This window comes from Streptomyces sp. NPDC056161 (assembly GCF_042268025.1).
GTDB lineage: Bacteria > Actinomycetota > Actinomycetes > Streptomycetales > Streptomycetaceae > Streptomyces.
Genome location: NZ_JBHJUV010000009.1, coordinates 12,434 through 127,776 on the forward strand (window position 1 = coordinate 12,434; position 115,343 = coordinate 127,776).

General features: G+C 72.4%; 83 protein-coding genes, 1 tRNA gene and 2 pseudogenes (1 of these 86 cut by a window edge). 32 read left to right on the forward strand and 54 right to left on the reverse strand.

All coding sequences use genetic code 11. The features are described 5' to 3' along the window. Both ACFC09_RS10565 and ACFC09_RS10570 read left to right on the forward strand, forming a co-directional pair. The coding region (locus ACFC09_RS10565) for a chaplin (RefSeq protein WP_376525669.1) at positions 1 to 759 on the forward strand (759 nt) is incomplete at its 5' end. Positions 760 to 1,000: 241 nt separating this feature from the next. After that, complete coding sequence (locus tag ACFC09_RS10570) at positions 1,001 to 2,239, forward strand: glycoside hydrolase family 26 protein (protein WP_376525671.1); 1,239 nt, start codon at positions 1,001 to 1,003, stop codon at positions 2,237 to 2,239. Here ACFC09_RS10570 and ACFC09_RS10575 read toward each other — a convergent pair. The 8 genes from ACFC09_RS10575 to ACFC09_RS10610 form a co-directional block, all read right to left on the reverse strand. Beyond that, positions 2,207 to 3,409, reverse strand: coding sequence for a GNAT family N-acetyltransferase (locus tag ACFC09_RS10575; protein WP_376525672.1), 1,203 nt, complete (start codon positions 3,407 to 3,409; stop codon positions 2,207 to 2,209). The two genes, ACFC09_RS10570 and ACFC09_RS10575, sit on opposite strands and share 33 nt — an antisense overlap. Further along, positions 3,406 to 4,089 carry a lipopolysaccharide biosynthesis protein gene (locus tag ACFC09_RS10580; RefSeq protein WP_376525674.1) on the reverse strand — a complete coding sequence of 228 codons (684 nt, stop codon included), beginning with the start codon at positions 4,087 to 4,089 and terminating at the stop codon, positions 3,406 to 3,408. The genes ACFC09_RS10575 and ACFC09_RS10580 overlap by 4 nt, the downstream gene beginning before the upstream one ends. After that, positions 4,086 to 5,258 carry a glycosyltransferase gene (locus ACFC09_RS10585; RefSeq protein WP_376525675.1) on the reverse strand — a complete coding sequence of 391 codons (1,173 nt, stop codon included), beginning with the start codon at positions 5,256 to 5,258 and terminating at the stop codon, positions 4,086 to 4,088. Before ACFC09_RS10585 ends, ACFC09_RS10580 begins: the two co-directional genes overlap by 4 nt. Next, on the reverse strand, positions 5,255 to 6,037 hold the full coding sequence (locus ACFC09_RS10590) for a polysaccharide deacetylase family protein (RefSeq protein ID WP_376525677.1): 783 nt from the start codon (positions 6,035 to 6,037) through the stop codon (positions 5,255 to 5,257). Before ACFC09_RS10590 ends, ACFC09_RS10585 begins: the two co-directional genes overlap by 4 nt. After that, positions 6,021 to 7,775, reverse strand: a complete 1,755-nt coding sequence (locus ACFC09_RS10595; RefSeq protein WP_376525961.1) for a lipid II flippase MurJ — start codon at positions 7,773 to 7,775, stop codon at positions 6,021 to 6,023. The genes ACFC09_RS10590 and ACFC09_RS10595 overlap by 17 nt, the downstream gene beginning before the upstream one ends. Positions 7,776 to 8,161: 386 nt before the next feature. After that, positions 8,162 to 9,694 carry an O-antigen ligase family protein gene (locus ACFC09_RS10600; protein WP_376525679.1) on the reverse strand — a complete coding sequence of 511 codons (1,533 nt, stop codon included), beginning with the start codon at positions 9,692 to 9,694 and terminating at the stop codon, positions 8,162 to 8,164. 2 nt (positions 9,695 to 9,696) lie between these two features. Then, positions 9,697 to 11,130: a sugar transferase gene (locus tag ACFC09_RS10605; RefSeq protein WP_376525681.1), complete on the reverse strand. Its 1,434-nt coding sequence runs from the start codon at positions 11,128 to 11,130 to the stop codon at positions 9,697 to 9,699. Continuing rightward, positions 11,127 to 12,512: a glycosyltransferase gene (locus tag ACFC09_RS10610; RefSeq protein ID WP_376525683.1), complete on the reverse strand. Its 1,386-nt coding sequence runs from the start codon at positions 12,510 to 12,512 to the stop codon at positions 11,127 to 11,129. Before ACFC09_RS10610 ends, ACFC09_RS10605 begins: the two co-directional genes overlap by 4 nt. A 392-nt stretch (positions 12,513 to 12,904) precedes the next feature. Here ACFC09_RS10610 and ACFC09_RS10615 point away from each other — a divergent pair, with 392 nt between their 5' ends. The 7 genes from ACFC09_RS10615 (at position 12,905) to ACFC09_RS10645 (ending at position 17,371) form a co-directional block, all read left to right on the forward strand. Beyond that, positions 12,905 to 13,144, forward strand: a complete 240-nt coding sequence (locus tag ACFC09_RS10615) for a chaplin (RefSeq protein WP_376525685.1) — start codon at positions 12,905 to 12,907, stop codon at positions 13,142 to 13,144. 248 nt (positions 13,145 to 13,392) lie between these two features. Next, positions 13,393 to 14,079: a hypothetical protein gene (locus ACFC09_RS10620; protein ID WP_376525687.1), complete on the forward strand. Its 687-nt coding sequence runs from the start codon at positions 13,393 to 13,395 to the stop codon at positions 14,077 to 14,079. 210 nt (positions 14,080 to 14,289) lie between these two features. Continuing rightward, a complete protein-coding gene (locus ACFC09_RS10625; RefSeq protein ID WP_376525689.1) occupies positions 14,290 to 14,580 on the forward strand; it encodes a hypothetical protein in 291 nt (96 codons plus the stop codon). A gap of 130 nt (positions 14,581 to 14,710) precedes the next feature. After that, the gene (locus tag ACFC09_RS10630) at positions 14,711 to 15,211 is read left to right on the forward strand and encodes a DUF5949 family protein (RefSeq protein WP_376525691.1); all 501 of its coding nucleotides are present in this window, start codon (positions 14,711 to 14,713) and stop codon (positions 15,209 to 15,211) included. A gap of 152 nt (positions 15,212 to 15,363) precedes the next feature. Next, positions 15,364 to 15,873: a hypothetical protein gene (locus ACFC09_RS10635; RefSeq protein ID WP_376525692.1), complete on the forward strand. Its 510-nt coding sequence runs from the start codon at positions 15,364 to 15,366 to the stop codon at positions 15,871 to 15,873. Between the two features lie 156 nt (positions 15,874 to 16,029). After that, complete coding sequence (locus tag ACFC09_RS10640) at positions 16,030 to 16,521, forward strand: tyrosinase family oxidase copper chaperone (RefSeq protein WP_376525694.1); 492 nt, start codon at positions 16,030 to 16,032, stop codon at positions 16,519 to 16,521. Further along, a complete protein-coding gene (locus ACFC09_RS10645) occupies positions 16,505 to 17,371 on the forward strand; it encodes a tyrosinase family protein (protein WP_376525696.1) in 867 nt (288 codons plus the stop codon). Before ACFC09_RS10640 ends, ACFC09_RS10645 begins: the two co-directional genes overlap by 17 nt. Positions 17,372 to 17,434: 63 nt before the next feature. Here ACFC09_RS10645 and ACFC09_RS10650 read toward each other — a convergent pair whose 3' ends face one another. From ACFC09_RS10650 to ACFC09_RS10660, 3 genes are all read right to left on the reverse strand, one after another. After that, positions 17,435 to 17,716 (reverse strand): chaplin, encoded by a 282-nt coding sequence (locus tag ACFC09_RS10650; protein ID WP_376525698.1) that lies wholly within the window; start codon positions 17,714 to 17,716, stop codon positions 17,435 to 17,437. Positions 17,717 to 17,856: 140 nt separating this feature from the next. Further along, positions 17,857 to 18,816 carry a D-2-hydroxyacid dehydrogenase family protein gene (locus tag ACFC09_RS10655; RefSeq protein ID WP_376525700.1) on the reverse strand — a complete coding sequence of 320 codons (960 nt, stop codon included), beginning with the start codon at positions 18,814 to 18,816 and terminating at the stop codon, positions 17,857 to 17,859. A gap of 530 nt (positions 18,817 to 19,346) precedes the next feature. Then, entirely contained in the window at positions 19,347 to 22,535 is a 3,189-nt protein-coding gene (locus ACFC09_RS10660; protein WP_376525702.1) for a BTAD domain-containing putative transcriptional regulator, read from the reverse strand. A gap of 349 nt (positions 22,536 to 22,884) precedes the next feature. Here ACFC09_RS10660 and ACFC09_RS10665 point away from each other — a divergent pair, with 349 nt between their 5' ends. Continuing rightward, on the forward strand, positions 22,885 to 24,141 hold the full coding sequence (locus tag ACFC09_RS10665; RefSeq protein ID WP_376525704.1) for a hypothetical protein: 1,257 nt from the start codon (positions 22,885 to 22,887) through the stop codon (positions 24,139 to 24,141). Next, positions 24,138 to 24,668 (forward strand): transcriptional regulator, encoded by a 531-nt coding sequence (locus ACFC09_RS10670; protein WP_376525706.1) that lies wholly within the window; start codon positions 24,138 to 24,140, stop codon positions 24,666 to 24,668. Before ACFC09_RS10665 ends, ACFC09_RS10670 begins: the two co-directional genes overlap by 4 nt. On the opposite strand, the gene ACFC09_RS10675 is transcribed toward ACFC09_RS10670, so the two are convergent. The 3 genes from ACFC09_RS10675 to ACFC09_RS10685 form a co-directional block, all read right to left on the reverse strand. Then, entirely contained in the window at positions 24,578 to 26,722 is a 2,145-nt protein-coding gene (locus tag ACFC09_RS10675) for an NB-ARC domain-containing protein (RefSeq protein WP_376525708.1), read from the reverse strand. The genes ACFC09_RS10670 and ACFC09_RS10675 overlap by 91 nt on opposite strands. Before the next feature lie 423 nt (positions 26,723 to 27,145). Then, positions 27,146 to 27,388 (reverse strand): hypothetical protein, encoded by a 243-nt coding sequence (locus tag ACFC09_RS10680; protein WP_376525710.1) that lies wholly within the window; start codon positions 27,386 to 27,388, stop codon positions 27,146 to 27,148. Positions 27,389 to 27,706: 318 nt separating this feature from the next. Beyond that, on the reverse strand, positions 27,707 to 28,747 hold the full coding sequence (locus ACFC09_RS10685; RefSeq protein ID WP_376525712.1) for a tetratricopeptide repeat protein: 1,041 nt from the start codon (positions 28,745 to 28,747) through the stop codon (positions 27,707 to 27,709). A 453-nt stretch (positions 28,748 to 29,200) separates the two neighbouring features. Between ACFC09_RS10685 and ACFC09_RS10690 the strand changes: the two genes are divergently transcribed. Beyond that, complete coding sequence (locus tag ACFC09_RS10690) at positions 29,201 to 30,550, forward strand: ABC transporter substrate-binding protein (RefSeq protein WP_376525714.1); 1,350 nt, start codon at positions 29,201 to 29,203, stop codon at positions 30,548 to 30,550. Between the two features lie 83 nt (positions 30,551 to 30,633). Here the strand turns inward: ACFC09_RS10690 and ACFC09_RS10695 are convergent, their stop codons facing one another. Beyond that, positions 30,634 to 32,796 (reverse strand): ThuA domain-containing protein, encoded by a 2,163-nt coding sequence (locus ACFC09_RS10695; RefSeq protein ID WP_376525716.1) that lies wholly within the window; start codon positions 32,794 to 32,796, stop codon positions 30,634 to 30,636. A 4-nt stretch (positions 32,797 to 32,800) separates the two neighbouring features. Further along, entirely contained in the window at positions 32,801 to 35,638 is a 2,838-nt protein-coding gene (locus ACFC09_RS10700; RefSeq protein WP_376525718.1) for a carbohydrate-binding protein, read from the reverse strand. A gap of 579 nt (positions 35,639 to 36,217) precedes the next feature. Here ACFC09_RS10700 and ACFC09_RS10705 point away from each other — a divergent pair. Continuing rightward, complete coding sequence (locus ACFC09_RS10705) at positions 36,218 to 37,054, forward strand: alpha/beta fold hydrolase (RefSeq protein ID WP_376525720.1); 837 nt, start codon at positions 36,218 to 36,220, stop codon at positions 37,052 to 37,054. 22 nt (positions 37,055 to 37,076) lie between these two features. After that, a complete protein-coding gene (locus ACFC09_RS10710; protein ID WP_376525963.1) occupies positions 37,077 to 37,610 on the forward strand; it encodes a WHG domain-containing protein in 534 nt (177 codons plus the stop codon). 72 nt (positions 37,611 to 37,682) lie between these two features. On the opposite strand, the gene ACFC09_RS10715 is transcribed toward ACFC09_RS10710, so the two are convergent. Further along, the gene (locus ACFC09_RS10715; protein ID WP_376525722.1) at positions 37,683 to 38,210 is read right to left on the reverse strand and encodes a PAS domain-containing protein; all 528 of its coding nucleotides are present in this window, start codon (positions 38,208 to 38,210) and stop codon (positions 37,683 to 37,685) included. Positions 38,211 to 38,448: 238 nt separating this feature from the next. Here ACFC09_RS10715 and ACFC09_RS10720 point away from each other — a divergent pair, with 238 nt between their 5' ends. From ACFC09_RS10720 to ACFC09_RS10735, 4 genes are all read left to right on the forward strand, one after another. Further along, the gene (locus tag ACFC09_RS10720) at positions 38,449 to 39,435 is read left to right on the forward strand and encodes a LysR family transcriptional regulator (RefSeq protein WP_376525724.1); all 987 of its coding nucleotides are present in this window, start codon (positions 38,449 to 38,451) and stop codon (positions 39,433 to 39,435) included. Between the two features lie 212 nt (positions 39,436 to 39,647). Then, positions 39,648 to 41,381, forward strand: coding sequence for an oxalyl-CoA decarboxylase (gene oxc, locus ACFC09_RS10725; protein ID WP_376525725.1), 1,734 nt, complete (start codon positions 39,648 to 39,650; stop codon positions 41,379 to 41,381). A 135-nt stretch (positions 41,382 to 41,516) separates the two neighbouring features. Beyond that, on the forward strand, positions 41,517 to 42,773 hold the full coding sequence (gene frc, locus ACFC09_RS10730; RefSeq protein WP_376525727.1) for a formyl-CoA transferase: 1,257 nt from the start codon (positions 41,517 to 41,519) through the stop codon (positions 42,771 to 42,773). 132 nt (positions 42,774 to 42,905) lie between these two features. Then, on the forward strand, positions 42,906 to 43,529 hold the full coding sequence (locus ACFC09_RS10735) for a carbonic anhydrase (RefSeq protein WP_376525730.1): 624 nt from the start codon (positions 42,906 to 42,908) through the stop codon (positions 43,527 to 43,529). 100 nt (positions 43,530 to 43,629) lie between these two features. Here ACFC09_RS10735 and ACFC09_RS10740 read toward each other — a convergent pair whose 3' ends face one another. The 5 genes from ACFC09_RS10740 to ACFC09_RS10760 all read right to left on the reverse strand — a co-directional run bounded on the left by ACFC09_RS10740 (position 43,630) and on the right by ACFC09_RS10760 (position 49,744). Further along, on the reverse strand, positions 43,630 to 43,866 hold the full coding sequence (locus ACFC09_RS10740; RefSeq protein WP_376525732.1) for a formate dehydrogenase subunit delta: 237 nt from the start codon (positions 43,864 to 43,866) through the stop codon (positions 43,630 to 43,632). Between the two features lies 1 nt (position 43,867). Next, positions 43,868 to 46,684, reverse strand: coding sequence for a formate dehydrogenase subunit alpha (gene fdhF / locus ACFC09_RS10745; RefSeq protein ID WP_376525734.1), 2,817 nt, complete (start codon positions 46,682 to 46,684; stop codon positions 43,868 to 43,870). Next, a complete protein-coding gene (locus ACFC09_RS10750) occupies positions 46,681 to 48,270 on the reverse strand; it encodes a formate dehydrogenase beta subunit (RefSeq protein WP_376525736.1) in 1,590 nt (529 codons plus the stop codon). Before ACFC09_RS10750 ends, fdhF begins: the two co-directional genes overlap by 4 nt. Beyond that, positions 48,267 to 48,749, reverse strand: a complete 483-nt coding sequence (locus ACFC09_RS10755; RefSeq protein ID WP_376525737.1) for a formate dehydrogenase subunit gamma — start codon at positions 48,747 to 48,749, stop codon at positions 48,267 to 48,269. Before ACFC09_RS10755 ends, ACFC09_RS10750 begins: the two co-directional genes overlap by 4 nt. A gap of 197 nt (positions 48,750 to 48,946) precedes the next feature. After that, on the reverse strand, positions 48,947 to 49,744 hold the full coding sequence (locus tag ACFC09_RS10760; protein ID WP_376525739.1) for an acyl-CoA dehydrogenase family protein: 798 nt from the start codon (positions 49,742 to 49,744) through the stop codon (positions 48,947 to 48,949). 325 nt (positions 49,745 to 50,069) lie between these two features. Here ACFC09_RS10760 and frc (ACFC09_RS10765) point away from each other — a divergent pair, with 325 nt between their 5' ends. Beyond that, positions 50,070 to 51,323, forward strand: coding sequence for a formyl-CoA transferase (gene frc, locus ACFC09_RS10765; RefSeq protein ID WP_376525965.1), 1,254 nt, complete (start codon positions 50,070 to 50,072; stop codon positions 51,321 to 51,323). 233 nt (positions 51,324 to 51,556) lie between these two features. Next, positions 51,557 to 52,951, forward strand: coding sequence for an OFA family MFS transporter (locus ACFC09_RS10770; protein ID WP_376525741.1), 1,395 nt, complete (start codon positions 51,557 to 51,559; stop codon positions 52,949 to 52,951). Positions 52,952 to 53,198: 247 nt separating this feature from the next. Here ACFC09_RS10770 and ACFC09_RS10775 read toward each other — a convergent pair whose 3' ends face one another. Next, positions 53,199 to 53,882: a GntR family transcriptional regulator gene (locus ACFC09_RS10775; RefSeq protein ID WP_376525743.1), complete on the reverse strand. Its 684-nt coding sequence runs from the start codon at positions 53,880 to 53,882 to the stop codon at positions 53,199 to 53,201. Between the two features lie 236 nt (positions 53,883 to 54,118). Here ACFC09_RS10775 and ACFC09_RS10780 point away from each other — a divergent pair, with 236 nt between their 5' ends. Beyond that, positions 54,119 to 54,271 (forward strand): hypothetical protein, encoded by a 153-nt coding sequence (locus tag ACFC09_RS10780; RefSeq protein WP_376525745.1) that lies wholly within the window; start codon positions 54,119 to 54,121, stop codon positions 54,269 to 54,271. A 316-nt stretch (positions 54,272 to 54,587) separates the two neighbouring features. Here ACFC09_RS10780 and ACFC09_RS10785 read toward each other — a convergent pair whose 3' ends face one another. The 5 genes from ACFC09_RS10785 to ACFC09_RS10805 form a co-directional block, all read right to left on the reverse strand. Further along, positions 54,588 to 55,784, reverse strand: coding sequence for a cytochrome P450 (locus ACFC09_RS10785; RefSeq protein ID WP_376525747.1), 1,197 nt, complete (start codon positions 55,782 to 55,784; stop codon positions 54,588 to 54,590). After that, entirely contained in the window at positions 55,738 to 57,441 is a 1,704-nt protein-coding gene (locus tag ACFC09_RS10790) for a phytoene desaturase family protein (protein WP_376525967.1), read from the reverse strand. Before ACFC09_RS10790 ends, ACFC09_RS10785 begins: the two co-directional genes overlap by 47 nt. A 41-nt stretch (positions 57,442 to 57,482) precedes the next feature. Next, positions 57,483 to 59,147, reverse strand: a complete 1,665-nt coding sequence (locus ACFC09_RS10795) for a phytoene desaturase family protein (RefSeq protein ID WP_376525749.1) — start codon at positions 59,145 to 59,147, stop codon at positions 57,483 to 57,485. Continuing rightward, positions 59,137 to 69,078 (reverse strand): amino acid adenylation domain-containing protein, encoded by a 9,942-nt coding sequence (locus ACFC09_RS10800; RefSeq protein WP_376525751.1) that lies wholly within the window; start codon positions 69,076 to 69,078, stop codon positions 59,137 to 59,139. Before ACFC09_RS10800 ends, ACFC09_RS10795 begins: the two co-directional genes overlap by 11 nt. Before the next feature lie 117 nt (positions 69,079 to 69,195). Continuing rightward, entirely contained in the window at positions 69,196 to 70,029 is an 834-nt protein-coding gene (locus ACFC09_RS10805; RefSeq protein ID WP_376525753.1) for a sterol desaturase family protein, read from the reverse strand. Between the two features lie 552 nt (positions 70,030 to 70,581). Here ACFC09_RS10805 and ACFC09_RS10810 point away from each other — a divergent pair. After that, positions 70,582 to 71,460, forward strand: coding sequence for an aldo/keto reductase (locus ACFC09_RS10810; RefSeq protein ID WP_376525755.1), 879 nt, complete (start codon positions 70,582 to 70,584; stop codon positions 71,458 to 71,460). A 188-nt stretch (positions 71,461 to 71,648) separates the two neighbouring features. On the opposite strand, the gene ACFC09_RS10815 is transcribed toward ACFC09_RS10810, so the two are convergent. The 10 genes and pseudogenes from ACFC09_RS10815 to ACFC09_RS10860 all read right to left on the reverse strand — a co-directional run bounded on the left by ACFC09_RS10815 (position 71,649) and on the right by ACFC09_RS10860 (position 79,037). Continuing rightward, on the reverse strand, positions 71,649 to 72,317 hold the full coding sequence (locus ACFC09_RS10815) for a hypothetical protein (RefSeq protein WP_376525757.1): 669 nt from the start codon (positions 72,315 to 72,317) through the stop codon (positions 71,649 to 71,651). Positions 72,318 to 72,584: 267 nt separating this feature from the next. After that, positions 72,585 to 73,013, reverse strand: a complete 429-nt coding sequence (locus ACFC09_RS10820; protein WP_376525759.1) for a VOC family protein — start codon at positions 73,011 to 73,013, stop codon at positions 72,585 to 72,587. Between the two features lie 167 nt (positions 73,014 to 73,180). Further along, positions 73,181 to 73,306, reverse strand: a pseudogene (locus ACFC09_RS10825) (VapC toxin family PIN domain ribonuclease); the annotation flags it as partial. A gap of 114 nt (positions 73,307 to 73,420) precedes the next feature. Beyond that, positions 73,421 to 74,440, reverse strand: coding sequence for a hypothetical protein (locus tag ACFC09_RS10830; protein ID WP_376525761.1), 1,020 nt, complete (start codon positions 74,438 to 74,440; stop codon positions 73,421 to 73,423). Continuing rightward, complete coding sequence (locus ACFC09_RS10835) at positions 74,437 to 74,895, reverse strand: NUDIX domain-containing protein (protein WP_376525763.1); 459 nt, start codon at positions 74,893 to 74,895, stop codon at positions 74,437 to 74,439. Before ACFC09_RS10835 ends, ACFC09_RS10830 begins: the two co-directional genes overlap by 4 nt. A gap of 471 nt (positions 74,896 to 75,366) precedes the next feature. After that, positions 75,367 to 75,723 (reverse strand): hypothetical protein, encoded by a 357-nt coding sequence (locus tag ACFC09_RS10840; protein ID WP_376525765.1) that lies wholly within the window; start codon positions 75,721 to 75,723, stop codon positions 75,367 to 75,369. Between the two features lie 387 nt (positions 75,724 to 76,110). Continuing rightward, complete coding sequence (locus ACFC09_RS10845) at positions 76,111 to 76,749, reverse strand: hypothetical protein (RefSeq protein WP_376525767.1); 639 nt, start codon at positions 76,747 to 76,749, stop codon at positions 76,111 to 76,113. Positions 76,750 to 77,088: 339 nt separating this feature from the next. Continuing rightward, positions 77,089 to 77,286, reverse strand: a complete 198-nt coding sequence (locus ACFC09_RS10850) for a helix-turn-helix domain-containing protein (RefSeq protein WP_376525768.1) — start codon at positions 77,284 to 77,286, stop codon at positions 77,089 to 77,091. Positions 77,287 to 77,349: 63 nt separating this feature from the next. Continuing rightward, positions 77,350 to 77,988, reverse strand: a complete 639-nt coding sequence (locus ACFC09_RS10855) for an HAD family hydrolase (protein WP_376525770.1) — start codon at positions 77,986 to 77,988, stop codon at positions 77,350 to 77,352. Between the two features lie 236 nt (positions 77,989 to 78,224). Beyond that, positions 78,225 to 79,037, reverse strand: coding sequence for a hypothetical protein (locus ACFC09_RS10860; protein ID WP_376525772.1), 813 nt, complete (start codon positions 79,035 to 79,037; stop codon positions 78,225 to 78,227). Between the two features lie 270 nt (positions 79,038 to 79,307). On the opposite strand from ACFC09_RS10860, the pseudogene ACFC09_RS10865 reads away from it, so the two are divergent. Continuing rightward, positions 79,308 to 80,358, forward strand: a pseudogene (locus tag ACFC09_RS10865) (IS30 family transposase); the annotation flags it as partial. A gap of 364 nt (positions 80,359 to 80,722) precedes the next feature. Here ACFC09_RS10865 and ACFC09_RS10870 read toward each other — a convergent pair. Further along, a tRNA-Arg gene (locus tag ACFC09_RS10870) sits at positions 80,723 to 80,795 on the reverse strand. A gap of 321 nt (positions 80,796 to 81,116) precedes the next feature. Here ACFC09_RS10870 and ACFC09_RS10875 point away from each other — a divergent pair. The 4 genes from ACFC09_RS10875 (at position 81,117) to ACFC09_RS10890 (ending at position 87,684) form a co-directional block, all read left to right on the forward strand. Continuing rightward, positions 81,117 to 82,724, forward strand: a complete 1,608-nt coding sequence (locus ACFC09_RS10875) for a dynamin family protein (protein WP_376525774.1) — start codon at positions 81,117 to 81,119, stop codon at positions 82,722 to 82,724. A gap of 294 nt (positions 82,725 to 83,018) precedes the next feature. Then, positions 83,019 to 84,914 carry a GTPase gene (locus tag ACFC09_RS10880; protein WP_376525969.1) on the forward strand — a complete coding sequence of 632 codons (1,896 nt, stop codon included), beginning with the start codon at positions 83,019 to 83,021 and terminating at the stop codon, positions 84,912 to 84,914. 421 nt (positions 84,915 to 85,335) lie between these two features. Continuing rightward, the gene (locus ACFC09_RS10885) at positions 85,336 to 85,803 is read left to right on the forward strand and encodes a single-stranded DNA-binding protein (RefSeq protein ID WP_376525776.1); all 468 of its coding nucleotides are present in this window, start codon (positions 85,336 to 85,338) and stop codon (positions 85,801 to 85,803) included. 453 nt (positions 85,804 to 86,256) lie between these two features. Then, positions 86,257 to 87,684, forward strand: coding sequence for a Cys-Gln thioester bond-forming surface protein (locus ACFC09_RS10890; RefSeq protein WP_376525778.1), 1,428 nt, complete (start codon positions 86,257 to 86,259; stop codon positions 87,682 to 87,684). Between the two features lie 402 nt (positions 87,685 to 88,086). On the opposite strand, the gene ACFC09_RS10895 is transcribed toward ACFC09_RS10890, so the two are convergent. Further along, a complete protein-coding gene (locus ACFC09_RS10895) occupies positions 88,087 to 88,338 on the reverse strand; it encodes a hypothetical protein (protein ID WP_376525780.1) in 252 nt (83 codons plus the stop codon). Positions 88,339 to 88,373: 35 nt separating this feature from the next. Between ACFC09_RS10895 and ACFC09_RS10900 the strand changes: the two genes are divergently transcribed. The 4 genes from ACFC09_RS10900 to ACFC09_RS10915 all read left to right on the forward strand — a co-directional run bounded on the left by ACFC09_RS10900 (position 88,374) and on the right by ACFC09_RS10915 (position 91,710). After that, positions 88,374 to 88,784: a hypothetical protein gene (locus tag ACFC09_RS10900; protein ID WP_376525782.1), complete on the forward strand. Its 411-nt coding sequence runs from the start codon at positions 88,374 to 88,376 to the stop codon at positions 88,782 to 88,784. Between the two features lie 138 nt (positions 88,785 to 88,922). Next, positions 88,923 to 90,587, forward strand: a complete 1,665-nt coding sequence (ettA, locus tag ACFC09_RS10905) for an energy-dependent translational throttle protein EttA (RefSeq protein ID WP_376525783.1) — start codon at positions 88,923 to 88,925, stop codon at positions 90,585 to 90,587. A 2-nt stretch (positions 90,588 to 90,589) separates the two neighbouring features. Then, positions 90,590 to 91,039 (forward strand): acyl-CoA thioesterase, encoded by a 450-nt coding sequence (locus ACFC09_RS10910; RefSeq protein ID WP_376525784.1) that lies wholly within the window; start codon positions 90,590 to 90,592, stop codon positions 91,037 to 91,039. After that, positions 91,036 to 91,710 (forward strand): hypothetical protein, encoded by a 675-nt coding sequence (locus ACFC09_RS10915; RefSeq protein ID WP_376525786.1) that lies wholly within the window; start codon positions 91,036 to 91,038, stop codon positions 91,708 to 91,710. The genes ACFC09_RS10910 and ACFC09_RS10915 overlap by 4 nt, the downstream gene beginning before the upstream one ends. A 200-nt stretch (positions 91,711 to 91,910) precedes the next feature. On the opposite strand, the gene ACFC09_RS10920 is transcribed toward ACFC09_RS10915, so the two are convergent. The 4 genes from ACFC09_RS10920 to ACFC09_RS10935 form a co-directional block, all read right to left on the reverse strand. Beyond that, positions 91,911 to 92,867, reverse strand: a complete 957-nt coding sequence (locus ACFC09_RS10920) for an ABC transporter ATP-binding protein (RefSeq protein ID WP_376525971.1) — start codon at positions 92,865 to 92,867, stop codon at positions 91,911 to 91,913. Between the two features lie 46 nt (positions 92,868 to 92,913). Beyond that, positions 92,914 to 95,646 (reverse strand): FtsX-like permease family protein, encoded by a 2,733-nt coding sequence (locus ACFC09_RS10925; protein WP_376525788.1) that lies wholly within the window; start codon positions 95,644 to 95,646, stop codon positions 92,914 to 92,916. Between the two features lie 376 nt (positions 95,647 to 96,022). Continuing rightward, complete coding sequence (locus tag ACFC09_RS10930; RefSeq protein ID WP_376525790.1) at positions 96,023 to 99,313, reverse strand: FtsX-like permease family protein; 3,291 nt, start codon at positions 99,311 to 99,313, stop codon at positions 96,023 to 96,025. 228 nt (positions 99,314 to 99,541) lie between these two features. Beyond that, the gene (locus ACFC09_RS10935; protein ID WP_376525792.1) at positions 99,542 to 99,955 is read right to left on the reverse strand and encodes a globin; all 414 of its coding nucleotides are present in this window, start codon (positions 99,953 to 99,955) and stop codon (positions 99,542 to 99,544) included. Between the two features lie 133 nt (positions 99,956 to 100,088). Between ACFC09_RS10935 and ACFC09_RS10940 the strand changes: the two genes are divergently transcribed. After that, entirely contained in the window at positions 100,089 to 101,084 is a 996-nt protein-coding gene (locus ACFC09_RS10940) for a methyltransferase domain-containing protein (protein WP_376525793.1), read from the forward strand. A 3-nt stretch (positions 101,085 to 101,087) separates the two neighbouring features. On the opposite strand, the gene ACFC09_RS10945 is transcribed toward ACFC09_RS10940, so the two are convergent. The 10 genes from ACFC09_RS10945 to ACFC09_RS10990 form a co-directional block, all read right to left on the reverse strand. Further along, the gene (locus ACFC09_RS10945) at positions 101,088 to 102,443 is read right to left on the reverse strand and encodes an FHA domain-containing protein (protein WP_376525795.1); all 1,356 of its coding nucleotides are present in this window, start codon (positions 102,441 to 102,443) and stop codon (positions 101,088 to 101,090) included. Positions 102,444 to 102,490: 47 nt separating this feature from the next. Beyond that, positions 102,491 to 103,837: a VWA domain-containing protein gene (locus ACFC09_RS10950; RefSeq protein ID WP_376525797.1), complete on the reverse strand. Its 1,347-nt coding sequence runs from the start codon at positions 103,835 to 103,837 to the stop codon at positions 102,491 to 102,493. Between the two features lie 115 nt (positions 103,838 to 103,952). Then, positions 103,953 to 105,326 (reverse strand): PP2C family serine/threonine-protein phosphatase, encoded by a 1,374-nt coding sequence (locus ACFC09_RS10955; RefSeq protein WP_376525799.1) that lies wholly within the window; start codon positions 105,324 to 105,326, stop codon positions 103,953 to 103,955. Next, positions 105,327 to 108,050, reverse strand: a complete 2,724-nt coding sequence (locus tag ACFC09_RS10960) for a tetratricopeptide repeat protein (protein WP_376525801.1) — start codon at positions 108,048 to 108,050, stop codon at positions 105,327 to 105,329. It lies immediately after the preceding gene. Further along, entirely contained in the window at positions 108,047 to 109,378 is a 1,332-nt protein-coding gene (locus ACFC09_RS10965) for a hypothetical protein (protein WP_376525803.1), read from the reverse strand. Before ACFC09_RS10965 ends, ACFC09_RS10960 begins: the two co-directional genes overlap by 4 nt. A gap of 94 nt (positions 109,379 to 109,472) precedes the next feature. Further along, positions 109,473 to 110,516, reverse strand: a complete 1,044-nt coding sequence (locus ACFC09_RS10970) for a glutamate ABC transporter substrate-binding protein (protein ID WP_376525805.1) — start codon at positions 110,514 to 110,516, stop codon at positions 109,473 to 109,475. Positions 110,517 to 110,530: 14 nt separating this feature from the next. Next, positions 110,531 to 111,973, reverse strand: coding sequence for a hypothetical protein (locus ACFC09_RS10975; RefSeq protein ID WP_376525807.1), 1,443 nt, complete (start codon positions 111,971 to 111,973; stop codon positions 110,531 to 110,533). A gap of 348 nt (positions 111,974 to 112,321) precedes the next feature. Continuing rightward, positions 112,322 to 113,293 carry an N-acetylglucosamine kinase gene (locus ACFC09_RS10980; protein WP_376525809.1) on the reverse strand — a complete coding sequence of 324 codons (972 nt, stop codon included), beginning with the start codon at positions 113,291 to 113,293 and terminating at the stop codon, positions 112,322 to 112,324. Beyond that, positions 113,284 to 114,603 (reverse strand): 6-phospho-beta-glucosidase, encoded by a 1,320-nt coding sequence (locus ACFC09_RS10985; protein ID WP_376525811.1) that lies wholly within the window; start codon positions 114,601 to 114,603, stop codon positions 113,284 to 113,286. Before ACFC09_RS10985 ends, ACFC09_RS10980 begins: the two co-directional genes overlap by 10 nt. A gap of 4 nt (positions 114,604 to 114,607) precedes the next feature. Further along, a protein-coding gene (locus tag ACFC09_RS10990; protein ID WP_376525813.1) for a carbohydrate ABC transporter permease crosses the window boundary here: on the reverse strand, positions 114,608 to 115,343 show its 3' portion. The gene runs 161 nt beyond the window's last position; only the last 736 of its 897 coding nucleotides appear in the window; its start codon lies off the right edge, out of view — the gene reads right to left on this strand; it ends in the stop codon at positions 114,608 to 114,610.

A 115,343-nucleotide genomic window follows, 5' to 3' on the forward strand; every position in this document is an offset into this window, starting at 1 on the left:
TCCGACAAGTCTGGTTACGGTTCGGATTACGGCACCGACCGTGACTCGGCTTACGGTTCGAGTGAGAAGCCCGGCTATGGCTCGTCCGAGAAGCCTGGTTACGGTGCGACGGACGAGTCTGGCTACGGTTCGGGCGAGAAGCCCGGTTACGGTGCGACGGACAAGTCCGACGATGGTTCGTCGGAGAAGCCCGGCTACGGTTCGTCCGAGAAGCCTGGTTACGGCGAGTCCGATGAGTCTGGCTACGGCGAGTCCGACAAGTCTGGTTACGGTTCGGATTACGGCACCGACCGTGACTCGGCTTACGGTTCGAGTGAGAAGCCCGGCTATGGCTCGTCCGAGAAGCCCGGCTACGGTTCGTCCGAGAAGCCCGGTTACGGCTCGTCGGCGTACGGGAAGGCGGAGGGTTCGCCCGGGGTCGGCTCGGGCAACAACGTGCAGGTGCCGGTGCACCTTCCGGTGAACGCGTGCGGTGACACGGTCGACGTGGTCGGTCTGCTCAACCCCGCCTACGGCAACGACTGCGGGCACACCCCGCCGCCCACGAAGCCCCCCACCACACCGCCGACGAAGCCGCCGACGACGCCTCCCACCACGCCGCCGACGACGCCCCCCACCACCCCGCCGCCGGGTGGACCGCCGCCCACCCTGCCGCACACCGGCAGCGAGGCGATGCTGGGGGCCTCGGCCGTCAGTGCCGCGCTGCTCGTGGGCGGAACGATCCTGTACCGACGAGGCCGAGCCGTCTCCCGTCGGTAGTGCGCCGGGTGCCGGACCTCAGCGCCCGGCACCCGCGCCCCGCCCCCCGCCGCCGTTCCGCCTGCCCGCGGGGGCCGCGCCCGCCCCGATTCAGCCGTGCGGACGTCCCGCAGACCCGAAAGCCCTAACCGCACTGGCGGGACCCACTCGGATATGACTGAGTGTCAGTAACCGGTGGGACAGGTCCGACGCTGTCACCGGTCGCACAGGTCAGCCGAGTGCAGTGGAGGGAGGAGCGGGTATGGCTCCACGGCGGTGCAGGTCCCGGTCCGGGCGGTGGGCCGTGGCCGCGGCGGCGGTCACCGCGTCGATCGCGCTGGCGACCGGTTCCGGAATCGTGGCGGGAGAGGCACGCGCGACGGATCCCCCCGTCTCCGCCCGGCCCGCTCCGGTCTTCGGCGCCTACCTCGACTACGGCCCGAACGGCGTCGCCCGCATCGCCGAGCTGAGCCGCTGGCTGGGCGGGGCCGACCTGACGGTCGCCCACACCTATCTGCCCGGCGACCGCTGGAGCAACATCGAGGGCGCCCCCGGTTTCCTGGACGCCTGGGCGCGGTGGCGGCGCGAACGGGACGAGCGGATGTTCGTCCTCAACGTGCCCATGCTGGACCGCAACGAGGACCACGTCTCCGACGCCGAGGTAAGGGGGCTGCTGCGGCAGGGCGCCGCCGGGGCCTTCGACGGCCATTTCCGTGCCCTCGCCGAACGACTGGTGGCGCTGCGGGTGCCGGACACGGTGATCGTGCTCGGCTGGGAGATGAACGGCACCACCTACACCCATCGCTGCGGGCCCGACCCGCAGGCGTGGAAGGCGTACTGGAACCGGATCGTCAGCGCCATGCGCGCGGTGCCGGGGCAGAAGTTCCGGTTCGACTTCACGCCGAGCCGCGGCCTGGACGCCGTGCCCTGGACGCAGTGCTATCCCGGCGACGCCACGGTCGACGTCATCGGCATGGACTCCTACGACCAGCCGGCCGGGATGCCCTTCGACGAACAGGTCAGGGAGCCGTACGGCCTCCAGCGGCAAGTGGACTTCGCGCAGGCGCACGGCAAGCCGATCTCGTACGCGGAGTGGGGGTTGTTCCGCAACGGCGACAACGCGGAGTACATGCGCCGCATGCTCGCCTGGATCGACGAGCACCGGCCGCTCTACAACACGCTGACCGACTACTGCCCGCACGGCGTGTGGCAGTGCTCGCGGAACCCGAGGGCCGCGGAGGTCTACCGGTCGGTCCTCTCCGGCCGTGTCGAGGAGCCGGCCACGCCGACCCCCACGCCGCCCCCCACACCGACGCCGACCCCGCCCCCGACCCCGCCGGCCCCGAGCACACCCCCGGCCCCGAGCGCGCCGACGGCACCGCCCCCGGCGGACTGCTCGCCGCTGGAGCTGGGCGACTGGGTCGAGCACTGGCTCGGCGGGAAAATGTGCCTCCGCTTCGACTGGTGGTCACGGAATCGCCAGGCGCAGGCAGGCCCGTGAGGCGTTCCCGGCCGGCTGCCGGTGCGTGGGGGCCGCGCACGCGGCTCCCGGCGCCTCTTCGGTGCGCTCCCGCCACCGGCGGAGCGCCTGGCCGGCCCGCTGTCGGGCCGTCGCGCCGTACAGGGTCGCCGACAGCAGCGGCGCGGTGGTGCGGTGGGCGAGCAGCAGGCGCCGGTTGGCGACCGGTTCGGGGCGCCAGTGGTGTTTGTACGGCTCGTCGCCGCGCAGCAGGCTCAGCGAGCCGCACCCGGCGGCCTGCTCCGCGCAGGCGTCCAGCAGCATCACCGCCACGTCCGCCCTGCGTTCCCGCAGCCGCGGATGGGCGCCGTACAGATAGCCGCCGACCAGGCTCCGCGACAGCAGGGTCAGGTCGACGGCCACCACCTCCCCGTCGAGCCGGAACTCGGTGACCACCGCGTCGCCCGAACGCACCATCGGCCCCACCGCGCCCACCAGGTGCTCGGCGAACCGCGGCCGCAGGTGCTCGGGCGTCACCTTCCGCCCCTGCCACTGCAACCGGTGCAGCTCAAGGAGCCGACGCAGCGCCGCGTCCGTCCCGTCCGGCTCCACCGCCTGCCGCTGGACGCCCAGCGCGGTCAGTTTGCGCAGCTTGGCCCGCGTCCGCTGGGCCTTGCCCGACGGCAGCCGGGCCAGCAGGTCGGCCATGGGAACGGCGGGCAACTCCAGGCACAGCGAGTCCCGCAGCGCCCGGCGCGGTCCCGGCCAGTTCTCGTAGACGCGTTCCAACGCGCCGCCCGGCCGCACCTCGCGGAAGTCGATCAGTGCCGTGCGGGCGGTCGCCGCGAGCGCCGCGGTGAGCGCGGCCGTGGGCCGCCCGCCGACCGCGTCGGCGTCGTCGTCGATCAGTACGTCCCGGTAGTCGGAGACCGGCCCGCCCAGCGGCACCAGCGCGGGCAGCGGGCGGCGCACCAGCATCAGCGGCGCGGCGGCCACCAGTTCGCCGCCGGAGCGCACCAGCACCAGCCGCAGCCGGCCGGGCGTGCCGTACGACCGCCACCAGGAGTGCAGCCAGGCGTGGCTCTGGAACGGAGTCGCCGTGGCGCAGTGCCGGTACAGCCGCTCCCAGGCCGGGGCCAGTTCGGCGAAGACCCGCTCGTCGGTGTGGACCTCGGTCGTCAGCGCGGGGCGCGCCGTGGCGGTCGCCGTCATCGCTGGGCCTGTACGTCCGCGGCGACGGCCGGGCCGGGCACGGTCGCCGGAATCGCCGGAATCGCCGGAAGCAAGGTCTGCGGTGCGGTCCGCCGGGGCCGTACCAGCAGCGCCAGGCCGCCCAGCAGCCCGCCCGCGCTCGCCCCCACCAGCCCGGTCACCTCGCGGGAGGCCGAGGCCGGGGCGGCCGGCCGTACCGCGCGGGAGAACTGGAGGAGTTCCACGTGCGTGCTGTTCCTGGTGTCGGCGGCGCGCCGGATCATGGAGCGGGCCACGGCGTCGGCCATGTCGACGGCCAGGTCCGGGCGGGCCGAGCTGGCCGATACGGCGACCATCGGCGCGTCCGGCGAGGTCGAGGTCCGCACGCTCGACTGCAGGGTACGGGCCGGTACCCCGGCCCACACCTGTGCGTCGGCGAGCACCGCGAGTTGCGTGGCGACCCGGCCGTAGACCTGCGCGAAGCCGAGCGCGGCGGCCGGGTCGGACTGCTCGGTGGGGACGGCGACGACATAGCTGGTGGCCGTGTACTCGGGAGTCCTGAGCGTGCCGTACGCGCCGCCGACCAGGCCGCCGGCGACGGCGCAGGCCGCGAGCAGCGACCACGCGGGCAGTGACCGCGGGCGGCCGAAGCGGGCCGGCCGGGGCGACCGGGGCGGTCGGCTGGTGGGGTTGTCGGTCATGGTGGGCCTGCTTCCTCGGGGGATCGGGATGACGGGACCTGGCCGGGCGTGGGCCGTCCGGCCAGCGCCGCCGTGTAGACCTCCATGAGGCGGGCGGCGCTGCGGGCGATGTCGTAGTGCCGGGCGGCGTCCGGGACCGTGCGCGGTAAGGGGCCCGCGGCGCGGACGCCGGTGATGGCGCGGGCGTACTCGGCGGCGTCTCCGGGTACGCGGCGGGCGTGCGGGGCGGCCGTCGGCGGCAGGTCCTCGATCGCCGGGCAGGAGGTGTAGAGCACGGGCAGCCCGGCCGCCAGCGCCTCGACGACCGCGAGCCCGAACGCCTCCTCCGCGGACGGCGCGGCCAGCACGTCCATCGCCCAGGTGAGGGACGGCAGATCGGGACCGGGCGAGCCGTCGGGTGCGCACGGGCGCTCACCGGTGAACAGCACCCGGCCGGCGACCCCTGCCGTCCGGGCGGCGGCCCGCAGCGCGCCCTCCTGGGTGCCGCCGCCGACCAGCAGCAGCCGGCAGTCCGCGGGGAGCAGGGCCAGGGCCCGGACCAGGACGTCGAACCGTTTGCCCGGGGTGAGCCGGCCGACACCGCCGACGACGTACGCGTCCGCGGGCAGGCCCAGGGCGGCCCGGGTGCGCAGCCGCCGCACCGGGTCGAAGCGGAAGCGGGCCGCGTCGATGCCGTTGGGCACGGTCTCGATGCGCGGGCCGGGCACGCCCCAGTGTTCCAGCCGCCGGGCGACGGTCGGGGAGACGGCGACCGTGGTACGGCCCAGCCGCTCCCCGGCGAGATACAGCGCGCGGACCCCGGTCGTGAGCCGGCGGCCCTCGATCCGGGAGTCGCCCAGGGAGTGCTCGGTGGCGACGACCGCCCTGACCCCGGCGATCCGGGCGGCGATCCGGCCGTACAGGCAGGCCCGGTAGAGGTGGGTGTGCACGAGGTCGTAGCCGCCGCGGCGGATCTCCCGCACCAGGCGGGGCAGCGCGGTCAGGTCGCGGTTGCCCGTCATGCCGAGGTGCGCGACCCGCACCCCGTCGGCGGTCAGCGCGGCGGCGACCGGGCCGGGCTCGGTGAGCGTCAGCACGTCGCAGTCGACGGGCAACCGGCCGAGCAGCAGCCGCAGTTGCTGCTCGGCGCCGCCCACGCCGAGCCCGGTGATGATGTGCAGGACCTTCACCGCAGCCCCTGGACCGGGCGGCGGCGCAGCCGGTGCAGCCGGCGCTTGAGGAACAGGCGCGGCGCGGTGTCGTGCTGGCCGAGGTGGATGCGGGGCAGGGCGTGGACGCCGCTGAGCGGGCCGGGGTCGATGGCGCAGGCGTAGCCGTATCCGGCGTCCCGTACGGCGGCCACGGTCCGCCGGTCCACCGAGCCGTAGGGGTAGCAGAACCCGCCGACGGGCCGGCCGGTCAGCTCGGCCAGCAGGGCGCGGCTCTCGGCGGCCTCGGCGCGCAGCGTGCCGGCGTCGGCCGCGGTGAGGTCGACATGGGCCAGTCCGTGCGAGCCGATCTCCACGCCCTCGTCGGCGGCCCGGCGGACACCGGCCGCGGTCAGCAGCGGCTTGCGCGGGCCGAGCGGATCCCAGTCGTTGTCGCCGCCGAGCCGGCCGGCCAGGACGAACAGGGTGGCGTTGCAGCCCCAGCGGCGCAGCACGGGCAGGGCGTGGGCGAGGAAGTCGGCGTAGCCGTCGTCGAAGGTGAGCCCCACCAGGGTGGGTGCCGCGCCCCGGGCGCGGGCGGCCAGCAGTTCGGCCATGGACACGCCGCGCAGACCGCGCCTGCGCAGCCAGCGGAGCTGCCGGTCGAGGCGGGCCGGGGTGACCGTGATGCGGTACGGGTCCTCGGAGCGGTCGCCCACCGAGTGGTACATCGCCACCCAGGGCACCGGGCCCGGTCGGTCGGCCGCGGGGACGGTGGAGGGGGCGGCGGCGAGAGCGGTGTGCTCAACGGAAGAGACCATGCGCGAGCCTTCGTGTGACGGTGCGTACGGAGCGGAGTGCGGGCGTGCAGCCCTCGGCGCCGAGGGCGCAGCAGAGCAGGACGAACACGGCGGTCGTCGTCGCGCCGCCGACGGCCAGGCCCGCCGACGGCGTCCGGACCAGGTGCGCGGCCGACGCGCCCGCCGCGGTCGCGACCACGGCCGCCCGCAGCGGCCGGCTCAGCTCGGCCAGCACCCGCCGGGTGCGGATGGGTACGGCGCGGGCCACGCGACCCGGGCGGCCCGCGCCGTGCGGACCGCCGTCGCGCAGCCCGTACAGCAGCAGCGTGGCGGTGACGGTGATGCCGGTGGCGTTGCCGGCCGCGATCCCGGTGACACCCCAGACGTCCACGCCCAGGGCGCCGATCCAGGAGGTCACGACGATGCCGGCGGCCATCGCGCCGACCGGGTACCAGGTGGCGCGGCCCGCCGAGAAGTACGAGCGGACCAGCGCGCCGACCAGGGTCTGGCCGAGCAGCCCGAGTGCGTACACCCGCATCACGTCCGCCGTCGCCGCGGTGTCCCGCGCGGTGAACGCGCCCCGCTGGAAGAGGAGTTCGACGAGCTGCGGGGCGCACGCCACCACCAGGGCACCGCCCAGCAGTACCAGGCAGGCGGCCAGCGCCAGATCGCGCTCCACCCGGGTGCGGGCCCGCTCGGTGTCGCCCTCGGCCAGCGCCCGCGCCACCACCGGGAAGGTGACCGTGCACAGCATCAGCGAGAGCGCCATCGGGATCTGGGCCACCTTCTGGGCGTAGTTCAGGTGCGAGATGGCGCCCGGCGACAGGCGGGAGGCGAGGAACCGTTCGACGAGGACCTGGGACTGCCGGCACAGGGCGAACAGCAGCACGGTGGCGAGCAGGGTCAGGCCCATCCGGCGGGGCCTGTCCACGGCGGCGGACCCGGCAGCACCTGCGGACCCGGCAGCACCTGCGGAGCCGGCAGTCCCTGCGGGGTCGGCGGGTCCGGTGGGGTGGGTGGAGGCGGGTCCGGTGGAGTCGGCGGTTCTGGTGGAGTCGGCGGGTGTGGCGGATGCGGCGGGTGCGGCGGGTGTGGCGGGTGTGGCGGACACGGCAGGCCAGGGGCCGGCGTCCGTCGCGTGGCCGCCGCGCAACTGCCGCCACAGCGAGGGCAGTTGTACGGCGATCATCAGACAGCCGCCGAGCGCCACCCCGGCCGCCGCGGAGCGCACGCCCCAGCCGTCGCCGAGGAGGAGCATCGCCGCGACGATGCCCAGGTTGTAGACGACGTAGATCGCCGCGGGGGCCACGAAACGACGGTGCGCCCGCAGCGCCGCGCTGCAGTACCCGGCGAGTCCGAAGCTGAGCGCGCAGGTCGCGGTGAGCCGGGTGCAGTCGACGGCGAGGCCGGGGTCCGGCAGCCCCGGGGCCAGCGCCTCGACGAACTGCGGCGCGGCGCCCGCGATCAGCGCGGAGACGGCGGCGAAGGCCAGCGACAGACGAGGGAGGGTACTGGCGACCAGGGTGCGCACCGGGTCGCCCGGTGCTCCCTCGGCGCGTCGGGCCAGCGCCAGGCTGAACACCGGTACCAGCGCGAAGGCCAGCCCGTCCTCGATGAGCAGCGTGGCCGCGAACTCCGGCACGGTCCAGGCGACCAGGAAGGCGTCGGTGTCCTGGCCCGCGCCGAACAGCCGGGCCAGCGACTGGTCCCGGACCAGCCCGAGCAACGCCCCGACGATCGACAACGCGGCTGTGACCAGCGTGGCCTTGGCTAGAAAACGCTGTGAGTCCGGGGCGGGGCGGGGGGTCGTTCCGGGGCGCGCGGTTGTTTCGGGGCAGGGGGTCGGTCCGGGCTCGGTGGTCGTTTGTGGGTGTGGGTGTGGGTGTGGGTGCGGGTGTGGGTGTGGGCCGGGGTGGGGGGCGGCGTCGGGCGGGGTGGGGCGGGTGTCGGGGTCGGGCGTGGGGTCTGGTTCGGGTGGGGTGGTGGGGCGGGTGTCGGGGTCGGGCGAGGCGGCTGGTTCGGGAGGGGTGGTGGGTCGGATGTCGGCATCGCACGGGGCGTCTGTTCGGGAGCGGGCGGACGGTACGGCCTGTGCGGTGCCGGGCCGTACGCCAGGGGTTTGTGCACTCCTGGAGGAGGACGCGTTCATCTGCCCGCGCCCTCCCTCTCGTCGACGCTGCCTCCGCCGTCGGCGGCCTTGCCGCCCGCGACGGCCGCTCCGCTGTCGGCGGCTGCTCCGTCGGCGATGACCTCTCTGCCCTCGGTCGCCCCACCGTCGCCGCCGCCCCCTCCCCGAGCGGCGCCCGTCGCGGTCACCCCGTCGTCGGTCGGCGTGCCGCCGCCCAGCAGGGCCCACCAGCCCGCCAGACCCAGGAGGACGGCGGTCAGGACCGTCGAGGAGCCGCCGATGTCGGCGTACCCGAAGTCGGTCAGCTGCCAGACCAGCAGCCCGCAGGCGACGAGTCCGCACTCCCCGGCCGCCGTGCGCTCCGCGCCCGGCCGGGCGGCGGCCCGGGTGCGCCACACCCGCCGCAGCGCGCACGCCAGCAGCGCCAGCCAACTGCCCGCGAGGGCCAGCAGCCCGGTGAGACCCTGCTCGGCGAGGACCAGGAGGTACATGTTGTGCGGGGACAGCAGCGGCTGCCTGCGGTACGCGGCGCCCGCGCCCTCGGTGTCGCTGCCGGAGGAGAGCGCGAGCGGGGCGTGGCCGTCCCGGTACTCGGGGAAGGACTTCAACCCCACACCGGTCAGCGGGTGTTCGCGCCACATCGAGGCCGCGGCGGCCCACATGGAGTACCGGTCGACCACCGACTGGTCGGGCGAGTCCGCGACCTGCGTGATGGAGCTGACCCGTTCCTCCAGCAGCGCCGTGCCCACCCCGAGGCCGCCCACCAGGATCACGCCCGCCGCCAGCACGGCCGCCGCCACCGCCAGCGCCCGCCGCAGCCCCGCGGCCACCAGCTGTACGGCACAGGCCACCGCCGTCGCGATCCAGGCGCCCCGGCTGAAGGACAGGGCGAGCGGCACCAGCAGCGCGAGGGCGCATCCGGCGGCGAGCACCCGCCGGTGCGCGGCGGACCGCCCGAGCGCCAGGCCGACCGCGCAGACCACGCCGAAGGACACCACGGTCGCCATGCCCATCACGTCCTGCGCCCCGAACGTGCCCACCGCCCGGATGTCCGCGCCCCGGTAGGAGGCGCCGGTCCCGGTGACGTACTGGTGCACCCCGAGCGCGCCCTGCCAGCCGGCCAGGCCCACGAACGACCAGGCCAGCAGCGTGAAGTCGCGGCGGTCGCGGATCAGCAGCAGCACGGCCGCCGGGACGAGGACGAAGATCTGGAGGTAGCGGCCGAGGCCGGCGAGCCCGGCGCCCGGCGAGGCGGCGCCCATCGCGGCGAGCGCCAGGCCGACGACCGGCAGGCCGAGCACCACGGCGGCCGGTGCGGACAGCGGGCGGCGCCGGTGCCGTACCAGGAGCAGCGCGCAGTGGACGACGACCAGCGCGGAGACCGCGTCGGCCGGTCCCGCGCCGCCGCCGTCCGCGGCGGTCGGCGGCAGTGCGAGCAGGGCCGGCATCGCCAGCACGGGCAGCATCGGCAGCAGCCGCGGCAGCGGGGAGGGCCGGCGGGCCGGTGGCCGGGCGGTCCGGTCGGCCGGCGGCGGGAGGGTGCGGGTCATCGTCAGCTCCCGGTGGACCGTACGAGCGCGGCCGCGGTGCGCAGCAGGATGCAGACGTCCTGCCACAGCGACCAGTTGTCGATGTACGCGTTGTCGAACCGGGCCCGGTCCTCGATCGAGGTGTCGCCGCGCAGCCCGTTGATCTGGGCGAGCCCGGTGATGCCGGTCCGCATCCGGTGCCGGGCCGCGTAACCCGGGTAGGTCTGGCTGAACTGGGCCACGAAATAAGGGCGTTCGGGGCGCGGGCCGACCAGGCTCATGTCGCCGCGCAGCACGTTCCACAGCTGGAGCAGCTCGTCCATCGAGGTGCACCGCAGGAAGCGGCAGAAACGGCTCATCTCGGGCTCGCTCGCCACGCTCCACCGGGTGGCCGCCTCGTGCTCGTCGGCCGGGCGGTGGGTACGGAACTTCAGCAGCGTGAAGGGGCGGCCGTCCTGGCCGATGCGTTCCTGGCGGAAGACCACGCCGGGCCCGCCGACGATCCTGAGCGTCGCGGCGCAGCCCAGCAGCACCGGGCCGGCCAGCACCAGCAGGATGCCGGACACCAGCACGTCCAGCACCCGCTTGACCGCGCTGCCGCGCCGCCGGGCGTCCACCTCCAGCCGGCGGCAGGAGAATCCGGCGAGCTGGTCACGGGTCTCGTACGCCGGTGAGTCCGCGTCCACCTCCCACACCGCGCAGCCCGACTCGGCGAGCGCCCGCAGCAGCGGCCCCTGCGCGGTGCGCACCGCGGGGTCGACGGTGAGCACGGTCCGCACACCGTGGCGGACCAGGGCCCGTTTCACCTCGGTGCCGGTGGTGAGCACGGGCAGTCCGCCGGCGCCGCCGCCGAAGTCCTCGGCGTCCTCAGCCACGACACCCACCGGCCGTACGCCGCACCGCGGATGGCGCAGCAGCGCGGCGGCCACCCGCTGCCCGGTCGCCGCCGGGCCCACGAGCAGCGCGGGGCGCGGGCGGCGCAGCAGCGATCGGTGCCGGTGCCCGCGTACGAGGCCGCGGCCCGCGCAGCACACCGCCGCGTGCAGCGTCCAGCCGAGCAGCAGGTCGCGCGGGGACAGCGCGCGGTCGGGCGCGAACGCCGCCAGGACCGCGGCGAGGCCCAGCCAGACGATCGCGATCCGGCCGCAGACGGCGGGCAGTTCGTCGAGGACGCCGGGCACCGGAGGGTCGGTGCGCGGTCGCAGCAGCAGGGTCGCGGACACCAGCAGGGCCGCGAGTACCGGGCGGTGCCCGGCCGGGCCGAGCGTGCAGGCGCCCAGGAGGGCGGCGGCCAGGTCGGCGGTGAGCAGGGGCAGCGGGGACGGGTGGCGCGTGGGCGGCCGGTGCACGGGGAACCGGAAGCCGTCGGCCGGGCGCGGCGGCAGGACCGCGACGGTCGAGTACCCGTGGTCGCGTGGCTGCGTGCCGGGGGAGGGGACGGTGCTTTCGGCGGTCACGGGCGGCTGGACTCCCTGCACTGGGACGGCACGGCGGGCGCGGCGCCGAGGAGTTCGCGGTACAGGTCCGTGACCGCCTCGGTGGTGTGCCGTACGTCGTGGGTGGTCAGGACGTGGCGGCGGCCGCGTGGGCCGAGCGCCGTACGCAGCGCCGGGTCGAGCAGCAGGGCGGCGAGGGCCCCGGCCAGCGCCACCGGGTTCCCGGGCGGGACGAGGCAGTGTGCGGCGAGACCCGGCGGCAGGCATTCGCGGGCGCCGTCGACGTCCGTGAGCAGCACCGGCCGGCCGCAGGCCATCGCCTCCAGCGGGGCCAGCGCCATGCCCTCCCAGCGGGAGGGCAGGACCACGAGGTCGGCGGCCCGGTACCAGGGCGCGGCGTCCGCGACGGCGCCCGCGAACGCCACCGATGGCGGGGCGCCGGTCCGCAGCCGTTCCCGGTCGGGTCCGTCGCCGACCAGCACGAGCCGGGCGCCCGGCACTTGGCGTACGACGCCGTCCCACGCCCGGAGCAGGACGTCCTGCCCCTTCTGCGGGCACAGCCGTCCCACGCAGACCACGAGCGGGGTCGCCGGGTCCGTGGCCGGGGCGGGTGCGGTGGCCAGGACGGACCCGGGTGTGTCGGACCCGGGTGTGTCGGGCGTGGGTGTGTCCGCCGCGGGCGTGTCCGGCGCGGGTGGCGTGTCCGCCGCGGGTGTGTCCGGCGTGGGTGTGTCCGGCGCGTGGCCGGCGGTGGGCGGGCGGTGCGGGTGCGGGGATCCGGGTTCAAGGGCGGGTGCGGTCGCGGCGGCGGCCTGGGGGGCGGCGGCCGGCGGGGCCGCCGCGGTGCCGGGCGGCTCGGGGCTGAAACGCAGCGGGTCGACGCCGTTGGGGATGACGCTCCAGCGCGCGCGGATCCCGGCGCGTGCGCCGGTGGCGCGTTCCGCCTCGCTCACGCACAGCACCCGGGTGGCCCAACGCGCCCCCCACCGCTCCCACTTCAGCGCCAGCGCGGCGGTGACCCCGTCGACCGCCTCGAACGACCAGGCGTGCGGCTGGAAGACCGTCGGGATCCGGCCGCGCACCGCGAGCCGGCCGGCGAGCCCGGCCTTGGCGCTGTGCGCGTGCACCAGGTCGGGCCGTACCCGTGCCACCAGCCGGTCGAGCCGGTGCACCTCCCCGGCCAGCCCGGGACCCGGCGACCGGGTCGCCCGCCAGTGCCGTACGTCGGCGCCCAGTTCCCGTGCCCCGGCGGCCAGTTCACCGCCGGGGCAGCCGACCGTGACCCGCAGGCCGGCGGCGAGCTGGGCGCGCGTCAGGTCCAGGACGACGCGGGCCACTCCGCCGTCGGCGGGCTGGGCGAGGTGGAGGACCCGGAACCGTGGGTCGGTTGCTGAGTGGTGCATACGCGGGATTCCTCGCTCACGGGGGACGCTCGGGACTGCGGGCGGGAACGCGCCGGGGCTCAGGCCAGAGGCGTCAGAGGTCAGAGAGGGGCGGAGGTCGGACCTGGAGAGGCCAGAACGGGGGAGAACAAGGAGCGGTGGTCAGGCCGTGGGTGGTGCGGAAAGACTGCGTGGTGGTGTGATTTGATGGCTTATAGGGGTGTTTGAATAGTTCCGCAACTCTAACTGCTATCCGTATTAATCCAGAGGAATATGCCAGTGTGTCGGAATAGTGAAGGTTGCCCCATCTGGAGATCACTCCACTGGCGGCACAACTCGGCGGAGTGCGGCGCGTTGACACAGCGCCGGGCAGCCGCCCGGATGTTTGTGTCGATCCCAAGGAGCACTTCTCCATGTCGCGTATCGCGAAGGGCTTCGCCCTGACCACTGCTGCCGTCGCGGCCGTCGCCGGTGGCGCCGGTGTCGCCGCCGCCGACAGTGACGCGCAAGGCGCTGCCGCCCACTCCCCGGGCGTGCTGTCGGGCAACGTCGTCGAGGCCCCGGTCCACGTGCCGGTCAACCTCTGCGGCGACACCGTCGACATCATCGCCCTGCTGAACCCGGCGTTCGGCAGCGCCTGCGAGGACGACTGACGGGGCGGCAGATCCCTCTCGCCGGCCGTCCTCCCGCGGCTCACCGCGGAAGGGCGGCCGGTTCGCGTTCCCCCTAACGGGGGTCGTCGGCGACATTCCGGCGAGGCACTCTTGACAGGCGTCCCCACCAGGGAAGACGCCCCCGGAGAGGGCGGCCGGTGATCGCGTGCCGCGTGCGAGCGGTTGCAGACGGCGACGGGCGATTTCACGTGGGCTCAAGATCCGACGCACCGCGAAAGGAACACCCCATGCGTCTGCCCGCACGGCGTATCGCGTCCACCGCTCTCTGCGCCACCCTGCTGGCCGGCATCACCGGCCCGGCCGCCGTGGCCGCCGACTCGTCCCGGGAGCGCACCCACGCGGCGTCCCGTGCTCCGGTTCCCGGCGCCGACACGGTCCTCGCCCAGACCAAGAGCCTGGCCAACCTCGGTGCCGTGCTCACCCCGGCCACCGACCTGCTCAACCAGGCGCTCCAGAACGGTCAGCTGACCCCCGACCAGGCCCAGAAGCTGGTCGACGCGGTGAAGGCGGCCATCGCCCAGGTCTCCGCGGCGGCCCCGGCCGCGCCGTCGCTGCCCGTGTCGCCCTCGCTGACGAAGCACGGCGCGGCCGGCGAGGAGGGCGCGGCCGGTGAGGACGGCAAGGCACCCAAGGCCAAGGACCTCCAGGGCGACGCGCTCGCCGCCCTGCAAAAGGCCGTCGACGCGCTGCTCGCCGCCGTCACCTCCGGCGACGTCAGCAAGGTCCTGCCCGCGGCCGCCGCGGTGGTGACCGGCCTGGTCAACTTCGTCGCCGCGACGGTGCTCGGCGGCGGCCTGCCCGCCCCCGACCTGCCGGGCCTGCCCGCCCTGCCGAGCCTCCCGGTACCGGCGCCCTCGCTTCCGGTGCCGGCGCCTTCGCTCCCGGTCACCACCCCGGCACTGCCGACGAGCTGACCCGGCGCCGAGCCGCCTTTCCGACCGGCCGTCGGACCGCCCGCCCCCTGGCGCGGCCGGCCCGACGGCCGGCGGCTTTCCCGTCCTCGCCCCGGTTCCGTCGGGGATCTCATATGTCTTCCGCGTACGGGGTTTCCGCCCGGCCCGGACCTCGTTGAGCACGGCGTCAGAACTTCCCGAGGTGACGTGAGTTGCCGAGAAAGGAACACGATGAAGTCCCTGAAGGCTGCCGCTGTCGTTGCCGGTTCCGTGGCCCTCGTGGGCGTCGCCGCGCCCGCGTTCGCCCACAACACCGCCGACCTCACGCCCACCAGCCTCAACGGCGCCGTCAACACGCTCACCAAGGGTCCCCTCACCGTGGACGACGCGATGCCGCTCAAGCACCAGTCGAACGCGCTCAACACCGAGAAGAAGGGCTCCGCGCTCAACGCGGTGAAGGGCGCGACCGGGGCGGTCAACCAGCACAACCCGCTGCTGGGCGGTCTGCCCCTACAGGGCTGAACCGCTTCGTCCGGAGCCGTTCGAGGGACGCCGGGAGGCGTCCCTCGTTCGTGTGGCGGCCCTCGCGTCAATGCGCCGGTCGGGTGAGAAGACGCCAGGCGGCGCCCTGGTCCGTCGGTAGGGTCGCGCGGTGACCTCAACCCCAAGTGAAACCCGCCCGTTCCGCCCGGCCGAGCTGGGCACGCTCGTCGTACTCGCCTGGAGCGGCGAGGCCGCCGACGGATCCGACATGCCGTACCTGCTGGCGTACTCCCTGGGGGACGCCGAGGGCGGCGGCGACGTGACGTCCGCCGCGGTCGAGCGGCTGCTGGAGAACAACGGACTGCCGGTCGGCGGCGACCTCGTGGACGGCACCGCCAGGCCCAGCCTGCCCGCCACCCTGCTCGTGCAGTCCGGCCAGGCCGTCGTCACCCTGCCGCCGCTCAACGCCCAGTGCCCCGCCCCGCCGGAGTGGCTCGCCGCCGTCGCCGAACGCGGCTACGCCTACCTGGTGTTCACCACCCGCGCCTGGCCCGAGGCCCAGCCCGGCCTGACCCTGACCCCCGAGCAACTGGCGGCCTTCGTCGGCGCCGAGGAGACCCTGACCGCTGCCGCGCACGTCATCCTCCCGGCCCGCAGCCTGCGCACCTGACGCGCGGGCCGGTGGCGCCGCGGTCCGCGCCGGGGACTCCGACCAGCTGACTAATGCTGCACGCGGGCGGTTCTTGCACTGCGCGGCGAATTCGGCTCGTTACGCGGTACGGACGTCGATTCCCCCGCATCCTGAAAGGGACCGTACCTGACATGAAGTCGACCACCCGAGGAACCCTTGCCGCCGTCGCCACCGGCGTCGCGGCCGTCGTGGGGGCCGCCACCCCCGCCGCCGCGGTCGGCACGGTCCCCGTCCCGGTGCCGCTGGACGGTGTGGAGAAGTCCCTCCACGTGCCGATGCCGAAGCTCGCCGTCGAACTGCCGATGCTGATGCCGGGCGCCCCCGAAGGACCCCGGTACGTCGAGGGACAGCTCCTCCCGGCCCGCACCCTGCCCCAACTGCCCATCGGCGGCAGCCTGCCCGGCGCCGGTCTTCAATCACCCCTGCCGAAGGCCCTGGGCGGCTTCGACCGGATGCGGGTCGGCGCACCCGCCTCCGACATCCGGGCCCTGGCCCCCGGACTGTCCGCCGACGCCCCCCTCACCGCGCCGAACCCCGACGCCTTCGGGCTGCCCGGCCTCAAGCTCCCCCAGGCCGGCGTCCTCGCCCCGGTCGTGCAGGGGGTCCCGACCGCGGACCTGGGCCTGGGCTCCGGCCGGTGACCGACGAAACCGTTCCCCCGGGGGGATTCCCCCGGCGGGGCGGCGCGTGTGCTCCGCCCGGCCGGTGCCGTGCCTGCGTACGGCTGATGCGGCGGTGACCGCCGGAGCCCTCCGGCGGTTACCGGTGCGCAGACCGAAACCGTACGAGGAGGAGCCATGGTCGTCAGTGCCGACGGAGTACCGGTGGGCGCGGAGCGGGCGAGCGGGAGCCGGGAGAGAACCGACCCGCCGGAACGGACCCGGCGGGAGGCAGGGCGCGTCCTGCTCGGCACCGCCGCGGCCCTCGCGTTGACCCCGCTCGTCGCGGCCTCCCGCCCGGCGTGGCCCGCGGGCGCGTCCGCGGGCCACGCCTTCGACGAGACCTACCAGGGGCGCCGCATCCGGGGCGCCCCGGTCCCCGCCGAACGCTCCGTCGGCGACGCGCACTGGCTGGTCACCGTGGACGGCCGTCCGCTGCATCTGATGCGACGCGCCGACGGCACCTGGCTGACCATGGTCGACCACTACAGCTCGTACCCGACCCCGCTGGAGGCGACCCGCGCCGCCGTCGACGAACTCGGCCCCGGTCAGGGCCTGCGCGACCTGGCCCCGGGACCGGTCGGCGGGGGACACCGGCATGCGGGAGGGCCGCATGGCGTACGTGCGTAAGGACGCGAGCACCCTGACCCGCGCCGAGCGGCGGCGGTTCACGGGCGCCCTGCTGGAGATCAAACGGACCGGCGAGTACGACGAGTTCGTGCGCACGCACGTCGAGTTCTTCGTCGGGGACGGCGACCCGGGCCTGCGCGCGGCCCATATGACGCCCTCCTTCCTGCCCTGGCACCGCCGCTTCCTGCTGGACCTGGAGACCGCCCTGCGCCGGGTCGACTCGTCGGTGACGGTGCCGTACTGGGACTGGACCAGGAACCGCGGCGCGACCTCGGTGCCCTGGACCGAGGACCTGCTCGGCGGCAACGGACGCCGCTCCGACCGGCGGGTGACCACCGGCCCGTTCGCCTACGGCGGGGGCCGCTGGACCATCAGGGAGGGCATCACCGACGGGGAGTACCTCACCCGGGACCTGGGCCGCTCCCGCGACCCCATCCAGTTGCCCACCGCCGCCGACCTGAAGCGGGCGCTCGACGACCCGGTCTACGACGTCTCGCCCTGGAACTCGACGGTCACCCGGGGCTTCCGCAACAAGCTGGAGGGATGGGGGGCCGGCCGGGGCAGCGTCTCCTGGCTCAACCACAACCGGGTGCACCGCTGGGTCGGCGGCGCGATGCTCACCGCCGCCTCCGTCAACGACCCCGTCTTCTGGCTCCACCACGCCTTCGTGGACCTCCAGTGGTCCCGCTGGCAGCAGCGCCATCGCAGCCACCGCTACCTGCCGGCCGAGCCGCCCGGAGCGGGCAGCCCGCAGCGCGGCCGGATCGTCGCCCGGCACGAGAAGCTGCCGCCGTGGGACGTGACACCGGACGAACTGGAGGACATGAGCCGGATCTACCGGTACGCCTGACCGGGTCCGCACACGGGAGAGCCCCGGCGGGTGCGCCGGGGCTCTCCCGTGCCGGTGGCCGGCTCAGTGGCCGTAGCCGTACCCGCCGTGGCCCGTCTCGCTGTCGCCCTGGTTGGCGCAGGCGTCGCCGAACGCCGGGTTCAGCAGGCCGACCACGTCGATGGTGTTGCCGCAGACGTCGACCGGGACGTTGACCGGGACCTCGGCCAGGTTGCCCGACAGCACACCGGGCGAGCCGGTGGCCGCGCCCTGGGCATCCGCGTCGGCCAGGGCCAGACCGGCCCCGCCGAGCATCACGGCACCCGTGCCGAGAGCGACGACGGCCGCCTTCGCCATGCGAGACATCACGTACTCCTTAGTTGCTCGATGAGCGCGACGGCAGGACAGCGCCGCCGCACCTCCCGTTCAACGCGGGGGTTCCGTGCTGGTCACGGCGGTGGTGAAGGGATCACCCGGATTGCAGCCCACGGCCGCCGGAGGCGGCGTCAGGGCAGCCTGCGGACCGGGGCGCCCGCCAGGTACGCCTCGATGTCCTCCACCGCCTGGCCGTAGAACGTCGCGTAGTTGGCCCGTGAGACATAGCCGAGGTGGGGTGTCGCCAGCAGCCGGGGCGCGGTGCGCATCGGATGGTCGGCGGGCAGCGGTTCGACGTCGAACACGTCGACGCCGGCGCCCGCGATCCGGCCTTCGCGCAGTGCCGCAAGCAGCGCCTCCTGGTCGACGATCGCCGCGCGGGAGGTGTTCACCAGATGGGCCGTCGGTTTCATGAGGGCGAGTTCGGCGGCGCCGAGCAGCCCGCGGGTACGGTCGCCGAGCACCAGGTGCACGGAGACGAAGTCGCTGCCGGCCAGCAACTCCTCCATGGTGGCGGCACGTTCGACGCCCACCTCCGCGGCTCGCTCCGGGGTGAGGTTCCGGCTCCAGGCGCTGACCCGCATGCCGAAGGCGAGACCGACCCGCGCGACCTGGCTGCCGATTCGGCCGAGCCCGAGCAGGCCGAGCGAGCGGCCGTGCAGGTCGGCGCCGACGGTGGACTGCCAGGGGCCGCCCGAGCGCAGGGACTGGCTCTCCTCGACGATCCCGCGGGCGAGGCCGAGCAAGAGGGCCCAGGTCAGTTCGGCCGCCGGGGCGGACGAACCCTCCGTACCGCACACGGTGACGCCGTGTGCCTCGGCGGCGGCGTAGTCGATGACGCTGTTGCGCATGCCGGAGGCGACCAGGAGCCGCAGCCGCGGCAGCCGGGCGAGCAACGAGCCCGGGAAGGACACGCGTTCGCGCAGGGTCACCACGATGTCGAAGTCGGCGAGGGCCGCGGCGAGCGCGTCCTCCTCGGCGATGTGCTTGCGCAACGTGACGACCTCGACGCGGTCCGCGAGCACCGACCAGTCGGCCGACTCGGCCGCCACACCCTGGAAGTCGTCCAGCACCGCACAGCGAAGCCGCATACGTTCCTCCCTCCCGGCCGTCCGGCCGGTTCTCCGTTCCAGCCGGTCGACTGTACCGGCCGGTGCGGAGGCATGCCACGGGGTGGCGGGGAGGCAGGAGTGCGGGGGTGCGATTCGCGATCGTGACCGGTGGGAAGGCCCGTGGGTCGAGGTGCCGTGGCCGCTTGCCGTGTGCTGCCTGCCGCGTCTCGCGCGAAGGTCAGAAGTCATGGGCAGCCCGCTTGTTGCCGGCGGTCGGGCCGGGCCCTCGGAGTGATCGCGGAGGTGCTTGGATCCCGTAGGATGGCCGTCAACGTGAGCGGCGCGCTTCACCTTTCGTAAGCATGTTCCGACGGGTTTCGCGTGTCATACGTCTGCTCATAGGCCGACTTGATCATTCATGGCCGACATGTTCGTCTGTGTCTTGAGGAGCAACACCCTGATGGGCTTTCCAGAAACCTCGCTCTACACCGCCGGTGACACCTCGATGATGCCGGGGATGTTCCGCTGGATGTGGTGACACCGCGCGTCGCCGGCTCCTGAGGGGGGTTTCAGGAGCCGGTCGATTCGTGTCCGGCCAGCAGCGCGAGCAGTCTCTCCGCCTCGGCGTCTGCGCCGAGGCGTTGATATGTGGCGGCAGCCTGTTCCGCATACCGCCGGGCCCGTTCGGTGCCGCGGGGGAGTAGGAGGGCGGTCCGGGCCAGTCCCGCGAGGGCCTGGGCTGTACCCAGGGGGAAGTCGATGCTCCGGGCCACGTCGAGGGCCCGGTCATAGGTCCTGAAGGCGATGTCGAGCCGCCCTGACTCGCGTTGGACGTCCGCCGTACCGATCAACGCCCGTAATTTCTCGTACGGGTTGTCGATGCTGATCGCCACCTGCTCCGCCATGGTGAGGTGCAGCAGCGCCTCGCCCCGGCGGCCGGCCGCGGCGTGTGCCCGTCCCATGCTGATCAGGACGTCGGCCTCGCCCAGGACGTCGCCCCCGGTCCGGTGGGCGGCCAGGGCCTTGCGGTAACAGGCCAGCGCGCGGTCCGTCTGCCCCGTCGCCTGGTGGACCGCGCCCAGGTTGGTCAGGAGGATTCCCAACTCCTGTCGCCCGCCGTGCTCTTTCATGATAATAAGGGATCTTTCGTAACAGTCGCGGGCGTCGTCGAAGCGCCCCTGTAACGCGTGCAGTTCGCCGCGGTTGTTCAGTGCCTGGGCGAATCCATAGGGGTCGGGCAGCATTTCGTAGATGTCCTGCATGAGCTGCACCCGGTGCAGGGCTTCGTCGTACTGACCCGCGTAATGCAGCGCCGCGCCTTCCACGTTCAGGCAGCCGGCCTCCCCGGCCCGGTCGCCGGCGCTGCGGTAGAGGGCCCGGGACTGTTCCAGTACGCGCAGGGCCGGGCCGCCCTGGCCGGCCGCGAGGTGGGCGCGGCCCGTCTGGAGGAGTGCGTCCGCCCGGCCGACGGCGTCCCCCAGGTCCTCGTAGATCGACCGGGCCTCGGCCGCGCGGCGCAACGCCTCGTCATGGTTGCGCTGCGCCAGCAGATCCGCGTGGTCGGTCAGGGTGCGGGCGAGTGCCGAGCGGTCGTCCGAGGCGCGCAGGACCGGTATCGCCGCGGCGAAGAGATCGGCCGCGGCGTCCCAGGTGCCCCACAGCCTGAGGGAACGGGCCAGGACGCTCGGGAACAGGGCGGCGTACTCCGGGTACCGGTCCGCGGCGGTGCGCGCGACCGCCAGGAGGTTGGCGTGCTCCACGGTGAGCCACGCCGGGGCCTCGTCCGGGTCGGCGAACTCCAGGGCGTAGCGGGACTCCCGTTCCGGGCCGAGCGGGAGCGCCCGGCGGTGCGGGTGGGCGAGCCGGTCGGCGCGGTGCGCGGTGGTGAGGTGGTAGGCGACGAGGCGGCCGACCGCCGCGTGCCGGGCCTCGGCCGGATCCGTCCGGGCGGCCGTCTGGAGGCCGAAGGCGCGGGTCAGGTCGTGCAACCGGTAGCGTCCGTGCACGGGTTCCTCAAGGAGGCTGGAGTCCAGCAGTTCCTCGACGTGCCGCTCCAGCCCTCCCGGTTCGCTCTCGAAGTCCGGCCCGGCCAGGGCCGCCGCGGCCCGGAGCGTGATGTCGGGACCGGAGTGCAGGGCGAGACGGCGGAACAACCGCTGTGCCCGTTCGCCGAGTTCCGCGTACGAGAACTGGAAGATCGCGGCGATCACGGCGTCGAACTCCTTGAGGGGGTCCGTCGCCCGGGTCAGCCGGTCGAGGAGATCCTGGAGGGCCCAGGAGTCCCGGTGCCGGAGACGGCTCGCCAGCAACGTCACCGCGAAAGGGTGGCATTCGCACGCCTGTACGATGCGGGCCAGGGCCTCGGGTTCCGCGGACGACCGCGCGGTGCCGACGATCCGGGTGAAGAGGGCGGCCGCCTCCGACCTGGACAGGGCGTCCACGAGCAGCCGGGTGGCGCTGCCGAGCCCCGCCAGCCGGTTGCGGGTGGTCACGATCACCCGGCACGTGGGGGTTCCGGGCAGCAGCGGGTCGACCTGGGCGGCGTCCCGCGCGTTGTCGAGCACCACGAGCGCACGGCGCCGGGCCGTCCACTCCCGCCACCGGGCCGCCCGCTCGTCCAGGGTGCCCGGCAGCTCACCGGACCAGCCCGCCGAGTGCAGCAGGACGGCCAGGGCCTCGGCCGGGTCGAGCGGTTGCTGGCTGCTGAAACCCCGCAGGTCCACGAAGAACCGGCCGTCCGGGTAGGCGGCGGACAACAGGTGCGCGGCGTGCAGGGCCAACGTGCTCTTGCCGATGCCGGGCATGCCGTGCAGCACGGTGACGGGCAGCGCGCCCGCCGAGTCGTTCTCCGGCGCGGACGCGGAGAGCAGGATGCGTAACTCGCCGCTGCGTCCGGTGAAGTCCTGGGTGTCCCTGGGCAGGAAGTTGCGGGGGTCCGGCACGACCGGGCCGGACCCGGACCCGCTCGCGGCCGCGGCCACGGGCTCCGGGGCAGGGAGCGCGAGGGTGTCGTCCTGTTCGAGCATGCGGAGATGGAGGTCCTGGAGTTCCGCGCCCGGCTCGATCCCCTGGACCTCGTGCAGTTCCGTGCGGGTGTCCCGGTAGACCTTCAGCGCCTCGTCGTGCCGCCCGGAGCGGTACAGGGCCAGCATCAACATGCCGATCACCCGCTGCGCGAACGGATTGTGCGCGGCGAGTTCCTGGAGTTCGCCGATGAGGTCGGCGTGCTGCCCCGACTCCAGCTCCAGGCCGATCCGTTCCTCGCGGACCCGGCGGTGGTCCTCGGTCAGCCGGGCGCGTGCCGACAGCGCCCACGGGTTGTCGGCGAACTCGGTCAGCGGCTCGCCGCGCCACAGCGCCTCGGCGGCCCGCAGCAGCCCGATGGCCGCCGTACGGTCGCCCCGTGCCGCCGCGGCCGTCGCGTCCGTCCGCAACTGCTGGAACTTCAGCAGGTCGATGGCGCGCGGGTCGGCCCGCAACCGGTACAGCCGGGACGAGGGCCGCTCCACCTGGGCCAGGTCCTCGCCGACCGCCTGGCGCATCCGCTTGCGGAGCCGGGAGAGATAGCTCTGGAGCGTGTCCAGGGCCGCCGGTGGCGGCTCGCCGTTCCAGACGCGGTCCATCAGCGTGTCCACGGACACCGGTTCGCCCCGGGCGTGGACCAGCACCGCCAGCACACGGCGCTGCATCAGCGATCCGAGCGCGTACCGCTGTCCTCCGTGCCACAACTCAAGCGGTCCCAGCGCAAGAAGTTCCACGATCACCCCCGACGGGTGTGCTTCTTCCTGCCGCCCACGGCAGCGCCCGCACATCTGTGCAGCACTCCGTTCACTGTTCTGCGGGGGCCCGGGGTGGAGGCAGGGGCGCATCGGAGCGCGCAGGGCGCACGGAGCCGGACGAGTGCGGCCATGGTCCCCGCCCGGCCGCTCGGCGACCGGGAACCGACGTTCCACAGGAGTGCAGGATTCCTGCAAGCCCGCCGTCCAGAACCCGGGGCATCCCCCCGTCATGGACTGCGGACGGCCGGCGCGGGCTTGGACGGCCCGGGGCGGCCGAGCATGGCCGCGGTCACCAGAAGGCACGCAGGAGACCGGGGGAAAACCGACGATGAGTGTGACAGTGCCCGAGCCGTACTGGCGGCACGTGCCCGTACGGCTGGACGTCGAGCGCTGGGCCACCCGGCGGACGCGCAGGCGCGTCCTGGTCGTGGTGCACACAGTGATAGCGGGGCAACGGCTGCTCGACGCGATACGCGTACTCGAAGGCGACATCCGGGTGCAGATCTTCTTCACCCAGGCACCCGACGTGTTCAGCAACGGAGTGGCCGAGTTCCTGGCCGGGTTGGGGGGTCTCGTACTGCCGTGGAACCAGGCGGTGCACACCTCCTTCGACCTCGCGCTGGCCGCCAGCCACGGCAGCCTGCACGAGCTCCAGGCGCCGGTCGTCGTGCTTCCGCACGGCGCCGGCCACAACAAGATGACCCCCGCCGGACGGAACGGCCGTCCGGCGGGCGAGCGCGGTGTGTACGGCCTCAGCAGGCAACGGCTGGTCCGGGACGGCGCGATCGTGCCCGAGGCGATCGTGCTGGCCCACCACGAGGAGCTGACCCGGCTCGGCCGCGAATGCCCCGAGGCCCTGCCGGTGGCGGAAGTGGTCGGCGACCCGTGCTTCGACCGGATAGCCGCCAGCCTGCCCTCCCGGGCCCTGTACCGGGACGCCCTGGGCGCCGGGGCCGGCCGGCGACTGGTCCTCGTCTGCTCCACCTGGGGGCCCGACTCACTCCTGGGACAGGGCTTCGAGGTCCTGGAGCGGCTGGTCGGCGAACTGCCCCGGGACGAGTTCCGGATCGCCGCGCTCCTGCACCCCCACGTGTGGAACGCACACGGCGACTGGCAGGTCCGGGCCTGGCTCGCCGGCCTGGCGCGCTCCGGACTGACGCTGGTCAGCCCGCACGGGGACTGGACCGGGGCGGTGGTCGCCGCCGACTACGTCGTGGGCGACCACGGTTCGGTGACGCTGTACGGCGCGATGACCGGCGTCCCGGTCTTCATGGCGGGACGGCCCGACGCCGACGTCGATCCGGGCTCGCCGCTGGCCGAACTCATGTCGTTCGCGCCGCGACTGCGCCCGGACCGCCCGCTGCGCCCGCAGCTCAGGCGGAGTTCCGTGACCGGCCGCGCGGACCGGTACGAGCGGGTCGCGGCCCGCATCTCCTCGGAGCCGGGCCGCTTCGCCCGCAGGATGCGCACGCTGCTCTACCGCAAGCTGCGCCTGCGGGCCCCCACCGTACGGCCCGCCACGGAAACGGCGGCGCTTCCGCTGACGGTGCGCTACGACGAGCCGGGCCGGGTGACGGCACCATGAGGACGCTCCTCGCCCTGGCCGCCCGGACGACGGCGGTGCCGGGCACGCGGGCACCCGGTCCGGTGCACCGGGTCCGTACCCTGCTGCTGCATCCGGCCCGCGGGACGCTGACCGTGGACGAGCACGTACGGGTCCGGCTTCCCGCGGGGCACCGCTGGCCCCAGCTCGGCGACGTACTGCTCGCGCACGGCACGGGCGCGCGGACGGCCGCCGAGACGGCGGCGACGCATCCGGGCGCCCTGGTGGTCGCCGTGCACCACGGGCCCCGCTGCTGGTTGCGGCTCGGCCGGGACGGCACCGTGCTCGAACTCGAAGCCGCGGGGACCACCGAACGGGACGAGGCGTGGGGGACGCTGGCCTCGCTGGCCCATACCTGGCTGGTGGCCGGGCTGCCCGCCGCCGAGTTCGCGGCGGCGCCCGTGCGGCTGCTCGGCGCTCAGGTCCCCGTCCCGTCGCCCGCGAGTCGCCCCAGCCGGTCCCGGGCCGACTCCGCGTCGGCGGACCGCGAACGGCCCACGGAGGCGTAGAGATCCAGCGCCTCGTGGTAACGGTCCTGGGCGGCGCGGGTGTCCCCGCGCCGCTCGGCGACCTCGGCCAGGCCCGCGAGGGCGCGGGCCGTCTCGTAGTTCGCGGTCATGCCGCGCAGGGTCGTCAGGGCCGCGGACAACAACTCGTCCGCCTCGTCGAGCCGGTCCGCGGCGAGTTGGGCGTGGCCGACGAGGATGCTCGCGCGGGCGGCGTTGTAGACGTCGCCCGCCGCCAGCAGCGCGGTGCGTGCGGCACCGGCCTCGCGCAGCGCCTCCTCGTGCCGGCCGGTGGTCCGGGCGACGTCGGCGAGGTTCAGCCGGGCCAGTGCCCCGGCCCGCTCGTCCCCGCAGGCAGGTAACTCCACGGTGGCACGCCGGAACAGCTCGGCGGCCTCCTGGGAACGGCCCGACCGCTGGAGCGCGAGCCCTCGGTAGTTGAGGGTGCGGGCCTGGCCGAGCCGGTCGCCGTGCCGCAGGAAAAGCTGACCCGCGCGCTCGAACATGGCCAGGGCGCGGTCGTGGTTCCCGCACCCCAGCTGTCCCACGCCACCCGAGGTGAGCATCCGGCACTGAGCCGCGACGTCCCCCAGCTCCACCGCCGCGGCCAGTCCCTCGTCGTGCGCCGCCCGCCAGTCGTCGTAGAACTTGCGGCGCAGGAAGAGGGGCCACAGGGCGTCGGCGAGTTGCCAGCCGACGGACGGGAAGCCCGCGGAGCGGGACAGCCGGATCACCGCCATCAGCCGGGGCAGCTCGCGCTCCAGCCAGTCCAGGGCGGTCTCGGCGTCGGGGCCGACGTCCGCGGTGACCACCGGCCCCGGCCCGTAGTCACGGGCCATCGTGCGGTGCGCGGGATCGATGATCTCCTCGGCGCGGGTCGCGCTCGCCAGATAGTGGTCGGCGACACGGCGTACGGCCTGGGCGCGCTCCTCGGACGATTCGTCCTGCCGCGCCTTCGCCGCGGCATGCAGGCGGACCAGATCGTGGAAGCGGTGGCGTCCCTGGCCCGCGTCGAACAGCAGGCTCGCGTCATGCAGCGTCTCCAGCAGGTCCACCGGCTCCGCCGCGGCGGCCAGCACCGCCGCCGCCACCGCGCCGCCGAACTCCGCCGCCGGGTGCAGCCCCAACCGCCGGTACAGCCGCGCCGCCGCCGGTGGCAGGGCCCGGTACGACAGGTCCAGCGCCGCCCGCACGTCGTGGTCGCCGTCGATGGCCAGGGCCGCCAACCGGTCCCGCTCCTCGGCGAGGGCGCTGACCATCGTGGTGATGTGCCGTTCGGGCCGCGCCGCCAGCCGGGCGCCGGCGACCCGGACGGCCAGCGGGAGCCCGGCGCACAACTCGACCAGGGTACGGGCGGCTTCGGGCTGCTCGGCCACCCGGCCGTCGGCGAGGGTGTCCGCGAGCAGTTCCACCGCGGCCTCGGGGGCGAGCGACTCCAGATGGAGGGGGAAACAGCCGTCGACGGTCAGCCCCGGCATCCGGTTGCGGCTGGTCACCGCCGTCACACTGGTGCCGCCGGGCAGCAGCGGACGCACCTGGGCGGCGGTCGCCGCGTCGTCGAGCAGCACCACGAGGCGCCGGCCGGCGGTCAACGACCGGTACAGCGCGGTCCGTTCGGCGAGGGCCGCCGGAACCTGCTGGGCCGCTACCCCGAGGGCCCGCAGGAAGCGGCCCAGCACCTCCTCCGGGAGCGCCGGTCCGCCGGGCGACTGGGCGCCCAGGTCGGCGTAGAGCTGGCCGCCCGGACAGTGCGGACGCAGGGTGTGCAGCCATCTCAGCGCGAGCGCGGTCTTCCCGACCCCGCCCAGGCCGCTCACCGCGGTCAGCGCGGGCCGCTCCTCCCGCACCGCGCGGGCCCGGTGCCGCTCCAGCGCCGCCAACTCGTCGGCCCGGTCCACTATGTGCACGGACGGCGGGAGCTGCCAGGGCGTCTGTCCGGCGGTGCCGCCCGCTTCGGCCACGACGTGGATACCGCCGTACACCGTCCCCGCCTGCACCGCGGCCCCGTGCACGGTGCCGCTCAACTCGTTGTGTGACGTGCGCTCATGGCCCCGCACTGCCGCCCCCTAAGCCGCGCGTCGCTGCCGATTCCTCGGATGGAGCCTTTCCGTACAGGTAGTCGATATCCCTAGGGGGGAGCAACAGCGCGGAGTGTTGGCCGGCCGTGCACCGGCGGATCCGGCCGGAGCCGGGTTCCCGCGCCCGGCCCGCGGCGGAGATCCCGGGCCGTCGGGAACGACATGGCCGTCGGGAACGACATGGCCGGCGGGAACGACATGGCCGGCGGGACGGGGGGACACCCGGTCGGATACGCGTCGGCCGCCGGTCGGATATGCGGCGGCTGACGCTCGGACACCGGTCGGCGGCCGGCCGGATCCGGCGGGCTTGCGGGCGTGCGGGCGCCGGGGAATTCACGCGGTTCGTGCCGCGGATTCGGCCCGGAAGCGCGGGTCGGACATTCCCGGCGCCCGGCCCGGACGCTACTTCTTGTGGCAGCCCCACTTGCCGTGGACCTTGGTGTAGTGGTATCCCGCCTTGCACTTCTTGTGCTTCGGGGTCTTGGTGGTCTCCGGGGCGGGCGCGTTGTCACCGTCGGCCACCTTGACGTTCGAGGTGTTCGCCGGCGCTGCGAAGGCGGTACCCGTAGCGGCCACGGCCGCGCCGCTGACGAGCATGCCCGCGGCGACACTGGCGGCCAGAGTACGTGTGATCCTGTTTCGCATGATCGGCAGCCTTTCTGTTGTCGGCGTCACTGCCTCACTGATCGATTCTTGACACCGCTCCCTGGAGACTGCATCTCGATCACCGACCTGACGAATGCGGCCCTGGGATTTCCGCCCCACGGCACCGGGAATTCCGCCAATTCCCGCTGGTTCGGCTTCTTCCGTGGTTCTCGCGCGATGCGCGTTTAATACGACGTGGGCGCCGGTGCCGACACGGAAAGAACCGTGGACGGCACCGGAAAGGACCGTGGAAACGGCACGGCCGGTACCGATGCCGGTTGACCGGGCAACAGTTTCGTTCCGGACGGTTCCCCGCCCTCAGGCAGGGATCCAGGCCAGCACGAACAGGGCCACCCCGAGAACCGCCGGCAGCAGCAGCCGCGAGGTGCGGCCGATCCCGAAGACCGCTCCGAAGGCGGTGAAGACCAGGGTCAGCATCCCGGCCAGTCCCGCCAGCAGCCGCAGTGCCTCCTTCAGCGGCAGGTCCTGGGCGATCTGGGTACTGGTGACGATGAAGGCGATGACCGCGGCGAGCAGGCCCAGGCTGCCCATGGTCTCCGACCTCAGCCGGGTGATCTCCTCCTGCTCGTGCGCCCGGGTCTCCTGCACGACCTGATCCACCCGGGCCTTCATCGACGCCTCCAGGCGGTCGGTGGTCTCGCGCAGTCCGCTGCGGATGGCCTGGCTCTCCCGCCGCAGCACGATGTCGGCCCGGATCCGGTGGTACTCGACGACCCGTACGGCGTACCCGGACCGCGCGGAGTCCTCCAGGTCCATGGCCCGCTGGATGGAGACGAACGCGGTGTCGAAGTCACCGAGGAGAGCCGTGAGTTGAGCCCGCACCGCCCGGTACCGCGGCACCTCCGGGCTGATCTCCACCGCCCGCTCCATCTGGGTCAGCGAGGCCCGCAGGTCCTCCTCGGCCACCTCGGCGCCACCCCATCCGTACTCCGCGAGTACCCGTGAATGGTGGGCGACGAGGGCCAGGTTGTCGGGGTAGGCCGCCAGCGCGGACGCCGCGTGGCGCAGGGCCGCGGGCAGGTTCGGGCCCATCGGGTCCAGCAGCGCCAGGTCCGATTCGAGCACCGCGCGCATCGGTACGGAGGCGAACCGCGAGGCGTGGCGGAGGTAGACGCTGCGGAACCGGGTGCCGTCCAGCGCCCGCCGGTGGCGGGCGAGCAGGACGTAGAAGGCGTTGAAGGCGCGCAACGGATCGGCGTTGTCGCGTATCAGCCCCTCCAGCGGGCCCAGGTCGGCGTCGGTGAGTGCGGTGCACACGGTCATGGCGGCGCCGTGGTGCTCGGCCGAGTCCAAGGGCGGCAGGGCGTCCAGTGCGTTGCTGATCTCCCCCGGTGACATGGTGATCACAGTAGTGGCGGTGCGGGGGGCGCGGTAGAGGTCCTCGGGGCCACGGGACGGCGAGCCCACAGGCCCCGAGGCGCGGGGAACTGCGCGGCCGGCCACGACAGTGCCGCGGGCGGCCGGCGGCGTACCGCGGTACGTCCCGCGGAGCATCAGCCGCCGCGCTCGCCGCGGGGGTGTCGCGGACGAAGCGGGCGGCCTGCCCCGTCGTCGCGGCGTTGGAAGAGGCGGCCCCCGCCCCGCCGGTGCCGAGGAGGACGTCCGCGGTCGCCGCGACCGCCGCTCCGCGCCCCCGACCCGCGCCGGAACAGGCCGTTTCCTGTGGCTTTCCCCAGAATCCCGCCGCTTGCTTGACCCCTTTCGCGGCACCCGAGTAGACCTGACGTCCGTCCCCGGGTCGCCGGCTCCGGTCCGAGAAGTTCCGCACCCTTTCCCCGCTGAAGGAGCCTTGTGGATACTCCGACGCCCCGCACGTCCGCTTCCGCGCCCGCGCGCCGCAGCGTCCTGCGCGCCGCCGCCGCGGCGGCCCTCACCGGTCCCGCGCTGACCGCACTCGGCGGTACGAGCGCCGCTGCCGCCGCGACCCGGGCCACGCCCCCGCCCGACCTCGAAGGGGTCACGCTCAAGGTCCTCTGCAACACCCCCCACCTGTCCATGTACAAGAACGTCCTGGCCCCGGCCTGGCAGCAGTCGACCGGCGGGACACTGGCGGCGACGGCGGTGGACTACACCCAGCTCGCGGACCGGATCATCCAGGACGTGCGGAGCGGGACCGGCGAATTCGACTGTTTCGATTACTACTACTACATGCTGGGATCGATCGCGGACGCCGGAGCGCTGGTCGACCTGACCCGCTGGATCGACACCCAGCCCGACCTCGACACCGGTGACTTCCTGAAGTCCGTCCACGACCCGTACACGGTGTACCGGGGCCGGCGCTACGGCCTGCCGTACGACGGCGACCAGCACCTGATCTTCTACAACACCGAACTCTTCGGCACCTACGGGCTGCGACCGCCGCGGACCTGGGACGAGTACGACGCCTGCGCCAGGACGATCACCGAGGGCGGTGGCGGCGCGTACTACGGGGCCGTGGTGACGGGCCGGCCCGACCCCATGGTGCTCGGCCCCGCCTTCGTCAACCGGCTCGTCGGTTACGGTGGCGACCTGGTCGACCGCTCCGGCAGGCCGACCCTCACCACCGATGCCGCGCTGGCCGCCGCCCAGCACCTCGTCGACATCGCGCCGTACGCCCTGCCCACGCCCACCGAGACCGGCCTCGGCACCGCCACCGACGCCTTCATGGCGGGCCAGGTCGCGCTGGTGGAGACCTGGACGGGCGTGGCGCAACGGGCCGCCGACCCCGCCCTGTCGAAGATCGTCGGCAAGTGGGGGGTGACCGCGCTGCCGCTCGGCGGACGCACCACCCGCCGCCGCACCCCGCTCAACGGCGGCTACGGCCTCGGTGTCTCCGCCGCCGCCAAGAACCGGGACGCGGCACTGGCGTTCATCAAGTGGGTGACCGGCGCCGACGAGATGCTCGCCGAGACCACCCAGAAGAACAGCGCCATCGACCCCAACCGCACGAGCGTGCTCGACTCCGCCGCCTACGCCGCGAACACCCCGGTGGCCGCGAGCCTGATCCGGGCGGGGCTCAAGGGCACGCCGATGGTCTGGCCGCACGGCCCCGCCGACCCCGGCAACCTCCAGCGGCTCGTCGACCAGCTCGCCCTCGCCATCGAGGGCAGGCAGAGCGCCGCGGCGGCCCTGCGGAACGCGCAGGCGGCCTGGACGCCGTAGCCGGGCCGCACCCGCTGACGCCGCAGCGCCCGCCCGGACGGATTCCGGGCGGGCGCGTCGGGCGCGGGTGTGGACCGGCGGCCTCAGTCGCCGAGGAGCTGCTGGAAGCGGCCCGTCCAGTACGCGGTGCGGTCCAGGTAGGCGGTCTCGGACGCCTGGCCGGTCAGACCGTAGGCGCCGTCGTACGTCTGGTAGCCCTGACCCGCGGGCGGGGTGGCGTCGGCCGGTTCGATCGAACTGCCCTCGTGCCACTCGTTGAAGGACGTGACCGACACCCACGTCGGTGAGCCGCCGATCGCCGGATCGAGGGCGTTGTTCCACTGCTTGTCGTAGGCCGCGCCGTTCGCGCGGTCCACGGTGGGTGTCGTGTTGCCCGGCACCGCCCGGTCGTCGAGGTAGCCGGGGGCGACGGACGGCGACCAGATCAGGTTGTGGGCCTTGGCGTAGTCACCGGCCTGCTTCCAGCCGGGGGCGGTGGCACCGGCGATGCCGTCGTAGGTGTACATGCCGGAGAAGTGCGCGATCTTGGTGGTGTCGGTGGTCTGGGCGAGGACGATGTTGCTGCCCGTGACCTGGTCGAGCGCCGTCCAGTCGGTGATGTTCAGGCTCTGGAAGACGTAGAACGCCGCCTTGTTGCCGTGGTCGGCCGACCGGTAGTACGCCGGGTGGCTGCCGTAGGTGTTGTTGATGTACTGGATGTCGGCGACGGTCGAGGCGCCGGTGCGGCCGGAGTACGGCTCCAGGTGCCAGGCGACCTTGATGCCCTCCTTCTGCGCGGCGTCCAGGACTCCCCGGGCCAGCTTGTCCTCGTAACTGCCCTGTCCCCACCAGCTGTAGACCAACACGCCGGCGCCGGACTGCCTGACCCACTTCATGTGCTGGGCCACGGCTCCGGCGAAGTCACCGGAGTCGTAGGCGCCGAGCGAGGGGTAGAGGTTGGCGCCGATGTCGTCGGGCGGGGTGCGGTTGCCCTGCTGCCAGTGGCGCCAGCTGCCGTTGACCGCGGGACTGCCGTACCAGGGGTAGTAGAAGAGGTGGACGTCCTGCGACAGGGCGCCCGCGGTCGGGGTGGTGCCGAGCGTGAAGGTGTCGATGTCGAAGAGGGAGCCGCTGCCGCCGGTGAAGCGGAGGAAGAGGGGTCCGGTGCCGGTCCCGCTCAGCGTGGTGCTCACCGTGGTGAACGTCTCCCAGCCGCCGGTGACCGGGACCTGTACGGAGCCGAGCAGGGTGCCGGTGGCCGAGCCGGAGCGGACCTCGATGGTGCCGCCCGCGCCGGCGGAGGACACCTTCGCGGTGAAGGTGCGCGCTCCGGCGGTGGAGACGGAGGCGTATCCGGCCCAGTCGCCGTTGTCGATGTAGCCGAGCGTCTGGCCGCCGCTGGCCGCGGTGTGCCCGGCCGCCTGGACGCCCGAACCCGAGCTGTAGGACTCCGCCTCCACCTGGCCGGTGCCCGCCGGGGCGGCGCAGTTGCCGGGCACCTGCCCGGCCGTGTAGCGCACGGCGCCGAGCAGCAGGGAGCGGAAGGCGGGATCGCTGTAGGACTCGATGGTGTGGCCGAGCCCGGTGTAGAAGGACCGCCCGCTGCCCTGGGCGTGGCACCAGGTGATGGGGTGGTCGCCGCTCATCTCCCCACCGGTGTAGGTGGATTCGTCCAGGCTCTGCAACACGTGGACGTTGGCGCGCGGGTTGGTGCGGTAGTTGTACCACTCGTCGGTCCGCGTCCAGGTGGCGCCGAGGTGCGCGGTCGCCGGATGGGTGCGGTCCTCGGTCTTGACGACCGCCTGCTGGATCGCCGGGTGGCTCTTGAACCAGGCGCCGACGAGCTGCCCGTAGTAGGGCCAGTCGTACTCGGTGTCCGCGGCGGCGTGCACGCCGAGGAATCCGCCGCCGCCGTCCACGTAGGACTGGAGCGCGGTCTGCTGGCTGTCGCCCAGGACGTCGCCGGTGGTGCTGAGGAACACCACCGCCTCGTACCCGGCCAGGTTCGCCGGGGTGAAGGCGCCCGCGTCCTCGGTGGCCGTGACGGTGAAGTCGTTCTGCTGGCCGAGGGCCTGGAGGGTGCTGATGCCCGCCGGAATGGCGTCGTGCCGGAAGCCCGCCGTCTTGGAGAAGACCAGGACGTCGAAGGACGCGGCCTGCCGGTCGGGTGCGGCCTGGGCCGCCCCGGCCGGTGCGGCCAGGGCGCAGGTCAGCGCCAGGGCCACGGCCGCCGGGGCACGGCGCAGGCGTCGGAGCAGGGTTCTCATGTCCTCACCCTTTCTGCGCCGTGGCGGCGAGTGTGAAGGTGTCGATGTCGAAGAGGTTGCCGGAGGGCCCGGTGAACCGGAGGAAGACCGGCCCGGTCCCGGTGCCGGTCAGCGAGGTGCTGACGCTCGCGAACGTCTCCCAGCCGCCGGTGACCGGGACCTGCGCGGAGCCGAGCAGGGTGCCGGTGGCCGAGCCTGAGCGGACCTCGATGGTGCCGCCCACACCGGCGGAGGACACCTTCGCGGAGAAGGAGGAGGCGCCCGCCGTGGAGACGGAGGCGTATCCGGCCCAGTCGCCGTTGTCGATGTAGCCGAGCGTCTGGCCGCCGCTGGCCGCGGTGTGTCCGGCCGCCTGGACGCCCGAACCCGAGGTGTAGGACTCGCCCTCCGTGGTGGTGCTGTTGAGCGTGGCGGTGGTGAAGGTGAAGGCGTCGACGTCGAAGAGGTTGCCCTGGCCGGTGGGACCGCGGAAGACCAGGAACAGCTCGGTGGAGCCGGACGGCGCGCCGCTGAGGTTGGCCGAGACGTCGGTGTACGTCTCCCAGCCGCCGGTGACCGGGACGGTGGCCGTGCCGAGCAGCGTCCCGGTCGCGGACCCGGCGCGTATCTCGATCCTGCCGCCGGCACCGGCGGAGGCCACCCGGGCGGTGAACTTGGTGGCGTTGCCCAGGGTGTACGGCTTGAAGGAGATCCAGTCGCCGTCGTCGGTGAAGCCGACCGTGTTGCCGCCCTCGGCGGTGCCGTGCCCGGCGACCTGGATGCCGGACTGCGCGCTGAAGTGCTCGGCCTGCCGGTGGCGGGGCTGGAGGGTGCGCAGGGAGTGACCGGTCAGCCCGCCCGCGTCGGTGTACTCGGCGTCGAACACGCCGTAGAGGTTGGCGGCGCTGTCGTGCTCGCCGTCCACGGGCACGTTGATGGAGCCGCTGCACCCGTTCGCGGACGTGATCGCGTGGGTGTGGCTGTCATGGCCCAGCGAATAGGTGACCTTGACCTTGGAGCAGTCGATGGTGCCGTCCTCGGGGTCGGTGACCTTCACCGTGAAGGGCACGGTGTCGCCGAAGGAGAACAGTTGTCCGTCGCCGGGCGGTTGCAGGGTGACGGTCGGCGCCGTGTTCCCGGCGGTGACCACCAGGCTCGCGGTCCCGGTCAGGCCCTCGGGGTCCTTCACGGTGAGCGTGGGGCGGTAGGTGCCCGCCGCGGTGTACGTATGGCTGGGGTTGGCCTGGGTGGACGTGGACCCGTCGCCGAAGTCCCAGGAGTAGGTGAGCGCGCTGCCCTCCGGGTCGGAACTGCCCTGCGAGGAGAACTGCACGGTCAGCGGCACGCCGCCGGAGGTCTTGTCGGCCGCGGCCTTGGCGACCGGGTTGCGGTTGGTGCCCGCGATGTACTCGACGCGGTACAGCGCCTGGTTGTTGCTGCCGGTGCCGTAGTCCAGGACGTACAGCGCCCCGTCGGGACCGAAGTCGCTGTCGATGATCTGGGTGCCGGTCCACGGGAAGCTCTCGATCGTCCCGTACGAGCCGTCGCTCTTGACCTCGATCGGCTTGATCCACTTGCGCCCGTACTCGGTCGCGAAGAAGCGTCCGTCGAGGGACTGCGGGAACTTCACGGACGAGTTCAGGTTCGGGTCGTAGTGGTAGACGTCACCGGCCATCGGGGACTCCGAGCCGGTGCCGAACTCCGGCGGCGAGCCGTCCAGGCCGTACTTGATCCAGCTCGTCCTGGCCGCGGGCAGCTTCGACTGGCCGGTGTTGCGGAAGGAGTTGTTCGTCGGTCCGCCCGCGCAGTCGTACTTGGCGCCGGACGGGCCGCTCGGGAAGGTGTACTCGTTGTAGGTCTCGGTGGTGGTGTTGGTGCCGGTGCAGTACGGCCAGCCGAAGTTGCCGGGAGCGGTGACGCGGTCGAACTCGACCTGCCCGCCGGGGCCGCGGTTCGGGTCGGTGGCGCCCGCGTCGGGACCGTAGTCGCCGACGTAGACGACGCCGGTCGCGCGGTCCACGGACATCCGGAACGGGTTGCGGAAGCCCATGGCGTAGATCTCGGGGCGGGTGTTCGCCGTGCCCGGGGCGAAGAGGTTGCCGGCCGGGACGGTGTAGCCGCCGGCCGCGGTGGGCTTGATCCGCAACAGCTTGCCGCGCAGGTCGTTGGTGTTGCCCGAGCTGCGCTGGGCGTCGAACTGCGGGTTGCGGTCGGTGCGTTCGTCGATCGGCGCGTATCCGGCGGAGTCGAACGGGTTGGTGTCGTCGCCGGTGGTCAGGTAGAGGTTCCCGGCCGCGTCGAAGTCGATGTCACCGCCCACGTGGCAGCACTGGCCACGGTCGTTGCCCACTTCGAGGACGACCTTCTCGCTGGCCATGTCCAGGGTGTTGTCGGACTTCAGCGTGAACCGGGACAGGTTGAGGTGGCCCTTCCACGCCTCGAAGTCGGCGGCGGTCCCGGTGACCGGGGCGTCGCCGGCCGGGGTGTTCAGCTTGGGGGAGTAGTAGACGTACACGTACCGGTTGCTGGTGAAGTTCGGGTCCGCGGCGATGCCTTGCAGGCCCTCCTCGTCGTGCGTGTAGACGTCGAGTTTCGCGGCCTGCTTGGTGTTGCCGGCCGCGTCCGTGTACCGCACCGTGCCGTCCCGCGCGGTGTGCAGGACCGACCGGTCGGGCAGGACGGTGAGGGACATGGGTTCGCCCAACTCGGCCGAACCGGTGGCGAGTTGGACCTGCTGGTAGTCGGAGGCGGGGATGTCCGCGGGGGCCGCGGACACGGGCGAGGGCCCGGCCACGGCGGCTCCGGCCAGCACGAGCACCAGGGCGGTGAGCCATCTGAGCCCTGCGCGAGGGCGCTGGGACATGGGGGGTTTCCTTCCTGACGGTGGGGGTTGTCAGGCAAGGCGCGCGCCGGCCGCGCTTGCCGCATGCATCAGCGGTTCTGGGGTGCGGAATGGAGCACCTTGTACTGGCTGCTTTGCTATGTAGCTGCGCAACTGTGCAGTAATTGCGTGATCTGCATAGATAATTGCGAGAATTCGCAGATAGCTTGCATCATTTCGTAGCGGTTTCGAGTTTGTCAAGCCCCTGTCAAAATTAGCAGGCATCCCCGGTGCGGGCTCCTCCGGTGAGCCGTTTTCCTGCGTCGGGGCGAAACGGCGCGGCGTGGCCGCCGGTCGTACGGGGTGAGGTGGGCGCGCCCCTCTTTGTCATCGGCTTCTTTGCCATCGGCGTCGGCGTCAGCGTCGGCGTCGGCTTCGGGCGTCGGCTTCGGCTTCGGGCGTCGGCTTCGGCATCGCCGTCGCCGTCGGTGGCGGGCGGGCCGCCGATCGCCTCCTGTCCGCCGCTCGGGGCCCCGGCGTCCGCGGACATCCCGTCGTTGACAGGCTCGGTTAAGGCGATTAGCTTATGGCTAACGAGATTAGCCAACTGGAAGGGCTGTCATGACCGAGTACCTTGCTGTGGACGGCGGCACGATCGCTTACGAGGTGACGGGAGCGGGTCCGCTGATCGTTCTGGCGCACGGCGTGGGGGACAGCCGTGCCGCCTACCGTGCCGTGATACCGCCGCTGGTCGCGGCGGGTTACCGGGTCGCCGCGGTCGATCTGCGCGGCTGCGGCGAGTCCAGCACCGACTGGCCGGCCTGGAGCCGTACCGCGATCGCCGGTGACCTGCTCGCCGTGATCCGTCACCTGGGCGGCCCGGCGGTGCTCGTCGGCCACTCGTTCTCCGGCGGCGCCGCCACCATCGCCGCGGCGCAGGAGCCCTCGCTCGTCACCGCGGTCGTCGAGCTGGCGCCGTTCACCCGCAAGCAGTCCGTCCGCCTCGGTGACCTGCGGGTCAGGCGCTTCAGGCAGGGCATGCTGCGGCTGCTCGGCGCGGGCCTGTTCGGCAGCGTCCCGCTGTGGCGTTCCTACCTCGACGTCGCCTACCCCGGCGTGAAGCCGGCCGACTGGGCCGAACGCCTCGGCCGTGTCGAGGCGCTGCTGCGCGAGCCGGGCCGGATGAAGGCGTTTCAGGGCATGGGCCGGGTCGCCCCGGGCGACGCGGACGCGCAGCTCGGCAACGTCCGCTGCCCGGTCCTGGTCGTGATGGGCACCCAGGACCCCGACTGGGCCGACCCGCACGCCGAGGGCACCGCGATCGTCGAGGCCCTGCCGTCCGGTCTCGGCCGCCTCGCGATGATCGAGGGCGCCGGGCACTACCCGCACGACCAGTACGCCGACCAGGTGGTCTCCCTCACGCTGGGCTTCCTGCGCGCCGAGGCCGCCCGTGCCTAGGGCCGGCCTGGACCGGGCGGCCGTGGTCGCCGCCGGCGCCGCCCTCGCCGACGAGGTCGGTATCACCGGCCTGACGATGGGCCTGCTGGCCCAGCGGCTCGGCGTACGCACCCCGTCCCTGTACAAACACGTGGCCGGTCTGGAGGACCTCACCCGGCGCATCGCGGTCCTGGCGCTGGACGAGGCCGCCGACGCCATCGGCGACGCGGTCCAGGGATACGCCGGCCGCGACGCCCTGGCGGCCGCGATGCGCGCCTTCCGCACCTTCGTCCTCCAGCACCCCGGCCGCTACGGCGCGACGATCGGCCTGGAGTCGACCGGCCCCGACGACCCGCTGGCCATCGCGGGCCTGCGCTCGCTCGGCCCGTTCGGTGCGGTCCTGCGCGGCTACGAGATCGCGGAGCCCGACGTGGACCACGCCCTGCGCATGCTCCGCAGCCTCGGCCACGGCTTCGCCACCCTTCAGGCCGCGGGCGGCTTCCAGTGGAGCGCCGACATCGACGAAACCTTCGAGTGGCTGATCGCCTTCGCCGACCGGGGCCTGCGCGCCATGTGAGCACACTGTCCGGTGGGAGGCGCGGCGCCGGCCGCCCGGGACGGCCTCTCCCGGAGCGCGCCCGGCCCGCCGTCAGGTCTGGGACACCGCCGCCTGCGGCAGCAGCCGCTCCAGTTCCGCCAGCCGCGTGCGCAGCGCCTTCTCCGTGGTGCGCCGCTCTGTGACCTCGCGCATGATCGCGGAGATTCCGACGATCCGGTCGCCCGCGTCGCGCAGCAGCGCCACCGAGAACTCGATCGACAGCCGGTGGCCGTCCCGGTGGGTGGCCGGTACGGCGAGGAGCGTGTCGCCGTAGCGGGTCTCGCCGGTGGCCATCGTGTTCCGGTAGCCCTTGTCGTGCCGCTCCCGCAGTTTCTCCGGGATGATCAGCTCAAGGCTCCGGCCGACGGCCTCGGCCGCGGTGTGGCCGAACATGCGCTCCGCCCCGCTGTTCCAGACCTGGATGACGCCCTCCGGGTCGGCGACCACGATGGCCTCGGACGACTCGCGCACGATCGCCTGGGCCAGCCAGGCGTCCGGCGTGCCGGTGCCGCCCGTACCGGGGCCCGTCCGCGTCGGCGAGGTCTCGTTCCCGGCTACCGCGTCGCTGTTGTCGCCCACGGCCACATCCCTCCTCCTGGCGCGCGGCCCGCAAGGCCGCGGTCGCGGCGGTACGAGGGGCACGCCTTCCCATTCTCGATGATCCGGCACCGTCGGCTCTCGCTGATCGGCACTGTCGACAGTATGGCGCCCCTATCTTGAATAAGGAATACTGCATACAATGTCGGCGGGGTGCCGACGGTGCCTGCCGATCAGCCAGTTCGGCGACCGTCGGCATGAGACGAACAGGAGCCGCTCCATGTTGTTCCGGCAGCTCGAATACTTCGTGGCGGTGGCCAGGGAGAAGCATTTCGCGCGGGCGGCGGATGCCTGCTACGTCTCCCAGCCCGCACTGTCGATTGCCATCGCCAAGCTGGAACGGGAACTGAACGTCACCCTGATCAACCGGGGGCACACCTTCGAGGGCCTCACCCCGGAGGGTGAGCGGCTCGTCGTCTGGGCCAAGCGGATCCTCGCCGAACACGACGCCTTCAAGTCCGAGGTGGCCGTCATGCGCTCGGGCATCACCGGGGCGCTGCGACTGGGCACGGGACCCACCGTCTCGACGACGACCGCGCTCCCCGTGGCCGCGTTCTGCGCGATGCACCCGCTGGCCAAGGTGAAGGTCTGCTCCCGGCTGTCCTCCGCCGAACTGGTCCGCCAGCTCCGCGACTTCGAACTGGACGCCGCCATCGCCCACTTCGGGCCCGGCGACCGGGAGGGCCTGGAGGTGCTGCCGCTGTACGAGGAGCAGTACGTGCTGCTGGCCTCCGGTGAGCACCTGGTGCCCGCGAGCCCCACCGTCACCTGGGCCGAGGCGGCGCAGCTCCCGCTGGCGCTGCTGACCCCCGACATGCGGTTCCGCCAGGTCATCGACGACGCCTTCGAGAGCTGCGGGGCGGTCGCGACCCCCCAGGTCGAGACGGACTCCGTCGCCTCCCTGTGCGCCCACGTGGCCACCGGCGCCTGGGCGAGCGTCGTCCCGCACACCTGGCTGAACGCCATGCCGCTGGCCGGCGGCACCAGGGCGGTCCGGCTGGTCGAACCGGACGCCAGGGCGCAGATCTCGGTGGCGATCCACGCGGCGACCCCCGGTTCGGTCGCGGCCAAGGCGTTCCTCAACGTGGTCGCGGGGCTGTCGCTGGACGACGTCTTCGTACCGGAGGCGGTCGGCCTCGCCGCCGTGCCCGGCACGCCGGAGGAGGCGTACGGCAGGCAGTCCGTGGGCGTCCGCGGGGCGGGCTGACGATGGCCGCGCCGGGACCGGGCAGAGCCCCCGTCACCCACCACCGCCGAGGGGTGCCCGCGAGCGCCCCGCACCACCGGCCGGACCCCGGCCGCATCGATAAACACCGTAAATCAGCTGGTTGGCAAAAGATCTTGGACGCGTCGCCGCGACGGCGCGGATGGTGAAGCACGGAAAACGAACTGGGCGACCCTCTAGGGAGGATCCGGACCATGACGGACACGGTCACACAGGACACGGGGGCGGAGGGCACCGACGAACCGGCTGCCTTGACCGACGGGATCCATCTGGTCGTCGACGCACTCAAACTCAACGGCGTCGAGAACATCTACGGGGTCGTCGGCATCCCGATCACCGACCTGGCCCGTCTCGCGCAGGCGTCGGGCATCCGCTACATCGGGTTCCGGCACGAGAGCGACGCCGGGCACGCGGCGGCGGCGGCCGGGTTCCTCACGCAGCGGCCGGGTATCTGCCTGACGGTGTCCGCGCCGGGCTTCCTCAACGGCCTCGTGGCGCTCGCCAACGCGACCACCAACTGTTTCCCGATGGTGCAGATCTCCGGGTCCAGCGAGCGCCACCTGGTCGACCTCCAGCGGGGCGACTACGAGGAGATGGACCAGCTCGCGGCGGCCAAGCCGTTCGTCAAGGCGGCCTACCGGGTGCACCGGGCCGAGGACATCGGCCGCGGCATCGCCCGCGCGCTGCGCACCGCGATCTCCGGCCGGCCGGGCGGCGTCTACCTGGACATCCCGGCCGCGGTGCTGGGCGAGGTCATCGACGCCGACAAGGGCGCCGCGTCGCTGTGGCAGCTCGTAGACCCGGCGCCGCGCCAACTGCCGCAGCCCGAGGCCGTCGACCGGGCGATCGACCTCCTCGCGGGTGCCGAGCGGCCGCTCATCGTGCTCGGCAAGGGCGCCGCGTACGCCCAGGCCGACGACGTGGTCCGGGAGTTCGTCGAGTCGACGGGCATCCCCTACATCCCGATGTCGATGGCGAAGGGCCTGCTGCCCGACGACCACCCGCAGTCGGCGGCCACCGCCCGCTCGCTCGCGCTGCGCCGGGCCGACGTCGTCGTGCTGGTCGGCGCCCGACTGAACTGGCTGCTCGGCCACGGCGACGCGCCCCAGTGGAGCCCGGACGCCAAGTTCGTCCAGGTCGACATCGCCGCCACGGAGATGGACAGCAACCAGCCCATCGCGGCCCCGCTCGTCGGCGACGTCCGCTCCGTCCTGGAGGCGCTGATCGAGCGCGGCAAGCCGGGCCGGATCACGGCCCCGGCGCAGTGGCGCGAGGAACTGACCTCCCGTTCGGCGCAGAACGTCACGAAGATGGCCGGCCGCCTGAAGAGTGCCGGGACGGCGCACCCGATGAAGTTCCTGGGCGCGTTGCAGGCCATCCGCGACGTGCTGCACGAGAACCCGCGCGCGTACGTCGTCAACGAGGGCGCCAACGCGCTGGACCTGACCCGCAACACGATCGGCATGCAGGTGCCGCGGCACCGGCTGGACAGCGGCACCTGGGGTGTCATGGGCATCGGCATGGGCTATGCCATCGCCGCCGCCGTCGAGACCGGCGACCCCGTCGTCGCCATCGAGGGCGACAGCGCGTTCGGCTTCAGCGGCATGGAGATCGAGGCGGTGTGCCGCTACAACCTGCCGATCGTCACGCTCGTGCTCAACAACAGCGGCGTCTACCGCGGCGACGACCCCTCCGCCACCGACGATCCGGCGCCGACCGCTCTGAAGGCCCGTCACGACCTCATGATCGAGGCGTTCGGCGGCAAGGGCTACCAGGCGACGACCCCCGCGGAGGTCGCCACCGCCCTGCGCGAGGCCCTGGCCGCCGGCCGTCCGGCGCTCATCGACTGCGTGATCGATCCGACGGACGGCACCGAGAGCGGCAACATCGCGCACCTCAACCCCAAGGGCATCAGCGTGAAGGGCTGAACCCCCTCCCGGCACCCGTGCCTCCGCCACCGACATCCCCCACTGACTTCCCCCACTGACTTCCCTCACCGACTTCCCTCACCGACTTCCCCCACCGAGACGATCCACGTTCGATCCACGAGAAAGAAAGCGAACATGACTGAGCTGCCCCTCTCCGGGATAAAGGTCATCGACTTCACCGGCGTACAGGCCGGTCCGGCGTGTACGCAGATGCTCGCCTGGCTCGGAGCCGACGTCCTCAAGGTCGAGCGCACCACCGGCGGTGACGTGACGCGCAACCAGCTGCGCGACATCCCCGACGCCGACGCGCTGTACTTCACCATGCTCAACAGCAACAAGCGCTCGCTGGCCATCAACACCAAGTCCGCCGAGGGCCGGGAGGTCATGGAGAAGCTGATCCGTGACGCCGACGTCCTGGTCGAGAACTTCGCACCCGGCGCCATGGACCGCATGGGCCTGGGCTGGGAGACGCTCCAGGAGTGGAACCCGCGGCTGATCTTCGGCTCGGTCAAGGGCTTCAACGACGACTCCCCGTGGAACGACCTCAAGGTCTACGAGAACGTGGCCCAGTGCGCCGGCGGTGCCGCCTCGACGACCGGCTTCTGGGACGGCCCGCCGACCGTCAGCGGCGCCGCGCTCGGCGACAGCAACACCGGCATGCACCTGCTCATCGGCCTGCTCACGGCGATCATCGACCGGGACCGGACCGGCAAGGGCCAGCGGGTGGCGGTGTCCATGCAGGACGCCGTGCTCAACCTGTCCCGGGTCAAGCTCCGCGACCAGCAGCGCCTGGACCGGGTGGGCTACCTGGAGGAGTACCCGCAGTACCCGAACGGCGAGTTCGGCGAGGCCGTGCCGCGCGGCGGCAACGCGGGCGGCGGCGGCCAGCCCGGCTGGGTGCTGAAGTGCAAGGGGTGGGAGACCGACCCCAACGCGTACATCTACTTCACCATCCAGGAGCAGAACTGGAAGCGGACGGCCGAGGCCATCGGCCGCCCCGAGTGGGTCGAGGACCCCGAGTACAGCACCGCCAAGGCCCGGCAGAACCACATCTTCGAGATCTTCGAGGAGATCGAGAAGTGGCTGGCCGACAAGACGAAGTACGAGGCGGTCGACATCCTGCGCGAGTGGGAGGTGCCCTGCGCGCCGGTGATGAGCATGAAGGAGATCGCGAACGACGAGGCGCTGCGCCGCAGCGGCACGGTCGTCGAGGTCGAGCAGAAGGGCCGCGGGACGTACCTGACGGTCGGCAGCCCGATCAAGTTCTCCCGTTTCAAGCCCGACATCCAGGGCGCCCCGCTGCTCGGTGAGCACACCGACGAGGTCCTGCACGAGCTGGGCTACGACGCGGGCGCCATCGCCGCGATGCGCGACAAGCAGGTCATCATCTGAACCCGCTGACGGGGGCGCACCCCTCGTGAGGGAGCCGGCCGGGACCGACGTGGTCCGGGCCGGCTCTCTCGTGCACGAGACTCCCCCCGCCGACGTATTGCATACTGTATGGAGTCTACGCATCCTGGGTGCATGGCCAACACCCAGACACCCACCGCAGAGCAGGCCCTCGACACCCTCCTGACGGGCAACCGGCGCTTCGTCGACGGAGACCCGAGGCACCCGAACCAGGACGCCGCCCGACGGGCCGCCCTGACACCCGGTCAGCATCCCTTCGCCGTGGTGTTCGGATGCTCCGACTCACGCCTGGCCGCCGAGATCGTCTTCGACCGCGGCCTCGGAGACCTCTTCGTGGTCCGCACCGCCGGCCACGTGCTCGGCCCCGAGGTGCTCGGCAGCATCGAGTACGGCGTGGGCCAACTGGGCTGCCCGCTGGTGGTCGTGCTCGGACACGACGCGTGCGGAGCGGTCCGCGCCGCGCGCACCGCCCTGGAACACGGCCAGGCACCCGGCGGGTACGTGCGCGACATCGTCGAGCGCGTCACGCCCAGCGTGCTCGCCGCGCGCGCGGCCGGGCTGAGCGAGGAGTCCGACATCGTGGACGAGCACATCCGCAACACCGTGGACCTGCTCCTCGACCGCTCACCCGGGCTGGCCGCCGGGCCGACCGCGGTCGTCGGCCTCTCCTACCAGCTCGCCGCCGGACGGGTACGACTGGTCACCAGCCGCGGCCTGGACGGCGCGGCAGCCGCCTGAGCACACTCCGACCCCCGGACACACCACCGCCTCATCTCCCCTCCGCGTGAGGGGGGATGAGGCGGTGTCCTACCGGTGTGCGCCCGGCCGGCCGGCGGGGTCAGCCCGCCGGGGACTCCTGCGGCTGCCGCAGCAACCGCGCCGCCGCGACCACCACCGGGTCCAGGCCGTCCGCGCCCGCGTCCACCAGCTCGAACAACCGGGCGCGCATCCGCGGGTCCCAGAACCGGCCGAGGTGGTCCGCGACCGCGCGGGCGGCCGTGTCATGGGGCACGTGCCGGAAGTTCGCGGCGATCTGTTGGGCCATCCGCTGCTCGGGCGGCACCGCGCCGGCCATCTCAGTCCACCCCCGCGAGCCGGTCGTCCCCGACGGACTCGGAGGCGTGCCGGCCGAGCGGGTGGGCAAGACCGACCTGCACGGCGGTCACCTTGTACTCCGGGCAGTTGGTCGCCCAGTCCGAGTTCTCGGTGGTGACCACGTTGGCGCCGGTCACCGGATGGTGGAACGTCGTGTAGACGACGCCCGGCGGCATCCGGTCGGACACCCGCGCCCGCAGCGTCGTACTGCCCACCCGGCTGGCCAGCGTCACCAGGTCGCCGTCGGTGACCCCGCGGTTCTCGGCGTCCAGCGGGTGCAGCTCCAGGACGTCCTCGGGATGCCAGGCCACGTTGCCGGTACGGCGGGTCTGCGCCCCGACGTTGTACTGGCTGAGGATCCGGCCCGTGGTCAGCACCAGCGGGAAGCGCGAGGTGGTGCGCTCGTCCGTCGGCACGTACGCGGTGACGACGAACTTGCCCTTGCCGCGCACGAAGGCGTCGACGTGCATCGTCGGCGTGCCCTCGGGCGCCTGCTCGTTGCACGGCCACTGGACGCTGCCCAGCTTGTCCAGCACGTCGAAGGAGACGCCCGTGAAGGTCGGGGTGACCTGGGCGATCTCGTCCATGATCTGGCTCGGGTGGTCGTACGCCATGGGGTAGCCCATGGCGGTGGCGATCTCGCAGACGATCTGCCACTCGTGCTTGCCCGTCTTCGGCTTCATCACCGCCCGCACCCGGTTGATCCGGCGCTCGGCGTTGGTGAAGGTGCCGTCCTTCTCCAGGAACGAGGCGCCGGGCAGGAAGACGTGCGCGAACTTGGCCGTCTCGTTCAGGAACAGGTCCTGCACGACGACCAGCTCCATCGCCGACAGCGCGGCGGAGACGTGCTTCAGGTTCGGGTCCGACTGGGCGATGTCCTCACCGTGCACGAACAGGCCCCGGAACGAACCGTCGATCGCCGCGTCGAACATGTTGGGGATGCGCAGCCCCGGCTCCGGCAGGATGGAACGGCCCCACAACTGCTCGAACACGGTGCGGACCGCGTCGTCGGAGACGTGCCGGTAACCGGTCAGCTCGTGCGGGAAGGAACCCATGTCGCAGGAACCCTGCACGTTGTTCTGGCCGCGCAGCGGGTTGACGCCGACACCGTCGCGGCCGATGTTGCCGCACGCCATCGCGAGGTTCGCCATCCCCATGACCATCGTGGAGCCCTGGCTGTGCTCGGTCACGCCGAGGCCGTAGTAGATGGCCCCGTTGGGCGCCGCCGCGTACAGCCGGGCGGCGGCCCGCAGCTGCTCGGCCGGCACCCCGGTGACCGCCTCGGTGGCCTCCGGGCTGTTCTCCGGGAGGGCGACGAACTCGGCCCACTCGGCGAACCCCTCGCACCGCTCGGCGACGAAGGACGCGTCGACGAGCTGCTCGGTGACCACCACGTGCGCCATCGAGTTGATCACGGCGACGTTCGTGCTCGGCCTGAGCTGGAGGTGGTGCGCGGCCTCGACGTGCGGCGAACGCACCAGGTCGATGCGGCGCGGGTCGACCACGACGAGCTGTGCGCCCTCCCGCAGCCGCCGCTTCATCCGGGACCCGAACACCGGGTGGCCGTCGGTGGGATTGGCGCCGATCACCATGATGACGTCGGCCTTCGCCACCGAGCGGAAGTCCTGGGTGCCGGCCGACTCGCCGAAGGTCTGCTTCAGTCCGTACCCGGTGGGGGAGTGGCAGACCCGGGCGCAGGTGTCGACGTTGTTGTTGCCGAAGGCCGCGCGCACCATCTTCTGGACGACGTACACCTCCTCGTTGGTGCACCGCGAGGAGCTGATGGCGCCGATCGACGCCGGGCCGTACGCGTCCTGGATGGCCCGCATCCTCCGGGCCACGGCCTGGATGGCCTCGTCCCACTCGACCTCGCGCCACGGGTCGCTGGTCTTCTCCCGGACCATGGGCTTGAGCTTGCGGTCGGGGTGGGTGGCGTAGCCGAACGCGAAGCGGCCCTTGACGCAGGAGTGGCCCTCGTTCGCCCCGCCGTCCTTGTACGGCACCATCCGGACCAGTTGGTCGCCGCGCAGCTCGGCCTTGAAGGAGCAGCCGACACCGCAGTACGCGCAGGTCGTGACCACCGAACGGGACGGCATGCCCAGCTCGACGACCGACCGCTCCTGGAGCGTCGCCGTCGGGCAGGCCTGCACGCAGGCGCCGCAGGAGACGCACTCGGAGTCCATGAACGACTCACCGGCGCCGGGCGAGACCTTGGAGTCGAAGCCGCGGCCCTCGATGGTCAGCGCGAAGGTGCCCTGCACCTCGCCGCAGGCGCGCACGCAGCGGGAGCAGACGATGCACTTGGACGGGTTGAAGTCGAAGTAGGGGTTGCTCAGGTCCGGGGCGGCGTCGAGGTGGTTCTCGCCCTCGTAGCCGTAGCGCACCTGGCGCAGCCCGACCACCCCGGCCATGTCCTGCAACTCGCAGTCACCGTTGGCCGAGCAGGTCAGGCAGTCCAGCGGATGGTCGGAGATGTACAGCTCCATGGTGCCCTGGCGCAGCTTCTCCACCTTGGGCGTCTGGGTGCGCACCACCATGCCGTCGGCGACCGGGGTGGTGCAGGACGCCGGGGTGCCGCGGCGGCCGTCGATCTCCACCACGCACAGCCGGCAGGAGCCGAACGGCTCCACGCTGTCGGTGGCGCAGAGCTTGGGGATGTCGATGCCGGCCTGCGCCGCCGCGCGCAGCACCGAGGTGCCCTCGGGCACCGTGACGGGCAGCCCGTCGACCTCGACCGAGACGGTCGCCCCGCCGGGCCGCTCGGGGGTTCCGAAGTCGGGTTCCTTGAGGAGTGTCATACCGTGCCCTCCCTCCTTGCGAGGAAGTCGTCGGAGAAGTGGGTGACGGCACTGCGCACCGGCATCGGCGTCAACCCGCCCATGGCGCACAGCGATCCGTCGGTCATCAGCTCGCAGAGGTCCGCCAGCAACGCGAGGTTCTCCTCGCGCTGCTCACCGGCCACGATCCGGTCGATGACCTCGACGCCGCGCACCGAACCGATGCGGCAGGGCGTGCACTTGCCGCACGACTCCGCGGCGCAGAACTCCATCGCGAAGCGCGCCTGCGCGGCCATGTCCACGCTGTCGTCGAAGACCACGACACCGCCGTGGCCCAGCATGGCGCCCGCCGCGGCGAACGCCTCGTAGTCCATCGGCAGATCGAACTGCGACTCGGGCAGGTAGGCGCCGAGCGGCCCGCCCACCTGCACCGTGCGCACCGGGCGTCCGGTGAGCGTGCCGCCGCCGAAGTCCTCGACCAGTTCGCGCAGGGTGACGCCGAACGCCGTCTCCACGATGCCGCCGCGCGCGATGTTGCCGCCGAGCTGGAAGACCTGCGTGCCGCGCGAGCGCTCCACGCCCAGCTCCTGGTACGCCTTCGCGCCCTTCGCGAGGATCACCGGCACGGTCGCGAGGGTGAGGACGTTGTTGACGACGGTCGGCTTGCCGAACAGCCCCGTGATCGCGGGGATGGGCGGCTTGGCGCGGACCATGCCGCGCTTGCCCTCCAGGCTCTCCAGCATGGAGGTCTCCTCACCGCAGATGTACGCGCCCGCGCCGACCCGTACGTGCAGGTCGAAGGAGAGGCCGGAGCCGAGGATCCGCTCCCCGAGCCAGCCGCGCCCCCGGGCGACGGAGATCGCCGCCCGCATCGTGGCCACCGCGTCCGGGTACTCCGAGCGGATGTAGACGTAGCCCTCGCGGGCGCCGACCGCGTGCGCGGCGATCGTCATGCCCTCGATGAGCATGAACGGGTCGCCCTCCATGACCATGCGGTCCGCGAAGGTGCCGCTGTCGCCCTCGTCGGCGTTGCAGCAGACGAACTTCAGCTCCCCTTCGCACTCGTGCACGGTCTTCCACTTGATGCCGGCCGGGAAGCCCGCCCCGCCCCGGCCGCGCAGGCCGGACTCGGTGACCGCGGCGACCACGTCGGCGGGTGCGAGGCCGAGCGCCGTGCGCAGTCCGGCGAGGCCGCCGTGCCGCTCGTAGTCCTCGGGGGAGAGCGGGTCGGTGATCCCGACCCGGGCGAAGGTGACCCGGTTCTGCCGGGCCAGCCACGGCAGTTCGTCGACGACGCCGAGTCGCAGCGGGTGGTCCGCACCGTCCAGGAGGCCCGCGGCCACGAGGCCCGCGACGTCCGACGGCGCCACCGGCCCGTAGCCGATCCGTCCCTCGGGCGTGGCCACCTCGACCAGCGGCTCCAGCCAGAGCATGCCGCGGGACCCGTTGCGCACCAGCTCGACCGGCCGGCCCTGGACGGCCGCCGCCGTGCGGATCGCCTCGGCGACCGCGTCCGCGTCGACGGAGCGCGCCGCCGAGTCGCCGGGGACGTACACCGTCACAGGGGAGTCCGGCGCCTGGGTCATGGAGTTCGGCGTCCGAGTCATGAGGAGACCGCCTCGTCCAGGATCGAGCGCAGCCGGTCCGCGCTCACGCGGCCGAGCACCTTGCCGTTCACCTCGACGGACGGCCCCAGCGCGCAGTTGCCGAGGCAGAAGACCTGCTCGACGGTGACCGAGCCGTCGGCCCGGGTCTCGCCGAGCGGGACGCCCGTCCGCTCCCGCGCGCAGGACTCCAGCGCGCCCGCGCCGAGCGCCTGACAGGCTTCGGCCCGGCAGATGCGCACGGTGGTACGGCCGGCGGGCTCGCTGCGGAAGTCGTGGTAGAAGGAGACCACTCCGTGCACGTCCGCCCGGGAGAGGTTCAGCTCCTGGGCGAGCAGCGGAACGGCCTCCCGCGGGACGTGCCCGAGTTCGGCCTGGATGGCGTGCAGGATCGGCAGCAGCGGCCCGCGTTCCCCGCGGTGGGCGGCCACGATCGCGGTGATGGCGGCCTGTGTCGCCACGTCACTGACACTCGTCGTCATGGTTCCTCCCCCTGACCGTCACGCATATGTGAATCCCTTGGCTCGGTCGGATGGATCCACGGGGTGGTGATCGACGAGCGTGGCCTCCGGCCGTCCTGCTCGTACGGCATGAGCGCCCCTGTGGTCGTCCTGCTGGCTCATCGAATACTGTATGCAGTTGCGGGGGCTCCGTCCACCGTCCGGACAGCGCGGAATGCTCAGCCGACCGCGTCGGCGGCGACCGGCGCGGCGGACGCCGGGCACGCGGCCGCCGCGCCCATGGGCGCCGCGCCGGTCGCCGGGCCCGCCGCGGGCAGCGCGGCCAGCCAGTCCAGGACGGTGCTCAGCACGTCGTCGCCCGCGCCGTCCCGCCGCCCGAGCCGCGCGTCGGCCGGGACCAGCACGGGGTCGGCGTGCACGGTCGAGGCGCCGCTGCCGCGCGGCCCTGCGCCGTTGGGCCGGGCCGGTACGAACAGACCGGGGGCGTCCGCGGGGACCAGCCAGAGGGCCGGCCGGCCGGTGCCGTCGGCCGGGTGCGAGGACCAGACGTAGCTGTCGGCCTCGCCCGCCCCGACGACATCGCGTTTGCGGGCGCGCAGGGCCACCACGTCACCGACGCCGGTCGCCGTCGAACCCGCCGGCGACGCCGTGCCGCCCGGCGCGCGCCCGTCGTCGCCGTCGGTCAGGGCGAGGGTGCTGAGGTGGTGGCCCGCGGCGATCCTCCGGCGCACCCACGGAGTGCCGTGCGCCTCGATCAGGGCGACGGCCGCGTAGTGCGACCGCAGGACCGCGCCGGTCGCCGGGCAGGCGCGGGACACCTCGGCCACGACCTCGGCGGCCTCCGTGAGTCCGCGGCCACCGCCGCCGAGCGGGGCGCCGACGGTGAGTCCGAGCAGCCCGGCCTTGCCGAGGGCGGCCACGCAGACGCGCGGAAACCGGCCGAGCGCGCTGGTCCGTTCGGCGGAGGGCTCGATGGTGCTGCTCAAGGTGCGAAGGAGAGCGGAGCGGTACGACATGGAGCGGCTCCCTGAAGTCCGGGCGGACGGGGAGCTGCGTGTGGCCTCCCCACGTCGATTGCATACTGTATGCCATCTCTCCGCGATTCTGTCAGTGCTTATCGCGGCCCGTCGCGGGTGTATCGCGGAAAGGGGGCCCGCCCGGTCGGCCTCGGGGCGCCCGACTTCTATGCCATTCCTTTGGCCCTTCTTGGGGAAAACCTCAACCTCCGGCCCGGATCTTTCCGATCACGCAAGGGCTATGGTCTGTCACTGCATACAGTATTCACTTTCCGCTGCCGCAGCGTCGCGCTCCGCGGCGCACGAGTGAGGTGACTCGGTGACCATTGCGACCCGCAAGCCCCCCACTGGCACCAAGGCACTGGACGGCATCCGCGTCCTGGACATGACGCACGTCCAGTCCGGGCCCTCCGCGACCCAGCTGCTCGCCTGGCTCGGCGCGGACGTCGTCAAGCTGGAGGCCCCGACCGGTGACATCACCCGCAGGCAGCTGCGTGACCTGCCGGACGTCGACTCCCTGTACTTCACGATGCTCAACTGCAACAAGCGCAGCATCACCCTGAACACCAAGACCGGGCGCGGCAAGGAGATCCTGACCGAGCTGATCCGCCGCAGTGACGTCATGGTCGAGAACTTCGGGCCGGGCGCGGTCGACCGGATGGGGTTCACCTGGGACCGCATCCAGGAGATCAACCCGCGGATCGTCTACGCCTCCATCAAGGGCTTCGGCGAGGGCCCGTACACCGCATTCAAGGCGTACGAGGTCGTCGCGCAGGCGATGGGCGGTTCGATGGCGACCACCGGCTTCGAGGACGGCCCGCCGCTCGCGACCGGCGCGCAGATCGGCGACTCGGGAACGGGCGTGCACGCCGTCGCGGCGATCCTCGCCGCCCTGCTGCAACGCGAGCGGACCGGCCGCGGCCAGCGCGTGAACGTCGCGATGCAGCACGCGGTGCTCAACCTGTGCCGGGTCAAACTCCGCGACCAGCAGCGCCTCGCACACGGCCCGCTCGCCGAGTATCCGAACGAGGACTTCGGCGACGAGGTCCCCCGCTCGGGCAACGCCTCCGGCGGCGGCCAGCCGGGCTGGGCCGTCAGATGCGCACCCGGCGGACCCAACGACTACGTGTACGTGATCGTGCAGCCCGTCGGCTGGCAACCGCTCAGCGAACTGATCGGACATCCGGAGCTGGCCGACGACCCGGGGTGGGCCACCCCCGAGGCGCGGCTGCCCAAGCTGGACAAGATGTTCCGGCTGATCGAGGAATGGACGTCCACCCTGCCGAAACGGCAGGTGCTGGAGAAGTTGAACGCGCACGACATCCCGTGCGGGCCGATCCTGTCGACGCAGGAGATCATCGAGGACGACTCGCTGGTCGCCAACGAGATGGTGGTCACCGTCCCGCACCCCGAGCGCGGCGAGTTCGTGACCGTGGGAAGCCCGCTCAAACTCTCCGACTCACCCGTCGACATCACCGCCTCCCCGCTGCTCGGCGAGCACAACGAGGAGATCTACATCGGCGAACTCGGCCTGGGTGACGATGAGTTGAGGATGCTCAAGTCGGACGGAGTGATCTGAGCATGCAGCGAACCCGCCGTCACTCGACCGGGGCGGCCCGGCCGCCGCCGCTTCCCGCACGGCGACGCGGACCCCCGCGGCGCCGTCACCCACCCCCAGACCCGCGGACCGGCACGACCGGCCCGCGTGACAGGTCCGGCTCGGGCACCGTCGCCCGCGGCCAGACCTCCCCGTACTGCCATGGAGTACCGACCAGGGGGCGCTGGCGAGTCTCTTGAGCAAGGGGATTGGAAATGACAACGGCATCAACCGTACGACCCGCATACCGAGAGGTCACAGATGCGAACGGACGTGTGTACCGGGTCGGCGAGAGCGCCAGAGACATTCTGGGCGGCCCGCGCCTGCTGATGGTGATACTTCCGTGGGTGGCCATGATGGCCATCAGCGTCGCGGAGTACGCCTACGGCTCGGCTGAGGAAGTCCTGTCCGACGCGCATGGCTGGACGTCCACCAACACGTTCTGGGTTCTGGGCGTGTGGACGGTCTTCCAGGCCGCAGTTGCCTTCCCGACGGGAAGGCTGCGGGAACGCGGGATCCTCAGTGCCCGCGGTGCCACCCTCATAGGAGCCGTCCTGGCCGGGATCGGCTTCTTCGCCCTCAGCCACGCGCCGAACGTGCCGCTGGCGATCCTGGGCTTCGGGTTCTTCGGTGGCACGGGCGCGGGCATGGTCTACTCGACCTGCGTCAACATCGTCGGCAAGTGGTACCCGGAACGGCGAGGCGGCAAGACCGGCTTCGTCAACGGCGGCTTCGCCTACGGATCCGTACCGATGATCTTCGTCTTCACCTACTCCTTCGACGCCGGGAACTACCACACGGTGCTCGACCTGGTCGGTGTCTACGTGCTGATCCTCGTGGCGATCTGCGGCTGGTTCTTCAAGGACCCGCCGAAGAACTGGTGGCCCGAAGAGGTCGACCCGATCGAGCACCAGAAGAACGCCGTCAGCGACAAGGCGCAGGCCAAGAACCCGCCCGCCGTGCGGCAGTACGAGCCGATGGAGGCCATCCGCACCGGGATGCTCCCGCTGATGTGGTTCTGCCTGGTGCTGTGCTCCGGGGTGTCCATCTTCGGCATCTCCTTCCAGGTGCCGTACGCGAAGGACATCGGGTTCGGGCCGCTGGTGGCCGCCTCGTCGATGGGCATCATGTCCGTCATCAACGGCACCGGCCGCGGTGTGACCGGCTGGCTGTCCGACCGGCTCGGCCGCAAGCAGACCCTGATCCTGGTGGTGGCGGTCGAGGGACTGTCGCAGTTCGGTGTCCTGTGGGCCGGTGACATCCGCAGCGAATGGCTGTTCCTCATCTTCGCCTTCATCTCCGGCTTCGGCGGCGGCGCGTTCTTCCCGATGTTCGCGGCACTGACTCCGGACTACTTCGGCGAGAACAACAACGCCCAGAACTACGGACTGGTCTACAGCTCCAAGCTGGTCGGCGGGCTGGCCGGCAGCGGCCTCGGTGCGACGGTCGTCGCGGCGTGGGGCTACTCCGGGGCGTACGCCCTCGCCGGATGCCTCGGGCTGGCCTCGGCGGCGCTCGCGCTGCTGCTGCGGCAACCGGGCCGTCCCTCGGCGAGCCGGGTCCGGGCCGGGGCCGGTGGTGCGTTGCAGGTGAGCGGCGAAACGGTCTGACCCGCACAGGCGCACCTGGCTGACACAGCCGCTCGTCGCGGTCTCCTCCTCCGTCATCGGCGGACTCGGCGGACGGACCGCGGCGGGCGGCTCTCCCGTGCGGCGCCCGGCACCGCACCGCTCCGGTACGCACGTACGCACGTACGTGCCCACTGCCCGTGCCTACTGCTTCCGTGCCTACTGCTCTGTACCTACTGCTGTGTGCCCACTGCTCTGTATTTACTGCTGTGTGCCCACTGCTCCGTGCCTACTGCTCGGACTTCTTGCGCTTGTGGTAGCTGACGCGGGTGTGCTCGGTGTGGTCCCGCATCAGCTGCCGGGTGTGCTGCTCGTCGCCCGCCTCGATGGCCTCGATCATCGCCCGGTGCTCCTGCCACGACAACGCGCCGCGGGTACGGGCCACGGGCGTGTAGAACCACCGGACGCGGCGATCCACCTGCGCGGACAGCTCCGCCAGGACCGAATTCGCCGCCAGCTCCATCAGATACGCGTGAAAGGCGGCGTTCGCGGCGACCACGGCGTCGACGTCGTCGTCCGCCAGGGCCCGCTCGCCCGCCTCGCACAGCTCGCGCAGCCGCGCCGTGGCCTGCGGGGTGGCGTTGGCCGCCGCCAGCCGCGCCGCCTCGGCCTCCAGCAGACCCCGGACGACCAGCAGTTGGTCGGCCTCTTCCTCCGTGGGGTCGTGGACGAACGCCCCCTGGGCCGGGCGCAGATCCACCCAGCCCTCGGTGTTGAGCCGTTGCAGGGCCTCGCGGACCGGCTGGCGGGAGACGCCCAGATGGCCGGCGAGTTCGGTCTCGACCAGATGCTGTCCGGGCTTGAGCGACCTGGTGACGATCAGCTCCAGCAGGGCCTCGTAGACGCGCTCGCGCAGCGGGCCGGGGCGCTCCAGCTTGGGTACGGTACCGGTCGGCAATGCCGCGGACGTCATGGCTCCACCTCTCGGCAGCGGTTCCTGGCTGAAATTGGTTTTCGTCTACAGTCTACGCGCTCGATTGCGTGCGGTCATGACCGCGCACGGGTTGGGAGAGATCAGGCCATTGTTCAGCAGCCTTATTGCGCGCGCAGGATACTGTAGACAGAATGTTGTCGACCATCAGGAGAACCCTGCCGATCTCGAACACGGCAGGAAGCGTGGTGCACGCGCGCCATTGACAAGGACAGGGATTGCTGCTGCGAGTCACTGAGCCAGGGCTGGTCGACACGGGCCGGATCACCGAGTGGTGCCGCAGGAGCAGCGACGTGTCCCGACAGGACCCGGTCCTGTCCCTGGCCGAGGGCCGCCCGGCCGTCGACACCGGCCCGCGCGGCATTCCATGATCGTGTACACGCGCGAGCAACGCCCGACTCAGCGTACGGCGGCCACCGTGAGCTGACGGCGATGCGGCACGTGGCACGGACGCGGGACCGGCCGGCGGGTGCGCCCCCTGGGCCGGCCGGTCCCCGCGTCAGCACCCACACCTCCCACGCACCACATCCCCCCGCACCACACCTCCCACGCACCACACCCCCCACGCACCACTCCGCCCGCGCGCCTGAGGAACCACGCCAGGCGCGCGGGCGGCCAGGAAGCATCACGGCCGGCGGTGCCGCGGCCCCGAGCGGCACCCGTACATCCGCGGTGCCGCCGGCGGCCTCACCAGTCGACCGGCAGCGCGTGGAGGCCCTTGAGCATCGTCTCCTCCCTCCAGCGGACCTCGCCGTCGGGCGTGGCCAGCTTCAGCGCGGGCAGGCGGGTCAGCAGGGTTTCCAGCGCCACCTGGAGCTCCAGCCGGCCCAGCCGCGCCCCGACACAGAAGTGCGCGCCGTGTCCGAAGGTCAGATGCGCGGCCTCCGGCGTCCGGTCGAGGACGAGCGCCTCCGGGTCGTGGAAGACCGCGGGATCCCGGTTGGCCGCCGACGTGTCGACGAGGACTGGTTCCCCCGCGCGGACGAGATCCCCGCCCACCTCGACGTCCTCGGTCGCGTACCGGCAGAAGACGAGGCCGTTGGGCATCGGCACGTAGCGCAGCATCTCCTCGATGGCGACCGGGAGGTCCGCCGGGTGCTCGCGCAGTCGCGACAGCCACTCGGGGCGACGCAGCAGCAGATAGCAGAAGTTGGGGATCTGCTTGGAGGTGGTGACGAACCCCCCGGTGAGCAACTCGATGGACAGTTTGATCAGTTCGTCGTAGGAGAGGCGTCCCTCCTCGTAGTGCGCCCGTACGAGGCAGGTGAGCAGGTCGTCGCCCGGCTCCCGCCGGCGCTCCTCCACCAGGCCGGTCAGGTAGGCGAAATACGCCCCCGATTCGGCGGCGAGGTCCTCGTTGGTCACGACCTGGGCCAGCAGGACTTCGAGCCACTTCTGGACACGGTGGCGGTCCGTCGCCGGCACACCGAGCAGATCGCAGATCATGGCGATCGACAGCGGGACGGCGAAGTCCTGCACGAGGTCGCCCGGTGGTCCCGACTCCTCAAGCCGGTCCAACAGCCCGTCGGCTGCCTCGCGCACCACGACCCGCATCTGCTCGACACGGCGCGCGCTGAAGTGCCGGGCCACCACACCGCGCAGCCGGGTGTGCACGGGCGGGTCGGTGGAGAGCAGCCCGTCGCCGCCGGGGGAGAGCTCCCTCATCCGGGGCTGGTCCCGTTCCACTCCGGCCGCCAGACTGAACCGCGGGTCGGACAGCACGAACCGCGCGTCGGCGTGCCGGGTGACCAGCCAGGTGTCCTCGCCGTAGGGCAGCCGGACCTTGCGCAGCGGCCCGTTGCGCAGTTCGGCGTAGATCGGCGAAAGCTCCAGGGGGTCAGCGGACGTGAACGGATACGGCAGCGGCGCCGGTCGTTCGCTCATCGGGGTCTCCATCCTTCCCATCGGGTCCTACGGGGATGACGACATGGGTCGGGAGCGGCCCCGACGCGTCGATGTGTGCGGTGAACCGCCTGCCGTCGTCGCGGCAGACGAACTGCATGACGTGCCGGCCGGCGGCCGCGGCGCGGATGAGGCCGCCGGTGGTGGCCCAGACCCCGGAGAGGTAGAAGTTCGCGAGGCCGGGCAGGGCCGGCCCGTACTTCTTGACGACCTTCTCCATCGTCTCGCCGCTCTCCACGAACGGCTGCCAGCCGAGGACGGTCCCGTCGTAGTTCCCGGTGTAACGGACCTGGGTGAGCGGGGTCGACACGTCCCGCACCGCGACGCTGTCCGTCAGGCCGGGGAACCGCCGGTCGAGGAAGCCCAGCAGCATGTCGCGCACCTGGTGCTTCGCCTCGTAGTACGGGCGCCCGCGGCGCACCGGCAGGGTGTGCAGCTCCGTCCCGCCCCGGCTGCGGGTGCGCTGCTCCGGGCCGTCGCTCAGCGCGCGCCAGGGACCGACGTCGCTGAAGTAGGTGGCGTAGACGACGGTCGACCGCTCGGGCGACAGCTCCGGGTAGTGCAGGCTGCGGAACTGGACGTTGATGCTCGGATGGCGGATGCCGACCAGCCGGGCGGCCTCCTCCTCGGTCAGCAGGTACGTGGTGCAGGGGTCGCCCTCCGGGAAGGGGCGCCGCAGCCCGAGGAAGAGGGTGACGTATCCGGGGAAGACCATGCCCGGCTCGTCGATGACCGAGGTGTACAGCCGCCGGTACTCCTCGGGGAGGTAGCGGCCCTTCAGGAGCTTCATCGTGGTGGCGTGCCCGTCGCACGCCGAGACCACGATGTCCGCGCGGAACTCCCGCCCGTCGCTGAGCCGTACGCCCACCGCCCGGTCGTCCTCGACGAGGACCTCCTCGACCTTCGTGTTGTAGCTGACCTCGCCGCCGAGCCGCAGATAGCGCTGCTCGATCGAGGTCGCGAGCCCCAGTGAGCCGCCCTCCGGCACCCCGGCCGAGAGATTGGCGTGCGCGGACAGCTGGAAATAGAACGGCAGCACCGGGAAAGCGGAGTGCTTCTCGTAGAGAACGAAATTGAACGCCTCGCGCAGCAGCGGATCCTTGAACTTCGCGGAATAGTCCGTCATCAGGACGCTGATCGACTTGCGGATGACATTGAAATAGGGGACGAACGACGCGAGCATGCGCCAGCGTTCGGCGCGGCCCATCAGCCCCACCGGTTTGAGGAAGGGATACGCGGCGAGGCACTTGCGGAACTTCCGCAGCCCCGAGCAGAAACTTCGGATCAGTCTGGCGTCGGACGGGGAGATCTCCAGCAGATGGGCTTCGAGCCGGTCCGGGTCGGAATAGAAGTAGACCGACCGGCCGTCCCGCCCGCGGACCACGTTGAAGACGTCGAAGTGCCGCATCTGCTTGCCCTGGAGCGCGCCCAGCTCCAGCCAGATCTGGTGCATCTCGTTGCCGGGCCCGTTGCCGAGCAGCCAGCTGACGCAGCAGTCGAAGGTGAAGTCGCCGCGGTCCCAGGCCGTGCAGCAGCCGCCCGGGATCTCGTGCATCTCGAAGATCTGGGTCCGGTAGCCGTTCATCTGGGCGTAGCAGCCGGTGGACAGCCCGCCGAGACCGGCCCCGATGATGATCATTGTCTGGCGCTCGCGGGGCTTGCGAGGCATCGTCACGCCCCTCACCTCATGCTCTTGTCGAGCTGGGGCAGGTGGCCCAGCTTCCCGGGATGCCACGTCTCACCGGCCGTGCTCTCCCACGCCCGGAACTTGAGGCCCAGCTCCTCGCAGAGGTACTGGGCCACGAACCGGCCGCCGGCCGCCACCCGGATCAGCCCGCCGCCGGTGAACCACTGACCCGCCAGCCAGAGCCCGTCGAGCCCCGGCAGCTGCAGCCGGTCCTTCTCGATCAGGTGCTGGATCAGGCCGTCGGCTTCGGTGTAGGACTTCCAGGCGAGGATGGAGCCGTGCAGATTGCCGGTGTAGCGCTCGGTGGTCGCGGGCGTGGCGACGTCGACCACCTCGATGCGCGCGGCGATCCCGGGGTGGTGGCGCTCCAGGAACTCCCGCACGAACCGGCCGGCCTCCTGCTTGCGCGCCCGGTAGGCGCGGCGGTCGGTGCGGCGCAGTTCCTTCCAGGAGGTGTAGTCGCTGAAGTAGGAGCAGTGGATCACCGACTTGCCGGGCGGTGCCAGCCCGTCCGAGAACCGGGAGCGCAACTGCACCACCAGACTGTCCTGGAGCACGCCGGGCAGCCGGGCGCTGTCGGCGGCGGAGAGCAGATAGGTCGCGCTGTGCGGGGCGTCCGGCGCCACGTCCCCGGCGAACCCGACGAACACCGACACCACCCCCGGGTAGACCAGCTTCGGGGTGCCGAGGACCGACTGGAACAGCCGGTCGGTCCTCGGGCTGGAGTAGCGCCCCTTCAGCAACCGGTCCAGGGTGGTGGCGCCGTCGCAGGCCGCCACCACGTGGTCCGCGTAGTGCCGCTCGCCGCCGCGCAGTTCCACGCCGACCGCGCGGCCGTCCTCGATCAGGATCCGCTCCACTCGGGTGCGGTAGTCGATCCGGCCGCCCAGCGAGGTGTAGCGCTCCTCGATCGACCGGGCCAGCCCCAGCGAACCGCCCTGCGGGAACCCGGCGTTGGACTGGTGGGCCCCCGCGATGTTGAACAGGTACGGCAGCAGCGGGAAGACCTCGTGGTCCTGGAAGAAGACGAACGGCAGCGCCCGGCGCAGCAGCGGATCCTCGAAGCGCGCGGCGAACGACTCCATGGAGGTCCCGGCGGTGCGCCGGAACAGGTTCAGCAGGGGCAGGATCTTCCGCAGCGCCCTGGCCTTCTCCCGCAGCGTCAGCAGCGGGGCCGGCTTCAGGAACGGGAAGATGTCGATGTCGGTGAACCGCCGCAGGTCACGGCAGAACGACCGGATCAGCGGCGCGTCCGCCGGCGAGAGCCGCAGCAGGTGCCGCTCCAGCCGGTCGGGGTCGTTGTAGAAGACCACCGACCGGCCGTCGTCGTCGACGACCGTGTTGAACACCTCGAAGTTCCGGATCGTCTTGCCGTCCAGGGCCCCCAGCTCGCGCCAGACCTGATGGGCCTCGTTGCCGGGGGCGGTGCCGGTCAGCCATTCGATGCAGTAGTCGAAGACGTAGCCGTCCCGGGACCAGGCCGTGCAGCAGCCGCCGGGCAGCACGTGCTTCTCGAAGACACGGGTCTCCATGCCGCTCATCTGCCCGTAGCAGCCGGCGGAGAGCCCGCCCACGCCCGCTCCGACGATGATGACGCGCGGCTTGGCCCCGGGGGCACGCTCGCGTTCGCTCCACTGCACCCTGCCACTACGCCGCATGCGGGGCCGCCCCTTCGATCACGGCGGTGTGCGTCAGGACGCCGCGCACCAGCCGGGCGTTGTGCTCGATGCACCCCGGGTCGAGCATGTCCGCGTGGACGCCGGCACCGCGCAGCACCTCGGTGCGCGCGGTCGAGGTGCCGTGCCAGGTCCCGCGCTCGCCCGCGGCGTAGAAGGCCACCTTCTGCTCGTCGGAGACGACGGTGACGGCCGCGCCGACCGTGCCGAGGTTGGGAGTACGGCCGCAGAAGGCGATGTAGTCCCTGGCCTGGTCCAGGGTCTCCTGCGCGAGGGTCTCGGAGCCGGTGTGCTTGCGCAGGTGCTCGCGCAGCTCCCGCTCGAACGCCTCGATGTGCCGGGCGCCCGGGGTGAAGGCGGCGTCGATGCGGTACGAGTCGACGATGACGACGTCGGCGACCTCACGGCCGCGCCGTTCGAGTTCCTTGGCCACCTCGAAGGCGAGGTTCCCGCCGAGGGAGTAGCCGAGCAGCGAGCAGGGCCCCTCCGGCTGGTGCGCGGCGATCAGATCGGCGTACCGGGCGACCTTGTCGTCCTCGGCGACGTAGTTGAACGCCACGAGTTCGTACTCCGGCAGCTGCTCGGCGAACCGCCGGTAGACCAGGCCGTGCCCGCCCGCGGGCGGGAAGCAGAACACGGCGGGACCCGCCCCCCGGTTGAAGCGGAGGAACGGCTGGGCGCCGGGCAGCCGGCCGGTGATGATGTGCTCGACCGTCCGGGCCATCCCGTGCAGCGTCGTGACCTTGAACAGCTGGCTGACCGGGATGCTGATCTCGAACTCGTTCTGCAACCCGTGGATCAGCTCGATCAGCTTGATCGAGCTGCCGCCGACCTCGAAGAAGTCGTGCTGGAGACCGACCTCCCCGAGACCGAGCAGCGCCGCCCAGTGGTCGGCCATCCGCGTCTCGTAGAGCGTCACGGGCGGCTCGTGGGCGTCCTCGCCCCTCTCGAAGCGGGGCTCGGGCAGCGCCGCGACGTCGACCTTGCCGTTCGGGGTGAGCGGCAGCGCGGGCAGCTCGGTGAAAGCCGCCGGGATCAGATACGTCGGCAGGTGCTCGCCGAGGTGCCGGCGCAGCTCCCGCCAGTCGAGTTTCGCTCCGGGCGCGGCGACGCCGTACGCGCACAGCGTGTTCTCGCCGGTGCGGTCCGGCCGGACGACGACGACCGCCTGGGCCAGCGCGGGCCATTCCGCGAGCTGGAACTCGATCTCGCCGATCTCCACCCGGTGGCCGCCGACCTTGACCTGTGAGTCGGCCCGGCCGAGCAGGTGGACTCCGCCGCCGGTGTCCCAGCGGGCCAGGTCGCCGGTCCGGTACAGCCGTACCGGTGCCGCGCCGCTGCCGTGGTCCAGGGTGCGGCTGACGAAACGCTCGGCGGTGTGCCCGGGATCGGCGAGATAGCCGAGGGCGACCCCGGCGCCGCCGATCCACAGCTCGCCCGCGACGCCCGGTGGCACCGGTGCGCCGTGCCCGTCCAGGATGTACACCTCGGCACCGGGGAACGGCCGGCCGATCGGCACCATCTGGCTCGGTTCCAGGCCGTCGGTCGGGCCCTCGAAGTAGGTGCTGTCCACGGTGGCCTCGGTGAGGCCGTAGGAGTTGACCACACGGGTGTCCGGTCCGGCCAGGCCGCGCAGCCGGTCGTACTCCTCCACCTTCCAGGTGTCCGAGCCGACGATCAGCAGGCGCATGAAGTCCAACCGGGCACCGTCGCGTTCGCAGTGGGCCATCAGGCCGCGCACGACCGAGGGCACGAACTCGGCGCAGTCGACCCGCTCGGCGCGCATGGTCGCGTACAGCCGGGCCGTGTTGAACAGCAGCTCACGGCCGACCAGCACCAGGGTCCCGCCGGAGCACAGGGCGCGGACCAGGTCACCGGTGAAGACGTCGAACGCCGGGCCGGCCATCTGGAGATGGACCCGGACGTCCGTGTCGAGGCGGTACTCGGCCCGCCAGGCGGCGTAGGCGGACGCGAGGTTGCGGTGGCTGACCTGCACCGCCTTGGGACGGCCGGTGGAGCCGGAGGTGTAGATGACGTAGGCGGGGCCGTCCATGCCGACGGTCGGGTCGGTTGGGTCGGTCGGGTCGGTCGCATCGGTCGGATGGGCGGCGTCGGCGGCGTCGGCCGCAGCACCGGCCGTGACCTGCCCGGCCTGCCCGGCGGGCTCGATCTGGCCCGTCGGCCCGGCCGGTTCCGCCTGCCCCGTCGGCTTCGGCGGGGTGGTCGCCGTGTGTGCGCCCGCCGCGTCGGACAGCTCCGCCAGGGTGAGCACGCCGGAATGCCCGGCGAAGCGCGCACCGCCCGCGCCGTCCACGATGATGCGCGCGGCCCCGGCGTGCTCGGCCAGGTAGGCCAGCCGGTCGGCCGGGTTGCCGGGGTCGAGCGGCAGATAGGCACCGCCCGCCCGGAGTACCGCCAGCAGGGTGACCACCAGCTCGGCCGACTTCTCCATGCAGACGGCGACCACCGCGCCGTCGCGGACGCCCAGTTCGCGCAGCCGTCGCGCGCGGTCGCGGCTGCGGCGGTCGAGTGCGGCGTACGTCATGCGCTCGGCCGTGCCGTCCTCGGCGGGCACGCAGACGGCGGTCGCCCCGGGGCGCTCGGCGGCGGCCCGGACGATCAGCTCGTGCACCGGCACACCGGGCTCGGCGGCCCGGCGACCGGCCCCGCTCCAGTCGCCGAGGATCTGCCGGCGCTCAGGGGCGCCCAGCAGTTCCAGCCGGCCGGCCGGGTGCGCGGCGGGGGCGCGGGTCAGGGCGTCGAGGACGTTGACATAGTGCGCGGACAGCCGCCGCATCGTCGCGGCCAGGAACAGGTCGGTGTTGTACTTGAAGACGCAGTGGAAACGCCGGTCCGCCTCGTCCTCGTACACCGACAGCGTGAGGTCGAACTGGCCCTCTTCCTCGGGCAGTTCGATGTACTCCAGGCGGTAGCCGTACTTCTCGGTGGCCACCTTGTGGGTGAGCAGGATGAACATGGCCTGGAAGACCGCCGACCGGCTCGGGTCGTGCTGGAGGCCCAGCTCCTCCACCAGCAGCACGAACGGGTACTCCTGGTTGTCCAGGCCGCCGAGCACGACATCCCGGACACGGGCGAGCAACTGCTCCACCGACGGCCCGTCCCCCAGATCGACGTGCAGCGGCAGCGGATTGACGAAGTAGCCGTAGACCGAGGAGAACTCCTCCTGGGTACGGCCCGTCACCGGGCTGCCGACGATGATGTCGTCCTGCCCGGAGTAGTGGTGGAGCAGCAGGTAGTAGGCGCTGAGCAGCACCATGAACACGGTGACGTTGTGCTCGCGGGCCACGTCGTGGACGCGGGCGCTGAGGTCGGCGTCGAGCACGAAGAACTCGGACGCGCCGTTGTGGGTCTGCACCGCGGGACGGGGCTTGTCGGTGGGCAGGCCGAGCACCGGGACGTCGGCCGGCAGCCGGCCCTTCCAGTGGTCGAGCATCCGGCGCGCCTCGGGACCGGCGAGGAACTGGTTCTGCCAGTTCAGGAAGTCGAGGTAGCGCGCCGAGACCGGCGGCAGTTCGGGGGCGCGGCCCTGGCGCAGCGCCTCGTAGACCGCGAGCAGCTCCTCGATGAAGGTGAAGGTCGAGATCGCGTCGGAGATGATGTGGTGGACGGCCTTCATCAGCACCCAGCGGTCGGGACCGCGCCGGAACAGGCGCAACCGGATCAGCGGGTCGCGTTCGAGGTCGTACGGCTTGCGGTACTCGCGCACGATCATCGCGTGGACGTCGTCCCACGCCACGCCCTCCACGTCGAAGAGGGCGACGTCCCGGCGCAGCGCGGCCTCGGCGGCGGGGGCGATCTTCTGCACCGGCTGCCCCTGCTCGTGCGTGAAGTTGGCGCGCAGACTGGGATGGCGCTCGATCAGCACACGGAACGCGTCGAACATCAGCTCCGGTTCGAGTTCCACGCGCACCTCGACCGCGCCGCCGATGTTGTAGGCGAAACCGTCGGGGTTGAGCTGCTTGAGGAACCACAGCGCCTTCTGGTTCTGGGTCAGCGGGTGCCGTCCCTCGTCGCGGAACAGCTCGACCGGGGCACCGCCGGCGGCCTCGTCCGCACCGGCCGCCACCAGCTCGGCCAGGCCCTCGTGGAGCCGGCCGATCAGTTCGCCCACCGGGGCGCTGCTGAGCAGGGTGACGACCGGGAGCGCGAGGCCGAGTTCCGCGTGCACGCGGGAGCGCAGCTCCATCGCGAGCAGCGAGTCCAGGCCCAGTCCGCCCAGCGCGTGGTCGAGTTCGACCTGGTCGCTCGCCACCCGCAGCACACCCGCGACCACCGCCGTGAAGCGCTCGGCCACCAGGGTCCGACGGGCCGCGTCATCGGCGTCCCGGAACGCGTCGAGGAAGCTGCTCTGTTCACCCTGTGCGGCGGCCGGGCCGCCCAGGGCCGCGGCCAGCTCGCTCACCAGCGGCGGCGGGGAGGCGTACCAGGCGAGGAAGACCGGCCAGTCGACGACGGTGGCGACGAGCAGCTGGGCCCGGTCCTGCCCGATGACGCGTTCCAGCACGGCCGTCCCCGCCTCGGGCGAGAGGGAACTCATGCCGCGGTTCCTGCGGTAGTGCTCGATGAGCCCCAGCTCCTCGATCATCCCGGTCGCCCAGGGACCCCAGTCCAGGCTGAGACCGGGCAGGCCGCGGGCCCGGCGGTGGTGCGCCAGCGCGTCGAGGAACGCGTTGCCCGCCGCGTAGTTGGTCTGCCCGGCGGTCGTCAGCAGGGAGGCGATGGAGGAGAAGAGCACGAAGTGGTCGAGCGGTTCGGCGCCGAGATGCCGGTGCAGGAGGTACGCGCCGAGGACCTTGGGGTCGTGGACCGCGTCGAAGGTCTCCCGGTCCATGTCGGGCAGCAGGGTGTCGCGGACCTGGCCCGCGAGGTGGAAGACACCGCGGATCGGCGCGGACGCGAGCCGCCGGTACTCCGCCAGCCAGGCCGTCAGGCTCGCCTCGTCGCTGATGTCGAGGGGCGCGAGGACGGGCTGGGCGCCCAGCGCCTCCAGCTCCTGCACGAACCGGACGGCGCGGCCGGCCGCGGAGCCGGGATCGGTCTCGCGCCAGTGCTCCCGGTCGGGCAGCCGGGTCCGGCCCACCAGGATCAGCCGTCGTGCGCCCCAGGCGACGAGGGCGCGGCAGAGCAGCCGGCCCAGCGCGCCGAAGGCACCGGTCACCAGGTAGGCGCCGTCGGCGCGCAGCCGCAGCGGCAGCGGACGGGTCAGCCGGCCGGCGACCGGGGTGAGGCGGCTGGTGTAGCGGCGGCCGGCGCGCAGCGCGATCTCGTCGTCGGCGGTCTCACCGGCGGCCGTCACCTCCCGCAGCAGTGCCTCGGCGTCGGCCCCGCACGAGGCGGACGCGGGGTCGAGATCGATCAGCTTTCCGCGGTGGGCGGTGAGTTCCTGCTGCCACAGGACGCGCCCGATGCCCCAGGCCGGAGCGGACAGCGGCTCGACCGGATCACCCGGTACGACGGCCTGGGCGCCGCGGGTGACGATGTGCAGCCTGCCATCCGGCAGCGCGGACGGCAGCGTCTGGGCGAGGGCGATCAGCGAGTAGCCGCCGAGACCGGAGAGTCCGCGCAACTCGTCGGCGGCGGCCGGCGCGTCGAACGTGGGCAGGTCGAGGTTCCACAGGTGCACGACGTGGTCGTACGGTCGGCCGCCCGCGGCGCGCAGGTCGGTGAGGAGACGGTCCAGGTCGGCGGCGGAGTCCGGCCGGACCGTCGACTCGCGCAGGTCCTCGGCGACGCGGTAGGCGGTTCCTGCGCGCACCAGGTGGCAGTGCCCGCCGTGCCCGGCGATCAGCGCCGCGAGTGCGTCGCCGACGCCCCGGTCGTCGGCGAGGACGAGCCAGCGGGGCGCGGCCGTCCCGCCCGCGGCGACGGCCTCGGCCGGGAACGGGGTGACGGTCTCTCTCGGGTACGGCGGGACGGCTTCCGCCGCCCACGGAGCGACCGGGTCCGCCGTGCTCGACGTGTCGGCGTCCGGTGCGTGGAGGGCGTCGGTGCGTGCCGCGTACCCGGTGTCGCCGTCCGGCGTGTCCGGGGTGTCGACGTCTGCCGCGTACGGCGTGTGGACGTCCGCCGCGTACGGCGTGTGGACCCAGGTGACGTCGGCCAGCCAGGAGTCCACGGTGCTCAGGCTGACGGCGGCGGAGGCTTTCTCGATGTCGGCGGCACGGAAGCCGCTGATCCGGCCGAGCGGCGCGCCGTCGTCGTCGTGGACGGCGATGTCACCGACGAGTTCACCGTCCGCCCGGCGGGTGACGACGGCATGCGCCCACAGCGGACGGTCGCCCACGGCGGCCATGCGCACCTCGTCGATCGACAACGGCAGCCGGATACCGCCCGCGGTGTCCCCGGCGTCGTCACCGGTTTCGACGATCTGCGGGGTCAGCAGGGTCTGGAAGCAGGCGTCGAGGAGAACTGGGTGCATGTGGTGGTGGGCGGCGTCGGCACCGATCGGCTCCGTCGGACGGATCCGGGCCAGCGCCTCGTCCCGGCCGATCCACACCTCCTCGATGCCCTGGAACGCCGGGCCGTAGTGGTAGCCCAGCGCCCCGAGGGCGGCATAGCAGTCGGCGCCGTCGAGGCGGCGCAGGCTGCGCGCCTGGACCGGGCCGGCGTCGAGCCGGGCCGTACCGGCGGCGCGTTGCCCGGTACGGACGACTCCGCGCGCGTGCACGGTCCGCTCCCGGGAGTCGTCGGCGTGCACCGTGGCGACGGTGAACGCGGCGTTCTCCGCGGAGAAGGAGAGCTGCACGGTGGCGGTGTCGCCGCCGGAGACGGCCGGGGCCGGGTCGCCGCCGGACTCCTCCGGGGCTCTCCCGCCGTCGGAACCGGCCGAGAGGAACAGCGCCTTGCGCAGCTCGATGTCGGCGATCACGGCCTCCCCGCCGCCGGTCATCGCGCGCACCGCCTGCGTCGCCATCTCCACATAGCCCGCCGCCGGGAACAGCGCACTGCCCTGGATGCGGTGGTCGAGCAGATAGGGCAGGGCCTCGACATCGAGTCGGGCCTCCCAGGCCGGTTCCGCCGTGGCCAGCCGACGGCCCAGCAGCGGGTGTTCGCGCCTGCCGAGCCGGATCTGCTCGACGGCCTTCGGTTCCGTCCAGTGCCGGTCCCGCTTCCAGGGGTAGCGGGGCAGCGTCACCGGCCCGCCCCGCGGGTGCAGCACCTCCCAGGCGATGTCGACGCCCGCGTTGTGGAGAGCGGCGAGGGAGAGGGTGAACCGCGCGCGCTCGTCCTCCTGGCGCCGGATCGAGGGCAGGCTGCGCCCCTCGGCGCCCTTGGCGGTCAGGCATTCGGCGATCGAGTGACCCAGCACGGGGTGCGGGCCGATCTCCAGGAAGAGGCCGTGGCCGTCCTCGACGAGGCGGTCGACGGCGTCCCGGAAGCGCACGCTGTCGCGGACGTTGCGCCACCAGTAGTCCGCGTCCAGCTCGGGCCCTTCGGCCCGGCCGCGGGCCGCGGCCTGAGGCCCTCCCGTCAGATACAGCGGCACCCGCGCGGCGCGCGGCTCCAGCCCGGCGAGCGAGGACAGCAACTCGTCCTTGATCGGATCCATACGGGGGCTGTGGTAGGGCACTCGTACGGTGAGGAACTTGGCGAAGACGTCCTCCGCCTGGAGTTGCACGGCCAGCTCCGCCAGCGCGTCCTTGTCCCCGGCCAGGGTGATCGCCGTCGGACTGTTGACGGCGGCCACCGACACGCGGTCCGCGTACGGCGCCACCCGCCGCTCGGCCTCGTCCTCGGAGAGACTCACGGCCAGCATCGCGCCGGTGTCCACGAGCTTCTGCTGGAGGCGGCTGCGGTGCACGACGACCGTGACCGCGTCCCGCAGGGTGTAGACGCCCGCTTCGTAGAACGCCGCGACCTCGCCGGTGCTGTGGCCGACGACGGCGTCCGGACGGACGCCGCGGCTGCGCCACAGGGCCGCGAGCCCGACCTGGACGGCGAAGTTGGCGGGCTGGGCCAGCCAGGTCTCGCTCATCTTCGAGTCCACCTCGTCGGCGGACATCTCCTCCACCAGCGACCAGCCGGTGAGGTCACGGATCTCGCGGTCGCAGCGCTCGACCGCCGCGCGGTAGACCGGCTCGGTCTCGAACAGCTGCCGGCCCATGGCCCACCACTGCGGCCCCATCCCGGTGAAGACCCAGACCAGCCGCCGCTGCTCGCCCTCGCGCCGCTGGTCGACCAGCACATGGGGGTGCTGGTCGCCGCGCAGATAGGCGTCGAGGGCCGCTTCGAGCGACGTACGCGAGTCGTAGACGACCGACAGCCGCGATTCGAGGTGCTGGCGGCGGCGGGCCAGGGTGTAGCCGATGTCGGTCAGCGAGGCGGCCGGGGCGTGGCCGGACCCGGCCAGCTCCTTGCGGATGCCGGCGGCCGCCTCGGGGAGCAGCGCCGGGTCACGCGTGGTCAGCGGAAGGATGGAGTACGAAGGCGGAACCGCTGCCGCCGGCACCTCGGCCCCCGCGCCCCTCGCGTCCCCCGCGCCCGCAGCGGCCTCCTCGCTCTCCGTGGCCGCTGTCGTACCCGCTGCCGCACCCGTCGTGGCCGCTGCCGTGTTCCCCGCGGCCTCCGCACGGGCCGGTGCCGCTTCGAGCAGCACGTGGGCGTTGGTGCCGCCGAAGCCGAAGGAGTTGACCCCGGCGCGGGCGGGTCCGTCGTGCTCCGGCCAGTCGACCGTGCTGGTCGGGATCCGGTAGGGCAGCGCGTCCAGGTCGATCGCGGGATTGAGCTGGTCGAGATTGATGTGGGGTGGGATCTTCCGGTGCTTCAGGCAGAGCGCTGTCTTGATCAACCCGGCGATGCCGGCGGCGGATTCGGTGTGCCCGATGTTGGTCTTGACCGAGCCCACGTAGCAGGCGGCGCCGGGTTCTCTCCCGATCGACAGCGCCCGGCCTAACGCGCCCGCCTCGATCGGGTCGCCGACCGGGGTCGACGTGCCGTGGGCCTCGACGTACTGCAGGCTGCCGGGCGCGACGCCCGCCTCGGCACAGACCCGTTCGATCAGGGCGACCTGGGCGTCGGCGTTCGGCACGGTGATGCCGTTGGTACGGCCGTCCTGGTTGACGCCGCTGCCGATGACCACCGCGTGGATCGGATCGCCGTCGCGCAGGGCGTCGTCCAGGCGCTTGAGGGCGACCACACCGACGCCTTCGGCACGCACGTAACCGTCGGCCGACGCGTCGAAGGTGCGGGAGCGGCCCTCGGGGGAGAGGAAGCCGCCCTTGGTCTCGGCGATGGTGTACTGCGGCGCCATGTGCAGCAGCGTGCCGCCGGCGAGCGCGAGGCTGCTCTCGCCGCGGCTCAGGCTCTGGCAGGCCAGGTGGACCGCCACCAGCGAGGAACTGCACGCCGTGTCGAGGGAGACGCTGGGGCCGCGGAAGTCGAAGCAGTACGAGATGCGGTTCGACACCATCGTCATCATCGTGCCGGTCGCGGTGTGGGCGGCCAGCGTCTCGAACCCCAGGTCGGCGAATTGCAGGATCTTGTAGTCCAGCGTGAACGCGCCGACGAAGACGCCGACGTCCTGCCCGGCCAGCTCGGCCGGCTTCTGCCCGCCGTCCTCCAGCGCCTCCCAGGCCACCTCCAGCAACTTGCGCTGCTGCGGGTCCATGTGCGCGGCCTCGCGGGGGCTGATGCCGAAGAACGCCGGGTCGAACTCGTCGAAACCGTCGATGTAACCCCCGCACCCGCCGACCAGTCGGCCGGGCTTGGTCTTGTCCCGGCTGGCGAGGGTCGCGATGTCATACCGGTTTCCGGGCGTCGCGGTGATGCAGTCCCTGCCGTCGATCAGGTTCTGCCAGAACGTCCGGTGGTCCGAGGCGCCGCCGGGCAGGCGGCAGCCGATTCCGATGATCGCGATCTTGTCGCGGGTGACGACCTTGCATAGGTCCGACATGGCCGAATCCTTGAGTTGTGGTGGCACGGCGGCGCGTGTGAAAGGGGCAGGACGATGGCCCGACCGCGGCCGGCTCCGGCCGCGGTCAGGTGGAGGTTCGTACAGGGAGGTGCGTCGTCAGTTCACAGGACGTCGCCACGACCGGAGCTGGCTGGCGAAGACGGCTTCGGTCCTCGGGAAGGACGCGGGGTCCTTGAGACCCACGGCGAGTGGCTTCCGGTCGGGATACCAGGTGTAACTGCCGAATATTCGGTCCCAGACAGCCAGTTCCGAGCCGTAGTGACCGGCCTCGGAGAGATCCGTGCTGTGGTGCAGACGATGCTGTTCCGGGCTGGCGAACACGTAGTTGAGCCAGCCGATACGGACGTCGATGTTCGCGTGGATGAAATAGCCCTGGGTGATGACGAAGAGGCCGGTCGCGAACACGGATTGCTGGGAGAACCCGAACAGGCTCAGCGACAACTGCACGCTGCTCTGCGCCAGTAGGACGTCCAGGACGTGATTGACGCCGTTGTTGGCGACGTTGACCTTCTCCGGCACATGGTGGATGCCGTGCAGCCGCCACAGCCAGCGGTTGGTGTGGCCCAACCGGTGCACCAGATAGCTGGCCAGCGACCCCACCAGCAGCGCCAGTGGGATCTCGGCCGCCAGGGGCAGCTTCGGTTTGGCCGGGGACAGGACGGCGACGAGTGCGGCGACCAGCAGCTGCGCGATGACGCTGCCCAAGGTGGTCAGCACGAAGTAGATGCCGTACCAGCCCCATTCACGGCGGTCCGGGTGCCAGGTGCGGTCGTAGGGAATCACCCGCTCCATGATCACCAGATAGGCGATGACTCCGAACTGGAAGCCGGAGGTCGCCAGTCCGGGATTCAGGTGGAAGCGCAGCACCACGACGGCCACGACGACCATCAGCACCAGCAGCACGGGATAGGCCGTGCGACGAATCCACATGGGTGCCCCTCCCCTCCCTGAGACCCTGCGTCCCTCGGTTCGTACCTGCCCCCCGTGGCAGTGTGTAATCATGCGACAACTAAGAGTGATTGTATGACCTTTGTGGAGTCCAGGGTTCCTCAGGGGTGAACGGTTGAACGGAAGATCGAACTCCGGATGGATGGCTGCTCTGAGTGACCGACTCGGGCGACCGGCCTGGGCAACGGGCCTGGGCGACGGCTCCGGGTGACGGGTCAGGGTGGCCGGTCCGGGCGGGCCCCACGGACCACCGTGCCGCTCGCCTCGCCACCACCGGCACGGAACGACGGTCCGGGCCCGGCGGCCGACGCAGGCGCCGGTCCTGTCCGGCCGACCCCGGCCGCCAGGACCGCCGCGGGGTGCGCCGTCGGTGCCGACGGATCAGGATGGTGGGAGAGAAGCCGTACGGCAGCAGTCTCGTCGTGCCTCCGGCAGGGCCGCGGTGCCGGGCGGGCCGTGGGCCGCCCACGCGCATCGGCCCGCGTATCCGGTGGAACCTTGCCGCTGTCGCCGCCCCTGACCGAAGGACATTTCATGACCGCATCCGCCGCCTCCCGCCCAGCCGAGGCTTCCGGCACCTTCTCCCTCGGTGGCGACCTGCCCGTCCGTCGCCTCGGATACGGAGCCATGCAGCTGACCGGCCCCGGCGTATGGGGCCCGCCCGCGGATCCCGACGAAGCCGTGCGCGTGTTGCGGCGTGCCGTGGAGTTGGGCGTGAACCTCATCGACACCGCGGACTCCTACGGCCCCTTCGTCAGCGAGCAGTTGATCCACAAGGCGCTCCACCCCTACCCGGACGACCTCGTCATCGCCACCAAGGCCGGCCTGAGCCGCGCCGGTCCGGACGACTGGCGCCCGCTCGGCCGTCCCGAATACCTGCGCCAGCAGTGCGAGCTGAGCCTGCGCCATCTCGGTCTGGACCGCATCGACCTCTTCCAACTGCACCGCATCGACCCCAAGGTGCCGCCGGCCGACCAGCTCGGCGAACTGGTCCTCCTCCAACGGGAGGGCAAGATCCGGCACATCGGTGTGTCCGAGGTCACTGTCGAGCAGCTCGGCCAGGCACGTCGGATCGCGGACATCGTGTCCGTGCAGAACCTGTACAACCTCGCCAACCGCGCCGCCGAGGACGTACTGGACCACTGCGAGCACGAGAACCTGGCCTTCATCCCGTGGTTCCCCATGGCCACGGGCGAACTCGCCCGCTCGGGCGGCCCGCTGGACAACGCGGCCAGAGAACACCACGCGAGTCCGTCGCAGCTCGCGCTCGCCTGGCTGCTGCGCCGTTCCCCGGTGATGCTTCCCATCCCCGGCACGTCGAGCGTCGCCCACCTCGAACAGAACGTGGCGGCCGCCGAAGTCACCCTCACCGACGAGGAGTTCTCCGCGCTGGCCGACAGCGTCGACGCCTGACCGGTCCGCAACTGCCCTCGCCGGACCCGTGCGCCCCTGCCTCGCGCCCAACGCGCACCTGGCCGCGCCCCGTCGGGTGCCGGGTCACGGTCACACCGCCGCGCGCCCCCAGGTGCGACCACACCGCAAGGAGGGGTGGTCGCACTGGTGACGCGCGGCGACGGTGAGACGGCCGACCTTCGGTCAGGTCAGTTGGCGGGCAGGACCTTCCAGGAGCCGGTGCCCGTCCCGCGGTCCGTGTAGTGGCTGGTGGACACGTCGTACTTGGCGCCCTGCTGGCTGGAGCGCCCGTTGGTGTCGAGGAAGCCGCCGTTGGCGGATCCGTAGTCGTTCAGCAGGTGCACGATGTCGTCCGTGCGGATGTTGCCGTCCGTGGGCGAGGACGTCCTGCCGAAGATGTGCCACTTCCCCGTGCCGGGGCCGCGGTCCTTGGTGACGGTCGTGGACACCTCGTACTTGGCGCCCTGGCGGGTGGAGTGTCCGTTGGTGTCCAGGTAGGTGCCGCTGCCGTACTGGTTGACGAGGTAGATGACGTCGCCGCTGGTGACGCGGGTGCCGCTGGCCTTGCCGGTGGCGGAGACGACCTTCCAGACCGAGGTCGCGGGGCCGCGGCTGTTGGGGGTCTGGTTGGTGCTCACGTCGTAGGTGGCGCCCTGCTGGCCGGAGCGCCCGTTGGTGTCCAGGTACCCGCCGTCACCTCCGTACTGGTTCTGCAGCAGGATGTCGCTGCCGTAGGTCAGTTCGCCGACGGCGGCGGCACCGGCGGCCGTCGACGGAGCGGCCAACGAGACGGCCGCCGCGGCAAAGGCCGCTGCTGCGGCGCACGCCGCCAGTCGCTGCTTCATGGTGTGGAACACGCACCCTCCATGTCGCTCTGTGTGCACGATCGGTTGCAGTGGTGAGTGTGTCGCGGCGCTGGAGCGGCTGTGTCCGGCTTTTGCTTTCTGTCGCGCCAAACCCTCCTATATGAGGAATTCCCCGGCCCTCGTACGATCCGGTCTCCGCGACGGACGTCGAACACGGGCAGGTCGGCTGCGCGGTGAACGTCGGCGCGGCGACCGGCGGGGTTCCGGCTCGCGGGTAACGCCGGAGTGCGCGCGTGGCGGAGGAGCCGAAAGGGCCTCTCAGTCGATACAGAACTCGTTGCCCTCGATGTCCAGCATCGGGATGCACGAATCATTGCCGTCATACAGAGTGCGCACGTGCACTGCACCGAGCGGGACCAGTCGCGCGCATTCCGCTTCGAGTGCGGCGAGGCGCTCTTCACCCACGAGTCCGGTGCCGACCCGCACATCAAGATGCACCCGGTTCTTGGCGGCCTTCCCCTCGGGGACACGCTGGAAGTACAGCCGCGGTCCCACACCTGAGGGATCGACGCAGGCGAACCAGGAATCCCGCTCCTCAGGTGGCTGCGAGCCCTTGAAGTCGTCCCAAGTGGCAAACCCCGCCGGTGGCGGCGGTACCACGTACCCCAGCACCTCGCACCAGAAACGAGCGAGCCGCTCAGGTTCTGCGCAGTCGAAGGTGACTTGGAACTTCTTGATCGGCGTCATCGGGTAACTGTACGGGCGCGTGCCGACACTGAGACTCCGGGCGCCGTTTTCGTGCGGATCGAGGTCTCGCGTGGCGTGCGTCGGTGACGGGCGGTGGGTGTCCGCGACCGGGAGCGGAACCGTCCCGCCTCCGGCGCAGTGCGGGGCGGGGTGGGATGGACGGGGCGCTACCGGTCGGGCAGGACCTCGGGCCGGGTGACGGGCACGATGGTGATCAAGTCGTCGAGGCCCTCGAAAGCGTCGGGGCCGGTGGTGAAGAGGGGGAGCCTTCCGGCGGCCGCGACGGCGGCGGTGATGGCCTGGTACGGGCGTCGGCAGGCGTGATTGGGCGCTCTGTGGCGCAGCCACTGAGAGGCCCCGCCCATCCGCCACGGGGGGAGCGGACGAGCGGGGCCGACCGGGGACCGCTACACGCAGGCGGCCGTCTGTTGCGGCGGTGCTGTCAGATAGCCGCTGGTTCGGAACATGCCGGCGAAGGTTCCCGGACCGTGGCGGTCGTCGAGCCGGCGGCAGAGGTTGCCGGTGTCGCCACTGATGACGGCGGTGAGGACCAGGTCCTGGAGGCCCTCCCGTTCACCTGCGCCCACCTCGGCGAGCCACTGCTCATACCGGTGATTCACGGACCGCTGGTAGCGGGCCATGGAACCGGCGTAGGTGCCCGCCTCGCCGTCGAACGGCTTTCCGGCGTCCGCCGCCGGTTCGTCGTCATCGAGCTGTCCGGTGGCGTCCCGGTACGCCCACCACCCGATGTCGTCGGGGCTGTCGGGACCGGTGATGTCGTACAGTTCGGCGACCTGTCGCGTCAGGCGCCGGGACTCACGGTCGCACGCACCCTCCATGATGATCCCGAGGTTCCGGGTGTGCGCGGCGTCCTGCGGGTCCGAGGACGAGTAGGTGCGCCCGTCCGGGCGTCGCCAGTTGATGCCGTACTGGGTGCGCACCACCTGACCGTTCTCGCCGAGGACGTAGCGGCGGGCGGAGCCGTAGTGCAGACAGTCGTGTGCGTGCGCGCGCACCAGGTCGAGCATCGCCAGATCCGGATCCGCGGGGACGTCCCGGTCCAGCGGTCCGTACATGGTGATCAGGGCTGCCATCTGGAGGTGCCGGTAGCCCTGGTTCGGGTGGTGGAATCCGCCGAACGCTCCGGGCCGGGTCGACGACGCGCCGACGAGGACGCGGTCCAGCGGCAGCATGTGCCGCAGGCCGATCTCCGAGTAGCGGTTGCGGGCGAGGTACAGGCCGCTGTGGAACGGCGACGTGTCGACCCCTTGCGACCTCCACTCGTCGAGGTGATCGGCCAGCGTCCGGAACCGGTGCTCCTTGTGGGCGCCGGTCAGTGTCGTCAGGTCGGTGCGCCACCGGGTGAGGGCCGCGGCGACCGCGGCACTGTCGCCGACGAGGACTTCATGGGGCGCAAGTCGGATCATTCCGGTGTCGAGCTGGTGATGAGCTGCCGGTGGGATTCCTGCATCCCGTCCGGCAGGCCGTCGGGTGTGCACCATCGGGCCTCCAGGACCTCGAAGGAGTTGATGCGGGGTGTGGCGTCGCCGACGAGTTGGGCTTCGTAGGCGACCTCGATGCGCAGCCGGTAGCCGCTGCGGAGATGGATGAGACGGCCGGGCTTCACGGCCAGGCCGGTCTCCTCCTTCACCTCTCGGACCACCGTCTGAGCGAAGTCCTCGCCCTTGTTCGCGTAGCCGGTGGGCAGTCCCCACTGCCGGTCTGGCGGCCACATGCGGTGGCGGAGGACAAGGACGCGGCCGGAGTCGTCGCGGACGACGCCGGTCACGCCGGCCATGAATGTGGCGTGGGCGATCCAGAGGATGCGCCACTGGATCGGACCTCGGATCGCGCGCCATACGAGGGCGACAAGCCGCCTCATCGGCGGACCTTTCTGGTAGAAGATCCGCCATGATGGCGGCTTTCTCCCGGTGGTGACGAATTGCCTGCTTGGGTGGGCACGCTGCGGCCCGCGCAGTCGGGACAGGCGTAGACCTCGTTGTCGAGGACGTGGGCGCCGCTCCGGCCGCGCGCGATGCCGGCGGACTGGGCGCCGATGACGTCGAGGAGGCTCTTGCCGCACCAGCAGCAGGCCCACCCCGAATACTGGGCTGCGGTCAGTGACGCGGTGGGCGGAGGCTCGGGCCGGGGGCGGGGGTTCATGACCGTTCGGCTCGGTGACGTGGGCACTCGCACGGTGGGTAGCCGTCCGTGCGCGGTGGCAGTGCCGCGGCGGGAGGGACGACAACTGTTCGGCCGTCGCGGGTGATCTTCCCGCAGCGGTCGATCTGATAGACCCGGATGGTCATGTAGCCGAGACGGGGCCTCGCGCGGGGCGGGAGTCTGTCCGGGGTCATCGTCGGCAGTCCCTCACCAGCCGGTACAGGCCGCGGCCGATGATGCAGTCAGCGGCTGTCTGCTCTGCCTGGCAGAGCGGGCAGGCCACGGTGTGGGTGAACAGGCCGCGGTGGGCGCGGCCGGCGACGCAGGAGCGGCAGGCCCGGGGGAACCAGGCCATCCCCGAAACCGCCGACGAGCCGTTCAAGGGGGAGCGCCGCTGACCGAAGTCGACAGCGGTCGCACCGGTCAACGACGTGGGGCACCAGAGGCATTCGGCGCCCCGAACCTTGTCGTCGGCGAGGCCGTCCAGGGCGGGCAGCGCCAGGATCTCAAGGACCTCGGCGGGGATCTCCTGAACCGTGCTGCTCATCTGATCACCCCGTAGAGCGGCTGGACGGTACTGTGCGGCATGTCGACTCCTTCACCAGTCGGCCACGCCCCGGGACCGGTCGCACGGTCGCCGGAGACTTCCTTCGGCCGGGATCTCGGGCTGCTCACGTCGGCACCCGCACGTGACGACCGGCCACACACGAGTCGCACCACGCACCACGACTCTCCCTGCCATACGCAAAGGCCCAGCGACAGACCCGCAGTGAAAGCAGGCCAGGCCGTGAAGACGGGCGATGCTCACTTCGCGGTCTATGACCATCGGCGGGGGCAAGGGCGCGTCAGGCATCCCAGGTCCCATCTGCTCGGCATTCGCGTGCGACAGATGGTGGTCCTACCCACACGGCAGAAGTACCCCGGTGAGGGGTAGTCAGGTGGCCGCGCACCACTCCGCAAAGTTGCTGAGGTCTTCGACGTCCGCACGCTTCAACCGACGCAGCGTCGCCGCGTCCTGCCGAACCCACGGATGCTCCCGGGTGTGCTGCGGCGCGATCCGACGCGCGACCTTCAGCGCCTCGAACGCATCATCCGGTCGGCCGGCCCACAGCTGTGCGCGGCCCATCTCGATGTAGAACCCCGACCGTCGCTCCGCGGGGAGGTTTTGCGGAGGCGCCCATTCGCGGGCGACGTCCAAGGCACGGCCGGCGTGCTCGTCGCCGAGGCTCACCGCCACCGAGACCTCATGGACGCACACGGAGTCCGGTCCGAACGCGGTCCCGCAGTAGACGTCCTCACGGACCCGGTCGCCCAAGGCGCGGGCCTCCGACAAGTGCGTTCCGGCCGCAGACCCGTCGCGGGCCCGGCCGGCGATGACTGCGGCCCGCATGTGCAGCGCGCCGCGTGCCGCCGTCGCCGGAGTGTCGTCCGGTGCGGGGGCGGCGTCGATGGCTGCCTCAAGCGCGCGCAACCCGGTGGCGTGCGCACGGGCGGCGAAGAACGTCTCGGTGCGCACATAGGCGACGGACGACGTGAGCACCGGGTCTTCGGCGGCGGGGACAGCCCACCGCATCAGCTCGATCATCCGGGCGGACAGGTCCCTGGCGCCGACCTTGTACGCGACTGCGTCTGCCGAACGGGCCGCCCGCACCAACAGGACCGCCCACTCCCGGCGTTCCCCTTTCTGTTGCTGCGTGATAGCCGCGCAGCAGCTCCGGTAGCAGGTCGGGGAGCGCCCGCGCGATCCGGGTGTACTGCGCAGCCAGGCGCCACCCGACCGCCTCCTCGACAGCCACGCGCAGTTGCGGCGGTGAGTGGACAGGGGCGCCGTCGGGGAGGTCGTAGGCGGCGATCACGCCGGACAGCGCGGGCAGCGCGGCGTGGGCTCGGGACTGGGTCACCTCGCGGTCACCTAGTGCCCCGGGTCGACGTGGAGCGCGTCCGCGATGGCTTCCAGGGTGTCGGTGCTGACACCGCGTTCCCCGCGTTCAATTTTGCGGATGGTGCCCAGTGCTACACATGCGGCGTCGGCGAGTTGCTGCTGGGTCATCCGCGGGCGTGCCACGCTCCGGTAGTAGGCGATGCGCTCACCGACCGAACGTACGGACACGTAGGCCCCCGAACTGTCCTGGGTCTGCCACCGTATCGCTACCAGGTTGGTTCGTAAGGGAGGTCAGGCAGAGACGATCCCAACGAGGTCAAGCAGGCTGTCGATCCGGTAGTCCGCCGAAGCCGCCTCCGAGGTTCCCGCCCAGAGGTTGCCCCAAGGTCCCCGCCGCAGGTGCGCGGAGGGCAGCCCGGCGGCATGTGCGGGGCCGACGTCGTTTGCCGGGTGGTCGCCGACGTACAAGGAAGTCGCCGCGTCCAGGCCGGCCGCGGTCAGTACCCGTTCGAAGAACTCCGATGCCGGTTTCGCCGCGCCCAGTTCGCCGGACGTGGTGATGAGGTCCGCGGGCAACTCCAGCTCGCGTAGCAACTCCCCGGCGCGGGCTGTCTGGTTGCCTGCGACGACGACGCGAACGCCGAGTTCGCGGAGTGCGGAGAAGGCGGGGCGGACGTCGTCGTACAGGTCGCTCTCGTCGAGGTACTCGCCGCGGCCGGCAGCTTCCCTTGCGGCGTACTCGGCGGGGATGTCGATGCCGGGGCGTAGCAGGCGTAGCGCTTCGGCGTTGTCGTCTCCGCGCGCGACTACAGCGCCGACGAGGGCTGAGAGAGTGTGATGGGGGACATCGAGCCAGTCGGCCCAGGCCGCCCAGTACCGATCATCTCGGGTGATCGTCTCGCCGACGTCGAAGATCACAGCGCGAATCATGGTCGGGAGCGTACCCGGGCATGACGAAACGGCCCCCACTGCCCGAATGCAGCAGGGGCTGCGTTCTGCGCAGGCGTCTTGCGCCGGCGGGGGAGCGTCAGCGTGGCCGGCCGAGTCCAGAGTGTGGATTGCCTGATCAGGCCCGGGAGCTGGCCGGTTTTGTGGGGCCCGTGAGCCGCCCCAAGGACGGAATGGCGGGCAGCCCGAGGTCGCTTGCCCAGGAGACAGGTCAAGATTTACGGCTCCCCCCAAAGCCCCAGGCCGGATGACGAAGTCAGCAGAAACGGCTTCCCATTGTCCGAAATGACACTGTCGTGGACTTTCCCTCCGACAGTCCAGTGCACTTTCCCCTGCCATTTACAACTGCTCTGCCGCGTGGTTGCATCTATCTCAAAGAACTCGACATCGCTTTCCGATACGGTATACGGAAATGACGTCTTCTCGCTTCCGTCTATCCGACCTCCCTTTATTTCTTTATAGGGCTCAACCTTGGGCCCGCCTGCGGCATCAAGAGTCACCTCGAAATGTCGAGGTGATGCCGTTCCCCCTCCACCTTCTTGATAAAGAAGGCCGCGCTCAGGGGGGCCGCAGTCAGCATCCACCTCCATGCTGTAAATAATGATCGACTTCCCGGTCGAGCCCTGAAAGGCCACCCTCAATACTTGCGTTCCGGCTGGCGTCGCTTGACCCTTTTTCTCCCACTGAGAGATTACTTGCGAATTTCTTCCAAGCTCACCCGATCGGTCCAGGCGCGACGAATATTCAGTGGGTATAACCCATGCGGGACCTATGGTTCCGCTTTCCAGTACGGCAATCTGCAAGCTCGCTTCTTTATCCTCGAAAGGGCTGGGGATCCAGCCCAGTAAGATCGACGCCGGCGCGCCGAGAATAGATATCGATACGCCTACGATCACGGCCTTGGATGAAGGTTGACGGAGTTGATCGAAAAATCTTCCGCGAAGTGTCGAAGCTCGGGGTGATGTGCGATCTGATTCGGAATTCGATTCCGTCATCAGGTGCATCCCTTCGGTATCTACGACTTCAAGCACCGGTTTGACTTCTCTCTAAACTAGCGACCCGAGGCTTCAGATGGGAGCTGTTCACCAGTCAGAAGTGCGGCATGAAGGAGAGTGATTGCGCTCGGTCGAGCGCTTGCGGTGTGGCTTCGGTTGGGCGCTGCCGCAGGCCGCCTCTGCGGGGTGTCCGATTGTCCGACTCACTAAAGGGAATTAATCGGAGCAATCTGGCTGATATATTGCAATTGCAGCTTGCAAGTCATAGGCATGACAAGTTATGGAATGTCCGTCTTCGGGGACGCGGTGGCCTTCGAGATCCGCAAGATCCGCACGTCGCGAGGGAAGAAGAAGCTGACCCGTGGGTGGGAGGAATACTTCCGGCTCATGGATCAAGGTGTGAGCAGTCGGGAAGCGTGCCGGATCGCCGGCATCAACCGGCGTACCGGCAAGCGGTGGCTCAACGGCACCGACCCCACGAAGAAGAGACCCGCTCGGCCCGCGCGCGGAGTGCGGGCCGAGCGGGTCGTTTCTGCGTCTCGGCACCTGGCGCTGGAAGAGCGCCTGTACATCGCTGACCAGGTGTGGGCGAAGGTGCCTGTGCGGAGGATCGCCGCGGACTTGAACCGCAGCCCCTCGACGATCAGCCGGGAAATACTCCGCAACCGCCACCCCACCAAAGGCCAGTACCGGCCCCACGTTGCCGAGGCCCGTGCTGAGTCGCGCCGGCCCCGCCCCAGGCATGCGAAGATCGCTCAGAACCCGGAGCTGCGGGAGTCCATACAGGAGCGTCTGGGCGGGCGCTGGAGCCCGGAACAGATCGTCCAGCACCTGCGCCGGGACCTCCCCGACCGGCCGGAGATGCGCGTGGTCCACGAGACGATCTACCAGGCCATCTACGTCCAGGGCCGGGGAGAACTGCGCCGGGATCTGGTGAAGGCCCTCCGTACCGGCCGGGCCCGACGCAAGCCCCGCCGCCAGGCCCAGCAGCGCCAGCCCCACTACCGCCACCCCATGGTGATGATCAGCGAACGTCCTGCCGAGGTCGCCGACCGCGCCGTCCCCGGCCACTGGGAAGAGGATCTGATCATCGGCAAGGACGGAGCCTCCGCCATCGGCACGCTGGTCGAACGCTCCACCCATGCTCCGGCACGTGCCCAACGGCCGCGGCACCGAACTGGTCCGTGACGCACTGGTGGAGGCCGTGACGACCCTGCCGGCGCACCTCACGCGGTCCCTCACCTGGGACCAGGGCAGCGAGATGGGACGGCACCACGAGTTCACCATCGCCACGGACGTCCCCGTCTGCTTCTGCGACCCGGCCAGCCCCTGGCAGCGCGGCTCGAACGAGAACACCCGGACGGCCGCCGAGACTTTGCTCGGGCCCTCCTCCACTCCCTGCAGTCGGTCCTCCGGAGGCAGGTTCCGGTGTGCCAGCCGGGCGCGCTCGATGCCGGCGGAGGCGGTGTAACGAGACAGCATCTGCCGTGAGCGCCACCCAGTGATGCGCATCAGGTCGTCCTCGTTGCCGCCGTTCGCCTTCCAAAGGTGCGCGAACGGGTGACGGAACTGATGCGGGTGGATCGGATCGTCCCGGCCTCGGAACATCGCCGCTTGAGCATCGTCCCGACTCCCCATGGTCAGGGCGCTTGGCTCGGGAGCGATGTGCATTGCGCCAGAAACGAAAATGACCAGCGTTTCCGCTGGTCATCGGGTGTGTGCGCCCCCGGCAGGACTCGAACCTGCGGCCAAGCGCTTAGAAGGCGCCTGCTCTATCCACTGAGCTACGGGGGCCAGGTGTGGTGGCCTCGTTCGTGGTGCCCGGGTGTGGGCTGATCCGTGACGTTGCCGGGGACAAGGATAGGGCTCCCGGATCCGTGTCCCTGTTGCTTCGCCTCCGTGGCTCGATGTGGAGGTTCGGTGAAGCGGTCCTGATAATCGCAGGCAGGTGCGAATCGTGCATCGCTTTTGGTGCGTCACGGCCCGGGTGTTGTGTACTCGTTATGCCTGGACTGCGCCCGCGTCCCAGTCGTCCCTTCCGCCCGATGTGCTCCGTCGGCACGCAGACAACTCCATATGCTTCAGAATTACCCCAGAATTGGGCATTCTTCGCATGTGGTGACCTTGGACGTACGGCCTCAGCTGCTCGACACACTTTCCGCCCTGCGCGACCGTGTCGCCGCCGCACGCTTTCCGCTGCCCCTGGCGGGGGCCCCACGCGCGCGTGCCAACCGCGACGAACTGCTCGCCCAGCTGGACGACTACCTGGTGCCCCGCCTCAGAAGCCCCGAAGCGCCGCTGCTGGCCGTCGTGGGCGGCTCCACCGGGGCGGGCAAGTCGACGCTGGTCAACTCTCTCGTCGGTCGGCGGGTCAGCGAGGCGGGCGTGCTGCGGCCGACCACCAGGACTCCGGTGCTGGTGTGCCATCCGGAGGATCATCACTGGTTCAGTGGGATGAGGGTGCTGCCCGATCTCACGCGCGTATGGGTGCCCCAGCAGGACCCGGCGGACGATCTGCTGCTCCCCGGTGAGGACCCCGCGCGTGTGCTGCGGATCGAGACCGCGGACAGCCTCCCGCGTGGGCTCACCCTGCTCGACGCGCCCGACGTCGACTCCCTGGTCGCGGACAACCGTGTCCTCGCCGCCGCGCTGATCTGTGCGGCCGACGTCTGGATCATGGTCACCACGGCCGCCCGGTACGCCGACGCCGTGCCCTGGCACCTGCTGCGCACCGCCAAGGAGTACGACGCCACCCTGGTGACCGTCCTCGACCGGGTACCCCACCAGGTCGTCTCCGAGGTCTCCCGGCAGTACGGTGCCCTGCTCACCAAGGCCGGTCTCGGTCAGGTGCCCCGCTTCACGGTCCCCGAGCTGCCCGAGTCCGCCTGGGGCGGCGGTCTGCTGCCCGCCACCGCGGTGGCCCCGCTGCGGAACTGGCTCGTGCACCAGGCACAGGATCCCGGAGCCCGGCAGCACATCATGGCGCGTACGGCGTACGGCATCCTCGACTCCCTCAAGACACGGATGCCCGAGCTGGCCGGCGCCGCAGCCGCCCAGCACGCGGCGGCGCTGCGGCTGATCGCCGCGGTCGACGGGGCGTACGACAGCGAGCACACGCGCGTGCGTGGCCGGCTGAACTCCGGGGCCGTACTGGCCGGGGACGCGCTGAAGCGCTGGCGCGCCTTTCCCCTCGACTGCACCGCCGGTGAACTGCTCGACGCGCTGGTGGGCAGCCTGGCCGCGCTGTTGCTGTGCGCCGTCACCGCCGCCGACGAGCGCGTCGACGCGGCCTGGCGGCGGGAGCCGGCCGCGGGCGCTCCGGGGCTCGCGGAACGGGATCCCTCGCTGGAGAGTGCCGAGCACCGGATCGGCCTGGCCGCACGGCGATGGCGGCGGGAGATCGAGGAGTACGCCGACGAGGCGGTGCGCGAGCTGGACCGGAGCATCGCGCCCGACGCGGAGACCGTCGCCGCCCTGACCGCCATCGTCGTACTCGGCGGCCGCCGGGCCCGGTCCGCGGGGGAGGGCCTGGGCGAACGCCTCGGCGCGCACCGCGCGACACGGCTGCGCGAACGCGCCGGACTCCTGCTCGTCGAGCATCTGGACCGGGTCATGCACAGCGAACGCGAGCGGCGCCTCGCCCCGCTCGACGCCCTCGACGTCCAGCCCGAGCCCCAGGCCGAACTCATCGCCGCCCTGTCCGTACTGCAGAAGGAGAGGTGACCGGTGACCGCCGTCACTGACCAGGACCACACGGAGCACGCCGATCACACCGGGGACATGGTTTCCCGGGAGGCTGCTTCGCGTACCGAGCAGCGTGAGAGCGCCCTTCCCGCAGAGTCCGCGAACGCTTTCGCTGGAGGGGACGGTCGCGAAAACGGCCTCCCCGGAGAGGCGAAGGGGAACAGGAACGAGACGCGGCGCGAACAGGTGCAGGAGCGTGAAGCGGTGCCGGAGCCCGATCCGACTCAGGGGCAGGGGCAGGGGCAGGGGCAGGGACAGCCGGTGTCGGCGGACATGCGGCAATCGGGGGAAGAACCCGTACCCGTACCCGGGCAGGAGCAGGAGCACATTCGGCGGCGGGACGGCGGCGCCGACGCCGGGCACACGCGCGTGCGGGGCGAGAACGCGGAGCAGGCGCGGCTGCGGGACGAGCAGGCGATCCACGCGCGCGTGAAGGACGACAAGGGCGCCGCGGACTCCGCGGAGACCTGGGACGACGGGCTCATCGCCCGGCGTGTGACCGGGACCGCCGACGGCGAGCAGCCCTCCCTGGTCGAACCCCGCGCGTCGGCCGCGCAGGTCCCGGCCCCGCTGGCGTACGACGGCCCGCTGCGGTCGCGCCTGGACGCCCTGCGGGAACTGGTCGGGCTCTCCCGTACCCGGCTCGACAGCCCCACGCTCGCCGAGGCGGGCCGGGTCCTCGACGAGGCGGCGGCGCGGCGCAAACTCTCCGGTCAGCACACCGTCGTCGCCATCGCGGGTGCCACCGGCAGCGGCAAGTCCCAGCTGTTCAACACCCTCGCCGGGGTGGCCATCTCGGAGACCGGGGTACGGCGGCCGACCACTGCCGCGCCCATCGCGTGCAGCTGGAGCGACGGCGCGGCGAGCCTCATCGACCGGCTGGGCATCCCCGGACGGCTGCGTCGACGGCCGCTGCAGAGCCCGGAGGCCGAGGCACAACTGCGCGGGCTCGTCCTGATCGACCTGCCCGACCACGACTCGGCGGCCGTGCAGCACCGCCGGCAGGTGGACCGCATCCTCAAGCTCGTCGACGCCGTGATCTGGGTCGTCGATCCGGAGAAGTACGCCGATGCCGTCCTGCACGAGCGCTACCTGCGGCCCATGGCGGGACACGCGGAGGTGATGTTCGTCGTCCTCAACCAGGTCGACCGGCTCCCCGGAGAGGCCGCCGACCAGGTTCTCGACGATCTGCGGCGGCTGCTGGATGAAGACGGGATCGCCCTGGGCGAGCACGGCGAGCCGGGTGCGGCCGTACTGAGCCTGTCCGCGCTCACCGGGGACGGCGTCGCCGAACTGCGCGAGGTGCTCGGCCAGTTCGTCACCGAGCGCGGAGCGGCGGGCCGCCGCATCTCGGCCGACGTGGACGCCGCCGCGGCCGAACTGGGGGCCGTGTACGCCCCGGGGCAGCGCTCCGGGCTGACCGAGGAGGCGCGGGAGGAGTTCTCCGCCCGGCTCGCGGACGCCGTGGGCGCCACCGCGGCGGGGGAGGCCGCCGAACGCGCCTGGCTGCGCAACGCCAACCGGGCCTGCGGAACGCCCTGGCTGAGGCTGTGGCGCTGGTATCAGAAGCGGTGCGATCCGGCCACCGGACGGCTCCTCCTGCGGACGCAGGCGGACGAGGAGGCCACGGCTCGCCAGCGGGTCGAGCAGGCGGTGCGTACGGTCTCCGACCAGGCGGCGGCCGGGCTGCCCGTGCCCTGGGCGCAGGCGGTGCGGGAGGCGGCCGTACGGGGCTCCCAGGGCCTGCCCGAGGCACTGGACGACCTGGCGGCCAGGGCCGGTCTTTCGCCGGGCAGACCGCCGCGGCCGGGCTGGTGGCCGCTGGCCGTACTCGTCCAGGCCGCCATGACGCTGCTTCAGGTCGTGGGCGGGCTGTGGCTGGTGGGGCAGATCGCCGGGGTCATGGCGCCGAACCTCGGCGTACCGGTGCTGTTGATGGTGGCCGGCATCGTGGGCGGCCCGATCATCGAGTGGAGCTGCCGGATGGCGGCGCGCGGGCCCGCACGACGGTACGGGCAGGAGGCGGAACGCCGCTTGCGGGAGGCCGCCGCGGGGTGCGGACGGGCGAGGGTGCTGGATCCGCTGGCCGCGGAGTTGCTGCGGTACCAGGAGGTTCGGGAGCAGTACGGGAGGGTCACACGGGCCGCGGCGGCGGGGGTGGTGGGGTAGGGCCCCTGCGGCGGCCTCGGGTGGCGGCCCCGAGCGGTGGCCCTGGGTGCCGGCCCGAGTGGCAGTCGGGGCGGGGGGAAGGGCGGGGAAGGATTCGGGCGGCGGTGGACGGACGCCGCGGGGAGGCGGGGCGGCAGCCTGTGGGTGGCGGGGGTGGGACCACCCGCCCGGGTGAGGGAGTTTTCCACAGGCGCCCGGCGGTCCACAGCGCTCAGCGGGATCGGCCCGGCGGAGGCAGTCTGGATCCACGGCGATCGCCACGCATGTCGAACGTCGGCGCCGATACCGGCGCGACGGTGGGGGCACCCCCTGCTCGGAGAGCTTGGGGAGCGTGGCGGACGCGGCGACCGCAGCCGTACGGGACGGACCCGTACACAGATCCGCCTGGCGTGAGCGACCGGGCCGGGGAGGGGTGTTCACGATGAACGAGACGATGGTGCACGTGGTGGGCAACGTGGCGACGCAGCCGGTGTACCGGGAGGCGGCCGCGGGCCCGTCGGCGCGCTTCCGGCTGGCGGTGACCTCCCGCTACTGGGACCGGGAGAAGAACGTTTGGGCGGACGGGCACACCAACTTCTTCACCGTGTGGGCCAACCGCCAGCTCGCCACCAACACGGCGGCCTCGCTGAACGTGGGGGACCCGGTCCTCGTGCAGGGCCGGCTGAAGGTGCGCACGGAGGCCCGCGACGGACAGCAGGGCAGGGTCTCCGCGGACGTCGACGCGGTGGCGATCGGCCACGACCTGGCTCGTGGTACCTCTGCCTTCCGGCGCGTGGGCAAACCGGAGGGGGCGGCGCCGCAACGGCCGGAACCGCACTGGGAGACCCCGGAGGGCGACTCCCCGGCCGCACCCGCCCAACAACCACCGGAACCCGCAACGGCGACATGACGTCAGCCGGTCTCCACGGCGCGGTCGAACGGCTCGTCAGCGCTGTGCACCGCGCTGGGCAAGTGCTGTGCAAGCACGGTGTGAGCGCCGCGCCCGTGGTGCCTCCGCGGTGCCTCACCGCTGCCTCAGTGATGCGTCAGCGCTGCCTCAGTGATGCGTCAGCGCTGCCTCAGTGGTGCGTCAGCGACGGAGAAGCCCCGAACAACCCGGGGGATTTGTCGATAAGCCCTGCTCGCGCCGGGCCTTGGCGATAACGATTCCGAGTCGGATCCGCCATCCGACGATCTGACCGGCGAGCCGGGTTGCGACTGATCCTTAGGATGCCGGGCGTAGCCCTCTGGGGCTCCTGATTTTGTCGGTGGGACCACTCACCCCCACGTCAACGGGTCCTGCTGGAAAGGGAATTCTGTGCTTGTTGCGTTCTCTCGGTTCCGTGGTACTTCCGCGCCGTGGGTGGGGGGGCGTGGGTGGCCCCGCCTCGCCGCCGCGACGTGGGTGACCGGACTCGTGGCCGCCGGCCTGCTCTCGGCCGCCGGGGTGGCTGCCGCCGACACGGAAGCGCAGGGCCAGAGCGGGGCGACCGCCACACTGGGTGGTCTGAAGACGTACGGAGATGCCGTCATCCACGGGGACGGCGGCGACCTGAAGGTGGCCGCGGGCCTGTTCGAGATGTCCGTCGACGGCGGCGGCATGCTGCAGACCTACTGCATCGACATGCACAACCCCACCCAGAAGGACGCCAGGTACCAGGAGACGTCCTGGAGCGGCACCTCGCTGGGCGCCAACAGGGACGCCGGCAAGATCCGTTGGATCCTGCAGAACTCCTACCCGCAGGTCAACGACCTCGCCGCGCTCGCCGAGCGGGCGGGCGTCAGCGGCCTCACCGAGCAGGACGCGGCGGCCGGCACGCAGGTGGCCATCTGGCGCTACTCGGACGGGGCGGACGTCGACGCGGTCGGCTCGCGGGCCGAGAAGCTCGCCGACTACCTGGAGAAGAACGCCCGGGACGTGGCGGAGCCCCAGGCATCGCTGACGCTGGACCCGCCTGCGGTCTCCGGGCACACCGGTGACCGGCTCGGACCGGTGACGGTGCACACCAACGCGCGTGGTGTCACTGTGATCCCCCCGGCGGACGCCGCCACCAGCGGGGTCCGGATCGTCGACGAGAAGGGCAGGACCGTCACGTCGGCGAAGGACGGCAGCCGGCTGTACGTCGACGTCCCCGAGGACACCGCGGCGGGCACCGGAGGCGGCGCGGCCACCCCCGCGCCGGGCGGCGCGGCCGGGACGGCCACCTTCACCGTCCAGGCGTCGACCACCGTGCCGGTCGGCCGTGCCTTCGTCTCCGAGAGCCGCAGCCAGACCCAGATCCTGGCCGGCTCCAGCGAGTCGACGGTCTCCGCGACCGCGAGCGCGGCCTGGGCGGAGAAGGGCCCCATTCCGGCGCTGTCGGCCCACAAGAACTGCGCCGAGGGAAGCCTGGACATCAGCGCGGCGAACACCGGTGACAAGCCCTTCACCTTCGAGCTGATGGGAGACGAGCACACGATCCCCGCGGGCACGTCGCGCACCGTGACCATCCCGCTCCAGGAGGACCAGGCATACGACTTCACGATCACCGGGCCGCACGGCTTCTCGCAGCGCTTCACCGGCGTACTCGACTGCCGGACCGAGGGCAGTGGGAGCGGTCCGTCGGCCCAGACCGTGGGCGAGCCCCGCCCCGCCACGGCGGGCGGCACCGCCGGCGGTACGACGAATCTGGCCGCGACCGGCGGTTCCAGCGCGACCCCGGTGATCACGAGCGTGGCCATCGGCCTGGTGGTGATCGGCGGCGCGGTCCTGGTGCTGCTCCGCAAGAAGGAAACACCGGCGTCCGAATGAGCAACGCCCCCGGTCTTCGTCGTCGGTGAACGGCGTCCGGCGAACGGATCGCTGTACGGATCGCCGCAAGGTTCGGCGAACGGATCCACACCGTGCAGTGCGGCTAGGGGAATTGCAGTGGAGCACGGCCACGGGAAGCGCAGCGTGCCGGTCGGAAGCCGAGCTTGCCCCGGTCCTGTGGGTGCTGGGGCCCTGTACGTGCTGGAGCAACGTGCTTCGGCGCGCGCAGGCTCCAGTTTCCGTCAGCCCGGCACCGCCGCCGTATCAGATGGCGAAACGGTCAAGCCCCCCACCTGCGGTCTCTCCGCCGGTAGGGGGTTTGAGCGGCTGGATCGCAGGCCGGCTCACTGTCCGCTGAGAGCGGGTCGGCTCACTGTCGGGCCGTGTTGGGGCAGGACAGGATCACGCCCAGGGCGGCAGTCCCCCGTCCTCGTTCGGATAGACCCACCAGCCGTTCTCGCAGACGCGGCCCTCGGGGTCCCTGTCGCCCTCCGCGTACTCCCCGGAGCCGGTCGTCTCACCGTGCGGGCCTCGGCCCCAGCTCGTGTAGTAGTAGCGGCAGCCTGTCTGGGCGGCTTGTGCCGCCGGTACGACGGACAGGGCCACTGCGGTCGTACAGACCGCAAGCAGCACCGCTCTCACCACTGTGCGCATGACGTCTCTCCTACGCCCGTGAGGCACGCTGGTCCGTGCCTCTGCGATCACCACGATGCCGGGCCTCACAGGGGGAACCCCCACGGTCACGGCCTAAACCGCTTGAAGGTGTCGGCTGTCGTACCCCTCCGCTGACGATCGCCGATCCCGACGCACCGGCGAGGCTCCCCGGGACCGATCCGAGGCCGACCCGAGGTCGACCCGAGGGCGCTCAGAGGCCGACCCGAGGCCGAGACCGCCCGAACGGCGAACGACGGCGCACGACGGCGACCGGACGGCGATCGACGGCGACTGGACGGCGCACGACGGCGACCGGACGGCGATCGACGGCGACTGGACGGCGATCGACGGCGACTGGACGGCGATCGACGGCGACCGGACGGCGACTGGATGGCGAACGACGGCGCCGGCGGGGGCCGGTTCCGACCGGCGCCGACCGACGCTGACGGACAAGCCACCGTCGTCAGTCATGAAAGCGCAGGTCAGAAGGGTCGGGCCAGACGGGTTTCCGCGCAGGGGTGGCGGTACGGCAAGATGGGATGTATCTGCCCACTGCCAGATTTCAAGCTGCCGGACGGTTTCTCTTGGCTGAGTTCATTTACACCATGCGCAAGGCGCGCAAGGCGCACGGCGACAAGGTGATCCTCGACGACGTCACCCAGAGCTTCCTGCCGGGTGCGAAGATCGGCGTCGTCGGCCCGAACGGTGCCGGTAAGTCGACCGTATTGAAGATCATGGCGGGGTTGGAGCAGCCGTCCAACGGCGACGCGTTCCTCTCGCCCGGCTACACCGTGGGCATCCTGCTCCAGGAGCCCCCGCTGGACGAGACGAAGACGGTCCTGGAGAACGTGCAGGACGGTGTCGCCGAGATCAAGGGCAAGCTCGACCGGTTCAACGAGATCGCCGAGCAGATGGCGACCGACTACTCGGACGCGCTGCTGGAGGAGATGGGCAAGCTCCAGGAGGAGCTGGACCACGCCAATGCCTGGGACCTCGACGCCCAGCTGGAGCAGGCCATGGACGCGCTGGGCTGCCCGCCCGGGGACTGGCCGGTCACCACCCTCTCCGGTGGCGAGAAGCGCCGCGTCGCGCTCTGCAAGCTCCTCCTGGAGGCCCCCGACCTGCTCCTCCTCGACGAGCCCACCAACCACCTCGACGCCGAGTCGGTGAACTGGCTGGAGCAGCACCTGGCCAAGTACGCGGGCACCATCGTGGCCGTCACCCACGACCGGTACTTCCTCGACAACGTGGCCGGCTGGATCTGCGAGGTCGACCGCGGCCGGCTGCACGGCTACGAGGGCAACTACTCCAAGTACCTGGAGACCAAGGCCGCCCGCCTCAAGGTCGAGGGCCAGAAGGACGCCAAGCGGCAGAAGCGCCTCAAGGAGGAGTTGGAGTGGGTGCGCTCCAACGCCAAGGGCCGTCAGGCCAAGTCGAAGGCGCGTCTGGCCCGCTACGAGGAGATGGCCGCCGAGGCCGACAAGATGCGGAAGCTGGACTTCGAGGAGATCCAGATCCCGCCGGGCCCCCGCCTGGGCAACGTGGTCGTCGAGGTCAGCAACCTCGGCAAGGGCTTCGATGAGAAGATCCTCATCGACGACCTCTCCTTCACCCTCCCGCGCAACGGCATCGTCGGCGTCATCGGCCCCAACGGCGCCGGCAAGACCACCCTGTTCAAGATGATCCAGGGACTGGAGAAGCCGGACTCCGGTGACATCAAGGTCGGCGACACCGTCAAGATCTCGTACGTCGACCAGGGCCGCGCCAACATCGACCCGAAGAAGACGCTCTGGGAGGTCGTGTCCGACGGGCTCGACTACATCAACGTCGGGCAGGTCGAGATGCCGTCCCGCGCCTACGTCTCCGCGTTCGGCTTCAAGGGCCCGGACCAGCAGAAGCCGGCCGGGGTCCTCTCCGGCGGCGAGCGCAACCGGCTCAACCTGGCGCTGACCCTCAAGCAGGGCGGCAACCTGCTGCTCCTCGACGAGCCGACCAACGACCTCGACGTCGAGACGCTCTCCAGCCTGGAGAACGCCCTGCTGGAGTTCCCGGGCTGCGCCGTGGTCGTCTCCCACGACCGGTGGTTCCTGGACCGGGTCGCCACGCACATCCTCGCCTACGAGGGTGAGTCGAGGTGGTTCTGGTTCGAGGGCAACTTCGAGTCGTACGAGAAGAACAAGATCGAGCGGCTCGGTGCGGACGCCGCGCGTCCGCACCGTGCCACCTACAAGAAGCTGACCCGGGGCTGATCTTGCGCCACATCTACCGCTGCCCGTTGCGCTGGGCGGACATGGACGCGTACGGCCACGTCAACAACGTGGTCTTCCTCCGCTACCTGGAAGAAGCCCGTATCGACTTCCTGTTCCGCCCGGACAAGGATTTCCGGCAGGGGTCCGTGGTGGCGCGCCACGAGATCGACTACAAGCGGCAACTCGTCCACCGGCACGAACCGGTGGACATCGAGCTGTGGATCACGGAGGTCAGGGCGGCGTCCTTCACCCTCGCCTACGAGGTGAAGGACGGCGACCGGATCTACGTCCGTGCCTCGACCGTGGTCGTGCCGTACGACTTCGAGACACAGCGTCCGCGCCGGATCACCGCCGAGGAGCGGGAGTTCCTGCGCGAGTACATGGACGACGGCGGCCCGGGGGACGAGGGCGGGACCCGGGACAGGGACGAGGAGGAGGCCGTCGCCGTATGACGGTGCTCCACTTGGCGGACGACGGGGAGGCGGCGGATCTCGCGGCCTTCCTGGCCCGGCTGCTCCACTACGACCGCGGCGCCGCGGTGCGGTTGCAGGCGGTGGGAACGGCCCTCGCGGTGTTCGGCCGGCCGCCGTCCTTCGAGGTGCTGGCGGTCCGTACGGTGCGGCTGGCCAAGCCGTACGAGGACGGGCTGGAGGTCGTCCTCGACGTGACCGTGTCCGCCGGTGAACTGCTGGAGTCCGTGGACGAGTCGGCGGCCACCGCCGTCGTCCCGGACGCGGTGACCGGACCGCCGTGGACGGGTGTGCTGCCGCCGCGCGGCGGCTGGCGCCCGGAGCCCGGCCTGCCGGCGCCGGACGCACTGCGCGCGCTGGTCGCGGGGGCCGTCGCCGAATTCCGTTCCCGTACCCGGGAACTGGCGCCGGAGCGCCGTACCCGGACCGAACTCGACCGGATCGGCCGGGACATCTGGTCCCGGCTGGTCGGCGGGACCAGCCTCCCCGTACGGGCCGTGCACGCGGCGCAGTCCCTCGGCTTCCTGCGGCGCCGGGACGCCGTGGAGGCGGGCCTGTTCTCGTCCGGGGCCTGGCTGCGGCTGCGCACGCCGTACGGGTCGGTGGCGGTGCGGCGGGCGGGGCTCGGCGCGCTGGACGTCAGCGTGCGCTGAGCCGGCCGGACCTCAGCCGACTTGGTCGGGACCTCAGCCGACTTGGTCGGGACCCAAGCCGACATGGCTGGGACCCAAGCCGACCTCGCCGGACCTCAGCCGACCTGGCCGGGACCTCAGCCGACTCGGCCGGGACCCAAGCCGACCTCGCCGGACCCTCTGCCGACTCGGCCGGGACCCCAGTCGGCCCGGCAGGGGCCTCAGTGGTCCTGGCTGTCGTCCGGCCACACGCCGATGTGGTCCGGTTCCAGCTCCAGGGCGACCCGGTCGCGCATGCCCAGGGCCTCCGTGTACTCGGCGGGCAGTTGCAGGCGTCCGGCCCGGTCCAGCATGGCGTACTCGCGGGCCACCACCGTCTCGTGGCCGGTGGCCGCGTCGATCTCACTGCGGCGCAGGACCTCCGTGGAGGTGCGGCCGTCCCGGATGGCGACCGTGCGGCGGACCTCGTCGGCCACCGCCTGGTCGTGGGTGACGATGACGATGGTGGTGCCGAGGCGTTCGTTCGCGGTGCGGAACGCCTCGAAGACCTGCGCCGCGGTGTGGGAGTCGAGTTCGCCGGTGGGCTCGTCGGCGAGCAGGACCGCGGGTGAGTTGGCGAGGGCCACCGCGATGGCGACGCGCTGCTGCTGGCCGCCGGACATCTGCTGCGGCCGACGGTCGCGGCAGTCGGCGACCTCCAGCAACTCCAGCAGTTCCAGGGCGCGTTCGGCGCGGACCCGACGGCGCGAGCGGGTGCCGGACAGGCCCAGCGGGAGAGCGACGTTCTGCGCGGCGGTCAGATAGGGCAGCAGATTGCGGGAGGTCTGCTGCCAGACGAAACCGACGACCTCACGGCGGTAGGCGAGACGGTCCTTGGCGGTCATCGTGAGCAGGTCACGGCCGGCGACCCTGGCCGCCCCCGCGGTCGGGGCGTCCAGACCGGCGAGGATGTTCATCAGCGTGGACTTGCCGCTGCCGGAGGCGCCGACCAGCGCCATCAGCTCTCCCTCACGGACCAGGAGGTCCAGGCCCTGCAACGCCTGGACCTCGACGCCGTCCGCGGAGAAGATCCGGACCAGACGGTCGCAGGTGATCAGGGCGTCATGGCCGTAGGCCGGGCGGTTGCGGGCCTCGCTGACCCGGTTCGCCAGCTCGCCGAGGGTGGGGTTGGTGGTCATGTTGGTGGTCATCGGTCCTCCCGCACGGTTGACAGGCCGGTATGACTCATCGCGCATCCCCTGCCCGGAGTTCTCGCACCGACCCCCGCCGGCCGGTCCACCACGCCTGCACACCGGCCACCCCGACCGCCGTCACCAGCACGGCGACCGCCGGGACCGCCAGCGACAGCGGGTCCGTGTGCAGCCCGGCCCCGCCGCCCGGCGCCGCGGCCGAGGGGAGGGCGACGGCGGTCAGATCGATGCCGGGGGACAGGAGCCGGATCGCCGCCCAGCCGGTCAGCGTGCCGCCGGCCGCGGCGAGGAGGGCCTGGGGCAGCGATTCGAGGACGAGGAGACGGCGGGCCTGGGACCGGGTCAGGCCCATGGTGCGCAGGCGCGCGAGGAGCGCGGCGCGTTCGGGTGCGGCGCGCAACAGGGCAAGGAGCAGGGCGAGTACGGCGTATCCGGCGCCGGCCGCCACCGCCGCCGTGTAGACGTGCTCGGCACCCGACTGGAGGGGCGAGTCGGCGTACCGGGCGCGTTCCTGGGCGCGGACGCGCACGCCCGCCGACGGACCGGCCACCCGGCTCAGCGCCGCCGCGTCGACGTGGTCGCCGGTCACCAGCAGGGCCGTCGGCCGGGCCGCCTCCGCGGTGAGCCCCGCGCGGTCCACGACGAGGAAGGATTCGCTGGTCAGGGCCGGAGTACGGTCCCGTACGACGGTGATCCGGACGGTGACCGTGCTGCCGTCCGCCAACTGGACCGGGAAGGGCCGCCGAGTGCCGTACGCCTGCGCCACGGACGGCGAGGCCAGGGCGGGCAGCGGGCCGCCGGACGCGGGCCGCCGCACCTGCCCGGCCTCGAAGGCGCCGAGACCCGTGCGGGCCGCCAACGCGCCGTACCCGGCGGGGTCCACGCCCAGCAGCGGCACCGGGGTCTGCTCCGCCCGCGGTTTCGCGTCGTAGCCGATGCTCAGCGCGGTGACCGAACGCACCCCGGGCAGGTCCAGGACCCGGCCGGCGAGGCCGGACGGCAGCGGGCCCTCGGTGTCCACGCGGGCGTCCGCGCCGATGGACCGCAGGGCGGCCTGGTCGCGGGCCTCGGCCACCCCCGCCAGCACGGAGCCGCCGAACGCCGCCGTGGTGAGCGCGGTCAGCAGCGCCAGCAGGGGCAGCACGGCCGAGACCGAGGTACGGCCCGCGCGGGCCAGGGACAGGAAGCCCACCGCGCCGCGCAGCAGCCCGGCCGGCCGGGCCAGCCGGCGCAGCAGGAACGGGAGGATCCGGACCAGCACCAGCGCCGCGATCACACCGATCAGCACCGGTGCCACCGACACCAGCTGATCGCCCGAGGGCCCGTCCGCGGACGGGCTCGACGTGCCCCGTCTGCGCAGGGACTCCACCGCTGCCGCGGCCAGGACGAGCAGGGTCAGCTCGGCGACCGTACGCCGCCGGGAGGGACGTGCCGTCACCACGTCCGTGCGCGGACCGGTGACGCGTACGGACCGGTGGGCGAGTGCGGCCCGCACCGGGAGCGCGGCGCAGGCGCAGGCGGTGACCGCGAGAGCGGCGGCGACGGCGTACCGGGTGCGGCCCTCGGGGACCACGAGGAGCGCCAGGGCGAGGCCGAGCGCACCCGCCGGTACGGCGACCGTCGCCGTCTCGGCGCACAGCCGCCCGGCGAGACCGGCCAGGGAGGCGCCGCGCGCCCGCAGCAGGGCGGCCTCGGTCCGGCGCCGGTCCGCGGCCAGCGCCCCCGCCATGAGGAGGACGACGGCGGCGACCGTCGCGGTGCCGAGGACGGCTACGGCGACCAGTGGCGCGATGCCCGCGCGCAGCTGGGAGAAGGAGAGCAGGACGTCGTCGAGGCCGGTGCTGGTCTCCGTGCCGGGGTCGGTCAGGGCGCGGGCCTGCTGGAGGCCGGGGCCGGACTCCAGGGCGGCGACGGCGGACCGCAGCCGGTCGAGGTCGCTCGCGTGGAGGTCGCGCCGGTCGGGGGCCAGGTACCAGTAGCGCACCGGGTCCCCGTTGGTGGCCAGGAGGGCGGGGGCGGCCTCGGGGGCCAGCAGCAGGGCGCCGAGCCAGTACCTCTCGCGGTCGGGGCCCGGGTTGGGCACGGTGACCAGGTCGGGGGTGCGCAGCAGGGTCCGGGTCGACCAGTAGGCGTCCGCGGGCGCGCGCGGGGTGAGGATGCCGGTGACCCGGACCGCGAGCGGACCCCGGGCCACCGCGGGGACGTGGATGACCGAACCCACCTCGATGTGCAGGCTCTCGGCCGTCTCGGCGGTGACGGCGGCCTCCACCTCGGGGGTCGTCCCGTCCACGGCGGCGGAGCTGCGCGGCAGCCGGCCCTCGCGCACCGCCGCGTGGTCGGCGACGCCGCTCTGCGCGACCAGGACCAGCTGGGCGGGCAGGCCGCTCGGCCGCGGTATCCACGGGTCGGGCACTTCGAGGCTCTTGGCGAAGGCCACGCCGTACGACGACTGCGCGGGGTCGACGGCCAGCGGCCGGGGGACGGTGGCTAGCAGCTTGTCCCGCTGACCGCGCAGCGCGTCGGGCAGCAGGGCCGCGGCCTGGTCCGCCGGGGCCCGACCGAGGTCGGTCTGCGGCGCGGTGATCTGCACGGTGGTGCGGTCGGGGCGGGCCTGCCGGACGGCGTGCAGCAGGCCCGCGTCCTCGTACCGGTCGACCGCGCGGGGGAGCGCGGCGGCCAGGCACGCGGTCAGGGCGACCAGCAGCGCGAGCGCGAGCGCGGCGAACGGCGCGGTCTGCAACCGGGTACGCACCCAGGGGGCGACCACGGACGGGCCACCCCGCCGGGACGCGGTGTCCGATCGGGACGCGGTGTCCGGCCGGGACGAGGTGTCCGATCGGGACGTGGCGTCCGGCGCGTGCCCAGGGACGGGTTTCCGCCCAGGGCGGGGGCGGGTCGCGTGTTCGGCGTGTTCGGCGTGCCCAGCATCGCCCTCCTGCCCGGAATCCGTCCCCGTCCCCGGCTCCGGCTGTCGTACCGGATCCATCTGCCGTCCCGGTCCCGTTCCCGGTGCCGGCTCCGTCCCCCGGTCGGAATGCGTCCGCCGGTCGGAATGCGTCCCCCGGTCGGAATCCGTCCGCCGTCGCGAATCCGACGCGTCCGAGCCCGGTTCCCTTTCGGAGTTCATCTCTTCGGAGTTCAACTCACTCGCCCCCCTGGTCCCGCAGCGAGGTCGCCGGGTCCGTGCGGCGCAGGGCCAGTGCCGCCGTGACGAGCAGCGGCAGCGCGGCGACCGCGGCCAGCAGCGCCGCCACCCGTTCCGGCGGCAGTTCGACCAGCAGGGCCGGTACCGGCCGGGTGGCCTCGGCGGTCAGCACGATCAGCGGCAGGACGGCCCGGGTCAGTACGGTGCCCAGGGCGACGCCCACCACCAGGGCCAGGGCCACCAGGACGGCCTGCTCGGCCGCGATCGTCCGGGCCAGCTGCCGGCGCGGAGCGCCCAGCGCGCGCAGCACCGCGAACTCGGCGCCCCGCTCCCGCAGGGAACCGGCGGCGCTCACCGCGAAGCCGACCGCGGCGAGCGCCGCCGCCACCACGGCCGCCGCCGCGAACGCGGCCTCCGGTCCCGCGCCGAACGGATCGTCGCGCAGCTCGGCGGCGATCTCGTCGCGCACCACGACCTGCCCCGGATCGACGTCCGGCAGCGCACGCACCGCGGCGGCCACCGAGGCCGCGTCGCCCGGCGCGGTCCGCAGCCACCACTCGGTGGGCGTGACGCTCTCGCCGTACCGCTCCTGCAACGCCCGGTTCACGGACTGCAGATCGACCAGGAGCGCACCGCCGTCCTGCTCGCCGGGGCCGGCCGGGTCGGCGGTGGTGGGCAGCGCCCGCACGGCCCGTACGATCCGCACCGGCAGGCTCTGGCCGCCGAACGTCACCTCCACCCGCTGTCCAGCCGCCGCCCCCGCCGACGTCAGGAACCGGTCGGTGGCGAGGGCGGTGACCTCGGGGGCCGCGGGCTGCGCCACCTGGATCCGGATGGTGGCGGTGGCGATCGTCCAGATGTCCTTGTCGGGGGTGTAGCCGGTGCCGTAGTCGACGGTCAGCGGTGTGGTGGAGGTCACCCGCGGCCGGGCCGGGACGGCCGCACCGCTGGTGGCGGCGGTCCCCCCGGTGCTCACCGCGGCCCCCCAGCCGGCCGGCAGGGACACCTGCCGGGACCGCCCGTCGGTGCCGACGGCGGTCAGTCCGGAGACGGTGAGGTGGTGCCGCTCGGCGTGTTCGGCGGGCTGGACCAGGTCGAGCTGGAGCCCGGTGAGCGTGATCGGGCCGGGGACCGCGGGGAGGGCGGCGGCCAGGGTGTGCGGGCGTCCGTCGGCGGGCAACTGGCCGAACGGGACCGGGTACGGGACGCCGTACTGGTCGACGAGGGTGCCCGTCACGTCCATCGTGATGCCGGAGCCCGCGGAGCTGCGGACGGTGGCGCGCAGGCGCAGCCCGGTGGTGTCCGCGGGTATCCGGGCGCCGGCGGCGGAGCCCCCGGGACCCAGCCCGGACAGCAGCGGGCGGACCGGCTCGGCGGCGAGGTCCCCGCGCATCAGCGCCGTGTCCGCCGCCCGCGCCGCGTCCAGGGCCAGCACGGTCGCCGTCCGGTTCCCGGACAGCGGCTGCTCGGTGCGTACGGCCGGGGCGGCCTCCTGGACGTGCGGGAGGCGCGCGTAGGTCTCGGTGCGGCCGAGCGCGCCGTCCCCGGCACCGAGGACGCGCACCGGCGCCCCGGCCCGGAAGTCGGCCTGGTCGTCCTGCGAACGGTTCCAGGAGGCGCCCTGCCCGATCGCCAGCATGCCCAGCGCGATGGCGAGGACCAGCAGCAGCACCGGGCCGGCGCCGCGCGTCGGCCGGCGGCTGAACTGCCAGCCCGCCAGCGCCGTCGGCAGTCCGCGCCCGGCCACCGCGCGGCGCTCCGCGAGCCGCGCCACCGGTGGCAGCAGCCGCAGCGTCAGCACCGTACCGGCCAGCAGCGCCAGCGCGGGCGCCGCGACCAGCAGCGGATCGATGCCGAGGCCGCCGGAGGTGTCGGTGCCGACCGCGCCGGAGGTGTGCCGGCTCAACTGCCAGTACGCCACCCCGGCGACCGCGAGCAGCCCGATGTCCGCACCGGCGCGTACCGGGCCGGGCAGCGTTGTGCGGCGGGTCGTGGCCGGGCCCCGCCCGGGGGACTGCGCGCCGGTCCGGGGGCCGTCGCCGCCGTCCGTCAGCGCGGGCACGGTCACCGCGAGCGCGCAGCCCAGTGCCACGCCCGCCGCCACCACCCACACGTCGGCACTGCCGCCGGCCGGTACGTCCAGGTGCAGCCCGATCCTGGCCAGCGCGCCCTGCCCGGCGAGCAGCCGGGTGAGCGGGCCGGCCAGCAGCGGCGCACCGACCGCCGCGGGCAGCGCGAGCAGCAGGGCCTCCGCGGCGGCGAGGCCCGCGAGCCGGGCGCGGGAGCCGCCGCGCGCCCGCAGCAGCCGGGTCTCGCCCGCGCGTTCCGTGCTCAGCAGCCGGGCCACGAGCAGCAGTGCGTAACCGGCGAGCAGCACCAGCTGGAGGGCGACGATCAGCAGGGTGGACCGGGAGACGAGCAGTGAGCGGTCGATACGGTCGAGGGTGGCGGGCAGCGAGGTGCCGGCGACCGTCACCCCGGTCAGCCCGTCCGGACCGCGCAGCGCCGCGCTGCCGCCGCGGGCCGCCGTGCGCAGCGCGTCGGTCCGGTCCGTCGTCAGCGTGGTGAAGTCGGCCGTGGCCAGCCAGGCGGACGGCCCGGCGCTCACCGTGCGGCCGGCGAGGACGGAGGGGTCGGCGAGCAGCGGTCCGTACGTCGTGAAGCCGACCTTCTTGACACCGCGGCCGAGCAGGTCGTCCAGCTGCCAGTAGGGCGCCGTGGCCGTGACGGGCTGGTAGATCCCGGTGACGCGGACGTGCGCCGCCGGGCCGCCGAGCCGGTCGGTGAGGGTGAGCCGGTCGCCCGCGTGCAGATCGAGGAGCCGGGCCGCGGTGCGGGGCAGGGCCACCTCGGTCTCGGCGGCGGACCGCCGCGGGAGCCGTCCGGAGACCAGGCGGACCTGCGTGCGGTCCAGCGCCGCGACATAGGTGAGGTCCGGGTCGCCGGAGCGGTCGGCCGGGGGTTGCAGGGACCGGGGCAGGGCGTACGGGCCCGAGCGGACCAGGGCCCGTACCGTGACCGGCAGCCCGTCGAAGGTCCTGCGGGCCGTCTGCCGTACGGTCGCGTCGGCGGCCGTCCGCTGCCGCGCCGGGACGTCGGCCTTGACGACCAGCGCGCTGTCGGCCGCGTTGCGGGGGTCGTTCAGGGAGTGGCGCAGGGCGGCGTCGCCGATCGCGCCGGAGTAGGCGGTGAGAGTCGCCAGCACCGCCGTGGTGAGCAGCACGGTGAGCAGCGCGGCGGCGAGCAGCAGGCGGTGTGCCCGCGCGCGCAGAACGACGAACCCCGTCACCGGCCCCCGCCCCCCGTGTTGTCCGGATGTGATGAACTCCGGCGATGCTGTCAGAGGGTTCCGGCCGGGGTAAGCGTTTGTGAACGCGGCTTGACCGGATTGTGATCGGATTCTGGCGCCAGGTGACCGGAATCCGTGCGTCTCCCCGTCCCCCCGGTCTCCCCGTCCCCCCGGTCTCCCCGTCCCCCCGGTCTCCCCGTCCCCCGGTCTCCCCGTCTCCCGGGGTGATCAGCCCGGGGCGTTCACCATCGACGCCGCCGCGTACGTCAGGTACTTCCACAGCGTCCGCTCGTGCTCCTCGGAGAGCCCCAGCTCGTCGACGGCCGTCCGCATGTGCTTGAGCCAGGCGTCGTGCGCCGCCCGGTCCACGGTGAAGGGGACGTGCCGCATCCGCAGCCGGGGATGGCCGCGGTGCTGGCTGTAGGTGGTCGGGCCGCCCCAGTACTGGATGAGGAACAGGGTCAGCCGCTCCTCGGCGGGGCCCAGGTCCTCCTCCGGGTACATCGGCCGCAGGAGCGGGTCCTCGGCGACTCCCTCGTAGAAACGGTGCACCAGCCGGCGGAAGGTCTCCTCCCCGCCGACCTGCTCGTAGAAGGTCTGCTCCTGAAGCGTGCCGCGCCGAATCTCTGTCACGCCCTCCATGCTCTCAGACCCCGCGACCCAGGACTTCGGACCTAGGACCCGCCGTCCGGAACCGGCCGCCAGGCAACGCCTCCCGCCCCGGAACTTGCCGCCGGGCCTCGCCTCCCGCCGTCCGGCGCCGCACAGTGGACGTATGGGCGTGCACGCACCGGGGCGGGGCGACCGGGACCTCGCCGAGCAGGCCGGCTCGGCGCTGGCGGCCCTGGTGCGCGAGATCGACGCCTGCGGGGTCTGGGCCGACGAGCCGGTGTGGCGGGAGGCGTTCACGGCGGTGCCCCGGCACCTGTTCGTGCCGTACTACTTCGTCGCCGTCCGGGGCGGCTACGAGCGCCGCTGGGGCGGGAGCCCGGACCCGCGGGCCCGCGAGCGCTGGCTGTACGGCGTCTACGAGGACGTACCCCTGGCCACCCGGGTACGCGGCGGGCAGCTGATCTCCTCCAGCAGCCAGCCCTCGCTGATGGCGGCGATGCTCGTCGCCCTGCGGGTGGCGGACGGCCACCGGGTGCTGGAGATCGGGGCGGGCACCGGGTACAACGCGGGGCTGCTCGCCCACCGGCTCGGCGACGACGACCTGGTCACCACCATCGACCTGGAACCGGAGATCACCGAGTCGGCCCGGCGGCAACTGGCCGCCGCCGGACACCACCCGGTCGTGGTCACCGGCGACGGAGCGTGCGGCGTGCCCGGCCGCGCCCCCTTCGACCGGATCATCGCGACCTGCGCACTGCCCTCGGTCCCGCGTGCCTGGCTCGCCCAGTGCCGCCCCGGCGGGCGGATCCTGACGCCCTTCGCGGACGGTCTGATCGCGTTGACGGTGGGCGACGCCCTGCACGCCGAGGGCCGCTTCCTGGCCACACCCGCCTACTTCGTGCCGCTGCGCGGCGCGGGCCGGCCCGCGCCGGAACCGGTGCCGCTGAGCGGGGTCCCGCACCGCGACCGCGACAACGAACTCTTCCGGTTCCTGCTGACGCTGGGCCGCGGCAGCCTCGATCCGCAGGAGTCCTTCGCGATGTGGCGGCGCGAGGGCATGCCGGGTCGCGAGCGCTACGGGATCACGGTCAGCGGCGACCGTGCGTGGGCGTGGCTGGACGACCCGGAGGGGCCCTATGTGTGGCCCCTGCCGGGCTGACCGTCAGCCGCGCCGGATCGTGATGGTCGTCCACGCCCCCACGTGCACCCGGTCGCCTTCCTGGAGCGGCACCGGCACGAAGGGCTGGATCGGGTCCTCGGAGCCGTTGACCGTGGTCCCGTTCGTCGAGTTCTGGTCGACGACCGCCCAACTGCCGTCCGGCTGCTGGACCAGGACCGCGTGCTGGTGCGAGACGCCCGGGTCCTCCGGCGGCACCGACAGGTCGATGTCGGGGGTGTCGCCGGTGGAGTGCCGGCGGCGGCCGATGGTGACCTGGTTGCCGGTGAGGGCGCGCTGCTGCTCGGGCGAGTACGCGGGCAGGTTCAGGCCCGTGGCCTCGGGGCCCGAGCGCTGCATCATCGCCAGGAAGTAGTCGCGGTCCGGGCCGATGGTCGCCGTCCAGGTCGTCGGCTGCTGCGGTGCCTGCGGGAAGCCGGGCGCGGGCGGTGCCTGCGGGAAGCCGGGCGCGGGTGGTGCCTGCGGGGAACCGGTCTGCGGATAGCCGTAGCCGACACCCGGGCCGGGGGCGCCCGCCCCGGGCGGGGCCGGGTGTCCGGGTGGGGCGGTGGACGACGGCGGTGAGATCACCCAGTCGTCGCCACCGCCGACCGGCGGGCGTCCGGTCTCCTGCGGGAAGGCGGGCGGCGCGGGCTGCGCGAAGCCCTGCGGCGGGCCGGCCGCGGGGCCGCCGGGACCGGTGGGCGGGACCGGGCCGGGCGGCGGGCCGGCCGGCCGCGAGGGGTCGGCCGGGAAGGCGGGGCCGGACGCGGGCGGTCCGGGCGGGCCGCCGAAGCCCGCGGGGCCACCGGGACCCGGGCCGGGACCACCGGGGCCCTGACCTGGGCCGAAGCCCGCCGGGCCGCCGGCACCGGGGCCGCCGGGACCCGGGGCGCCGCGCTCGGCACCGAACGGCGTCGGCCCCGACGGCTCGCCCCCGAACGGCGGGCCCGGCGGAATCGGTTCGGCGGGCCGGTTCATCTGGGACGGGCGGGAGCCCTGGTACTCGTAGGAGTCGCCGGCGCCGAAGGACTGGCCGGGCGGCTGGAAGCGGGGCGGCGGCGCGGGCGGGCGCGGGGCGGCCGGGGTGTACGAGGTGGCCGTGTTGGTGAGGAAGTTCCACCGGCACTCCTCGCAGAACGGCGCTCCGCCCTCGCGTGGCGTGCGGCACTGCGGGCACAGCTCCGGCTCCGCGTCCGGTACGGCGGCGAGGTGCGGGCGCCCCGGAGCGCCCGGCGGGAACCCGTACCCGCCGACTGTCGGCGGCGGAGGGGGCGGAGGTACGGCACCGGCCATGCGGTGACCGCAGACCTCGCACCAGTCGTCGGAACCCGACTGGTGTCCGTTCGGGCAGGTCGGCATGTCGGTGCGTCCCCCTCTCTCCAGGGTTCTCGTGAACTCCTGCTACGTCACTTCTTTACACGAACAGTCTTTGTGGACCGGGTTTCGAGGGTCATCTCGTCGGCCTCCTCGACCCTCGCCTTCAGTCGCACAGTACCTGTCGCCGCGTCGACCACGTCCACCACCTTCGCAAGCAGTTTCGCAGTATCCGCGTTCCCGGAAGCGCCCGCGAGCTGAACGGCCCGGCCCAGTTTCGCCGTTGCACCATCCATATCGCCCGCTTTGCGGAGATCGAGACCCTGTTGGATGACTTGTGCAAGTTCTGCTTGACCGGTGTAGTGCGCGACCTGCGGGTTGATCGAGGTCGACGCGGCCATGTCGTCCGTCCACACCGCCCGCACCAGACCCTGGGCACCCAAGCTCTGCGCGCCGCCCGCGGGTTGCGGGATGACCAACGAGATCCGGGCGGCCAGCATCTCCTGGCCGATGGCCGCTGCCGGGACCTCGACGCAGAGGTGGTAGTCCCGGGACTCGTCGCCCCAGGAGCCGGTGGGGTAGTCCCCGGCGCGCGGGCCCGCCTCGGTGCGGCGGTCGGTCAACTCCTCGACCGTCGGGGCGACTTGCTTGACGAACCGGATGGTCGTGCCCACCGGTGTCCACACCCGGAGGGCGACGTCCGCGACCTCCTTGCCCATCGCCGTCTCCATCATCCGCGTGAAGTCGGCGGCCAGCCCTGCCGGATCGGCGACGATGTCCGCGCTGCCGAGCAGTGCCGAGGCGACCGCTGTGACTTCTTTCACTTCCCAGTCGGTGCCCACGCCCCGCGCGTCACAGGTGAAACGTCCGGCGCAGGATTCGAGGGCGGCCTCCAGGTCCTGCGGCGCCTCGTGCTCGTTGCGGCCGTCCGTGAGCAGGATGCCGTGCCGGATGGCGACGTCCGCCGAGGACAGCAGCCGGTCGGCGAGCCGCAGCCAGGTGCCGATGGCCGTCCCGCCGCCCGCGCTCAGCTTGCGCAGCGCCTGCTTGGCCCGGTCGCGGGTGGTGGCGTCGGCGACGGCGAGCCGGCCGTCGCCCGGGTAGACCTCCTTGGCGACATGGGTGCCGCCGATCACCGCGAAGTGCACTCCGTCGCGCAGGGCGTCGATCGCGGCCGCCGTGGCGTCGCGCGCGTTGCGCATCTTGGTCGGCGGGTAGTCCATCGAGCCCGAGCAGTCGACCATCAGGGCCACCGCGGCGGACGGCCCCTGTCCGGGCGAGTACAGGTGCGGCGCCGAGACCGCGCTGCCGACGGTGCCACCGCCGGTCGCCGTCACCGTGACGATCGCGTTGACCTCGCGGCCGTCCTTGGGCAGGTACTCGTTCTGGTACACGTCCACAGAGAACTGCGGCACGTTGGACTTCGAGAAGTTGGCCATGCCTACTCTGCTCCCCCTGTTTCCCCCTGTGATCCCACGGGCATCGTGGGCGGCGGCTCAAGTGCTGCGGACCGTCCCCGTGGTCCGCCGGGGCCTCCCCGCGCCGTGCGGCCCCTCAGGCCGATCCTGCCCCCTGGGGCGGGGCCGGGAACGGCAGGACGGCCACTGTTACGTTGTCGTGGCCCCCTCCGTCCAACGCGTGGCCGACCAGGACGCGGGCGGTGTGCAGGGGGCGCACGGCGGCGTCCGGGGGCATGGCCTCGGACATCTCCTCCGCCGTCTCCGCGTAGTTCCACAGGCCGTCCGTGCACACCACGACCACGCCGGGCCGGTCCGGTTTGAACGCGGCGGTGTGCGGCTCCAGCTCGTAGGCGTCCGCACCGAGCCAGCCGGTGATCGCGTGGGCGCGCTCGTCGGCGTACGCCTCCGCCTCGCTCATCAGGCCCGCCGCGACCATCTGCGCGGCCCACGAGTCGTCCTCGGTGAGCCGGGCGGGCGGGGCGGTGCGGTCCACCGGCACCCAGTAGACGCGGCTGTCGCCGACCCAGCCGACGACCAGCAGCCCGGAGGTGACCACGGCGCCGACGATGGTGCAGGCCGGGGCGTTCTGGTGCGGGGTGTGCTCACGGGCGCTCACCGGCTCGTCCGCCAGCGCGTTGACGGCGTGCGAGGCGGCGACGATCGCGTCGTGCATCGCCTGCTGCGGATGCGTGCCGCGCGGCAGGGCGGTCAGCAGCGTCTCACCGGCCGCCTGCGAGGCGGCGAGCGAGGCTTCGTCGGGCCGGGTGGCCGAGGACACGCCGTCGCAGACGATCGCGACCACCGTGGGCGTGCCGTCGGGCAGCGCGGTGTGGCCGACGGAGAAGGCGTCCTCGTTGCGGTGGTGGCGCAGCCCGCGGTCGCTGACCGCGGCGACCGGGCCCGACTCCCGCTCCATGTGATCGCGCTCGCGCGGCTGGGCGTGCCCGCAGTTCTCGCAGTAGCCGTCGTCGTCGACCCGGCCCGCCCGGCAGGCCACGCAGACCTGTGCGCCCGCCGCGGGCGCGACGGATCCGGCGGGCGCGACGGGGCCCGCGGATTCGGCGGACTCGGCGGCCACCCGCGGATCGGGCGCCTGGAGCGGATACTCCTCGGGCTCCCGCGGCCGGTCGAGCCGCACGCCCGGCGTCGGGCGTGCGTCGGCCGGTGCCGCTGCCAGTGGCGGCAGCGGGGAACCGCCCGAGTCGGTGCCCGGAAGGTCCGTCGGCAGATGCGCGGCCGCGGGTGTGCCGGAGCCGTCCGCCCCGGGGGCGAGGGGCCAGGGCACGCCCTCGCCCGCGGCGGTCCGACCCGAGCCGCTCATGGTGAGCGTCGGATGGTCCTGCGGCGGGGCGGGCACCGCCGAAAGGTCGTAGCCGCACGCACCGCAGAAACGGTCGGTCGGCTCATACGGCTCCGCGCAGCTCGGGCACTTCGACGGTGCGGCCTGCTGGGGCATCTGCGACATCAACTACACCCACGTCCGGGGGCGGTAACGGTTGGCCCGTTCCACCAGGTCGATCCTCTCCTCGCCGCCGGGCGCGAGCCGGGCCAGCGTGCGGTACGAGCGCTCCAGACCGAGGCGGAGGCCCCGCTCGTCCAGGCCGCTGCCGAGCAGCACCCGGCCGCCGACGGCGGACCGGGCGGAACCCTGGCCCCCGGAGAGTATCCAGTCCAGCGCACAGCCGAGTACCTCCGCCGACAACTGCTCGCGGCGCGCCGGGTCGAGACCGTAGGCGTCCAGAGCCTCCACCTGGCCCGCCGCGGCGGTCAGGTCCTCCTCCAAGGCTACGTCCCCGGAGCCCGCCGCGCGGTGCCGCAGCCGGGCCCGGACGGCCGCCACGCGCGCCGCCGTGTAGTGGATGGACGACTCCGGCACCGACTCCAGCGTGCGCACCGCGCCGCTGCGGTTCGCGGCCGCGAGCTGGACGCGGGCCAGGCCGAACGCGGCGCTCACACAGCTCGGATCGGTCGACCACACCAGGCGGTAGTACTCGGCGGCGTTGTCCAACTGGCCGAGCACCTCCGCGCACAGGCCGAGCGCCAGCTTCGGCGCGGTCTCGCCCGGGAAGGCGTCGTACACCGCGTCGAAGGCCAGCGCGCCGCCCTCGAAGTCGCCGGTGACCAGCGCGGCCATGCCGCGGTACCACACCACTCGCCAGTCGTCGGGCCGTTCGTCCGTCAGCTCGGCCAGCGTCGCCAGTGCCGCCGTGCGGTCGCCGTTCTCCAGCAGGGCGCGGAGCTGTCGCAGCCGGGTCTCCACGCTCTGCTGCGGCGCCGCGGCCAGCGCGCTGATCAGCTCGCCCGGCGCGGAGGCCAGCAGACCGGCCAGGAACCCGGCGTTGGGGTCGCCCGGGTCGACGTGCGGCACGGGCAGGGCCAGGGCGGCGGCGGGGGTGGCGACGGGGCGGACGATGCCGGGGGTGCCGTCGGGTCCGGTGTCGCCGGTGTCGCCGCCGGTGGGGACGATGCCGGAAGTGACACCTGTGCCCGCTGTGACGACAGAGGCGGACACGCCCGAAGCGACACCGGCGCCGAGAGCCGCCGGAGCCTCCGGGGCGGCCAGGAGGCTGCCCGGGGCGGTCGGGAGGGTGCCCGGGGCGGCCGGGAGGGGCGTCGCCGCCGTCCTGCCCGCGGTCCTGCGGCCCCGCCACCCGGTCGGCATCGCCCGCGCGCCCAGCCGCGACACGTCCCCGGTCAGCTTCGGGAACAACTCCGTGTCCGTGACCTTCGGTTCGGGTCCGAACAACGTCGACAGCGCGGGCCGCGCCCGGCCCGTCTGCAAGGACACCACCTCGCGCAGCACACCCATCAGCTGCTCGGCCATCTCCTGGGCGGAGGCGAACCGGCGGGCCGGGTCCGGGTCGGTGGCGCGCACCAGCAGCCGGTAGAAGGACTCGTACCGCCGGAAGACGTCGATGTGGTCGGGATCGGGCAGGGAGTCCGCGAAGACGTTCGTGTAGCCCTGGAAGTCGAAGGTCAGAACGGCCAGCGTGCGGCCGACCGTGTACAGGTCGGAGGCGACCGAGGGGCCCGCCTCGGCGACCTCCGGCGCCTGGTAGCCGACCGTGCCGTAGATGGCCGACTCGTCGTCGTCCATCCGGCGCACCGCGCCCATGTCGATCAGCTTGAGCTGGTCCTCGGTCTGTATCGCGTTGTCGACCTTGAAGTCGCAGTACAGCAGGTTGCGGCTGTGCAGATGGCCGAGCGCCTCCAGGGCCTCGATGCCGTAGGCGCACGCCTGCTCCACCGGCAGCGGATCCCGTCTGCCCTCCGGCGTGCGGCGCGCGTTGGCGATCTCCTTCAGCGACTTGCCGCCGACGTACTCCATGACGATGTAGCCGTCGAGGGAGCCGGTGCGCTGGTCGAGGTGTTCCACGAAGTTGTAGATCCGCACGATGTTGGCGTGCTCGATCTCCGCGAGGAAGCGCCGCTCGGAGATCGCCGCCTCCATCGCGTCCTGGTCGCCCGTGTCGAGCAGGCCCTTGAGGACCACCCAGCGGTCGGAGACCGCGCGGTCCACCGCCAGATAGACCCAGCCCAGACCGCCGTGCGCCAGACAGCCCACGACCTCGTACTGGCCGTGCACCACGTCGCCCGTGCCCAGCTTGGGCACGAACGAGTACGGGTGCCCGCACTTGGTGCAGAAGCCCTCCGTGCGGCCCGGCCGCCCGCCGCGCGCCCGGCCCACCGGCGCCGCGCAGTCCGCCCGCGAACAGAACCGCTTGCGCTCGGGCACCTCGGGGTTCTCCAGCACCATCGCGCGCGGATCGGGCCGCGGCACCTGCTCCACCGTGACCAGCCCGGCCCCCAGCCGGCCGCGCCCCGACGGCCCGGCGCCGGATCCGGAACTGCGCACCGACACCGCACGGCCGGCCGTCCGGCCCGACAGGGCGCGCGAGAGCCGTCCCGACACCGAGCGCCGCGACTTCGACGACTGCGACGACGTACGCGTACTGCGCCCGCCGGAACCGGACGAGCCGGATGAGCCGGATGAGCCGGACGAAGCGGCGTGGCCCACGGTGGCCGGGTCACGGTGCTCGCGGGTGATTCCGGTGGGGGGCGAGCCGACCGTCCCCGTCGCCGAGACGACCGGCGCCAGACCGCAGGTGTCGCAGTACAGCTCGCCGTCGCCCACGTCCTCGTAGGTGCCCTCGCAGGACGGTCGCTGACATGTGTGCCCCGGCTGACTCATGGTCGGCCACTCCCCCCTCGGTCCTGCGGACCGCCCTGCTCCGGCACCCGCGGCACGGCGAGTTGTTCGGCGGCGGCCCGTTGGTAGCGCAGCACCGCGTCCTCGGCGACGCGCAGGTCGCAGGGCGCACTCCACAGCATGCGGCGCGCCGCGTCGTACCGCTCGACCAGCAGCGGATCCTCGGCCAGCCCGTGCCGGGCGACCTTCGCCTTGTACGCGTCGAGCCGGCCGCGCAGCTCCGCGCGGACCGCCAGCGGCGCGGTCACCGCGGTGAGCGAGTCGCGGGCGCGCAGCAGTTCGTCCTCCGCCTTCTGCTCCAGCGATTCGAGCAGCGGGGACAGCCGGTGCCACTGGGCCTGCCTGCGGTACTCGGCGGCCGTCACCAGTTGCTCCTGGAGCGCGGTCGGCGGTCCGCTGACCACCGGCACCTCCGACGCGGCGATCTTCGCGAGGACCTCACCGCGCGCGGTGCGGGCCTCGGCGAGCGTACGGTCCGCGCGGGAGAGCACGTCCCGCAGCTTGATCAGCCGTGCCTCGGCGTCCTGGCGCACCGTCAGCACGGCGTCGATCTCGCGGCGCACGTCCTCCAGGGCGCGCGCCTCCCGGTCGTAGACCGTGGTGTCCGGCCGGCCGCCGCCCGGCGCCGAACTGCCCGTCGCCGCAACCCAGTAGGCCAGTGGGTCGGAGACGACCTCCTCGCGCAGCCGGGTCAGCGTCCGGGTGATGCGCTCCAGGTCGTCGCCCGCCGGGTGCTCGCCCGGACGCACGCCGACCGAGTGCGCCAGCTTGCGGGTGCGCTGGAGCTCCGCGGACAGCAGGTCGATGCGGGCGGGCAGCGCCGACCAGACGGCGTCCGCGGCGACGACCATGTCCAGTGAGGACGCGTACAGCTCGTTCATCCGGTCCACGAGACCGGCCAGGGTGAAGCTCTGGCTGAGCCGGCCGGGGTCCGTCAGGGCCGGCACGTGCGCCGCCGCCGTGGCGCTGCCCGCCATCGTGACGGCCTCGCCGCGCAGCAGTCCGGTCAGCTCCACCAGGTCGTCGCGGCTGGACCAGCGCCGCCGGGCGCGGATCTCCCGGGCGGTGCGCAGGGTGGCCGCGTACGCGTCGAAGTAGGCCCACAACAGCGTGATCGACGCCTCCGCGGCCGTCCAGCGGTCCCTGGTCGTGCCGGTCAGTTCGGCGCCTTCGAGGAGTCTGCGGCCCGCGTGGTCCTGGAGGGCGAGCAGCGAGGTCTCGATCGCCTCGTGCTCAGCGGCGAGCCGTGCCAGCGCACGGTCCACCTCGTCCCGGTCCAGTACCGGCCCGGCGGGGTCCGCGACGCCCATCGATCACCTCTCGCTGCTGTGTGGTCCTGATCTCTGTTCGGGAGTGTTCGGTCGAAGGTCTGCCCAAAGATCGCCCGGCCGATGCTCGGCCCGGTCAGCTCGTGCGCAGGTATTCGGGTACCGGTGGCTTCGACGGCGCCGAGTCCGTTCCCAGTGTCGCCGACAGCCATTCCTCGTACGCCTTCTGCCAGCCGTCCGCGCGGTAGTCCCGCAGGATCTGATTGACCCGGCGTACCAGATCGTCGGCGTCGTGCTTCATCGCCACGCCGTAGTACTCGGTGGTGAACGGGGCACCCTTCAGCTCGACCGTGGGGTCCTGGGCGGCCTGGCTCGCGGCGAGCGCGCCGTCGGTGATCACGGCGTCCACGTCGCCGAGTTGGAGCCGCACCAGGCAGTCGAGCTGGTTGGGCACGGTGACGGAGGTGTCCACCGACGACGGCAGCCGGCCCCCCTCCGTGTCCGCCTTCAGTTTGATGTACGCCGTCGAACCGGCCGCCGTGCAGATCCGCCGGCGCGCCAGCGAGTCGTCGTACCCGGTGATCGACGACGACTTCTGCGCCAGGACCTGCTGGCCGGTCTTGAAGTACGGGGCGGAGAAGGCGACTTCGGACAGCCGGTCGCAGGTGATGGTCATGGTGCGGACGACCATGTCGACGTCCCCGTCCCGGACCGCGTCGATGCGTTTGTTGGTCGGGATGGCCTTGAACTGGACCGCGTTCGGGTCGCCGAGGATGTCCTCGGCGATCCGGTGCGCCAGGTCGATGTCGAAGCCCTCCAGCTCCGCGTTCTCGGCGTTCGGGTTGCGGTAGCCCCAGCGGTAGCTGTTCTGGTCGACGCCGACGATCAGCTTCCGCTTGTCGCCCTTCCGGGCCTTGATGGCGTCGATGGTGGGGCCGTCCGCGCCGGACGGCCCCAGCGTCTGCTTCTCCGGGTCCGTACAGGAGGCGTCCTGCGCCTGGCGGCCGGCGGCGACCCGCCCGGCGCCGGTGCCCTGCCCGTCGGCCCCAGTGCCGGTCGACCGGGCCGACGGCAGCAGGAACACGGCGGCCAGCGCCAGCGCGCAGCCGGCCGCCATCGCGCCGACTCCGCCCCAGCCCCGCAGAGCGGCCGGACGACCGCGGTCCTCGTGTGCGTTCATCGTCGTGCCCCCTCTCACCGGTACTCCGAAAGCCGGCGCCCGATGCCGAGCACCGCGCCCGCCGCGCCCAGGACGGCGAGGACCGCGGCGCCCTCGGGCAGCCCCGTCAGCGCGTCCAGGCCGCCGGCCGCCGCCCGCTCGAACTCGGTCTGCTCGTGCGCGAGCGCCGTTCGCAGGTTGTCGTCCACGGTGTCGAAGTACTCACCGGTCGAGTTCCCGGTGCCGATCACCTGGTCGAGGGCCTGCTGGTAGTTGCCGTTCTCGTCCTCGGCGCGGGCCGAGGCGTGGCGCTGCTTCCAGGCCGTCACGCTGTCCCTGGCCGCGGTCACCGGCGCGGTGCCCGTGGCGTCGTCGGCCAGCTTCCCCGCCTCGGCCAGGCCCCGGTCGAGGGCGGCCATGTCCTGGTCGAAGGCGTAGTAGTACTTGTCGACGGTCTGCTTGCCGACCTTGACGGTGTCGGCGCCGCGCGCCACCAGGCTCAGGTTCTCGTTGCCGCGGGCCTTCAGGGAGGCTATGCGGGCGTCGTGCAGGACGGTCAGGGAACGTACGCCGTGGTCGTTGGAGTCGTTGAGCCCGGCGCGGGCGACGGAGTGCCCGACGACCAGCCAGAGCAGGACGACCGCGGCGGTGGCGGTGGCGGTCACCAGGCCGTGGTTGAGGACGCGGTTGGTGCGCAGGTAGCTACGGCGCTGGGCCCAGCCGAGCGCGCCCAGGGCGAGGACGCCGAGGCCGATCGCGGGCCACGGGTAGGCCGTCGCGTCCCCGTAGTCGTCGTTCAGCCGGGTGTTCTCCGTCCGGTACAGCTTCTCGGCCGCGGGCAGCATGTCGTCCTGCATCCTGCTGTTGGCCAGCCGCAGATAGGCGCCGCCCACCGGGTAGCCCAGCCGGTTGTAGACGCGGGCCCGCTCCACCAGGCCCTTGTACTCCGTCAGCAGCTTGCTGAGTTCGTCGATGACCCCCGTGGCGGGGGAGCCCGGTTCCGAGTTGGCCGCCGCCGTGACGAGTTTCCCGGACGCCTTGCGGATGCCGCTCTCGTACCGGTCGCGGGCGGTGCTGGTCTCCTGGCCGCCCGCGAGGAAGGCGCTGGAGGCGGCCGTGTTGGCGTCCGCGAGCGAGCTGTAGATGTCGGCGGCGTCCGCACTGAGCGGCTGGCTGCGGTACAGCACGTCGTGGGCGGCGGCCTCCCGGTCGGCGGTCTGCCAGGTGGTGACCGCGCCGAACGCGACGACCAGCAGCGCGAGGACGGCTCCGATGACGCGAAGCCGGCCCGGTTCGGTTCGCGCGCCGGCGCGCAACTCGGCCACGCCCGAGGCGAAGACGGTGCGCCACGCCGGTGCGGACGGGTCCACGGGTGGTGCGGGGGGCGCGGGGCGCGGCGGGACGGCGGGCATGGTGGGCAGGCCCCGGCCCGGCGCCGGGCCCGGTGGCGCCGCGCTGCTCTCCGATGGGTGTGTCACTCCGCCCTCCCCCAGGGTCGTCCGTCGCCGCCAAGTATCGCCGCCGGCACCGACATCCGCACCAGCCTTCACTGGATCTTGATCGGATCCCATCGGTTGCCTCCGGCGAAGGTGCCGGGTTCTTCACCACCCCTTGCCCGAGAACACGCGCCGGGAATCTGTTCGGTTCCCCCGGAACCCACCCCCGAACCCGGCGCCGCCGCCCCCTCCGGCGCCCGGCCCCACCACCCTCACCCCGTGCCGCTCACCCCTCTCGCCCCATCCAACCCCTCTCTTCTCACCCCTCTCTTCTCACCCCGCACCCTTCGCCCCCAGGCCCGCGGTTCGCGCCGTCTCGCCGGGGCCGGGTCAGGACTCCCAGTGGGAGCGGGCGCGCTGTTGGACGCTCGGGTCCGCGCCCATCCGGTCCAGGCCCAGCAGCGCCGCCCCCAGCACCGGACGGGCCGTCACCACCCGGGCCGCCGCCTTCGGCGCGCGGACCGCGAGCAAGGCCCGTACGCCGTCGTCGAGTCGGGCGTGCCCCGCGGTGAGGACACCGCCGCCGAGCAGCACCGGCACCTCCTCGTCCAGCAGGCCGAGCCGGGACAGCGCGACCGTCGCCATGGTCACCACCTCCTCGGCCAGCCGGTCGACGACCGAGCGGGCGACGGCGTCCCCCGCCGCGGCGGTCGCGAACAGCACCGGCGTCAGCTCGTGCCGCCGGCCGTACTCGATGTGTTCCAGGTGCAGGGCCTCGATCAGGGCGTACATGGAGTCCAGACCGAAGTGGGCGGGCAGGGTCCGGGCCAGCCGGGTCGCCGCGCCGCGCCCGTCCTCCGCGCGGGCCGCGTACCACAGGGCCTCCTCGGCGAGCCCCCAGCCGCCGCCCCAGTCGCCGGAGATCCGGCCGATCGCCGGGAAGCGGGCGGTGCGGCCGTCGGGGTGCATGCCGACGCAGTTGATGCCCGCGCCGCAGACCACCGCGACGCCGCGCGGCTCGGCCACGCCCGCCCGCAGGATCGCGAAGGTGTCGTTGCGCACCTCCACCGTGCCGCCCCACGCGCGCGCGTGCAGCGCGGCGGCCAACTGCTCCTCCTCCACGGGCAGATCGGCGTTGGCCAGGCACGCGGAGACGTGCGCGACGGAGGTGACACCCGCGGCGGCGTACGCCCGTACGACCGCGTCGGCCACCTCGTCGACCGCCGTGCCGATGCCCACCGCGGGCGGCCGGAAGCCGCCGCCGCGGGCGGTGGCGAGGACGGTCCCGTCCGCGGCCACCACCGCGACGTCGGTCTTGCTGTTGCCCGCGTCGATGGCAAGGACACTTGCGGTCAGGCCCACGCGAGGTGCTCCCGGTTGTGCGCGATCAGTCGGTCGGTGAGGCGTTCGGCGTACTCGTACTGGCCGATCAGGGGGTGCGCGAGGAGCGCTCGGAACACCCGGTCCCGGCCGCCGCGCAGCGCCGCCTCAAGGGCCAGGTCCTCGTACGCCGTCACGTTCGCCACCAGCCCCGCGTACAGCGGGTCGAGCGGCGGTACCGGCAGCGGTGCCGCGCCCTGCGGGCCGACCGCCGCCTGCACCTCGATCACCGCGTCGTCCGGCAGGAAGGGCAGCGTGCCCTTGTTGTGGGTGTTCACCACCTGGTACGGGCTGCCGCCCGCCCGTCGCCCGCCGTCACCCCCGGACGAGGAGCCCGCGGCCCCGCCGGCACGACCGCCCAGCAGCGCCGCCGCCAGGTCCACCGCGGCCTCCGAGTAGTACGCGCCGCCCCGCTCGGCGAGCAGTTCCGGCTTCTCGTCCAGGGCCGGGTCGCCGTACATCCGGAGCAACTGCCGTTCCATCTCGGCGACCTGCGCCGCCCGGGACGGCTTGCCGCCCAGTTCGCGCACCACCTCGTCGTGCGCGTAGAAGTACCGCAGGTAGTACGACGGGACCACGCCGAGCCGGTCCAGGAGCGGCCGGGGCAGGTGCAGATCGCCGGCGATGGCGTCGCCGTGCAGGGCGAGCAGCTTCGGCAGCACGTTCTCGCCCTCGGGACCGCCGAGGCGTACGCCCGTCTCCCAGGTGAGGTGGTTGAGGCCCACGTGGTCGAGGTGGACGTCCTGCGGGGCCACGTCGAGCAGGGCGGCGAACTTCCGTTGGAGGCCGATCGCCACGTTGCACAGCCCGACCGCCCGGTGCCCGGCCTGGAGCAGGGCGCGGGTGACGATGCCGACCGGGTTGGTGAAGTCGATGATCCAGGCGTCCGGGTTGGCCCGGCGGACCCGTTCGGCGATGTCGAGGACCACCGGCACCGTGCGCAGCGCCTTGGCGAGGCCGCCCGCGCCGGTGGTCTCCTGGCCGATGCAGCCGCACTCCAGGGGCCAGGTCTCGTCCTGCTGCCGGGCGGCCTGGCCGCCCACGCGCAACTGGAGCAGGACCGCGTCCGCGCCCTCGACGCCCGCGTCCAGGTCGGCGGTGGTGACGATCCGGCCGGGGTGCCCCTGCTTGGCGAAGATGCGCCGGGCGAGGCCGCCGACCAGCTCCAGGCGTTCGGCGGCGGGGTCCACCAGGACCAGTTCCTCGACGGGCAGGGAGTCCCTGAGCCGCGCGAATCCGTCGATGAGTTCGGGCGTGTAGGTCGAGCCTCCGCCGACCACGGTGAGTTTCAAGACATCAACCCTTTACTCCGGTGAGCGTGACACCTTCGACGAACGCCTTCTGGGCGAAGAAGAACACGAGGATCACGGGGGCCATGACCAGGACGGTCGCGGCCATGGTGAGATTCCAGTCGGTGTGGTGGGCGCCCTTGAAGGACTCCAGGCCGTAGCTCAGGGTCCAGGCGGCCGGGTTCTCGGACGCGTAGATCTGCGGGCCGAAGTAGTCGTTCCAGGCGTAGAAGAACTGGAACAGGGCGACGGCCGCGATGCCCGGCCTCGCCATCGGCAGCACGACCCTCAGCAGCGTCCGCAGGTCGCCGCAGCCGTCCACCTTCGCCGCGTCCAGGTACTCGTTCGGGATGGTCATCAGGAACTGGCGCAGCAGGAAGATGGAGAACGCGTCGCCGAACGCCATCGGGATGATCAGCGGCCACAGGGTGCCGGACAGATCGAGCTGCTTCGCCCAGAACAGATACATCGGGATGATGATGACCTGCGGCGGCAGCATCATCATCGAGATCACCAGCATGAGTGACAGATTGCGCCCGCGGAAGCGGAACTTGGCGAGGGCGTACGCCACCGGGAGCGAGGACACGACGGTCAGGACCGTGCCCAGACCGGCGTAGACCAGGGTGTTCTTCCACCAGGTCAGGAAGCCGGGCGTGTCGAACACCCGGTGGTAGTTGCCCCATTCCCAGGTGTGCGGGATCAGGTCCCGGCTGAGCGCCTGGCTGTCGTTCATCAGGGACGTC

Coding starts and splice junctions, on each gene's coding strand:
- ACFC09_RS10570 (WP_376525671.1), top strand. CDS start 1,001: ATGGCTCCACGGCGGTGCAGGTCCCGGTCCGGGCGGTGGGCCGTGGCC.
- ACFC09_RS10575 (WP_376525672.1), bottom strand. CDS start 3,409: ATGACGGCGACCGCCACGGCGCGCCCCGCGCTGACGACCGAGGTCCAC.
- ACFC09_RS10580 (WP_376525674.1), bottom strand. CDS start 4,089: ATGACCGACAACCCCACCAGCCGACCGCCCCGGTCGCCCCGGCCGGCC.
- ACFC09_RS10590 (WP_376525677.1), bottom strand. CDS start 6,037: ATGGTCTCTTCCGTTGAGCACACCGCTCTCGCCGCCGCCCCCTCCACC.
- ACFC09_RS10600 (WP_376525679.1), bottom strand. CDS start 9,694: ATGACCCGCACCCTCCCGCCGCCGGCCGACCGGACCGCCCGGCCACCG.
- ACFC09_RS10610 (WP_376525683.1), bottom strand. CDS start 12,512: ATGCACCACTCAGCAACCGACCCACGGTTCCGGGTCCTCCACCTCGCC.
- ACFC09_RS10615 (WP_376525685.1), top strand. CDS start 12,905: ATGTCGCGTATCGCGAAGGGCTTCGCCCTGACCACTGCTGCCGTCGCG.
- ACFC09_RS10620 (WP_376525687.1), top strand. CDS start 13,393: ATGCGTCTGCCCGCACGGCGTATCGCGTCCACCGCTCTCTGCGCCACC.
- ACFC09_RS10625 (WP_376525689.1), top strand. CDS start 14,290: ATGAAGTCCCTGAAGGCTGCCGCTGTCGTTGCCGGTTCCGTGGCCCTC.
- ACFC09_RS10635 (WP_376525692.1), top strand. CDS start 15,364: ATGAAGTCGACCACCCGAGGAACCCTTGCCGCCGTCGCCACCGGCGTC.
- ACFC09_RS10640 (WP_376525694.1), top strand. CDS start 16,030: ATGGTCGTCAGTGCCGACGGAGTACCGGTGGGCGCGGAGCGGGCGAGC.
- ACFC09_RS10645 (WP_376525696.1), top strand. CDS start 16,505: ATGGCGTACGTGCGTAAGGACGCGAGCACCCTGACCCGCGCCGAGCGG.
- ACFC09_RS10650 (WP_376525698.1), bottom strand. CDS start 17,716: ATGTCTCGCATGGCGAAGGCGGCCGTCGTCGCTCTCGGCACGGGTGCC.
- ACFC09_RS10655 (WP_376525700.1), bottom strand. CDS start 18,816: ATGCGGCTTCGCTGTGCGGTGCTGGACGACTTCCAGGGTGTGGCGGCC.
- ACFC09_RS10665 (WP_376525704.1), top strand. CDS start 22,885: ATGAGTGTGACAGTGCCCGAGCCGTACTGGCGGCACGTGCCCGTACGG.
- ACFC09_RS10670 (WP_376525706.1), top strand. CDS start 24,138: ATGAGGACGCTCCTCGCCCTGGCCGCCCGGACGACGGCGGTGCCGGGC.
- ACFC09_RS10680 (WP_376525710.1), bottom strand. CDS start 27,388: ATGCGAAACAGGATCACACGTACTCTGGCCGCCAGTGTCGCCGCGGGC.
- ACFC09_RS10685 (WP_376525712.1), bottom strand. CDS start 28,747: ATGTCACCGGGGGAGATCAGCAACGCACTGGACGCCCTGCCGCCCTTG.
- ACFC09_RS10695 (WP_376525716.1), bottom strand. CDS start 32,796: ATGAGAACCCTGCTCCGACGCCTGCGCCGTGCCCCGGCGGCCGTGGCC.
- ACFC09_RS10700 (WP_376525718.1), bottom strand. CDS start 35,638: ATGTCCCAGCGCCCTCGCGCAGGGCTCAGATGGCTCACCGCCCTGGTG.
- ACFC09_RS10705 (WP_376525720.1), top strand. CDS start 36,218: ATGACCGAGTACCTTGCTGTGGACGGCGGCACGATCGCTTACGAGGTG.
- ACFC09_RS10720 (WP_376525724.1), top strand. CDS start 38,449: ATGTTGTTCCGGCAGCTCGAATACTTCGTGGCGGTGGCCAGGGAGAAG.
- oxc (WP_376525725.1), top strand. CDS start 39,648: ATGACGGACACGGTCACACAGGACACGGGGGCGGAGGGCACCGACGAA.
- frc (WP_376525727.1), top strand. CDS start 41,517: ATGACTGAGCTGCCCCTCTCCGGGATAAAGGTCATCGACTTCACCGGC.
- ACFC09_RS10735 (WP_376525730.1), top strand. CDS start 42,906: ATGGCCAACACCCAGACACCCACCGCAGAGCAGGCCCTCGACACCCTC.
- ACFC09_RS10740 (WP_376525732.1), bottom strand. CDS start 43,866: ATGGCCGGCGCGGTGCCGCCCGAGCAGCGGATGGCCCAACAGATCGCC.
- fdhF (WP_376525734.1), bottom strand. CDS start 46,684: ATGACACTCCTCAAGGAACCCGACTTCGGAACCCCCGAGCGGCCCGGC.
- ACFC09_RS10750 (WP_376525736.1), bottom strand. CDS start 48,270: ATGACTCGGACGCCGAACTCCATGACCCAGGCGCCGGACTCCCCTGTG.
- ACFC09_RS10755 (WP_376525737.1), bottom strand. CDS start 48,749: ATGACGACGAGTGTCAGTGACGTGGCGACACAGGCCGCCATCACCGCG.
- ACFC09_RS10760 (WP_376525739.1), bottom strand. CDS start 49,744: ATGTCGTACCGCTCCGCTCTCCTTCGCACCTTGAGCAGCACCATCGAG.
- ACFC09_RS10770 (WP_376525741.1), top strand. CDS start 51,557: ATGACAACGGCATCAACCGTACGACCCGCATACCGAGAGGTCACAGAT.
- ACFC09_RS10775 (WP_376525743.1), bottom strand. CDS start 53,882: ATGACGTCCGCGGCATTGCCGACCGGTACCGTACCCAAGCTGGAGCGC.
- ACFC09_RS10785 (WP_376525747.1), bottom strand. CDS start 55,784: ATGAGCGAACGACCGGCGCCGCTGCCGTATCCGTTCACGTCCGCTGAC.
- ACFC09_RS10790 (WP_376525967.1), bottom strand. CDS start 57,441: ATGATCATCATCGGGGCCGGTCTCGGCGGGCTGTCCACCGGCTGCTAC.
- ACFC09_RS10795 (WP_376525749.1), bottom strand. CDS start 59,147: ATGCGGCGTAGTGGCAGGGTGCAGTGGAGCGAACGCGAGCGTGCCCCC.
- ACFC09_RS10800 (WP_376525751.1), bottom strand. CDS start 69,078: ATGTCGGACCTATGCAAGGTCGTCACCCGCGACAAGATCGCGATCATC.
- ACFC09_RS10805 (WP_376525753.1), bottom strand. CDS start 70,029: ATGTGGATTCGTCGCACGGCCTATCCCGTGCTGCTGGTGCTGATGGTC.
- ACFC09_RS10810 (WP_376525755.1), top strand. CDS start 70,582: ATGACCGCATCCGCCGCCTCCCGCCCAGCCGAGGCTTCCGGCACCTTC.
- ACFC09_RS10820 (WP_376525759.1), bottom strand. CDS start 73,013: ATGACGCCGATCAAGAAGTTCCAAGTCACCTTCGACTGCGCAGAACCT.
- ACFC09_RS10830 (WP_376525761.1), bottom strand. CDS start 74,440: ATGATCCGACTTGCGCCCCATGAAGTCCTCGTCGGCGACAGTGCCGCG.
- ACFC09_RS10835 (WP_376525763.1), bottom strand. CDS start 74,895: ATGAGGCGGCTTGTCGCCCTCGTATGGCGCGCGATCCGAGGTCCGATC.
- ACFC09_RS10840 (WP_376525765.1), bottom strand. CDS start 75,723: ATGAGCAGCACGGTTCAGGAGATCCCCGCCGAGGTCCTTGAGATCCTG.
- ACFC09_RS10845 (WP_376525767.1), bottom strand. CDS start 76,749: ATGCGGTGGGCTGTCCCCGCCGCCGAAGACCCGGTGCTCACGTCGTCC.
- ACFC09_RS10855 (WP_376525770.1), bottom strand. CDS start 77,988: ATGATTCGCGCTGTGATCTTCGACGTCGGCGAGACGATCACCCGAGAT.
- ACFC09_RS10880 (WP_376525969.1), top strand. CDS start 83,019: ATGCGGCAATCGGGGGAAGAACCCGTACCCGTACCCGGGCAGGAGCAG.
- ACFC09_RS10885 (WP_376525776.1), top strand. CDS start 85,336: ATGAACGAGACGATGGTGCACGTGGTGGGCAACGTGGCGACGCAGCCG.
- ACFC09_RS10895 (WP_376525780.1), bottom strand. CDS start 88,338: ATGCGCACAGTGGTGAGAGCGGTGCTGCTTGCGGTCTGTACGACCGCA.
- ACFC09_RS10915 (WP_376525786.1), top strand. CDS start 91,036: ATGACGGTGCTCCACTTGGCGGACGACGGGGAGGCGGCGGATCTCGCG.
- ACFC09_RS10920 (WP_376525971.1), bottom strand. CDS start 92,867: ATGACCACCAACCCCACCCTCGGCGAGCTGGCGAACCGGGTCAGCGAG.
- ACFC09_RS10935 (WP_376525792.1), bottom strand. CDS start 99,955: ATGGAGGGCGTGACAGAGATTCGGCGCGGCACGCTTCAGGAGCAGACC.
- ACFC09_RS10940 (WP_376525793.1), top strand. CDS start 100,089: ATGGGCGTGCACGCACCGGGGCGGGGCGACCGGGACCTCGCCGAGCAG.
- ACFC09_RS10945 (WP_376525795.1), bottom strand. CDS start 102,443: ATGCCGACCTGCCCGAACGGACACCAGTCGGGTTCCGACGACTGGTGC.
- ACFC09_RS10950 (WP_376525797.1), bottom strand. CDS start 103,837: ATGGCCAACTTCTCGAAGTCCAACGTGCCGCAGTTCTCTGTGGACGTG.
- ACFC09_RS10960 (WP_376525801.1), bottom strand. CDS start 108,050: ATGAGTCAGCCGGGGCACACATGTCAGCGACCGTCCTGCGAGGGCACC.
- ACFC09_RS10965 (WP_376525803.1), bottom strand. CDS start 109,378: ATGGGCGTCGCGGACCCCGCCGGGCCGGTACTGGACCGGGACGAGGTG.
- ACFC09_RS10970 (WP_376525805.1), bottom strand. CDS start 110,516: ATGAACGCACACGAGGACCGCGGTCGTCCGGCCGCTCTGCGGGGCTGG.